The following is a 115,343-nucleotide window of genomic DNA, read 5'->3' on the forward strand; positions in this document are numbered from 1 at the left end:
GACTTCTCGCACGCTGCATCGATGGCATCGATTCCATATCTACAGGTCATTGGACCACCGAGTTTTACATCGTATTTTCGATCCGCTGCGAAAATATTGAATCATGATGACATACCACACTCGAAGAGGTGGACGATGAAAGCGATTATACTGACCGACCAGGCCGCGGGAGCGACCGGAATGAAGCTGGGAGAGCGGTCCCAGCCGCAGGCCGCGATAAACGACGTTGTCGTTGAGGTTCATGCGTCAGGATTCGTTGGGACTGAGCTGGCGTGGCCCTCGACCTGGACTGATCGTAGCGACCGCGACCGGACGCCGGCGGTCCCCGGGCACGAGTTGGCCGGAGTGGTCACCGCCGTCGGCTATGGCACGACCGGGCTGTCGCTCGGGCAGCGAGTGTTCGGCCTTGCCGACTGGTACCGCGATGGTACCTTGGCGGAGTACGTCGCGGTCGAGGCACGCAATCTCGCGCCGCTGCCGGGCGACGTGGACTTCACGGTTGGCGCGAGCTTGCCGATCTCGGGCCTGACTGCATGGCAGGGACTGTTCGAGCACGGTCGCCTCAGGGCGGGCCAGAGCGTCCTCGCGCACGGCGCCGCTGGCGCAGTCGGTTCGATGGTGACCCAGCTCGCACGCGAGGCCGGTGCCTACGTCATCGGAACCGGACGCGCCGCGGATCGTCAGAAAGCGCTCGACTTCGGCGCGCAAGAGTTCGTCGACCTCGAGAACGACGCCTTGGATGACGTCGGCGACTTCGATCTGGTATTCGATCTTATTGGCGGCGACATCGGAAAGCGGTCCGCGCGGCTGGTTAGAGCCGGAGGGACGCTGGTGTCCATTGTCGGGCCGAGCGAGACACGGCCCGCCAACGTCTTGGCAATCGACTTTGTTGTCGAGTCCGATCGCGCCCAACTAAGTGAGATCGTCCAGCGGGTGCGAGACGGACGGCTGCGGACGAACATCGGTATCGTCTCGCCGCTCCACGAGGCTGTGGCCGCCTTTAACCAGACGAAGCGGATCAACGGGAAGAAAATCATCCGCGTTCGTCCGTGAACGGCACGCGCCCATCGATGCACGTGGCCGACCGGCATTGCCCAGTTCAGGCTGCCTTCTTCGATGAAGTGAAAGCACGTGGGTGCCGTTCGGCCGCACTGCGCGGATTGGCTTTCTTGCGTCGGTCGAACGGATCGGGCCGAGATCGCATGCCCTTGAGCTTATAGCGCCGACGGAATGAGAAACGACATTCGCGAACCGGAATGGGACGTTGATAGTGGCAGTCGGAAGATTATCTCATCGAAAGCGACCAATAGTTTCCGCGCGAACCGATCAATGCGCAAGGTCTTAGACAGAGCAAGTCAACCAGCCAATGCCATGACAGGCTCTCGCGGATTACTGTGCGCTCATTGTCGATCGCGGAACTAAAATGTGGTATGGTGTTACGTCAAGCCGTCCGGGGTGCAGCCGCGGCCCTTAGTGGCTGCGCCGCGATCTGGAAAGAAGCGATTTTAGTGCTGAAAATCCGTCCTCACTTCCCTGGAGTCTACCGCGGCCAATCGGGGATCCAAGAACATGCTCCGACTTACATACTGTCGGTAACCACCGACATTAGTCTTGATGGGATGCCGTCCAGTCAAATGGCGGTCCTCCAGCCGTTCTGAACGGAATTCACCGCTTGATCAGTCCGGTAGTCCAGAAAGTCGCTATCGACAACTACTTGATCACCACCCAACCGCCAACTGCGTAAGCGTTGTAAGCAACTTCCCGATGAAGCGAACAGCTCGGGCAAGGCGCCGCCGCGCAGGATGTAGGCGCTAGCTATCTCGGCCGACCCACGCCGCCTTCTTCTTTGATTGAGGACATATAAATCGTATCGATTGTAGTCTCGACGGCTACGATCTATTCAGCAACGATCGGCGTAACGTACCTATTTTGGGCAAATCTGCATGCCGCGTTAGAGTCGAATCGATCGACACCTGATAGCCGGCGTGTCGAGATCGGCCACCAATACAGTGCCGACTTTGACCGCGCGGAGAACTGAGGTCGTCAGCAAGACCGCAACCGCGAGAATCCAGCAGCACCAGACGTAAGGCCCGCCAAAATGGCCGGTAGACGGGGCAGTGATGGAAATCGCGTCCAATGCGCTATCCACCCACAGATGCAGCCAGGAACGAATGATCCGGACGATCCCCGTCGCGTAGTCCGCGAAAGCCGGCGGCAGCAGCGCCGTGGCGCGGGTCACCGCGGAAAACCAGAGCGCGACAGGACTGTTCTTGCCAAAGTTTATCCGGAACGGCGCGACCATCAAGACGATGGCTACAGGATAGTCGATTAGGTAGGAGTAGATAGACTTTGTGACGTTGCAAAAGGGCATAACGCAACTCCGGCTTGCTGGGCTGCTCGATCGAGTTATTGGGACATCGAGAGTAGAGGCGGCGCCCCCAGACCAACCGTTGTGATTGGGCGACCCGTGCTGCCACCAAGTATCGATGAGGTGCATGAGGACAGTATTCGTGTCCGCGCGGAGTTAGAAATGCAGTATCGTTATCGTTTTCATTCTCTCCGGCGGTGGTGCGTCTACAGCTTTCAGACGCGAACCGTCTGCGGGCGCTGGCAGATGGACGGCCGCGGTGATCTCCATTGCGTCGCGCGTACGGGTGTAGATTGCCACCGGCGCCATACAGACATGCGCTGCGGCATGAACTCGCTGGCCTTACTGGTGCAGGAAGCCTTCAGGCGAGACCCGCACGGCGGCGATCTCTATGTGTTCCGAGCTAAGAGCGGCAAGTTGGTCAAGATCCTCCGGTCCGGAGGGGACACACCAGCCCAGCTAGCTCGTTTCTCGCGAGTAGTCACCGCCGCTCGACTGAATGAGGTTGCGGGACTTTCCGTGCTTCCCGATCTTCGCTCCGAATTATCCGAGGATCTCGTGAGCGATCGGCTCGGAGCCGTGACTCAAACAGGGAGCTTGCAGCTTGTGCGTCGAGCTTGCGAATGTTGTCGTTGTTCGAGGCAGGTGCAGATGCGTTGCGGATTGTGTCCAGCACACCCGTCCAATCGCGTGCACGGGCAATTTTGATGAAGGCGTCAAGCGCTGGCGAATACCGCCTCCCCGCCACGGCCAAGAGCTGCACCTCGCACCGGACGGGATCGCCCTCTATCGGAATAGCGGCGAGCGATGGCAGCCTGGGAGCGTGCTCTGGGGCTAGGATGGCTCCAAAACCGGCGGACGCCATTTGCTGAAGATGCTTTTCCTGATCGCTGCTGTGCACAATTTTTGGACCTTGATGGTCGAGAAGACAAGCTTGCACGAATCTACTTGCGACATCGCATCCGACCCTTTCGAGAAAAATCAACTCGTGCAAGTCGTGTAGCGGGATGACGGATTTCCTCGCCATTACATGTTCCCGAGGGAGAACGAGCATGTACCGCTCTTCGAACAGCGGCCAGCGATCGATACGCTCAGGCAGCTCCACAGCGTCGCCGACGAGTGCCGCATTGATTTCGCCATCCAAGAGCATCGTAACGAGCCCATGGGCATCGGCTTCGCGCAGATCGAAACGTAGGTGAGGGATGGTCGTGGTGAGCTCCCAGAGCACTTCCGTAATGAGTGCGGCCGAGATTGATGGCGACAGTCCTATTTTGAGCCTCGCGATTGTCTTTTTTTGATAACTTCGCGCCTGAAGCCGTACCGCCTCCGCGGCGGCAAATACTTGCTCGAGCGTGGGCAGAACCATCTTGCCCAACTCGGTGAGTTGGGTGAAACGACGTTCACGGTGAATCAACGCTCCGCCGAGCTCTTCCTCCAGCTTGTGAACCGCCTTTGTCAGTGCCGGCTGAGTCACATTGCATTGCTTTGCCGCTTGCGTAAAATTGAGCGTCCTTGCGAGGGCCAAGAAGTATCGCACCTGATGGAACTGCAAATGCATGCTCACCCTCGAGAGATTTGCCATGGTCCGGACCATTTCAGGTCGTCGCCATGGGAAGCAGGGGCGATGACAAAAGGATTGGTCGTGGAGTTTCCGACGAAATGAGAGCTGTGCATCGACCCGGAGCTCTCGATATCCCTGGTGCGAAAAGTTCTCTTACCGACGCTCTTTCCTGCTAACGCCGCGGAGGATGACATCAGCTCAACTCGAGGGTCCGGAAAAAACCCCGGATCATGAAGCTTGCATTGCGTCGATCCGATCTCGATATGCCGATAGCGACCTTGGATGTCGACGTTATGGGCGCAGAGTTTAGTATCCCTCACGGTCACTTCGACACCGGTGGGCAATACAGTTGACGCTGGGAATATGGTTCGCATCCTGGTTGTCCGTGACACTGCTGTCCTGATGTCTCGCGAGAGATAGAGCAGATTGCGCGTGACGGTAAGCTCGGTTCTTGTTGCGGCGTTCTCATTCTTGCGGATTTATCGAGTGAGTAGTTCCGCTTCGTCTTTGGCCTGCTAGGCAGCTCCGTGGTCTCAATCACGTATCAATCTAAGTTGGCTCAAAAGTCAGCCGCGGCCTACAAGTGAGAATAAGTTGCACAGGTCGCCCTTGGTTAGTTGATTGGTAGCTGCTTTTTTTGAATTAGCAACTAAAGCGCGATTGCCACCCCAGGGTCGCCATCTGTCATTGCATTAAGGCGACTCAACGGGCGAACTCAATAACTGGTGCAGCTCTGTCACGTGAGCGACGGGCACGTGCTTGAAATCGCAAAAGCCGAAAGACACCAAGATTCGCACCGTCGATAGACATTCGCTCCGCTGTTGGCTCGCTGTAGGATATTCGATTCACGCGGCTCAATTTGACTGCGCGGGCAACGTGAATCGAAAACTTGCTCCCCGAGGTTCGGCGGCAGTGGCCCATAGTCGTCCCCCGTGCGCTTCGATGATGGTGCGGCAGATCGACAGACCCATGCCCAAGCCGCCGGGCTTTGTCGTATTGAAGGCGTCAAAGACGCGCTCAAGATCCTGTGAACTCAGACCTGGACCCGAATCCCGCACCTCGACAAGAACGCCATCCGGCTCGCTCTTCGCGGTAGTGATCACCAATTCTCGCGCCCCCTCGCAGATCGAGCTCAAAGCTTCGATCGCGTTGATGATCAGGTTCATGATCACTTGTTGCACCTGAACCCGATCTCCTTGAATGAGCGGCAAGCCGTCCACGAGGTATGACTGCACCACAATGCCATTCTTCTCGACTTCGCCACGGGTCAGGGCGATGACCTCGAGGATCGCTCCGTTGATGTCCACGTCTTCTTTCCGGAGAGGTGCTTTTTTGAAAAGCGCGCGCATCCGGCCGACGACCTCGCTGACGCGATTGCCGTTAGCAAAGATCCGGTTGAGAGCCTGACGAGCTTTCTCCAGATCTGCCGGTTCTTTGCTTAGCCAGTGCAACGCCGCTGAGGCATTGTTGAGCGTCGCGCCGATCGGCTGGTTGACTTCATGGGCAATAGAAGCAGAGAGCTGCCCCATTGTTGCGACTCGATTCGCATGCACGAGCTCCATCTGCACCTCGCTGTAGCGGCGCTCGCTTTCGCGAATTTCCTCCTCTGCCCGCTTGCGCTGCGTTAAGTCTACCACGAAGGCAACGCCTTGGTCGTGTCGCCCGCCGAACGTCGCTGCCCCGACCAGCACTGGCACGCGATTGCCGTTTTTCAGGAAGTACTCCTTCTCATAGGGTTGCGCGGTTCCGGTCGCCTCCAGCTCGGCCACGCGTCGGTCGTCGGCATCGCGCCATTCGGTGGGCGTCAGATCCCGCCAGCGCAGTCGACCGGAGACGAGATCGTCGCGGTCGTATCCGACGATGCGGAGAAAAGCTTCGTTGGCATCGATGATCCGATCGTCACGATCCCAGACGAAGATGCCGATGATGTTGGCATCCACTAGCCGTCGGATCCTGGCCTCCCGCTCGGCTAGCTCGCGATACAGGCTGGCATTCTCTATTGAGATAGCCGCCTGGGAAGCGAGTAGTGTGAGGACCACCATTCGAGCGGGAGTAAACACGTCAGTCGCAAAGTTGTTCTCCAAGTACAGCATTCCAATCAACCTGGTCTGCTTAAGTATCGGGAGACAAAGCACTGACCGCGAGCGATGGTCGCGAATATAAGCGTCCGCTGAAAACGAGCTCCGACTGGACGCATCGTGCAGGAGAACGCTTTCTTTTGCCCGAAGGACGTAGTGAAACACAGACTCCGGCAGATCAGAGGCCGTGACGCGTGCCTGTTTCAGGACCACGTTCACGTTGTCACCGCTGGTTGTGGCTTCTGCTTCAATTTGATATTTGTCGTCTCGCGAAAGTATCAAGAGACCTCGATCGGCGCCCGCGTGTTCGATTGCCGAACTCATGAGCGTGTTGATTAACTTCTCGAAGACGATCTCGCCTGACACTGCTTCCGACACTCTGAGTACGGTAGTCAAGTCGAGCTGCTCGATGGGTGTCACTATTGTCGCCGCGGAATCCGGGATCGACTTGTCCACGTTGAGGTGCGGATAAAGCTCCTCAAGTTGGCGGACCTTTCCGTCGGCTCCCCAGCGCAGGTAGCAGGCCCGCGCCGCCCGCAAATAGGTCGCGGCGATCTTCTCGTAACCGCGCTCTGCGTAGAAGCGCCCGGCGATCTCGTTGGCAATTGCCTGGTTGTGCACGAATCCGTGTTTGTGAGCCTCGTGGATGGCCTTGTCGTACAGCTCCTGAGCGTTCTGCACCCGGCCCTCAAGGCGGGCGATTTCGGCGCCGACCAACGTGGCGCGATCTTCGAAGGTTTCGGGGTTGGCCTCCGTCCACATTTGGAGCTCCCGGTAGTGGTCCAGCACAGAATCGAAATGCCTCGGTCTCTCCTCCGGTGTGGCGTGATCACAGATCGCCGCATGCGCCAGCGCCCCATAGAGTCGATACTCCGCTGACTCGAACATTGCCGCCGACGTCCAAAGCAGCGGTTCGGCGTGTAGCGAGGCGTCAACCGCCGACGCAAGGTCTCCGGCGAAAAAGCGCGCCTGCAGCTTTCGCGTCCAGTAATAGAACTCGGCGAGCACTAAGTCGGGGCTCTTGGCTAAGCGGCGTTCGGTATCGATTTCACTGTATCCCTCGTGGTCCAGGCATCCGAAAGTTGCAGTCAGCCCGCGCAAGGTGAGGATCAAACCGAGTTGTGCTTCGCAGCGCTCGATGGCCAGGCCGAAACGCGCCCGCCTAGCGGATGCGAGGCCGTTCTCGCATTCCTTTTGCACTTCGGCGAGTGGATCCCCAGCGGCGAGGCAAACCGTGACAGTGAGCAACTCGCACTCGGCTGTCAGATACTCGATCGAGAAGATGAGCTGGTGATTACGTTTCCAAGTCTCTTCTTCCAGAAGGGCTCTGCCAGCTCTGAGATACTTGAGCGCCGAGTCGTATGCTGTCGAGAGCTTCGCGCGCCGGCCGGCGATCAGATTAAGTTCCGCGACGCGCTCGCGATCCTCGACTAAGGTGATGAGATGGGAGCCCCGGTTGAGTTGATTGACGATCTCAAATATCGCCTCCTCACGTTTTTCAGCGGGCGTGTGCTCGGCGAGGAGCATTCCGATGCGCAGGTGAGCCTCGGCACGCAGCTCCTTCGGAATCAGCGAGTAGGCGGCTTCCTGCACGCGGTCGTGCAGGAAACGGTAGGAATTGTCCGCACGGAAGATGAGGCCCGATCGCACGGCTTCCCAGAGATGGTCGTGGATGTGCTCGACTGAGCTCTGATACCCAATCCGCAGCATCTCGAACTCTGCACTGTTGCCCATGCAGGCGAACTGCTGGAGTACCTTCTGGGTTTCTGGCGGAAGGCGCTTCAACTTCTCGACCATCAGCTCTACAACATTGTCCGTGAAGCCTTTGTCACGAATGCGAAGCAGGTCCCATACCCAACGGCGCTCGCGATAATCGAATTTCAGTAGGCGATCGTCCGCCAGAGTAGAAATGAATTGGATTGCGAAGAACGGGTTGCCCGACGTCTTTTCGTGGATCAAGCCTGCCAGTGGGGCCCCGCGCTCCAGTTGGCAGTGAAGGGAGTCGACAATCAGTTTGCCTAGATCGTCGCGATTGAGTGGTGTGAGAACGATGTCCTGCACTGCCGCTCCGGCCTGACGGATTGCTTCCAGCTTACGCACGAGCGGGTGGGTGGCATCGACCTCGTTGTCCCGATACGCACCAATGAGCAGCAAGTGCTGCAAATCGTTGCGGGTCAACAGGTCTTCGAGGAGGTCGAGTGTGGCGACATCTAGCCATTGCATGTCATCGAGGAAGAGCGCGAGCGGGTGTTCGGGTCGCGCAAATACGCCGATGAACCGTCGAAATACGATCTGAAAACGTCTCTGGGCTTCCTGCGACGGCAATTCGGGCACTGGCGGCTGTTCGCCAATGACATGCCTCAATTCCGGGACCAGATCGACGAGGAGCAATCCGTTGGGACCCAGCGCCTCACGAAGTGCGTCCTGCCATTTGCGCAGGTCTTCCTCGTTCTGGCTGAGGAGCCGCCGGACGAGGCTCTGAAACGCCTGGGCCAACGAGGCATGCGGAATGTCGCGCTTGTACTGGTCGGACTTGCCTGATGCAAACAAGCCGCGTGGCGGCACGAGTGGTTTGTGTAGCTCATTGACGACTGCGGATTTGCCGATGCCGGAATATCCGGAGACCAGCACCAGTTCTACACGGCCACCGCCTACGATGCGGTCGAAGGCGGTCAGCAGAGCGTCAACCTCGCGGTCCCTCCCGTACAGCTTCTCGGGGATCATAAGGCGATCTGGGGTGTCGTGAGCGCCAGGAGTGAAGTCATCGATCCACCCCTGGGACTCCCATTGGGACAGGCAGCGCCGAAGATCGCTCTCAACTCCCGCCGCTGTCTGATACCTCTCCTCCGCCGTCTTGGAGAGCAACTTCATCGTGATCGCGGACACCGAGGCCGGTACGGTTCCTACACGCTCGCTGGGTGCGGCTGGTTGTTTCGCGATGTGACAGTGCACCCATTCCATCGGGTCGGAGGCCGTGAATGGAAGACTCCCGGTCAGCATCTCGTAAAAGGTCACCCCAAGCGAGTAAAGGTCGCTCCGAGAATCGACCGAACGGTTCATTCGTCCCGTCTGCTCGGGTGCCATGTAGGCGAGCGTTCCCGCGATGAATTCTGGAGGTTCGGGCGACTGGCGCTCGCGCGTAAGTTTGGACGCAATCCCGAATCCCGTGAGCCACGCGTTGCCGGTCTCGTCGACGAGGACATTCGCAGGCTTGATATCCTTATGTATGAAGCCCTGCTGATGGACTTGACCGAGTGTTCTTGCCAACCCAATAGCGGTGCGAAGGAAACGAGTCAGGTCGAGCGGTTGCCCCTGGTCACGCTCAAGAATCCGATCCAGCGGCTGACCGCCAGGGTCCTTGAGTAAGAGGATCATCCGCCCTTCGTGACGAGCAATGGCCAGAGGCTTGGCAGCCCACGCGGGATCGAGTTCGGCTCCGAGCGAGTATTCGTGCATGAGCCGCCTGATGCTCTGAGGCGACGGCTGTTCGAGGAGTGCGATCGCTAGGACCGGCGAGGGGGCGTCGTGCTTTCGGCCGCGGTAAAGGGTGAAGTCCGCACTTTCCCGCAGGGGCGCCAGCACGTACCCCGAGAGCCCCGGGATAGGTGATATTCTTGTTGCCACAGCATCACCACTTCAGCAAGCTGCCTAACCTTCACGTAGCGCTATCATAGCGCTACCCGGCTCTCGCGCGCATGCGTCAATCAGGCGGTCTTCGTCGTATGCGTACGATGCGCAATACGCCGGATCAACAGATATCGCTGACCGATCCGGATGCCCGTTCGATGGCCACCAGCGGACGCGGATCGGGTGTCGTCGGCTATAATGTCCAGGTCGCGGTGGACACCGCGACATCATCTGATTGTTACGCACGAGTTCATAAACGTCGGCCGACAACGGGCGCGCGCCATCCTATCCGTTTGCACACAACCAAGACCCGGAACGGACATATCGGGATCACCGCTTCCAGAGAGGAAAAAAGGCGATTAGTGCCAGGCGGGAGATCGTAAATCAGACGCCGGCCGCCGCCTTCATTTCACCCGCGAGTTCATCGTAGCAGACCGTCCACGCCTCACGAACGGCGGGCGTGAGATCCTCTCCAAGCGCCTGTTCGAGGGTCCAGAGCAACGCTTCCCGCATCGCGTCGTAGTCCGCGAGCTTAACCCCGTACTCGCCATGGCGGACGGCAAGGTCATGGATCGCGGGCGAAAGTTGATCCGGCGCGGGTAGATGGTAGACGACCATAGCGAGCATGGTCATTAGCTTGACGCCCTGAATACGCATGTTGTTTCTGAATAGCGGCCGGAAATTCGGATTGGTGGCGAATAGCCGCTCGTAGAACAACGCCCCGGTGACCTCAGGCATCGCCGCCAGCCGGGCGAAGGTGGTCTGAACAAGCTCCTGCTGCACAGCATCCACGATGTCATTTCCTTTGCGTGCGGGCGCGGCTCACTCGGCTGCGCGCGACACATGATAGCAATCGGATGCGACACCTCAGGCGCATAGAAGCGTCGTGCAACCTGGCATCTCATTCGCGCGCGATTTCCGTAGGTCATTCACACGGAAGCAGTTGCGAGGTCGTCTCATTTAGCGCCAAGCAACGTCTCATTTAGCGCCAAGCGGGAGATCGCCCCGAGCATTCACGATGTGTCCTTTCCTGTCGTGCGCTGGCCATTCACTCGTCCTTGCGATGCCGCACGCAGCATGGTGGGCGGGCTACCGAACTCGCTTGCGAACGCACGATAAAACGTCGCCATACTGTTGAACCCCCAGCCAAAAGCTATATCGATCACCGATCGGCCGGTGCCCGTCGCGTCGGCGATGGCGTCGCGGCACCGGAGCAGTCGCTCGCGCGAAACGTATCGGGCGAAACTTACATTGTTTGCCTCGAACAGGCGATGCAACTGGCGCGCCGAGATGCCGAGTGCGGCCGCGGCGCTGGCGGCGGTCAGGGAAGGATCGGCGAGATGCAGGTCGACGTAACGCTTGGCGGCCGCGAGCCGCGCCGATTGTAGCGAATCCCGCCCCCCATTGATGCCTTCGTTGGAGATGTTACAGCTCAGTGCCACGAGACCGCAGAGATTTCGCAGCACGGCTTCACCGTGTTCGTTGGAGAGCAGCGGGGCTTGCCCCTTCACCGCATCAATAGCTGCGCCGAGCAGCGAGCCGAGCGGCGAGGCACCCGCCAACCGAAACGGGCGTTCCAGTCGACCCCCGGTTATAAGCGGCGAGAGTGCAGTCCACGGGATGATCAGCATGTCGAACGACTCTGGGCCTTTCCATTCCGCGTTGAATTGCCATTCGGTCGAGCTTATGCAGAAATCACCGGGCTCATGAATCAGGTCGACTGGCGTGCTGCGTGCCGCGGCCCTCCAGATGACCGGCGCGCGAAATCGGCGGACGAAGAACGCTTCAATCTTGTCCCTGGCAACGTCGGCCGCCGTCCGTTGGACCCTCTCAAGTCCCGAACTTATCTCCAGCAGCGCAAATTCGCCTGCAATCGATCCACTCGCTTCCGCGCGAAAGGCACCGGGATCCGAAATCTCGCCCGGCGTGATGCTATGGGCCTGCTTCGCGAAGTAGTCGCACCAGAACCTCACGCGGTCGCGCGGCGCAATATGGTCCGTGGAAAAATGGACTTGCATGATCATCCCGTGGGCCGACCAAATGCCTTGGAACCTAACTTAGACCGGTTACATGGGCAAAGCGAGGGTACCAGACTTTGGGGCTGCCACTTTTTAAGGGCGGATGTGGAGAGTTCCTTTGCGTCTCGGTTCCAGCGGGCGAGCTGATCACCGCACCCGCCTCTCCGCGGCCTTAACTGAACAACAACCGAATGGCGATCGGCGCAAAATGAGACATCGTGCGGCGCACGGTGAGACGACGGCAGTGACCTGCGAGACTATGCTTACTCAAATTCGAGTGTAAGGCCGAATAGGTCCTATGAACAAGGTGGGTACACAAAGGAGGTTGAAAATGGCAACCAACGCAACAAGCACGATGATTTTGGATGGCGACTTCGACAAAATGGACTTCCGAGGAGAAGTCGTCGACGGGCACCTCGTCACAAAAGGAATCCTTGCAGACCAAGCGGCAATAGATTCTATCCCAGTAGGGATATACGTTCTCGAAAAGGATGCCACTGTCGTCAAGTGCAACAAAGCTGCAATCGCGGGTTGGGGACGCACGCCGTCTCTGGGAGCCTCGGAGAAGTATTGCGGGTCACACCTTCTGCGTTACCCTTCAGGAGAAGTGATGCCGCACGAACTTGCACCACCATCCGTGGTGATCAACAACGGCGCCACCGTTCGCAACGCCGATGTGATTTGCGAGCATCCCAACGGCAATCGTCTCCTGGCGCTCGTCAATGTCTTTCCGATTCGTGACAACGACGACGAAGTGATCGGAGCCGTCAACATTTTCCGTCACAATACCAGCAAGACTGTCCCTGGCTTACTCTCCGAGTCTGCAAATAATTCCGATTCCGAGATCGGTGAGGGGGAGGAGCAGTGAGGCTCCCTTCGCCGCTTCGGGTTCCGTAGTTCTTCATAGGGACCTTCTCGGCATGTGGCGTACCGGGAGCTCAATGTTTGTCCGCCGCACCCGGCTAACCGCGTTTTCGGGCCCTGGAAATTACAAGGTACGCTAACTAGGCGCGCGGTGCTTTTGCGCGCGCCATACTTTTGCGATGGAGCTAGCTATGCGATCGAACGAGCGACGTGAACGAGAGCGTGAGTTGCGTGCCGCTGGGCGGCTGCCCCCAGGACAGTCGCTTACGCTCGAGTGGCCGGTGAAGCATGTGGGCCCGGTGCCGGTCTTTCGTCCCAGGGCGTGGGATTTTCGAGTGTTCGGCCTGGTAGAGGAGCAACTGCGGCTTTCGTGGGAGGAACTTTCCAATCTGCCGCAGAGCGAAGTATTTGCGGACATGCACTGCGTAGTGCACTGGAGTCGGTTCGACAACCATTGGGAAGGATTGCTCGCCACAGAATTAATGAAGCGAGTGAAGCTGCGGCCAGAGGCGCGGCATGTGATGGTCCATGGCGAGAATAACCACACGGCAAACCTGCCAATCTCGGATTTTCTGCGCCCGACGACGATCTTCGCCCTACGGCATAACGGCGAACTCCTTACGGCCGAGCATGGCTACCCATTGCGCCTCGTGGTGCCAAACCTCTATGCGTATAAGAGCGTGAAGTGGGTACGCGGGATCGAGTTTTTGGATCGCGAATCGCCGGGCTTATGGGAATTTAACGGATATCACATCCACGGCGACCCATTCAAAGAGCAACGATCTTCGAGCTGAAACTCGGGACCGAACCTGGAGCGCCGGCAGCTGATATTTTTACACGAAGTTGGGAGAGTATCTCGTGGCGCAGCATTCTATTCAAAAGCGCGCAGTAGCCGAGGAGCCAACTATAGCCGTCGTTGACGATGACAGGGACTTCCGCGACTCACTCGGAGATCTGTTCAACTCGGTCGGCTTCAAGGTCAAGTTGTTTGGGTCGGCCGCGGAGCTGCTCGAAGGCGAATTATTACCCGACGTGGTGAGCTGCCTTGTACTTGACGTTAGAATGCCGGGCTTGGGCGGTCTCGACTTCCAAACCGAGCTGTCGAAAATGAACGCTTCCATTCCCATCATCTTCATGACCGGCCACGGCGACATTCCGATGTCGGTTAAGGCGATGAAGGCAGGCGCTGTCGATTTTCTGACGAAGCCGTTCCGCGATCAGGACATGCTGGATGCGGTGACGATCGCACTGGAGCGCGATCGGACGCGGCGAAAGGTCGAGCAGCGGCTTACGGAACTGAAATCGCGTCTCGAACGTTTAAGCCCGCGCGAGCGAGAGGTGCTGGCTCTCGTGACCTCTGGATTAAAGAACAAGCAGATCGCTTTCCAGCTAGGCGTAGCTGAGATCACTGTGAAGGCGCACCGCGGCCACGTGATGCAGAAGATGGGTGCGCAATCGCTAGCCGAGCTTGTCAGAATAGCGGAGACGCTCGGTATAAAGTCGCCACGGTCCTAATCGCTTCGTGGTGGCTCCATCAGCGAAAATTGTTTAGGCGCAAACCAACTGAAGCTTTTGATGCCGGAAGCGCCCCCTGACGCGTCGAGCGCAATGGCCTGGCATCAGCGCACGCGTTCGGAAGTGGCCCAAATCGGGTTGACCTATTCAGAAGTTCTGGATCAATTATTCCAAAGTATAGCGTCGATTATTCCGAGGTCTGGCATCGGCCGTCCACAATATAATCGCGGCTCCAAACGCTTGTCGTTACAGTACGATGATTGGATAGCCGTGCGGTGCGCTTCTTGAGATACGGAACGCGAAATGCGGCGGTCCGCGTCCCCAGCATAGAAGGCGGGGATATGTCTAGCGAGACTCAGATTTCGATCATCGATGATGATGAGCAATCTCGCGAGGCGTTAGCGGGTCTCATGCAGGCAGTGGGCTTCACGACTGAGGTCTTTGCATCCGCAATGGATTTCTTGGCGTCTCCTAACGTCCGCCATACCTCCTGTTTGATCGTTGATGTCCACATGCCGCGTATGACTGGGACTGAGTTGCATAGCCGCTTGGTAGGATCTGGCTATGACATACCAACAATTCTGATCACGGCTTACCTCGATGACGGCGCGCGAACTCGAGCTCTGGGTCAGGGCGTCGTTGGCTACCTGACCAAACCCATTGACGAAGAGGTTCTGCTCGGATGCGTCGAATCGGCTCTGCAGCGCGCAAAATCGGATGAAAACCCATCATGACCGCGAAATCATCTCCACCGAGGCCGTTCAACACATGAGAGGGGTTCCAGCGTGGAACGCGATGGGCCACGAGAAGCTCGCCAGTTTGATGTCCTCACCTCCATGCTGTAGCCGCCCGATAAATGTCAGCTCACCTTCACGCTCCGTTAGCAGCGACGGATTTAGGGAACCCGGGATCACTCGGTGGCGTTTGGGCGGGGCGGTCCCCTTTGCGCCGCTTCAGCTTTCGGTCGCTTTGCTGAGCTCCCACGGCGGGATTTCTGCGTTCTGTTCGCCACGAGTCTTCCGGCTCCTATCCGGTTGCTGGTGGGCTATGGGGAGCATCGAGTACGGCAGATCTCCGATTTGCGGCGTGTTAACCGGTTCGGCGGATTAAGACCGAAATGACCCGTTTACGTGGGATACCGTGCTCACCGTTACGTCGCGCGAACGGATGCTGCTAGGCCATCACTCGTAGATGCAGGTCTTCTTCCGGCTCATGAGCTGCGTTCCTAAAGCGCCGAAAGCCAGACCGACCTCAATGAGAGGCCGAGATGCCTCCACCTTCCGAATAGCAAACTTGGTCGCGACGTCGCAGGTCATTCATGTCAAAGGAGGAGCCACGCTTCGGCGGTAATCCGCCGGGGCAATTCCCGTCGCCTTCCGGAACGCCGTGGCGAACGCGCTACGACTGCTGAAGCCTACCGCCCGACCGATTTCCGTCATCGAGCCCGCTCGTTTTTCCAGCAGCAACTTGGCGTGCTCAACACGATGCTTAGTTTGGTACCGATGTGGCGGCATTCCGAGAGATTGCTTGAATAACCTGCAGAAATGATATGGGCTCAGACGAACGAGCTGCGCCAACGTGCCAATCGGTATCCGCTCATTGAGATGTTCCTGGATATAGGCGCTGACGAGTCGTTGCTGCCACGGTGCAAGGCCGCCTTGGAGTTGAGGTTGAATGCTGGGCATCCTGCAAGTGAAACGCACGATTTCATGTATGAGCAGAGTACCGAGACTCCCGAAGTACATCGGGTCTCCTGCACGGCTCTCGACGAACGTCTTCAGCTTGAGGGCGGTGTGCCAGAGCGTTTCGTCTTCAAATAGTATACGTGGAGCGTTCGGTAGGTCGGTGATGCCACGCTTAGAAAGAGCCTTCAGGTTCTCAGGTTCGAAGTAGAAGTACATGAGCCGCATCTGCGACCCGCGCAGCTCGTGCCAATCGTGAAATTTGCGGCCAGCCGGCACGAATGTCAGTTTCCGCTCGAGGTTTCGGAGCGCAGATCGCGGCAGACCTTCCACGAATGTCTCTCCTTCACTGCGCTCTCCCTTCTCGTACATCACGAGCATATGGACTGGAGCCCGAAAATGATGCTGGATTCTACCTCGTCCGGTGAATCGCAAGGATTCGGCCGTCATGCCATGCCCATTTACCTTGAAGCGTGCCACAGTGTCGGAAGGAGAGATTTCAACGACAGGATGGATCACGTCCGCCACGAGGTGACCATCTGATTGGCGAATTGTATCAAAAATGGAGCTGTCATGGTCGCCTTCAAAGTTTCGGGACGGGGTTATCGGGAGCAACGCTTGCGATCTTGAAAGCTGGTGCAGATCATTAGGGCCACGCGGCGAACGGCGTAGCGTCGTCGAATTCTCCCGTAAACGGACTTGATGCAGTTCGGCTCCCAGTTTGGAGGTCGGAAGCAGTAGGGGGCCTTCTGGCATGGCTTCTCCTGTTCGCTCAAAGTGGGTTCGTGCTTTCAACTGACCATCATTTGCTAGACACATGGGGTCGACCTCCGGGTGCCTATTCAGGACTCTTTAATTCCATTGTCGCGGTGTTTCTGCGTGGGCACTAGGCCGAGCGCCGGCTTTCTTCACCCGAATCCGCGACGAACGGGTCGAGGTGAGCATGCCGTGTGATACCTTGGTCCTCAATTGCACTCGCATTTGCGCGTCTGACAGGAAGGGCCAAACGGGGATAAACTTTCGCGGAGCCGAGCTGCGACTTTCGTATATCCAGGCTTCGACTTAATTCACGCGGAGCTTCACATGGCTAACTCGGAGTCCTGAACCGTCGTGCGCGCCCCCGAGTTGGTTGGATGTCCCTCAGGATCCCGCGCATGCTACGGAGAAGCACAAGACCAGAAATACCGGGCGGCGGGTCCTAACCTGGAACGACTGTTCTTCAAGCGCCTATTGTTTGGCCTGGACCCAATTTTGGTGCAGCTCTAGTTTGCCGCGCCGGCTAGTCAGGCCTGTAGCAAATCAATAATTCCGTACGCCCTACTCGGAGGCAAACTATGCAGTCGCCGAGCAAACTCGTCAGACGCGGCAAATTAGTCGTTCGGAGGTGGTAGATCATCGCGTCCGCCCGAGCTTGCGACTTTGTGGCGAGTGCAATCGAAATGCGTACCTAATCTTCGCGGTCACAACATCATAGGCCACTATACGCTTATCGTGATTGGTGCGAGATAGCTCTCACGAGTTCGGTCACGGGTTTGATTTTGAAGATGCGTGGCCGATTCTCGAAGGATGCACTGGTACCGCGATGGCCGTTTAGAAACGTACCGCTTGATAGCGCTCCCCGTGGCCCGCATTTTCTATCCCGGCCCCTGAGACCCGCGCAACCGATTGCTACGCGGACACCCCTAACTCCTTCCGTACTGGTCTTGATCGTAGGCCTGCAAGATGCGGACAAAATCGGCCATGCTGGATTGGTCTCGATTTTCGGCCATAGCCCCAAGTTGTGTGTTGGGCGCGCGTGGGCTCCCTCGCCAAAACCAGATTAGGAGATCCACGATGTTTTTCATGGCCGGCTCTCCGCAGCGAACCGTCGAACTAAGGCTTGCGGGATCGGCGAAGCACGTTTCGGTCAGGGGAAGGGTCGGTCGGGCGCTACGCCGCCGACCTTATCCTGCAACTGCCTGCTCGCGGGCCGGTTCCGTTGCGTTTCATTCCGTATCAACAGCTAGCACGGAGCGCGTGATTGACGCCATTGGGCGCAGGTATCAAGTGACAGTGCAGAGGTATTGGTTGAATAGAACGCTGGTCTATCCGAATGAGAGTACGCAAAAGAAGGGCCGCCTGCGTTGCCACAAGCGGCCCAAGTCTAGGGAGGCGCCCAAGGTGGGCAGCGATGGCGGGGGGAGAGGAGGACCATCGCGGCCTCATACATACGATGATCGCGATAGGCGGCTCAATTGAACGCCAGTACGGACCAGTCATCCAAATGGAGCAAGGGTCCCATACGTAAGCTTAAGGCGCTCCACACGACGAACCGCTTCTGCTGCCTTAAGCCGTCAGCTTTACCGCACTCGACTATCCGCCTGGCCATAACTGCCCCTCCGAATCGAGCGCCGCGAGCGAGAGTGCGAACAGCTACTGCATGCTTCGATCGTTAACACGATATGCATGCGTCAGACGCGAGACCGTTTCTCCAGGTGATCACGGATTCCGCCCGCTATCCACATTCTCCTTGTCAGCTGGATGACTACACAACACCGAGGCTCAGAGTGGCTAAATCCACTTCGCGCAAAATCCGCGTGGTGGACTAAGGCGGACCACTCGATAGAAATGTCTAATCTCCGATCTTCGGGCATCGAAATGATAACCGGGGGTAATTTGCGACCCCGTGCCTCGTGTGATGCAATGCTCATCGGCTTTGCAGGCGAAATGAGAGCAGAGTCCCTACGCGAGCCGCGTTAGGAAGCGAGCGATTCCCCGCCTACTGGTTGGCTTCGAGGAGATCGAGAGTTGAAGCAGAGCTTTAGCGCCTACAGCAACCCAGGCAATTTCGTGCGCGTCGCCGCAAAGCTGCTGCCTTTGCTTTGGGGTTCGACAGCAGTCGCCTTCGCGATTGGTCTATTTGGAACGTTCGACGCGCCCTGCGACTACCAGCAAGGTGAGACAGCGCGAATCATGTACATCCACGTCCCCGCCGCCTGGACCGCAATGCTTGCCTATACATTCATGGCGGTGTCTGCGTTCGGATCCTTGGTATGGCGTCATCCACTCGCCGATGCGGCTCAAAAGGCGGCAGCGCCCCTCGGCGCAGCTTTTACTTTCATCTGCCTTCTCACGGGCTCGTTGTGGGGCAAACCAATGTGGGGCACCTATTGGGTCTGGGACGCACGGCTCACCTCCATGCTGGTTCTACTCCTCATTTATCTCGGTATCATCGCGCTCTGGCAGACAATCGAGGACCCGAGTAGGGCGGCACGAGCAGTTTCGATTATGACCCTCGTGGGTCTTATCGACATTCCGATTGTGAAATTCTCGGTCGATTGGTGGAACACGCTTCACCAACCCGCATCGGTGTTCCGGATGGAGGGCTCGGCTATTGCTGGCTCGATGCTCTGGCCGCTGATCGTTATGGCGCTCGCATACACGCTCTTGTTCGTGACGCTCCACGTTATGTCAGTTCGTAACGAGATCATGCGACGCCGAGCCCGGCGCCTTGCGATCACGCGAGCCGTTAATGGCGAAGCGGCGATAGCTCGCATGCTGACGGCCGAAATAGGTTCCTGAGCATATGTTGCGGCATGACGGATTCATAATAGCGGCATTTCTGGTGACGGGCAGCGTCCTGGCGGGAATGATCGTGGCGGTGCTTATCGACTATGGCCTTCAGCACCGTACGTTGGCTCGCCTTCTTGATCACTCGGATCGGCGCGGTCGCGCATGAGCAACATCCAGGCCTCAACTCACCTATCATTGAGCGCGTCGACGCGCCGAAGCGCACTGGCCCGCTTGTGGGTGGTTATCCCTTTTTTGGTCTTCTGCGGAATTGCGGCACTGCTTTTAGTGCGGCTCGGGGCCGGTGACCCCTCACTCGTGCCCTCTGCTCTGATCGGCAGGTCAGTACCGCAATTTGCGCTGATGCCGCTCGAAGGGCTTTCAACATCCGGTCCACCTGGCTTGTCGAGCGCAGATTTGCGGAGAGGGCACGTGACGATCTTGAACGTGTTCGCATCATGGTGTGTTGAGTGTCGGGAAGAACAACCTGCCCTGATGACGTTGGCAAGCGACCCTACGCTGCAGCGACTGGGTGTGAAACTGTCCGGCATTGTCTACAAAGACGATCCTAGAAATGCGCTGGCCTATCTTGCCGCTCACGGCAACCCGTTCGCACAGGTCGGCACTGACCGCTCAGGCCGAACGGGGATCGATTTCGGTGTCTATGGCGTTCCCGAGACGTATGTGATCAAGGGCGATGGCACAATTGTGTACAAGCTGGTTGGTGGCATCTCGGACGCAAGCCGGCCTGGTTTGATGGACGCCATTGCCGAGGCCGAGCGTCCATGACGGCTGCATTGCGCGCTCTCCATCCTTCCGGGATGAATGCAAGAAGGATCGTTTCTTGCCTCAACGTTGTAGTGCTCTGTCCGATACATTGTTCGGAAATTCCGAGTTGGGCAATGAAGGCGGAACAGTCAGGTGGCCCGAGCCTCACTGGGGGCGCATGCCGGCGGACGGTGCGCTGTGCGGTGGCGAGGACGAACGGAGGTGTTTGAAAACGTGCTGTGGGTCATTTTTGCAATGATGACGTCGTCAGTCGTGCTGGCGCTGGCCCGGTCGCTCTCTGAGCGGCGCGAGGCCGTTCGCGCTCGTGATCCGGATGTGACGTTCTATCGCGATCTTCTGTCCGAAGCGGATGAGGATGTGCGCAGCGGAATGCTAGCACCTGAGGAGTCGGTGACGACTCGCGCCGAAATCGAGCGCCGGCTGCTCGCGTCACTCAACTCGGCCTCCGAGGGCTGGTCGCATACGTCGCGCCGCGGAGGTCAGCGACGCGCCGCAGCGGCTTTGGCAATCGTCTTAGTCCTGCCGCTTGTCGCGCTCGCGTCGTACCTCAAGGTCGGCGCTCCCAGCCAGCCTGACATGCCGATCGTATCGAGGCGGTCCAATGCAGATTTGAGCCTCGCTGCCGCAGTTCCTGACATCCACGCCAGCCAAGCCGGAGCTGACATTGAAGGGCTTCCTCCAGAGCAACGGAGCAACGCGATCCGGGGAATGGTAGCGGAGCTCGCCGAGAAGCTCTCGAAGGACGGCCATCACCTTCAAGGATGGCTACATCTTATTAGGTCTTACGCTGCATTGGGTGAGCGCAAAAGGGCCGAGGCGGCTGTCGCAAGCGCACGTGCTCAGCTAGCGGGCGATGCGCAAGCGTCGGCTCGCGTGGATGAACTCGTCAGACAGCTTCGTTTAGAGGAGTAGATCTCTTGACGCGAAAGGGTAGGCGCCTCGCTATCATCAGCGCAGCTGGCGTCACTTTAACGATCGCGATAGGGCTCATCCTGTTCGCGTTGCGAGACAGTATTGTCTTCTTTTATGGCCCGAGCGAGTTGGCCACAAAGGCGCCGCCGCCGGGCACCCGGCTGCGCATCGGCGGCCTAGTGAAACGTGGATCACTTACTCATGAGGGTTCGTCGACTGTCATCTTCGCGGTGACAGACCTAAAGCACGATGTCGAAGTCAGCTACACCGGATTGTTGCCGGATCTCTTCCGTGAAGGGCAGGGCGTCGTCGCCGAGGGCACCGTGGAAGGACCGAGCCTTTTTCATGCCGACACGGTGCTAGCAAAACACGACGAGCGATATATGCCCAAGGAGGTAGCTGACAAGCTCAAGCAAGAAGGCACTTGGCGCAACGAAAGATCTGCGCGAGCGCAATAGCGCCGCTCCCACGAAACATCCCAGCTGATGGGACCACAAGATGATCATTGAAACCGGACATTACGCGCTCGCTTTGGCTCTCGCTGTCGCGCTGCTTCAATCAATTCTGCCACTCTGGGGAACCCGGACGAGGGATTCGGCGCTTACTTCAATCGCGGTCCCTGCCGCAATCACCCAGTTCCTGCTCTTAGCTTATGCCTTCGCAGCACTGACTTACGCCCATGTGGCGTCTGACTTCAGTCTCGTGACAGTCGCCGAGAACTCACTCACCACCAAACCGCTTATATACAAATTCGCGGGCGTCTGGGGCAATCACGAAGGATCCATGCTGCTTTGGGTTCTGATTCTCGCGGCTTTTGGAGCGGCTGTAGCGATTTTCGAACGCACCATGGCAAACGAACTGCGCGCGAATACGCTGGCCGTCCAAGGCTGGATCTCGCTTGCCTTCCTCTGTTTCATTCTGTTCACCTCCGATCCCTTCTTGCGACGATTTCCGGCGCCGCTTGAGGGCCTGGACCTTAATCCGCTGCTTCAAGACCCGGGTCTTGCCATACACCCGCCGCTCCTTTACGTCGGCTATGTCGGTTCTTCGATCGTGTTCTCCTTCGCGGTAGCCGCGCTGATCAGTGGCCGGCTAGACGCCGCTTGGGCCCGCTACGTTCGGCCCTGGATACTGATTGCCTGGATCTTTTTGACGCTTGGCATCGCCATGGGGTCGTACTGGGCCTATTACACCCTAGGCTGGGGCGGATTCTGGTTCTGGGATCCGGTCGAAAACGCGTCACTGATGCCCTGGGTTGCGGGCACCGCGCTCCTCCATTCGGCGGCCGTGATGGAGAAGCGTGAAGCCCTCAAGATTTGGACACTGTTTCTGGCGATACTTACGTTCTCGCTGTCGCTGCTGGGTACGTTCCTCGTGCGCTCCGGAGTACTGACCTCCGTCCATTCGTTCGCCAGTGACCCGGCTCGCGGCGTCTTCATCCTGGTCATACTGACCGTATTCATCGGCGGGCCACTCGCGCTCTACGCGTGGCGCGCGCCCTCCCTGAGCGAGCGTAGCGTGTTCGCACCCGTTTCACGCGAGAGCGCGCTGGCAGTCAACAACCTGCTGCTGACCACCTGCTGCGTTACGGTTCTGACCGGCACGCTCTATCCGCTCGCGCTTGAGGCGCTGACCGGAGACAAGATCTCGGTCGGCGCGCCGTTTTTCAATTTAACGCTCGGCCCGCTCGTAGCGCCTATCGTTCTGCTGATGCCGCTCGGTCAGTCGATCGCCTGGAAGCGCGGTGACCTGCTCGGCGCAGCGCAACGGGTAACGGTCGCAGCCCTGGGTGGTCTTGTAGTCTCAATTGTGCTCGTTCCCGTCATCCGGGGCGGCTCCGTCTTCGCCGCAGCCGGTCTCGGCCTCGCCGTCTACCTCATCGTCGGTTCGTTCACCGATGTGGCGTCGCGTATCTGGGCAAGAGGGCAAGGCGGCCGGCTTATGGTAGCCCGCGCGATCGGGCTGCCGCGCTCCGCGTGGGGTGGGGCGATCGCTCACGCAGGCCTTGGCTTGACACTCATGGGCTTGGCGGCGACGGGTTGGGGTGTGGAGCGGATCGCGACCGTCAAGTTAGGTCAGACGATCGATCTCGGCCCGTATCAAGCCACCATAGAGAATTTTCAATCGCGGCAGGGACCGAACTACACGGAGCTCGTCGGCCATACGGTTATCAGCAAGGGCGGCGCATACGTGACAGCCGTCGAGCCAGCCAAGCGCAGCTTTCCCACACGACAGACAACCGTCACCGAGGCAGGCATCGTAACGCTGAGCTTTGGGCAGATCTACGTTTCGCTTGGGAACCGCCACGCGGATGGTTCGGTTGATGCGCGCCTGTTCTGGAAGCCGCTCGTGACGAGCATCTGGATCGGTGCGGTCATTATGGCGTTCGGAGGGATTGTGTCCTTGTCAGACAGACGCCTCCGAATTGGCTTCGCGCGCCGCGCGGCTCGCCTCCGCGTCGCCGACAGCCCCGCAGCGCCGGAGCCCGCCGAATGACGTGGCTTCGTCGCATTCTTCTGCTTTCGATCGTACTCGCAAGCGTCGCCCCTAGCTTGGCGAGGGCGGTTCAGCCGGATGAAATCCTGACCAACCCGAAACTCGAGGCGCGCGCGCGCGCTATTTCCGCCGGACTGCGTTGTCTGGTCTGCCAAAATGAGTCTATCGACGATTCCAAGGCAGAGCTCGCGCGAGACCTTCGCCTGCTGGTGCGCGAGCGCCTTAAGCTCGGGGAGAGTGATGAGCAGGTCCGCGCTTTTCTGGTGAAGCGTTACGGAAACTTTATCCTGCTGAAACCGCCACTCGACTTGGAAACCGCTCTCCTTTGGGGAATGCCGGCTTTGGTACTCGGAGCGGGCGCCATCGCTCTCCTGTTCGGATTACGCCGCCAGCAGTCCACGCCAGCGGCACCATTGAGCCAAGCCGAGCGGGATCAGCTTGCCGCTGTGTTTGACTCCGATAGCCCGCTATAGGCTCCTCCTGAGGTCAAGCTCGGGCAAGGCCGAAGTCGTTCCACAAGAGCGCCCGACAGAAAACTCAATCGTTGCATGCCTCATTATTCTCCTGCGCTACGAAGAGCTGCGGCCGCAGCTATCGGAGCGAGCGCGATGGACGCGAGTCCGAGTGCGCAGAGGACCAGGAACGGTGTCAAAGAGGGAATTGTGGCACTTTGCGCCGCGGAGACACCGAAGATCAGCACCGGTACGGCTAGTGGCACGACGAGGATCGATAGCAACAGACCGCCGCGCCGCAGGGTAACAGTAAGGGCCGCCCCGATCGCCCCTAGAAAGGTGAACGTCGGCGTACCAACCAACAACGTTGCTGCTACCGATCGGAGGGCGGAACCATCCAAATCCAACATCAGGCCAAACAGAGGCGAAAGCATAACGAGCGGTAGCCCCGTCACAAACCAGTGGGCGATGCACTTCACAAGAACAATGAGTTCTAGGGGCGCCGGCGACAGGAACATCTGGTCCAGCGAACCGTCCTCTTGATCCGCCTGAAATAGACGGTCGAGGCCTAATAGACTCGCGAGAAGTGCTGCTATCCATAGAATTGCTGGGCCGATCCGCGACAGCAAGCGTAGGTCAGGCCCGATCGCGAAAGGTACGACCGTCACAAGGCTGAGGAAAAAGACCAGACCGAGAATCCCACCTCCACCGATGCGGCGGGCTAGCATGAGGTCGCGAAGAAAAACGACGAGGAGAATACGGGTCATGGTGCCCATCCGGGATCGCCATTGCGTCGAGACCGCTCCGCTGAAATCGGAAAAGCAGCGTGATCTCGTCTTTCCCGACCTCGAGACAGGCCGCTATGTGGGGTGCCACCGCACTTCAGCGAAATGGCCATCACCTGGTTCCAAGTGTGACTTGGACTGTCCCTCGCAGACCAAGAGGTTCGTGGGTCGCGGCCAGTGTCAATCCTCCGCCTTCGAGATGGCTGGCGACGATATTCTTCAGCAAGGCGCGCGCGTGCCGGTCGAGCGCTGTTAGCGGTTCGTCGAGTAACCATAGAGGGCGATCGACGATTAAGAGCCGGGCCAATGCGACACGGCGACGCTGCCCCGCGGAAAGATAGCCGACAGGCAGATCGAGAACGTGGGCCAACTCCATGCGGTCCAGCGCCTCTAACGGGGTTCGGCGGTCTCGCCCCAAAAATCCCAGGCCGATGTCGAGGTTCTCGCGGGCGGTCAACGACGATTTCAACCCGTCGAGATGGCCCACGTAGTGGAGGCGTTCTGCCAGGGGCGCCGGATCCGTGGCTTCGGACTCCACCCATGACATGCGGCCGGATCCTAGTGGAAAAAATCCGGCGATCGCCCGCAAGAGTGTAGATTTGCCCACTCCGTTGGGACCGGTCACTTCGGCGATTTGGCCCGCGCTTAGTCGCAAAGACATCCCGTCGAGCAGGATGCGCTCGCCGCGCGCCACCGACAGATCTTCGATCAGCAGATGGGATCGCTGCCTAATATCCATGTTCAGTCCTCGTTGTCCGTTGTGGTCGTTTTAAACGAACCCTCATTTGGAGGGCTTATCGAAATGAACTATGGGTTCGGGACAAACGTGTTCGAGCGGCGACGTGGGGGGAGAACAGCACAGGAGGCCGAGGAGGTTCGCTCTTCGGGGCTGCCCATTAAACGGATGGGAGCCAGATCTTGAACGCTGAGGGCAGGATGGGCCACGCGATCGCCCCTACAAACGTGAAAGCGATGTTGCATTGCCCAGCTTGCTGCCTCGGCTGCACCACCGGGAACGCCCGACGCCCTTCCCTTGTACGCTGCGCCGTCGGTTAGCCGACCCCCTGCCGACGAAGCCGCAGGCGGTCGCGGGAGTGTTCCCAATCACGGCTCTCAGTAAAGAGAAAGGACCTCCCAGGTCTCAGCGAGCGCAGCCGCGAGTTCAGCTATATGGGTATCCGCGTGGTATGGCGACGGCGTGATGCGCAGCCGCTCTGTCCCACGCGGGACCGTCGGATAGTTGATCGGCTGGATATAGATGGCGTGGCGCTGTAGAAGGCGATCGGCTGCCGCCTTGCACAATTCCGCATCGCCGACGATCACAGGCACGATGTGGGTTCCGGTCCGGAGAACCGGAAGCCCGGCGGCTTGGAGCGCCTCTTTCGTTGCAGCGGCCTGTCGTTGGTGTGCTTCGCGCTCGGCAGACGAGTGTTTCAGATAGCGAACAGATGCACGCGCTGCGGCGGCAATCGGTGGAGGGAGGGCGGTCGTGAAGATGAATCCGGGCGCGAAGCTGCGCACTGCATCGCAAATAGATCGCGACGCCGAGATATAGCCGCCAATGCAGCCAAATCCCTTGGCGAGAGTACCCTCGATCACCGTCAAGCGGTGCATCACACCCTCGAGCTCGCTAATTCCGCCGCCGCGAGCGCCGTAGAGGCCGACGGCGTGAACCTCATCAAGGTAGGTCATCGCCCCATACCGCTCGGCAAGGTCGCAGATTGCGCCGATCGGCGCCACATCGCCGTCCATTGAGTAGACCGATTCGAACACGACGAGCTTGGGGCGGCATCCCGCCTCGCGAAGCAAGGCCTCAAGGTGACCAAGATCGTTGTGGCGGAAAATTCGCTTTTCGCAACCTGATTGACGGATACCTTCGATAATCGAATTGTGGTTGAATGCATCAGAAAAGATTACGCACTCTGGGATTAGCTTACCGATCGTGGAGATGCTGGCCTGGTTCGATACGTAGCCGGAGGTGAAGACGAGACTGGCCTCCTTGCCGTGCAAATCAGCAAGTTCGCCCTCTAGATCAACCAAGGGCGAACTATTTCCCGCGATGTTGCGAGTTCCTCCTGCTCCTGCACCGCAGCGGTGTGCCGTCGCGGTCAGCGCGCTCACGACCTCCGGATGTTGTCCCATGCCCAGATAATCATTCGAGCACCAAACCGTGATTTCAGTAACGGACCCGTCGAGGCGGCGCCATTTGGCGGTAGGGAAGCGACCGGAGACGCGTTCGATGTTAGCGAAGACGCGATAACGTTGTTCTTCGCGCAGGCGCTCAAGAGAGCCACGAAAATGGTGTTCGTATGTTTCGGCCGCACAATTGACGGCGCCCCTAACGAAGGTTGCGGTGGACGTCGTCAACGCTCGTTTCATGCACAACATGTCCGCACACGAATGTGTGTTCGCACACGAATGTCCATTACCGGAGCTTCCGCGCGCTGGATGCTTCGCTTGACGCTCAGCCGATATGTCGAGATCTTCCATGTCAACCTTCCCTATCCGTCGCTCGAGCATAGGTCGACCATAGCCCATCACGCAGAGCACTTCGCACTCGTCTCAGTTATGATTTTAAAATCCTCCGGTTATGATCGAGCGCCGCTGCCTGAGGCAGCTCAGACTTAGGCTAGCCTCCTGTCCTTTTTTTGCGTGGTGCGCACGCCGCCCGGACGCAAAATCCCCCTGGTCGCGACTTGGTACCGGAAGCTAAGTCGACCGTACGACCAGATCAGCGAGATGGTTCGTCGCTCACCGCATTCTAAGATGCCGCCCAGATCATAGTCCAAGCCGCTCGATGGCTGTTCACCAGTGAAGAGCTGGGCGATCCGGATCGGCAGCCGGGTCGAATTGAACAAAGAGCGCCTGCCGACTGGTAGTGTCATGCACCCATAGTTTGATGTAGGAGGCCTCTTCAGCGCTGGCGCGGTGAGGTGTCGCCAGTCGAGACACTATGCCTTCTCGCGAAGTGCCTCCACCAACACGCTGGACATTAGCTCGTAAGCTGCGGTGACGCGACAATCGCTCGGAGTAGGCAGAGGCAAGCCGCGAGCGAGTGGGCGACGCTAAAAGGGACTGAGTGATCGGGGCTCGGTATCGGCCGAGAAACTGCACTGGCCCCTTTCCGTGGGATCGCGTGCGACATTTGTAACAACAAGAATTGGACACTCAATGGCCCAATCTGCAGATGAGCAAAGAGTCTAGCTCATCAGCAATGACTGGACATGGCCATTAGTCGCAACTCACTGCGCCGCGTTGCGAGGGGACAGAAAGATTCGATGATCAAACAGCAATAGTTCGAGAGTGCGTCATTTCCATCGGGCATCGATTTCATGCCCCCTTGTTGCTTTCGCACTTGGGCATCCACGCCTAGTCTGATCTGCGCGCAGTTAATGAGACCACCTGCGCAAGAATGCAGTCATTGCCTCACCGGCAATATCGAGCTGTCATAGGAGAGAGATTATGAGACGCACCGTACTGGCACTTTCCGCGGTCCTTGGCGTTGGCGCTCTAGCAACCGCAGCCTTCGCGCAGCAACCACAGCTTCCGCCACCTGACGATTGGCACGCCACCGGCCGCTATCTTCCTGAATACACGAAAGACGGGGACCTTATTCTGCCAAAAAACTTTCACGAATGGGTTTACGTCGGATCGCCACTGACGCCCAACTTTTTGAACCCGCCTCAAGCAAACTTCCCGGAATTTCATAACGTGTATATCGAGCCAGGTTCTTACGATATTTACAAGAAAACGGGCGTCTTCCCTGAAGGAACAATCTTCGTGAAGGAATTGCAGCTTATGCAGCCTGCCACCAATCCGGACGGTTCGAGTACCGCGCCATCGGGAAAAGGATTTTTCCCGGGGGCGTTCAACGGAGCGGATGTGACCGTCAAGGACACCGAGAGATATAAGGCAAGCGACGGTTGGGGTTATTTCAACTTCAATCACCACGAACCGAAAGCGGCCACTGCCAAAGTCCGACCGGTCGAGGAGTGCGGCTACTGCCACATCGCAAGCGCGAAACGGGATGACGTATGGACGCAGTTCTACGCGCTGCTCGACCAGGTGCCGCTACCGCCCGGCCAGAGTGGCTCCAAGAAAATGCCGCCCAGCGAGAATCCGTCTATCAAAAAGTAGGGACAACCGTGATGAAAATTCTCAGAAGTGCGGCCATAGCGTCCGCATCGTTCATCGCTGTGAGCGTCGGCTGCCTAGTATCGCAGGTCGTACCTAGCCGGGCCGCGTCTGCGCAAGAACAACTCGTCGACGGGGCAGGCAATATGCATGTCCCGAAGAAGTACCGAACGACCTACGAATTCCTTGGGAGCTGGTCTGTTGCAGGTGACAAAGGTGCTAAGGAGATGCACGTGGTCTATGGGTCGCCCGGAACTGCGGCAGCTTATCGGACGACTGGCAAATTTCCCGACGGTTCGATCCTGGTGAAAGAAGTGTACGCCGCGGCGACTTCGGAAATGACGACTGGGACCGTCAGCCATCAACAAAGCCTCAAAGGATGGTTCATGATGGTGAAGGACGACAAAAACAGTCACCCCGATAATAAATTGTGGGGCAACGGTTGGGGCTGGTCCTGGTTTGACGCGGGTGACCCGGTGAAAACGACCTCAACCGACTTCCGCTCAGATTGTCTAGGTTGCCACATCCCTGCCAAAGCGACTGACTGGATCTATGTTCAAGGCTATCCCGGACTCAAAAAGTGACAGGCCCTCGGCGAAACTAGCTTCAATGTCACGTGTGCAAAACCAGACTGGATGCAAAGAAGGTCGCGTCATGAAACCCAGCGGGAAGCTCGTCAGATGCGTTGGCGGATCGATGGTGATGTTTGCGGTGTCGTTTTCGACACCTCATGTAAGTCTAGCGGCCGATCCAGCTGCTGGCAAAAAGATCACGAAGCAATTTCTTACGTCGGGCCAGGTGGACCTAGTACGAGAGGTGGTGACGCTACCGCTCCATCGCGGCCGTCTTGCCTCGGGAGAGACCGTTTGGTTCGTTCTCACCGACGCAAGCGATTACGATACTTCGCAAAAGATGGGACTTACGTGGGCGCCGAGTCTCACTGATGCCAAGGACCTGAAGAGCACACGGGTTGCGGAAATGGACGACTCGGGTAACTTCACCTTTAAATCAGGGCGGGTCGATTTCTCACCTTCGCAGAAGTTGATCGGAGGGGACGCGCCCAGTTTCTTTCCTCCTAAGACAGCCCGAGCCGGATCTATTGGGGATGCGCACTACAGCCCACTGGTGCGGGTGTCCAATAAAATGAATATCGTTTTCAATGCGCCGATCATCGCGTTCGATGTCGGGCCGGACAAAATTTCATTCTGCAACGGCAGCCCTGACTACTCCGTGGTGACGGACTCCGTAGCAAGCATCTGTCCTGATAAGGGCACTGTCGACTTGAAACTCCGGTCTGGATTCGCGAACGGAAAACACCTGCGTTATCTTAGTTTTGACGCAAATTCCGAGGAGTCGGCAACCCTTGAGGCGTCCACCTTTGCGCCTGCGGAAAGCGACATTCTTCAGAGCGGCGCGATCGAGGTGATCTATACGATTGTGAATGGAAACATGGGGGCGAAAGATCCGAATCGCCAGGGACTCAACAGTGCTATCAAGGGAGAGGGGCCTTCGCTCGACATCCTCGCGCACTTCACTGAGATCAGCGCCGGATACTCCCCGATGTGGGACGTACGGCTAGCCGAGTGGACCAAGGAAGCTATCGTGAAGGATCAAAGAAAACTGATCACTGACGGCGACGATCTTGAATCCAAAAGTGCGGCGGGCTTACTGGTGAGCCCCGCGGGCGGGCCGGTGAAGACAACGGGAAATCTAGTGAATTGTCCGGTTGTAGGCTTCACCGATGAATAATCTCCTGGCCACATAGCTGCGCTTCCCTCGTTCACGCGGGAAGCGCAATCGGTCTCTCAGCCACCGACTCTTCCCTCTCACGTCGATGCGAATTTGATGAGCACGCGCTAGGACCCGACGCTTCTGTTTGTAGGCCTTGATAATCTGCCGGGCTATCGCGACCGATGCTGCGGCGTTGAAGGACAGGTTGCCGTCCACGTCAGTGCTGTGGTGCGATCGGCGCTATGTTTCGAGCCAGTCCATTGGCCACCACGGGCTGACACGGCTAGCGTCAATGACGGGCCGCATTGTCACCAACCGAATAATCATTTGCGGCTCGGAGCAGGAGAATCAAGTGCCCCGTATTGCCATTCCGAAGCGCGAGGACGCTCCTGCGGGCTCCAAGCCGATCCTCGACAACGTTGATAAGATGCTTGGTACTCCTACGGACCAGGGTACTCCTACGGACCAGGCCTATCGGAAACCGGCGGGCGTTAGCTGAAGATCGACTTGAATTGTCGGCATCTGCGTCGGCATTCGATGGCGTCGGCTGCGCGGCGCTGACGGGATCGGAGGCGGGAAGCTATCTTCCAACCCGGTGTCGAGCTTGGCGTGGCGATCGGCCGCGAGCGTTTCGCCTAAATCCTCGGCGTGCTTGTCGTGCGGCGCGGGCTTGAAGGTCTGAGCCATGGATTCCTCCTCCATTGCCTGAGCCAACGCGGGGCATTTGCGCTGGTTTCACTGCTCCGCTTCCGCGCGCGGCGGTGTATCAGGAACTTCAACTCTGCATCAGGACCATCAGTGCCCCAGTCTGCAACCAAGCCCTTCATCGACGTGCTCTCCGGCCAGCGGCAAGCCGTGCCGCCTTTGTGGATGATGCGGCAAGCGGGCCGATACTTGCCCGAATATCGCGAGGTGCGCGCCAAGGCTGGCGGCTTCCTCGACCTCTGCTTCAATCCGGAGCTCGCCGCCGAGGTCACGCTGCAGCCGATCCGCAGGTTCGGCTTCGATGCGGCGATCATCTTCTCCGACATCCTGGTGATCCCTTATGCGCTCGGCCGCTCGGTACGATTCGAGGTCGGCGAAGGTCCGCGACTCGAGCCGCTGGATGATCCGGCTAAGGTCGCAACGCTCAAAGCGCAGGCCGACTTCGACACGCTCCAGCCGGTGTTCGAGGCGCTCAGGATCGTGCGCGGCGCGCTCGACCCTGAGGTGGCGCTGATCGGCTTCTGCGGCGCGCCGTGGACGGTTGCGACCTACATGGTCGCGGGCCACGGCACGTCCGACCAGGCGCCGGCGCGGATGATGGCCTACCGGCATCCCGAGGCGTTCGCTGAAATCATCGACGTGCTGGTCGAGAACTCGATCCACTATCTGCTGGCGCAGCTCGACGCCGGCGCCAACGCCTTGCAGATCTTCGACACCTGGGCCGGCGTGCTGCCACCCGCCGAGTTCGCGCGCTGGTCGACCGAGCCGACGCGGCGCATCGTCGAAGGCGTGCGCGCCAAGGTGCCTGATGCCAAGATCATCGGCTTCCCGCGTGGCGCCGGCGCGCAGCTGCCTGGCTATGTCGAAGCGACCAGCGTCAATGCGGTCAGCATGGACTGGACCGCCGAGCCGGCCTTCATCCGCGAGCGCGTGCAAAACAAGGTCGCCGTGCAGGGCAATCTCGATCCACTGGTGCTGATATCAGGCGGCGCGGCACTCGATCGCGCGGTCGACAACGTGCTGGCAAATTTTGCGCAAGGGCGCTTCATCTTCAATCTCGGCCACGGCATCCAGCCGGAGACGCCGATCGCCCATGTCGAACAGATGATCAAACGCGTACGTGGCTAGCGAGCGATCCTCCGACAGACCCGACATCGGTGAAGCGGTCGGTGTGCTTCATCTCCTCGATCATTCTCTGCGCCAAGCCTTGGCCATTTCCAGCAAGCCCCAGTTACCCAAGAACCGGTAGTGCAGCCAGTATTGGTTAATCGCGGTGAGCTCGTGACGCAGTCCCTTGTTAAGATACTCGATGACTCTGGGGTCGCCCTGCATGAGGTCGGGCCTTTGCCTTTCTTAGCTTAGAACGCTTCTGATGAAAGACAAGCAAGCATTCCCGAGACGAAACCGAGGGGCACCTATCGAGAAAAACCAAGGAAGTCGGTCGCTGCGGGTCCAACTCTGGGCTCATCCTGCGCGTCATCCTTGATCCGGCGATACGGACAGTCGGCCTGACAGGCTAGCGCACATTCCCTATACGCATCGTCGATGATCGTCTTGATGGTGCGCGCGCAGCGGCCGCACTCAGCGCTGCAGCCGAGACAGTCATAGATCTGTTTGGCATTGCGCCGCCCATCCTCGGCTGTGTTCACGGCGTGGCGAACATCGCGGTCGGTGAGGACATTGCAGGAGCAAACGATCATGAAACCCTAAAGGGACGTTTCAGCAAAGCGGTTGAGATCGATATGGGACGGCGGTCGGGCGCGTAGAATGTTCCAAAGAACATGGAGATGATTGAGTGGAGACCCGCCCCTGGAGGTGTTCCCTGACCCTAGTTCCTTGCAGATCAGCAGAACTTAGTATGTTCACTCGCTGGGACCGCTAGCCGCAGATCCGACCGAGGACACAGGAACGCCGCTCCGTCCCGCCCAAAGGTCGACACTCTCGGTTAGCGTAGATGACACAACTGGAGTCTGCTGGCCCTGAGTTGCAGTCACCACTGCATTTTGGGTATTGTTGAAGACCTCCTCTATCCCCTTCGAAGAATCCATCTGTGTAAGAAGAGCGGTCATCAGCCGACTATGTAGTTCATCAGGATCTTCGACGATTACACCAGGCGCGGCTGAGCTCAGGATTAGCGCATTCGCACCTCCTTGAATGGGTGCAAGCCCATGTGAATAAGTCCTGAAGCGTCGCTCGTAAGGGTTGCGGCGCGAGGCCTCAATAACTAGGAGCCTGACGCGTGCTCCGGAGGTCTGGAGTTGCGAGAGGAGATGGTCAATGCTCAACCCTTGTAGACGGATATCTTCTTCACTCCAAATCTTCGCATCGACTGGGATTAGATAATTGTGTCCGTCACACTGGATTCCGTAACCTCCGAAATAAACTAACACAGTTGAGTTCGAATGTACTCTTGCCCTTAGATGATCGATTGCGTGTGTCATGTCCGAGCCCGTGGCATTTTCAACGGCATCGACCAGAAAGCCGTGCTCGCGAAGAGCATTTGTCAGGCCTTCCGCGTCCCGTGTCATTATGGGAAGAGGAGAGTCAGCGTCGGGATAGGCCGAATTGCCAATCACTAGCGCTAGTCGACTAGTATCGAGGGGCGCGGATTTGCCCGACCAGATGGGATCGCTGATGGGCCGAGGCGTCTCCCGCTGCCTTGTCCAGTCGAGACTGGTTGAGAGCAAGCTGAGCGAGACTGCAAGGCCGACTAGTCTGGGAGATCTCATTCCATTGTGGTCTCCGACGAAACGCGCCTTTCCCCTTGCTCGTCAATTCCGTCGCGCCGTCCAGTAGCCTGAACAGCGCGCTGATCCTGAGTGGCCGCTCCAGGTCCCCCGACCGGACGTCGCAAACAGTTTGCCCGCGCCCGCGGCATATTTGTCTTGGACCGTCACGGAAGCGCGAACCGCGCCCGTTTTTGCAACGTATCCTCGAAACTTCACGAGATTGGGATGCGAGACAATTCCGTTGGTCACATCGACAGTGAAGCTGTAAGTGGAATCGCAGGTTCCGCTTTGCGTCACGAATATGAGGTCCCAGGAGCCGTCGTAGGACGATGAACCGTATGCTGCCGATGCTGCCGGCGCAGCGTGGTGACTCCGCCGCTGCAATAAGTGCACGTCTGTCGTCAAATCTGGTATCGTCGCCCTGATCGACGTGCCATTGATCGGGGAGGCCGACGATTTGGCCGTGGCGGCGATCGCGATTGGAACAGCAATTGCGAGCGCACTCGCGAGCTTGCAGACCTGAATCTTCATGGAAGCTCCTGTTTCGCTTTAAACCACGCAACGAGAATGACCTTGCAACTCGGTCGAGGGAAATCACCTCTCGCCATGGAGTCGATAGACGACCATTATTGCCGCTTTGCTGGGCGAGACTACAGTGAGGAGGCCCATCATCGGGTAGTTCAAGGGCGACGACGAGTTAGGAGCCTCTGCGGACGTGGCGAGCAGACAATCATGTAACCACCCATGGCGCGCCGAACTCATGGGCTAGAGCGTGATGGCACCAACTTCGAGTGATATGCATTCGAAGAACCAGAGTTTCCGAAGTGGTAAAGGACGCCGGTGGACGACGGGCTCTTGGGGCCGAAGGGACCCCGGCGCCATAGCGGGGCTGGTTTTGCGGATTGACGGTGAGTACCCTCGAACCCGGTCGAGACGGCCGCGCCCCCGCCGTCCTCGGTCCGCGGAGCTTGCTTAAACCGACGCCTCGAGTGTTGGAAATCCGTGCGAGTGGCGGACACCGCACCAGGGTAAAAGCGCAAAGCCATGTCGGGGCCGTGTGTCTTCAGAGCGACAGGCGGTCCTTCTCGCCGCATCGATGAGGTGGGGGACGGCTAGGTAAGGGGCCGGTCTTTCTGCAGTGCTCTGGGTCACGGTTTACTCGCAGCTCCGATTGCGGCGGGGTGTACGGGCGCTTGGGCTTTACGACCGCGCTCGCGGCACCGGTGTTTTTGCCGGGAGATCGGCTGAGCCGCGCAGATAATCCTTCCGCCGAAGTATGGCGCGTGAACACCTCTTCGCGCTAACCGAGAGTTCCGCTCCGGTCGGCAGCTCGTGACGCACTACTTTTGAGCTGTTCCGATAACGGCTGGCTATCGACTTCATGGCGAGAGGTGATTTTCTTTTCCATCGTCGCTGACCCAATCTTAATCCGTCATCGCCCGCCCGCGGCTGCGGCCGAAGTCGGCCTCCCGTTGGACGATCATAAGAGGTCCGACATGCACATCGAAGAGACGGCCTGCATTTCCTTGCCCCGCTCTGTCGAACGCCCGCCGTTGGAGAATGTCATCGCGCTCGTGGAGAGGGCGGGTGTTGCGAACGGATTGGAGCGTGCGTTCAGCACAAGTGTGAGTTGCTTGCGCGATGACGATACCGGCCGCTTCGCGTCGAGATGTATGGAGATCCCAGTCGTCGGGTCTAACACCGAGGTGTCGGGCGTCTTGTGCCATACTAAGTTCGATGCGCGAGCCGCGGTCGCTGCTGGCGAGCGGCCCCAGGTGAGAGCGGCGCGCGAACACTTGGGCTCCGTTCAGCGATGAAGCTGATGATCCCGCCCGGCCGCCTCGATCGTGCGGTCGATCACAAGACAGAGCACGTGCTCGGCCCCGCCGATGCCGAGATCTCGCTGGTTGAGTACGGCAGCTACGCCTGTCCGCACTGCAGGGCTGCCAACGAGCGCATCGCGCAGGCGCGCGATCAACTTGGCGACCGCGTTTGCTATGCCTTCCGCCACAGGCCGCTCACGGACAACAGTCTTTCCTTTCGTGCTGCGGAGCTCGCTGAGCTTGCTCAGACGCCAGAGACGTTCTGGTCCGCGCACATCAAGCTGATGACGAGGTCGATGCAGCTCACAGAGGACGACCTTTCGGCGGTGGCCGCTGACCTGGGTGTGCATGCCAACCCCGCGCTTCGCGATAGCGACGCGGTTCGCCGCGCGAAGGCGAGGGTGGAGTCGGACATCGCGAGTGCACGTGCGAGCGGCGTGAGATTCACGCCGACATTTTACATCAACCGCCGGCGCTACGACGGACCCTGGGACGAAAGTTCTCTCGTTGATGCAATGCTTGGCACGCTTGGCCACCGCGTCCGTACGGCTGCCCTAGACTTCGCGAGCTGGGGCCCGTCTGCCGGCATTATGCTCGTCGTCGCGACTGTGGCGGCGATTGTCTTGACGAACTCGCCGATCGGGCCGGCGTTCGAGGCGCTCTGGCGCTGGGAGTTCGGCGTGAGCTTGGGCAGCGCAGCCTTTCGGATGTCCATCCTCCATTGGGTCAACGACGGGCTGTTGACGCTGTTCTTCCTCGTTGTGGGATTGGAAGTGAAGCGCGAGATGACAGTCGGACACCTCGCAAGCCGTCGCTCCGCGGCGCTTCCGATCGCGGCCGCCTTCGGGGGCATGGTTGTGCCGGCGTGTCTGTATTCGCTGGTTCTCCCCGTGGGGCCGTGGTCGTACGGGTGGGGCGTTCCGATGGCGACCGACACCGCGTTCGCGATTGCCTTGATTGCAGTGATGGGATCCCGCGTCCCCGTCGAGCTGCGTATCTTCCTCACCGCGGCGGCGATCGTTGACGACATCGGTGCGATCGTCGTCGTCGCCGTGTTTTACTCCGGCGAAATCCATGTGGCCTACCTTGCTGCGGCGGCGATGGTTGTGGTTGCGCTAGTGCTGCTGAGCCGAACTGGGGTGTACCATCTCTCGCCCTACATCCTGATGGGCGCTGCGCTGTGGGCCCTCGTATACGCGGGCGGTCTCCACGCAACATTGGCCGGCGTGTTACTTGCCTTGTTCATTCCGACGCGACCGCCCGCCAATCTGGCCGCCCTGATGACGCAGGCGAGCACCATCATCGCGTCCGAGGCTCGGCATGAGGGCGAAGTTCTCAGGCGCGGCCCCTCCACTCCAGCCCTGCAGGCGCTCGACGCAATCTACGATAGAATTGAATCGCCCGCCGATCGACTGCTACGACACGCCGGCGCGCGATCGAGCTACGCTGTCCTCCCAATCTTCGCATTGGCGAATGCCGGAGTGACGATCAACCCAGGCGTCCTCGCTGGCCATGGCCGTCTCACGGCTGCGATCGTCGCTAGTCTCGCTATAGGAAAACCGCTCGGCGTCTTCCTCGCGGCCGCGGCGGCAGTGCGCACAGGCATAGCCGTCAAGCCGGCCGAATACACGTGGCGGCAGCTGGGCGGGGCAGGAGCCCTCGCTGGGATTGGCTTCACGATGTCGCTCTTCATCGCCGGACAGGCATTTCCAAGCGCCACCGACTTCTCGGCCGCAAAAATCGCTGTGTTCGCCGCCTCGAGTCTTTCTGCCGTCGTCGGGACTGGCCTGCTCTGGGGAGCTCCGCCAGGAGCTTATCGGAGCTGCGCCGCAGAGCGCCGGCATTAAATCATCATAGCCTGCCGCCGCTTATGCCTGACCGTGAAAAGGAGATGATTCCACCTGCGACGAGGCGGTCTGCCTGTTCCACATTGCAGGCGTGAAACTTAGGGCACTTGGTCGAGATCTCCTGGTATCCCGCCGTCGAGGACACCAGAGAACAGAGTTATCGTGGCGAACCGTCGCATTTGAAGGAGTCGAAATGACGCACGTATATTTCCACTGCGCGAACACCAAGAAGGTTTTCGTCGATCGCCGCGGTGCTGTCGTGGATGATCTTGCTGAAGCGCGGGATCATGCGAACCGCATCGTGCAGACCCTCACCAAAGAGCGCAGCCTCGTGGATTGGCGTGACTGGGTTCTGCATGTCAGCGATGATCAGGGCGATGAGCTCTTCGTTGTGCCCTTCACTTTCGTGCTCGGGGAGCCGAATTGAGGTCGCCGTGTTCCAAGCGATCCTTTGGACCAACGCGCATATGTCCCACTTGAAAAGCAGGCCGCTGGCGCCCTAACGAAGACTACCTTCAGCGTCAGCGCCGCAACGCGCCAACGCGAATTGCGGAGGAGTGCTCGCGCGCTCTGGGCAGCAAAGGCGGTTGGCAACCTTGCGTTTCGGTGGTGGGCCAGGTTTGAGGCTTTGCAACTGGTCGCGCCGAAAATCGCATGCGGTGTCCAAAGACCCGAAGTCTTTCGTCAGGCCAGGTATCGAAGTCAGATTGGCCTTTGCTCTTCCATGATGCGAGGCACAGCCTTCAATATCTCCTCCGCACCTCGCTGAAGAAGTTTGTCTCCTAGACGTGTGCCTATTGCGTCGGCTTGCTCGGCCGTACCAACGCATTCATCAGCAATCTTCGTGTGACCATCTGGATGAGTCACCTGTCCTCGAAGCGTTAATGTCCCGGCGACCCATCTGACAGAAACCCCAAGCGGTAAGCTGCAACCCGCATCGAGACTTCTCATCAATGCGCGCTCTGCGTCTACTTCGGTGCGCGATTTCCGATCTTCAATCTTTTGAAGCAGTGCTATGAGTGCCGTATCTTCTTCGCGAGCTTCGACCGCGAGGGCGCCTTGGCCGACTGCATACGGGAAAACATTCGGGTCTAGAATTTGTGAGGCCTCATGTAGCAATCCTAGCCGTGACAACCCCGCCGCTGCCAATAGAGTAGCGTCTATTCCCTCCCGGTTCTTTGCCTTACAAAGCCTTGGAAAAACGTTTCCACGGATGGGTCGAACATCCAGAGCACTGCAAAGAGCGAGAAGTTGCGCTTTGCGGCGAATTGATCCAGTGCCGACGCGCAGCCCCGGTCGTAGCTGATCTAGTATAACGCCACAAATTGCGTCACGAGGGTCCGCTCTTTTGGGAACGGCCGCCAATACCAAACCGGGCTGCAATCTGGTCGGAAGATCCTTGAGAGAGTGAACGACCAAGTCAACTTCTTTGTGCGTAAGCGCGTCTTCGCTCTCCTTCGTGAATGCTCCGATGCCACCAAACTGTTGAAACGACGACAGTCGATCTCTATCGCCAACCGAACTTGTGAAAACGAGTCTTACCTCAGCGGCCGGTTCGACGCCATGAATAAGAGCGGCGACGTGACTGGCTTGCCAGCGGGCCAAATCACTTCGCCTGGTGCCAAGGCGAATTTCCATGATCAACGCTCTGATTGTTGTGTAGCGCGCCGACCTCTAGCGCTGCGCAAGTAGCAATAAGGTCGGCACCTGCTCGTTTTAGCCGCACGACAGAACTCTGGTGCGTGAGCATATTTCCTCGGTCCGTATTTCATCAATTCACGCCGCCCGAAACGGATAGCAGCCTGGATCGCAACTTCGAAAGTTGCTGGACCAAGTCGAGAACGAGGATACCGGTTCGACGAGAACGGAATTTGAGCCTTTAGATACGAGTGCATCGATTGATTCCCTGCATCCTTTCAAGTCGAAGGGATCGACCTGTAAGGCTTCATGTGGGCCGCCGTCACTTGTGTTCATAACGAAGCGATAAAGGTAGAACGGTGATCGAAAAATCCTGTGGCCATTATGCCAAGCCAAGGGGGAGTCTCCATGATCAAGAGCCGAAGCCTCTCGATTGGATCGCGTCGCTTTCTAGTCGCCTCCGCGTACTGTGTCGTGAGTGCGCATATTCGCTCGGAGTCGCGGAAATCCGGATGGGTCGGTGGCGCCGGGGTGGTCACCTCGGGCAGGATGCTCACCGGCAATCTTCGACGATAGGGGCGATGACTTTTCAGCTCTCATTCGCTGATATTCCTCAGCGGCCTCCTCGGCCGTCGCGAAGTTCTTGCTATAGATGAAGTTTTCGCAACCATTGCTGATGCGGGCATAGTAGGGTTTTCGTCGCCTAGCACAGTCCGACCGCTTCCTGACGCCGGGGAAGCCGTGCTTGTTGACTATGGTGCGTGGCATGTGAGCTTGATTCCTGATGCTGGGGCGAAGCCCCTCATTGTTAAGCTCGCTTTTCTAGCAGCGCGCTATTTGAATGGATTCATTGACGTGGAATAGGTCGGGGTTTTGGCGTAGTTCGCGGGAACGTTCCAAAGCGTCGCGACATACCAGGCGGTCCAAGCAACGATCAGCAGGCTTAGCACCCAAACCCAAACAGGGATTGGCGAGGGCGATTCTGCCCGGTGCGGCTCGAATGGTTCTTCGGCTCCAAACGCGTTGACCATGAAGCGCAGCGTACCGTGAACGACGGCCCCATCACCGAGCCCGCTGAGTGTGATTCCGGGCCCATTGCGGACCTGGAACCGAAGGCGTCGGACGCCGACTTGGCCAGTGGCGTCCTGGGCTTCGATGCGCAGGCCGTGTTCGCCGTCGGCAAGGCTCTTGGTGTCGAGCGCTATCTGCGCCGGTGGCCGCTGCTCGGTGACGGGATCGGTCGCTTCGTCGAGATAGATGCGGATGCGCGGATCGGACACGTGTTGCAGTCCTCTAACGGTCGGCATGCAGGACGCGATATTTTGGATGATAGGGATCCCGTTCGCCGGGGGCGACCAGCATCCACACCGCCGCCACGATGCAGCTAAGTGTCACGAGCCCGGCCCCGCCCGCCACCAGCGCGTTGCCGATTAGTGGTCCGCCAAGACTAGGACCGCCAGCGCCACCAGCGATCGAAGGCGCAGTGCAGAGGTAGCCAAGCGCCGAGAGAATCCAGGTGGTAATCGTATCGGTCATCGTCGCCTCCTATTTTTCAGCACGGAGCTTCGTGATCTCGGCAGGCGTCACCAACGGCCCGTGGTTACCCCATGACGTGCGCTCGTGATTGATGATATCGGCGATCTGCTGATCAGACAGTCGGTCAGCGAACGGCGGCATCTCTACTTCGTACTTTTGGCCGTCGATTGCCTTACCGCTAAGGCCGCGCAGCATGGTGGTGATATGCTCGGCAGGGTCAGGGGCATTAACGACCGCATCGCCTGCAAGCGGCGGAAATGTGCCAGGAACGCCTTTGCCCTCGGCCCCGTGGCAGACGCCGCAGTTGTCGGCGAAGAGCTTCGATCCTTCCGCAGCATCGAACGTCGGTGCCGGGGGCGCTACCGGCGAGACCTGTTTCGGCGTCGTTGCCTGCTTCTGCATTGGTTCGTTGGCGCGAGCCGCGACGACATCAGCCGCACTGATTAAGGCACCACGATTGCCCCACGAGGATCGCTCGTAATTGATGATGTCAGCAATCTGCTGATCAGACATTTGATCGGCAAACGCCGGCATTTGCGCTTCATAGCTCTGGCCATTGATTACCCGCCCGCCAAGTCCGTGCAGCACAGCGCCGATATGTGCCGTGGGATCGGCGTCGTTAACCACCGGATCTCCGGCGAGCGGCGGAAACGTTCCCGGCACACCCTTGCCTTCCGCACCATGGCAGGATGCGCAGTTGTCGGCGAACAATGCGGCACCCTTGGTGGCGTCAAACCCCAGGGACCCGCTCGAAGGACTCTCAGTCGCGGCGCGGGACTGCGTCGGAACGAGCGGGGGCTGCTTCAGGGACAACAAATAGGCTACGAGCGCCTTGCCGTCCTCGTTGGGGATGACGGTCCCGCCTGGCGCGAACTGGGGCGGCAATGGCACCGCTTTCTCTCCCGGAGGTAGTTTGTCCACAATCTTGAACAGCCAGGGGAAGGCCGGCATGATCGATTGAGGCACAACTGCTCGCGGTTGATAGAGATGGATGTACTGCCATATGCTACTCGACTGCCGCGCGCCGATATTGCTCAAGTCTGGACCAGTGCGCTCCGAACCTAGTAATTCCGTAGTCTGATAGGCATAATCGCCCGGCGCAGACGGGCGGCCAAACGGCTTATCTCCAGAGAGCGGGCGTACTTGCTGGGTATGGCAATAGAAGCAGCCCTCGGAGACATAGACATCTCGACCCCGCGCCTCAATCGAGGTTAGTGGCTTAAGGCCCGCCGTCGGTGGCACCTTCGACAGCCAGATCCCCGGCAGCACGCCCATAAGAATCGCTAATCCAGTGTAAATCAGCGTTGAACCGCCAGAAATGGCCAATGTCCTGTTCATGCCGGCACCGTCTTGGCTGCCGCAAGCTTGGTGCAGGACCTACCGTAGGTCATTGTCCAGACGTTGAAAGCGAAGACAAGATGGCCGGCGAACATCAGCGAGCCGCCGACGGAGCGCCACAGCCAGTATGGCGCGGCATCTTCGACCGACTGGATGAAAGTGAGTCCTCGAAACCAATCGAGCCCCTGAACGGTGCCGGCGGCCGATAGCGCCGCAACGTATATGACGACGCCGACGGCGGATAGCCAGAAATGTATGCCCATGGTCAGGTTGTAGGGGTACTTGCCAGTGGCGCGCGGCAACAGCGCATAGATGCCGCCCCAGATCGCGAAAGTGACGAAGCCATACATCGTCAGGTGCGAGTGCCCTACCGTGTAATTGGTCAGATGCCAAAGCTGCTGCAGCGAGCGAAACGCCTCGAATGTGCCTTGTGTCGAACCCAGTATATAGCCGTAGACGCCGACGAGGATGAAAACCGCGGGCGAGCGATATATCCATTCGTGAGTCCCCCGGAAGGTGAGAAGGAAGTTTGCGGTGCCGCTCAGCACTGGAACCAGCATGGCCACACTGAAGACGATGGCCGTAGTCTGCAGCCACCATGGTAGTGGACTGAATTCAAAATGATGAGCGCCGATGATCGGATAGAAGATGAGATTGGTCCAGAATGCAAAGACGCCGAGAGAATATGAATAGATCGGCCGGTTTAAGAGCTTCGGCAGCGCATAGTAGGACACTCCGAGCGATAGAGGCGTGAACCATAGTCCGACGGCGTTATGCATGAAGAAGGCTTGTACCGCGACCTGACCCAGTCCGTACTGATACCAGGGCAACATCGACACCACGACCATAACAATCGTCCACAGCGTGCCCCCGATAGTATACCAGTTGGAAATATAGATATGCTCGTCATCCCGGCGCTCGACAGTGGCGATCATATTCCAGACCGCGGTGATCAAGCCGAGTCCAAGGATTGCGCGAATCCACCACAGCCATTCGCGATACTCCTGGCCGTAGGTGAAGCCGAGATCGAGTGTGACAGTGCCCAGCGCGGCGGCGACATTGAGGAGCGCAAGACTGATCCATGCGAGGCGCTCGCTGTAGAGCCTTGCGCCAGAACTGCGCGCGGCGACAAACAGCGCAAGCCCAATCAGCGCCTGGCTCGCCCAGGCATAAAACGTTCCGCTGGTGTGTATCGCGCGCAGCCGACCGAACGACAGCGCTGGCGTGGTCGCGAAATCCGGGTAAGCGAATTTGAAGCTGACGAGGAGCCCCACGGCCGTGGCGAATACAAGCCAGATTGTTGCCGAGGCCACGTACGCCGCGAGCACCCGTGCCAAAACACGGTCATCCGGAGGGAGCGCGCGAAGTGGAATGGCTGCAGCGCTATCGGACATCATCCGTCTCCCCGACGACGTTGTTCAGCGTTGCCCTGAGGCGCACCAAAAGCCTGACGTCAGCGGCATTGCAACCGGGCCGGCGTTATCGGGAGAATCCGGCGCGATCACTTTGTCCTTATTTTTGTAGCTGAGCTGGTCGGAAACATGGATCGTTTCGCCGATCCTGTCCGCCGTTACGTACCGGTATCCATCTTCCCATGGTTCGCCGAAATCGGCGGCTTTACTACTTACTGAAGCCGGGTTTACGCCGTTGCTTTGCATATCGAGCCTCCTGGCTTCTCGATCTGATCGCGTGTTGGTGACGTCATTTGAAAGCTGCGGTATGACGACGCGTTGGAGAATGAGCTTGCAAGGCCGCCAAGAGAAATCACCTTTCGATATAGAGTCGATATCCGATCGTTATCGCCGACCAACAGCGTCGTAGTGAGGAATGCCACCCGTCGCATCTCCAGAGATCCAGGTTGCCCTACGCTGATCGCCTAGGTTGCGACAAGGGTAAGCGGGCGTCGCTATCGAACGAGCAAAACTCGATTTGTCCAAAGGCGCGAGCGCCAGTCGCTTGGATATGCGCCTGCAGGCATTCCCCGCTATGGCGTCGTCACACCGCGGAGGCGGCAATAACGATCGTCTATCGACTCTATGGCGAAAGGTGATTTCACTCGGCGCAGTTGCAGGGTCATTCTTCAACCGTCGTCATTCAAATACTAAATGCCGCCAACGAGACGCGACCAGCGTGAAAAGCAACGAGGGTCCATATGAAAGACAACAGTTTAAGGTCGGTGATGCGATCCATGTCTCTGGCCAACTCAGCCGGCAAGAAAATGGCAACCTGATAGCACCTGCTTCTCGATGAATTCGGTCGGCTCGCGGAGGTTTCGATAATGGAACGACAGATGCGAGCGACCGACGCCAATGCCGTCAAGAGTTCAGCGCGCTTCGGAGCAACGCTGAACACCGCCGTCCAGGAGAGGCTTTATGTCCTCGTCGTCGCCGCATTCGCCGCGGCGGGCAACGTGCGCAGGGAGGCCGGCGGCACGCCTCGGTGCGCCAGCAACCTGATCGGTGTGGCGAGACTGGCCTTTCCTGAACAGCTCGTCGAAATCACCTTCAGGGTGACGCTGCCCGGAGCCAGAGGCGAAGCCGCGGTGGTGAATTTCCAAGTTTGGTAATCGCTTTGCGCAGCACTTCTTCTCGCTACGGCGCCGGCGCCCGATTGTTCCATTGGCTGACGGTCATGCTGGTTCTTGTTGCTTATGTGCTGAGCAGTGGCGATGGCTACTCGCTCTATTCCGCCTCCGCGGACGGGCTCCGGAGGATTCACGAGACGCTCGGGGTTCTTGTTTTCAGTGTCGTCGTACTGCGGTTGGTATGGAGGCTGATCGACAGCGCGCCAGCGAAGCAGCCGATGCCGCGATGGATGACCCTGGTCGCGCAGCTCGTCCACTTCGTGCTTTATGTGTTCCTCATAGCGATTCCAACAACGGCCGTGCTTGGTACCTGGCTTGAGGGGATTCCCGTCACTCTTCCCGGAGTCGACATTGCTCCGCAGATCACGAAAGCGCATGGTCTGGGTCATCTGATGATGGAAATACATGCCACGTTAGGTAACGCCATCCTCTGGGTTGCCGGCGTGCATACAGCCGCGGCCCTCTTCCACTATTTTTATCTGCGTGATGAAGTGTTTCAGTCGATGATTCCCGGCGCATGAATGATCAGTCCGAGTACCGCGGAGAGCCGTATTCCCTCTGAAATTGGCGATGTTTGCTTGCAAAAGTCACTGAATCTCATGCGCTGCCGCTCCAATGACAGGAGTTCGTCGCGACAGCGCACTGATACAAATAAGGTGGATGATGTCGAAGTCCGTGCCTCCTGCAGGAAGCCGAGTCGCCCTCGACCGCCGTTGTTAGCTGGTGCAATTTGAGTCGCCGAATTGCCGATTACCTAATCAAGTCTAGCGACATTGAGGCTCGTTTGTTCGACGTCGCGCAAGTAGTTTGCGCAATCGTAGCGCGTAAAGATCTGCGTTGGGGTTGCCGATCCTGCCGCAAACAGCCTCGACGGCGCGGGCAGTTGGCTTGCCGTAGAATGTGCTAGCGAGCGTGGCTAAGATCCGTTCGATGCGGTGCAGGCCCGGCGAACCGAGTGAACGCATTGTGCTCGTCTATCGTTAGCTCCTTGAGGACGTTCGTTGCTCACTGCGTCTGAAGCGTCAGTTTGTAGGAGTGGTGAGCGGGCTGTCATTGGTGTCAAGGACGAACAGGGCGAGCAGCTTCGCCGGCTCGGTCTTGCTCGCGTTGCGGCTGATCGAGTGGAGCGAGCCCGGAGATTCAGACCAGCTCTCGCCGGCCCGATAGATGCGCGTCTCGCTATCATTTACCTTCGACTCGATCGCGCCAGAGATCACATATGCATAGATAAAAGCAGAGTTCGCGTGGGTGTGGGGCGGAGAGGCCGCGCCCGGTGCGTAATCGACTTCCACAGCAATCAGCGACTTGCCAGGGATATTGGGAATAGCCGCCTCGAAGTTCTTCGTGACGGTTTCCGCCCCGCTATCATGGGCGCAAATAGGGCCGGTCATCGAGAAGGCGAGAGCGGCGCTGAGGACGATAATGGGTTGGATCTTCATGGGCTTTGTCCTTTTGAGAAACAAGTCGGAAAGATGATGATCCTCGTAGGAAAATCACGATCGTATCCGATATAACGGGCGGGAAGAGGTCGTCACGAGACTGGCTATTTCAAATGTTATCTGAAACTCGTGTTGGAACGTTGGGCTCGCTTGAGCGATGCTAAGCTGACGTCACCTCGCGGGAAAATGTCTGACTGTTATGGTTTCCATTCCAGCGCGTCCATTGTGCTGATGAGGTCCGACGCGAGAGGAGCCCGCGTGCCGCACGCACCTGGAGAATTAGGTGTGCCACGTCAACGCTACACATGACGTCATTGGCGCCATGCAATGTCAGTCCAGGAGTGGATAGGTGGCCGTTTGCCGCAGGCCGGGACGTTGATCGATTGCCGAGGCGGCGGGTTTCTGCAGACGCCGCCACTGGCATCTGGCTCGGGGGCGCACTGCGCGAGTGACTATAACTATCGTTTATTGATTTTATGGCGACAATCAATTTTGCGTTGCCGACGTCCTTTGGTCAATCTCCGAGCTAACGTCGTATAATTCGATCCTGCGACCGACATACAATGTCGGCTTGAGAAGCTAGGCGGCTCGATAATGCGAAGCAACGAGCCCATCGAATCGGCGCGCCTTCCGGAGATGGGATCAGCGAAGAGACCTGGTCACCGGATGCGGGGCCGTTCTTGAGGAAGCCGCGGGCGATTTGAGCGCCTTGCGGTTCAAACAGTGAGGCCAATTATGATGCTGCAAAACGGCGACACCTTTCCATCTCTTACCTTCGCTCGCGTCGGGGGCGGAAAAATCAGCCTGCCTGCCGATCTTGCAGGTTGGTTCGGCGTGGTTTTATTCCATCGTGGCTCCTGGTGCCCGTACTGCAACGCTCAGCTCGCTGCTTTCGCGCGAGCGGCAGACAAATTCGTCGGTGAAGGCATCAAGGTCGTCTCGGTATCGGTAGACGACCGGGAAAAGTCGGAAATGCTCGTCGAAAAGCACAAAATCGGTTTCCCCGTCGCTTACGGTGCTGACGCGCGAGCAGTTTCCGCGGTGACCGACGCCTTCGTTAATGACGATCCCGTCTGTCTCCAGGCAACCGGCTTCGTCCTGAACCCGGAAGGCCAAGTGGTGACGGCCGTCTATTCGACCCGCGCGATCGGCCGTCTGATGCCCGACGATGTGCTCGGTTTTGTCCGCCACCTCAAATCTTTGGCAAAAAATTGAAAGCAGCAAAGCAGCGGGGGATTAGCTGGGAGATCGATGGATGGCGCACGTGTCTGGATGGCGCTTCGCGGGGGACATGATTCAGGAAAGTTTTGCGTGGTTGGTTAGGGTTCCGCCACGACGTCTGCAGCGGCTCACCTAGTCAGATAACGGCAACACTTTCGACGAAGTGCTGGCATTCCGGTTTTGGAAGCTATCTAAGTTGGCGAACGTTGCTCTAGCAGCTCCCATCAGGGCGAAGGTCATTCCTGCAACCAAACAAAAGATCGTGCTATGATCTCGGCCTAGCTAGTCCGAAGAGCAAGAATAGCTTTTGCCATCGATCAACTCTGGGTCGGGCGTTCAATCTCGCGCGTCGCGGCAGATGTCGGCTTCAGCAGCGTTGCCGCGTTCTCGTTTGCCTTCTTCACCATCTTCCGAAGCGGGTAGTCTCGTCAGTAGGAGAATGCGATAGCACGCCTTAGATTGCTTATAGGGTAGCTGCAGCACCGCAAGTGCCGATGACCTGGGCAATGGAGCGTAATCGGAAGCGGGTCGGGACTTCTCCGTCAGGTCCCATCGGCGATCGCCGGATCGTAGTCATAGCTTGGCAGCGCCACACGATGAGACGTATGGTTTCCACGGGCCTCGCTGAAAAAGGCGTATGCCAGGCAATTTTGTGGTCGAAACTCACGAAGCGAATGCACCGATTCTGATTCCAGACATTCCGGCGATTATCGCTGATGCTACGACGGCGCTTATAGCGATGCAGACACCCCAAAGTCGACCGGCAGTACGTTGATCGACACCGTGCGCGATCAGAACCACCCTTAATCCTGAAGCGAGGTGGCTCAAGACAAAGAAGACGCCGAACGCGTAGTGAGGGAGCAGACGGATGTTCCAAGCGTCATGAATGAGCCCAGTCGGAGCTCCGATCGCGAAGTTCCAATCCGTGGGTATGCCGAGAAAGCTTCGTGCGTAGACGAAGACCGAATTCATGTGGCCGAGAATGAAGACGGAGAGATAGGCACCCGAAGCGACCTGATAGGTCCTCTGGAAATTATGCGCCGAGGCGCTCCAGCGCCACGCCAGAAGGAGGCCGGTCCCTATCTGGAAAAGCATCGTTGCAACCAACACAGGTTCACCTACGGCAGAGCGATAAACCACGCGTCCGATCTTCATCACTGCGGTGTGCGCATCAGGACCTATCAAGCCGAACAGATGGTTCGCGAGATGAAACATCACATATAGGCTTAGGACCACGGCCGTTACTCCGTGGACAACCCGCCAACTTCCGACCACAGGCTCAGCTGATTCAACCGGACCTCGTGCAGACTGCGACCATTTCGCGATTGCGAGCCAGATCGCGCACCAGATAACCTCATCGGGAATAGGGCCCTTGATTAGGGCTTGCACAACGCCGAGAAACACATAGAGCGTCGGCGAGACAACGCTCGCATAGGCGAGGCGTCTTGAACCGGAATCGGACGATGGTCGACAAGCCAGAGCGATCCCGAGGAACGGCACCACGAACGCAACGATCAAAACACAAGTCGCGCAGGCGATTGCGAAGGGTGGCAGGCTTACGCCTTGCGTGCCGACGATAGCATGGAAAGCTTTGAGCAGAAATGGATAACAAATCGCCGCTGCCGCCGGCGCAAGGGCGACATAGCTATAGCGCTTCTCGAGACGCCTCCTACGATTTTGCTCGCGAACAATTGCGTCCATCCTCAACCTACGGAGTCACGGTTAAGAAACCGGTTACGAGACGACCTCCGAGACAGGGAGGGCCTTCGAGTATTGTCTCGCGTGGTGCATCGGTTCCGATCAAGCGTTCATTGCTGGGCGAAGTGTCTCTTTCGAGCAATTACCGTCTTGATTGAGCTATTGAATGTTCGACCGGTGCATAGCAAGAGCGGAAGGTAGCGTCAGTCGAAGCTTCCGCCGAAGGCAAGCATGTCCTGATAGAAACGGCGGATCCTAGCACGCAAGATGCTCAATTCGCCGATGAGTCGCTAGCCGGCAAAAATGTATTTGAGTTATCATGAATGGCTGACCTTACTGTTCATAATGCGTGTCGCTCACGCAGATAACTGATGAGCGTCTGTTCGGGCTCGCGACCTAAGTCGCGGCAACGGCGTGCGTGTCGTGACGGCGTTCATTGCGGAGTCACCGACAACGCGGCTCAGAAGCCTTTGCTGAAACGAAGCGCCGGGCTCAGCGTGCGGTGTGGTCGTGCATTCCGACTACATAATCATGCCAATCGGAAAGCAGAAATAACCATCGTTTATCAAGTCGATGTCGAATTGTAATTTCCCTTCGCCGTGCTGCAGGGTCACTCTCTAAAGCATCTTCGTGTCGTAACGTTCAACACTGAACCGACACGCGGAACACGATGCTATTGGAGAGTCGACATGCAATGCAGCGGCGCAATTGAGGCTGTCGCGTCTCTTGGCGGTGCCGTCAGCCAAGTTATCTACTTCCAAGACATTGGTGCTGTTCGTGCGGTAATTGCCTTTGTATCGATCGAACATGACCGCAAACTTTGCAAGGCCGCAAGATACCTGTCTCAGTCAATGCGGCGTTCTAGCTCGTTTGGGAGAGCCGGAAGTGAGCGCAGCTGAAAGAATGGCTGTGGCGATCCAGTTCATCGGACGTCCGTTTCGTCGCTTTCGCAGATGCGTTGGCGCATCGATCTGCATGCTACTTGCGCTTACGCTCGCGGGCTGCAACGAGAAGGCGCAATCGCAGGTGGTCGTGCCTCCGCCGTCCGTTACGGTGGCGCAACCGGTCAAACGCACCGTCACCGACTGGGACGAGTTCACCGGCAGGTTCGAAGCGATCCAGGAGGTGCAAGTCCGTGCCCGCGTCGGTGGCTTTGTCACCAGTGTCGAGTTCAAAGACGGCGACTTGGTGCACGCCGGCGATCTGCTCTACATCATCGACCCTCGCCCGTTCGAGGCGGTGGCGACCCAAGCGGACGGTCAGCTCGCCGATGCGCGAGCCAAGACAGAGCTGGCCAAGCGCGAGCTTGAGCGCGGGCTCATCCTCGTAAAGACCAGTGCTGTCTCCGAGCAAGTCGTCGACCAGCGTCGCGCGGCATTGGAGGCCGCTCACGCCGCTGAGACTATTGCCGAAGGCGCGCTAAAGGCCGCCCAGCTTAATGTCGAATTCACGCATGTGGCGGCACCGATAACCGGCCGCGTCAGCCGCCATTTTGTGAGCGTCGGCAACCTCGTGCAGGGGAGCGACAACGGCGGCTCGACGCTACTTACCACGATTGTTTCAATGGACCCAATGTACGTATATTTCGACGTTGACGAGGCGACCTATCTTAAGAACAACAAACTGTGGTTCGAGGGTAAGCGGCCGAGCTCACGCGATACGCCTAATCCAGTGCAGGTGGCGCTGACCGGCGAGACCAAACCATCGCACGACGGCCATATGGATTTCATCGACAACCGGCTCGACGTCTCCACCGGCACGCTTCGCAGCCGCGCGATCATCCCGAACCACGATCTATCCATCCTGCCCGGCCAATTCGGCCGCGTGCGGCTAATTGGCTCCTCGCCCTATGAGGCGCTTCTTTTGCCAGATGTAGCGATCGCGACCGATCAGTCGCGCAAGATCGTGTTCGTGGTCAAGGATGACAACACTGTGGAAGCGCGTGCGGTTGAACTCGGTCCGTTGGATCAGGGACTGCGCGTTGTTCGCACAGGCCTGAAGCCGGAGGATCGTGTCATCATCGACGGCCTCCAGCGAGCACGCGTTGGCGCTAAGGTGAGCCCGCGCAGCGTCGAGATCAGCGGCAGTAAGTCATGAATCTCGGACGTCTTTCCGTCAATCAGCCCATCCTGGCGATGGTGCTGTCGATCGTGCTCTTGATTGTGGGCGCGATCGCGTACCAGACGCTGCCCGTCTCTGAATATCCGCAGGTAGTGCCGCCTACGGTTACGGTCACCACGCAATACCCCGGCGCCTCGGCACAGACTGTGTCCGATACGGTCGCAGCTCCCATCGAGCAGGAGATCAATGGGGTCGAGGACATGCTGTACTTGTACAGCCAGGCGACCTCCAACGGCCAGCTCACGATAACCGTGACTTTCAAGCTTGGCACCGATCTCGACAAGGCCCAAGTGCTGGTGCAGAACCGCGTCGCGATCGCGCAGCCGCGGCTGCCGGTGGAGGTGCAGCGCAACGGAGTAGTCACCCGTAAGAACTCACCCGACATCCTGATGGTCGTGTTCATGCTGTCGCCTGACGATAGCTTCGACCAGCTCTACATATCGAATTATACGCTGTTGCAGGTGCGCGACCAGCTTCTGCGGCTCGATGGCATTGGCGACATCCAGATGTTTGGCGCGCGCGACTATTCGATGCGGTTGTGGCTCGATCCTGACCGGATCGCCAATCTCGGTATGACCTCAAGCGACGTCATTGCCGCGGTCCGGGCCCAAAACCTGCAGATCGCGGGCGGCCAGATCGCAGAGCCACCGATTGCGGATCGCGCATTCCAGCCGAACCTGGTCTTCACTGGGCGCCTCAAGGATATCAGGCAATTCGAGGACATCGTGGTGAAGGCTGGTTCCGACGGCCGTACCGTACGGCTGCGCGACGTTGCGCGGATCGAGCTTGGCGCGCTGGCCTACACTACCAACAGCTTCATACTACGAAAGTCAGCCGTTGCGATGGTGGTGACGCAGCGGCCCGGATCGAACGCGCTCGCCACCGCGAAACATATCTCCGACACGATGGTGCAGCTCAAGACGAGCTTCCCAAAGGGGCTCGACTACAATATCGGCTACAATCCGACCGAATTCATCGCCCAATCGGTTCATGAGCTGATCAAGACGATTTACGAGGCGATGGCGCTCGTGGTCATCGTGGTGCTGGCGTTCCTTCAAGGTTGGCGGCCTGCGATCATCCCAATTGTTGCGATCCCGGTGTCGCTGGTCGGCACATTTGCAGCGATGGCGGTGCTCGGCTTCGGCATCAATAACCTTACGCTATTCGGCCTCGTACTTGCGGTCGGCATCGTGGTAGACGACGCCATCGTGGTTGTGGAGAATGTCGAGCGACATCTCCAGGCAGGTATGAGCCGGCGCGAGGCGGCTCTCAAGACGATGGAGGAGGTCGGCGGCGCGCTGGTCTCGATCGCCCTCGTGCTCTGTGCGGTGTTCGTGCCGACCGCGTTCCTCGGCGGCATTTCCGGGCGATTCTTCCAGCAATTCGCCGTCACAATCGCGGTCGCGACCGCGATCTCTTGCTTCTGTTCGCTAACGCTGTCGCCAGCACTGGCCTCCCGAATTCTTACTCCGCATGAGCAGAAACGTCCAATGGCGCGCTGGAACATCGTTGCACGGGGTTGGGACGGCTTCACCGTGCTTTTCAATTGCATCTTCGAGCGCCTAGCGCATGGCTACGCGGCCGCCACCGCCTTCGTGATCCGACACACGGTGGTGATGCTGGCGATCTACCTCGCGCTGATCGGCGGTGCTGGCTGGCTGCTCGCCACCACTTCTCAGGGCTTCATCCCGGCGCAGGATCGTGGTTATCTGATCATCTCGGTGCAATTGCCGGGCGCCGCGTCGCTGGTGCGGACCACCGCGGTGGTGCGGGAAATCGAGCGAATTGCGCTGGATACGCCAGGGATCATCCGTGTCGCGGCGTTTGCTGGCTTCTCCGGCGCGACCCGCACGCAGGCGGGCAACGCCGCGGCACTGTTCCCCGTCTTCGACGACCCCGAGGCGCGAGTTAGGAAGGGCCTGACTGCCAGCGTGATCACTGCGGATCTGCGAAAGCGGCTGTCGGCGATCCAGGGCGCCTTCATCATCGTCATCCCACCGCCTGCGGTGCCAGGCATCGGCACCGGCGGCGGCTTCGCCATCCGCATCCAGGATCGACAGGGGCGCGGTCCCGAGCTGCTCGGAGCTGCCACGGACGAGCTCGTGGCCGCCGCGCGGAAGTCGCCAAACCTAACGTCGGTGTTCTCACCGTTCACGGCGAATACGCCGCAGCTATTCGTCGACATCGATCGCGTGAGGGCGCAGAAGCTCGGTGTTCCCATCGCCAGCATTAACGACACGATCCAAACCTACTTCGGTTCGACCTATGTCAACGATTTCAATCTGTTTGGGCGGACCTATCATGTCACCGCGCAGGCCGATCTGCCATTCCGAAGAGAGGCCTCTGATTTGGCGCGGCTGCGTACCCGCAACGCGGCCGGTGACATGGTTATGCTGGGGAGCGTAGTGGACTTCAAGGATATCTCCGGGCCCGATCGTGTCGCGCGCTACAATCTCTACTCAGCATCCGAGCTGCAGGGCGAGCCGGCGCCAGGCGTGAGCTCGAAGACCGCGCTCAACACCATCAAGCTATTGGCCGACAAAACATTACCGAGCGGTTTTTCTTTCGAATGGACCGATCTGTCCTATCAACAGGTGACGGGTGGCAATGCCGGGCTCTATGTGTTCCCGATCTGTGTGCTGTTCGTCTATCTGGTGCTGGCGGCGCAGTACGGCAGTTGGACGCTACCACTCGCGGTGATCCTGATCGTGCCGATGTGCCTCTTCGCGGCCACCATCGGCGTGCGCATCATGGGCGAGGACATTAACATCCTGACCCAGATCGGCTTCGTGGTGCTGGTAGGACTTGCGGCCAAAAACGCGATCCTGATCGTCGAGTTCGCGCGGGACATCGAGCTTGAGGGTAAACCGCGCCTGGAAGCGGTGATCGAGGCTTGCCGGTTGCGACTGCGGCCGATCCTGATGACCTCGTTCGCTTTCATCCTCGGCGTGCTGCCGCTCGTCGTCTCCACCGGACCCGGATCGGAGATGCGCCAGGCCGTCGGCGTCGCCGTGTTCTTCGGTATGCTCGGAGTTACGCTGTTCGGCCTAATCTTCACGCCGATCTTCTACATGGTCGTGCGCAACCTCGCGGAAGGAGCGGATGAGGGCAAGCCGACGCACGCGATGGCCGCCGCGGCGGAGTGAGTTGCGGTTACGCCGAGATGAAGCCAGAACGGCCGCCGCCGAAGAGGCAAATTACCGAGGAGAGAATTCCCATGAAGGCGATCATTGTGACGGACCGGGCTGCGGGAACGGCCGGTATGAAGCTGGTGGAGCAGCCCGAGCCACAGGCAGCGATAAACGACGTCGTCGTTCAGGTTCGTGCGTCGGGTTTCACGTGGGATGAGCTGACGTGGCCACCGACCTGGGCCGATCGCTTCGATCATGACCGAACACCGTCGATCCCTGGGCACGAGTTGGCCGGAGTGGTCACCGCGCTCGGCTATGGCACGACGGGGCTGTCGGTGGGACAGCGGGTTTTCGGCCTCACGGACTGGTATCGCGACGGAACACTGGCTGAGTATGTCGCGGTCGAGGCGCGCAACCTCGCGGCGCTCCCGGGTGACGTCGATTTCACCGTGGGCGCGAGCCTGCCGATGCCGGGCCTGACTGCTTGGCAGGGACTGTTCGAGCACGGCCGCCTTCAGGCGGGGCAGAGCGTCCTGGCGCACGGTGCGGCTGGCGTAGTCGGTTCGATGGTGACCCAGCTCGCGCGAGAGGCCGGCGCCTATGTCATCGGCACCGGACGCGCTGCCGACCGTCAGAAGGCGCTCGACTTCGGCGCTCAGGAGTTCGTCGACCTCGAGAACGATGTTTTGGAAGACGTCGGCCAAATCGATTTGGTTTTCGATGTCTTCGGCGGCGACATCGGAAAGCGGTCGGTGCGGCTGGTTCGAGCCAGAGGAACCCTTGTTTCAATCGTCGGGCCAAGCGAGGAACGGCCCGCCAACGGCTTGGCAGTCGATTTCGTCGTCGAGTCCGATCGCGCCCAACTAAGTGAGATCGTCCAGCGGGTACGGGACGGGCGACTGCGGACGAACGTTGGCAACATCGCGACCCTCGACGATGCCGTCGCTTCTTTCAACCGGACCGAGCGACGCAAGGGGAAGACTATCATCCGCGTTCGTCCGTAGGACCCGTGCCCCTTGATGCATGCATTCGGCCGGCGCGGTCCGGGTCGACCGCCTGCGTCTTATCAGCCCTAGCCACCCCGCTGCTGTGGGTGCTCCGCGATGTGCTCTGTATGACCGGCACCAAATTCGGCTGCGGCCAGGCGCTGTGCGGCGCCTGCACCGTGCATGTCGACGGCCAGCCGGTCCGCTCCTGCCAAACACTGGTCGACAGCGTTGGCGATAGCGCGGTCACCACGATCGAGGCGATCGGCCAGGCGCCGCAGGGTGCGGCCTTACAGAAGGCATGGCCGGAGCTGGAGGTGGCGCAGTGCGGCTACTGTCAGTCCGCCCAGATCATGTCGGCGGCTGCGCGGCTCAGGCCGCTTGTTCCGGATTTTTCTTTCCACGTTCGCTCATCAGACACGTGATCAGGCAATTCGGTTGCCTGCGCAGACGAGGCGGCAGTAAAAAGATGCTTAGACGTTCAACTGGGCCGTGCCCTGCCAAGGTCTCGCCCAACGATCCGCTACTTCAACGTCGCAAGATAGGCATCGAGGTCAGCCCGGTCCGTCGGGTTCTTCAGCCCTGCGTAGGGCATCTTGTTTCCGGGAACTACCTTCTGGGGCGATTCCAAATACGCATCGAGGATCTTCGTATCCCACACAATATCGGACTTCTTCATCGCGTCACTGTAGGGGAACCCGGGAGCCGTACCCGCCTTTCTGCCGACGATTCCTCCCAGGCCAGGCCCCACACGATTGGCCTGATCCGTAGCGTGGCACGTTGCGCAAGCTTGGAAGATTGTCTTTCCGTGCGCGGCGTCCTGCGCGTGGCCTGGATTGGCGGCGGCTCCCGCAAACAAGAGCGCCGCGACAATCGCACGAAGTGTTCCTGCGCTGTTCATTACGAACATCCTTTTTTTATCGGGATCAGAGGTGGCGCGGCTGCGCGAAATCGTTGAGATCGTCTCCGAGTCGAGGCGGGTGGCGCCGAGCAGACCAGATCCGCGCGGCTACAGCCGGGCTTACATTGGTACTTTCATCGCGCATCCTTCGCTGGCCGCGCGCGTCACGGCGAATCGCGCGATAGTTTCAGTCCTTAACGGGACGGCCGCATGCGCTCGACCGCCCGCCACACCGAAAGATCGGATACAGGGGACAAAATGAGAAATTCCTTTTGGACATGCATTCGATAGGCGTGAGATATCATCCAAGAGGTCTGTGGGCGTGGCGTAGGACGACACAAAAATGGCAATTCGCGATCACTCTTTCCCGTTGGGTTGCTTCGAAACGTCATGCGCGAGCACTCCTTCCAGCGAGCCTGGATCCGGCTCCAGCGCTTCGCAGGGAAGCAGGTAGGGAAGCACCAAATCGGCCCGGATTGACTTCGGCGTGACGATCGCGACCGAAACGACGAGATCGCGACAAGTGCGCGGCTTGAACCGCGGTAATACTTACCTGCGCGCGGCTTTTGATCTGGAACGTGCCCATCCTGACCGCCTTACGATTCGTCGCATACGAGTTGCTAGGGGGGTCGAGCAGTCCGCGGTCACATCACGACCTGCGGGTCCGACAGCCGTGCGTACGATCGGTCCGTGACGAAGCCAGCTGTTGCGATGGCGGCCCGGGGCTTCCTGACGCGCGTCGGCGTGCGTTCACGCGAATTCATAATGTTCCCAAGTCGTTGAGACGCTCAGCGGGCTCATTCATGTTACAGCTGAATATATCTAATTCGGCTGTCACCACTACTGGGTCAGCCGCAAGTGGCTACTTGTCCTGCGTGTTTAGTCGGAGGCAACGAAGACCGAACCAATCAAAATCCCAGATCAGGTTAAGGCGCGGAAGAACCCTTCGCTCGGTTGCGAGATTGGCTGCTTGCGAGATGCGTCCTCTCGCCGCCCGCGCTGAGCTCATGAACCTGAGTAACATAGAGGCGTTTTGGACGTGGCAGGTGAGCCATTCTGGCGTATATCGCGACAAGACCTCGACAAGTTGATGACCACATTGGACGTCACCTTCGTCAGACTATCGCAATGCGTGCTTGCGACGGGGGCTCACCTGGCCGTCGCCTGCGCGGATGCCACCACCATCCACTACTGTCTTCGAGGCGTCGGGTTCATTCTCCTGGAGGGTGAAACGCCCATCCGCCTGACGCCGCATACACTGGTGATAGTCCCGCCTGGACGAGCAATGACAATTGTCGCCACGGAGCGTCCGACCCTACTGCGGAAGGTCGGCAAGGGCGACGACGGCCTCTTCGTGCCCGGCTCGTCGTACCGGCACACCGTCGGCGATGGCAAGCCGACACTGGCGCTTGCGTGCGGCACGTTTCGAGCCACCTATGGCCCAGCACTGGACTTGTTCGCATCCCTTGCAACGCCCATTGTTGAGACGTTCGACGTACATGACCAACTCGACCAAGTGATAGCCTGCGCAATAGCCGAGCTCGCGGCCCAGGACGTCGGTGTGGGGCCAATGTCGGCGGCGCTGCTGAAGCTCGTGTTGCTCGCGCTGCTTCGACGTTGCCTAGTCTCGACGAAAGCGTGGGTCGAGCGCTTCGCGATCTTAAGCGACCCGCCGATCGCACGAGCTTTCGCCGAGATGGCCTCGCGCCCCTCCTTTCCGCACACCGTACAAAGTCTATCCCAGGCCGTCGGTCTCAGCCGCTCAGCTTTCATGGCGCGCTTCTCAACTGCCTTCGGTGAGGCGCCCATGTCTCTCCTGCGCCGTCTTAGGATGCGCCTCGCTGCTGACCTGCTCTCAGCCAACGCGCTATCGATCGACCAGGTCGCCCTAAACGTCGGCTACCAGAGCCGGAGCAGCTTTACGCGCAGTTTTCGTCGGTACTACGGCAGCGACCCTTCAGAATACCGCTCCAAAGCGCAGAGCGCACGGTCCTCAAGGGCTGCTCCGACTGAAGATGCGATCGAGCAATCCGATGCCGCGTGAGAATCATTCGTCCGCAAGAGCGTTAGCGCCGCCGCCGGCGAGCTCATTGCGCCTTGTTATGACACGCGAGCTCGATCAACTCAGTGCTCCCTCGGGTCGGGACGGACGCAGGCGAGCGTCTTAGCTCGTTTGCACCGCGTAAGGTCTCTGGCTGTGGGATCGATGCGCTGTAAGCCGCTCGCCTTCCGCGTGCTCGCCCGTGCGGGCGCGCTCGCCATCTCTGGGAGCCTTACATGCGGCATTTCCTTCTGGCGGACTTCGATCGACCAGTCTCGAAACCGCGCGACTTTGATAAAAGCGTCCAGTGCCGGCGAGTAGCGGCGCCCCTGCACGGCCAGCAGCCGCACCTCCCGCGAAATCGGGTCGCCTTCGAGCGGAATAGTCTTGAGCGTCGGAAGGCATGGCATGTGCTCGGGCGCGAGTACCACGCCGAAGCCAGCGGCGGCCAGGTACTGGAGGTGCAAGTCGTGACCGCTGCGGTGGCCCAGATGCGGCGGTTCCTTGGGGAAATACAACCGTTGAATCTTTGGGAGGACGTCGCATCCGACGCGCTCCAGCAAGACGGTCTCGCGGAGGTCGTCAATTCCGATCGAGGGGCGATTTGCGAGCTGGTGTGTCGGCGCCAGAACCGCGACGTAGCGCTCTTCGAAGAGCAACCAGTCGTCGATGCGGGTGGGTATGTCCTGCACGTCCCCGACGATTGCGGCACTGATCTCCCCCTCAAGCAGCAGGTCGATGAGCTTCTCCGACGTGCCCTCGCACAGCTCGACATTAAGTCCCGCGACGAACCTTGCAATCTCAGTGACCAGATCGAGAATGAGCGAAGCCGAGATAGAGGGGGCGAGGCCTATCTTGAGTGGCGCGACCTCCTTGCGTTGAAATTCTTTAGCTCTGCGACGTGCCGTTTCTGCCGAGGCCAGTGTGCGCGCCAGCATCGGAAGAACCTCCTTCCCGAGGTCGGTGAGCTGCGTCAGCTGGCGCTCACGATAAATCAACGGGCCCCCGAGTGCCTGCTCCAGCTTCTGGATCCCCTTGGTCAAAGCGGGCTGTGTTACGTTGCACTGCTCCGCCGCGCGGGTGAAGTTAAGCGTGGATGCGACCGCGAGGAAATAGCGAACTTGATGAAGCTCCATGGGTCTCCGATAACTTGCTCCTGTCTATGCACTTGACGCCGTGACGGGGGGCGCCGAAATGACGGCACTGTGGATGCCACTTGCATGCACACGTTGGAACGGCTCAGTCTATTGGTTTGGACGCACGGACACGCTTTCTGGAGCTCTGAGAGCCGGGCTAGTGCGCAGCGAGGTGGGCGGAGCTCCCTGACGAGGAATCGGCAAATGCCCTGCGGCAGGCTTTATGGTCTTTTCCCCCTCACGAAGAGCGCATTCAGTTCGATCGAGCCGAAATCCCATTCGGGCAGCATCCGTACGAGCTGCCCAGTCTCCAGCTCTGCCCGCACGCTGATTTCGTCCGACGCGGCAAACCCTAGCCCGGCTACGGCGCTTGCTGTGGCTCCTTCGCTGGTGGTGATCGCGAGCTGGCTCTCAACGCGCACAGAGGTGACACGTCTTTGCGTAAAGGAGAAGGTCGGCGATGAGTGGGCCGGACTGACGATCACCGAGCGGTGCGCGAAGTCCGAGAGCGTGTCGGGCGCGCCGTGCTCTCGTAGGTAGTCCGGAGGGCCGCGAGTACCCTCGGAAGCCGTATGATTGATCCTTCTTCATTTTAGGAAGAATGAGGGATTTGCCCGCCGTACCCGCCACGGCCGCCGCCGCTTAAGGGCCAGCTAGAGGCGAAAATCCGCGTCACGAATCTGATCCGAAAGTTCCATTGAGCCGATCGTCATCGACGAGTGCGCCCTCTCCCGCGGGAAGGCGTGCCTCAGCCCTTCCAGCGACGGTCGGCTGGCAACTCCAAGACGAAATGTAGTTTTTCTTTCAACCGGCCTCATCGAAAATATGGAACCTATCATCGTTCGCTCATCGTGCACGGGCCGAAAATCGGTTTCGCGCGAAGGTGCGAGCCTGATTGCGAAGCAAATCCCGCATGGTTGCGGGCGTCCGACGGAAGGAAAGCAGTCGCAGGATGCCGAAGCGGACGAACTCTACGATTTGTTCGAGTGCATTAAACCTTCGGATCGTCGTCCCGCGCCCTTTTGGGTGCCCGAGCTCAACCGGCGCTCAATTGAGCCGCTCGTGACAATCGCCTTAGGCTTGGCGCAACGGAGATCAAAGAAAGACCTGGATGCGTTATCGCCCGGCCGAAATGTAAGTCCCTCGCAACACCTGCCATTCTGGAGCCTGATCATGAGAAGAATCACTGTTCTCGTCGCCTCTGCTCTGATCATTGCATCTACGAATGCCGGGCCTGCCGCAGAGTCCAACTTAAACAAGGATGTTAACACCGCTCGCGCGGCCTTGGCGACGGTGCACAGCAAACCCGCCAATGCGGCCGACAAAGACGAGGCTTGCCGCGTCTACGTCGCCTCATTCTATCAGTCCGCGATGCTGCGGCAAGCCGCTGCTGGCGGCGTCGACGGCGCGAGGGTGTTAACTGCGCTCGATTCCGCGATCAATATTTTCAACGATCTGTTGGCGCCGAAATGCGGCGGTTGACCCCTACTGTTCTCTGGCAATGACAATGGGCGCGGGGCAGCAGATGATCGTATTCCCGTTGACAACCCCCTGGATCTGGTTTGAGGCCGCCATGGCAGTTCACTCAATCACCAACACTACACTCCACAATTTGGTGGCAGGTCCCACGATCTTTATCTGCGATGAGTGCGTCGAGCTCTGCAGGGACACTATCCGCGAGGAGCACATGTCCTCGCTGGTCAAGTCGCGCGACGGCATTCCGACGCCGAAGGAAATCTGCGAGGTCCTGGACGATTACGTCATCGGCCAGAGCCATGCGAAGAAGGTCCTGTCGGTCGCGGTGCACAACCACTACAAGCGCCTCAATCACCAGACCAAGCACAACGACGTCGAGCTCGCGAAGTCGAACATCCTGCTGATCGGTCCGACCGGCTCGGGCAAGACGCTGCTCGCGCAGACGCTCGCCCGCATCCTGGACGTGCCGTTCACGATGGCGGATGCGACCACGCTGACCGAAGCCGGTTATGTCGGTGAGGACGTCGAGAACATCATCCTGAAGCTGCTGCAGGCCGCCGACTACAATGTCGAGCGCGCCCAGCGCGGCATCGTCTACATCGACGAAATCGACAAGATCAGCCGCAAGTCCGACAATCCCTCGATCACGCGCGACGTGTCGGGTGAGGGCGTGCAGCAGGCGCTACTGAAGATCATGGAGGGCACGGTGGCTTCGGTCCCGCCGCAGGGCGGCCGCAAGCATCCGCAGCAGGAATTCCTGCAGGTGGATACCACCAACATCCTGTTCATCTGCGGCGGTGCGTTCGCCGGCCTCGAGAAGATCATCTCGGCGCGCGGCCGGTCCACCTCGATCGGTTTCGCCGCCCAGGTCATGGCGCCGGAAGACCGCCGTACCGGCGAGATTTTCCGTCACGTCGAGCCTGAGGATCTCTTGAAGTACGGCCTCATCCCCGAGTTCGTCGGTCGTCTGCCCGTTGTGGCGACGCTGGAGGATCTGGACGAGACGTCGCTGGAGAAGATCCTGACCGAGCCGAAGAACGCGCTGGTGAAGCAGTACCAGCGGCTGTTCGAAATGGAGAACATCGAGCTGACGTTCGCCGACGAGGCGCTTGGCGCGGTCGCCCGCAAGGCGATCGAGCGCAAGACCGGCGCGCGTGGTCTGCGTTCGATCCTCGAAGCGATCCTGCTCGAGACCATGTTCGACCTGCCGGGCCTGGAAGGTGTGGAAGAAGTCGTGATTTCCCGCGAGGTCGTGGAGGGCACGGCGCGGCCGCTCTACATCTACACGGATCGCTCGGGGCGCACGGTGGGAAGCAGCGCTATAGCGTACTAACTCGACCGGGCCAAACGACTGACGCCTACAACATCCGATCCGTTACTTGTTCTTGCCCCTCGTTTACTACTGCTCCGGTGCCCAAATCGACGTCAACGAACCTAAATCGCTAAATAGTACGATAATGTACTGTGATAGGAGTGAAACATGGGTGATGTCATTCGATTTGCTCCAAGGTCGGAGCGAGAGCGAGCTCGCCTTGTTCGAGAAGCTCGAGCGATTTATGACAGCGTCTTCCCGCCGTCTGAATGCGCCTGCGACCAGCCGGACAATGCATGCGCAAGCCACGTGCGCGTGGACGCAGACATCGATCACGGCGATGGGGGCGCATCATGATCGCGATCATTGCCGTACTCTGCAGCTTGTCTTCTCCCGCAAATTGCCACGAGCAGACCGTCACCACCTCGAACTTCGCTGACATCTCGATGCAGTCCTGCCTGATGGGCGCACCGCAGCTTGCCGACTGGATGAATCAGCATCCGACCGAGCGCCTCGCAGCATGGCGCTGCGTGCTCGGTAAAAGGGATGGCAGGGGCGCTTAGGGTCCCCGGGGCCGATTTTGTTCCTCAAATAGTTCCGCGACTCCGCGCTCGATCCGCGAGGAGTCAATTTGCTTGGGTCCAGGCCGGCATGAGGAAACTCGCCAAGACTGGGATGAGATAAGCGCGGCCGAGCTCGACCAAGGCGGTCATGATCAGTTTTCTGGTCGGAGCGAAGTATTCGCCGTAGGCGGCAGCTAAGCTGTCACGTCAGCGACATACAGATGACCACCTGTGCGCCCGCCGTGGCTCTTTGGCCATCTCCAGTGACGATGTGGATGCCCACGACGCCGCGACGATGTCATGCCCTGGAATAGAACGATCTTCGAGCTAATGATGCCTATGCCGCCGATCACTATCTCCACAGGTTACTTTTCCTCGACGGTCGCGGGACAGTCATATTGTTTCGAAACGCCACCGAGGAGCTGCAAGCACGTCCAGTAGAAAGTAAAGAAAGAAACTTCGTAAACGCGCCCATGGAAGCTCCCACCGTCGCGATTGAGGCGTCGCAGGTTAAATTCGACGGCATGGACCGCTTCCGCCCTACGACGAAAGACTTTCGCTCCTCTTAAGTCCTAAGGGGGTCATTTGATGAGCGCGGTAAGCGCCTTGTCATCGGTGTCTAGGCAGTAGACAGCGAGCAGCCTCGCGCCCGAACTCACATCAGCCAGGGGCGGCCATCGATAAGGCTGCGCTCCGCGGGCGATCGAGATAGTGGTTCGGATGTTCGCGGACTTTCTACCTCTGGGTACCGACCGGTCTTTTTTTGCGGAGCCCGCACTTATGCCCCGATGGGCTTCACACCGTACTTTTGATAGTAGGTGCTCCTGATTTCATCCTGACTTCGAGGAGGGCGCGCGAAGACATGGGCTGGAGATAGCAACGGGCTGATTGAAGTGGTTTCGATTTTGACAACGTGATCGACAGGATACTCTAGGCCATTCGTCGCCCGAACCCAGTCGGCGATCATCAAGGACTCGCCATCTTCTGGCGGCAGTATCAACGCACGGCCCTTGAATCGGTAGCCGCGCCTCTGGAAGATGTCGACTACGTTAATTTCGACAGCGGGATTGCGCTCCAAGTTCAATATCGTCCGAGGCGAGGCGATGTCAGCGAAGTACAGAACGCCGTTTCTTACCGTCAAAGATGCCTTCGGGGAAAGATTTGGCGTTCCATCCTCGTTGACTGTCGCCACAAACGACAATATCGCCTGCTTGATGATTGCCTCCATGTCGGCAGTGATTTCAATCATAGATACCATCTCCTTGTTCTTCGCGAGCGCTTCTAGCCAGCTGTCACTTGCAGCCCGCGTTGCACCGCCGGCCGAGCGAGGCCACGGGTGAGCCACGCCTGCACATGAAGAAAGCGGTCGAAGCCGACGAGATCGCGTGCTTCGTAGAAGCCGATCAAATTGCGCACCCAGCCGAGCAGCGAAATGTCGGCGATGCTGTAGTCGGCCCCCATCACCCAGTCCCGGCCCGCCAGCCGTTGGTCCAGGACACCGAGCAGCCGCGCTGATTCGGTCGCGTAGCGGTCGCGCGGGCGCTTGTCTTCATAGGCCTTACCGGCGAATTTGTTGAAAAACCCGACTTGGCCGAACATCGGCCCGACTCCGCCCATTTGCCACATCACCCACTGGATCGTTTCGTAGCGGGTGTTTGGATCGGCTGAGATGAATTGCCCGGTCTTGTCGGCAAGGTAGAGGAGGATCGCGCCCGATTCGAACAGCGCGAGCGGTGTTCCGCTAGGCCCATCAGGGTCGTAGATTGCGGGAATCTTTCCGTTGGGGTTGAGCGCCAGAAAGGCCGGGTCGTGGGTTTCGTTTGCCATGATGTCGATCCGGTGCGGCTCGTAAGGAAGGCTCGTTTCCTCAAGCATGATGCCGACCTTCACTCCGTTGGGCGTGGAAGTGGAAAAGAGTTGCAGCCGATCGGGATACTGCGCCGGCCAGCGCGCAAAGATTGCATGATCAACAGTCACTTTCTTCCTCCTAGATAAGCGGGCCGCGCCGGGCCGGGGCAACGGCGAATTCTCCGCCAGGATGCGAGCCGAGCTAGCATGGGTACCCAGGCACGACCTTGGACATCAGCTGAGAGACGACGAGATGGATGGGCATTGCCTGCCCCACGCACCGGCCCGGGGAAAGCGCCGACAATGCATGTGTGAGGGGAGAATCGCTCGCCTTCGCTGCTTCCTCACGGACGAACTCGGATGATCGTTTTCCCGCTGATCCGCCGCGTCGGATTGAAGGCGGCGACTGCCTCGTCAAGGGTCGCGATGTTGCCGATGTTTGTACGCAGTCGTCCGTCCCGTACCCGCTGGACGATCTCACCCAGTTGCGCGCGATCGGACACCAGAACAAAGTCGATCGCCAAGCCGTCGACAGGCCGCGCTTCGGTCGGCCCGGCGATGGTTACCAACGTTCCTCCGGTTCGAACCAGGCCGGCGGACCGCTTACCGATCTCGCCCCCGATGACGTCGAAAACCAGATGGACTCCGCCGACGCCTTCGAGATCGCCGTTCTCGAGGTCGACGAACTCCTGCGCGCCGAAGTCGAGCGCTTTCTGACGGTCGGCGGCACGTCCCGTGCCGATGACGTAGGCACCGGCCTCTCGTGCGAGCTGCGTCACCATCGAGCCGACCGCGCCGGCCGCGCCGTGCACGAGAACGCTCTGCCCCGCCTGAAGGCGACCGTGCACGAACAGTCCCTGCCAAGCAGTCAGGCCCGGCATCGCCACGGCCGCCCCCACCGAGAACTCGACGTCGCCTGGCAGCGGAGCGAGATTGCGTGCCTCCACTGCCACATACTCGGCCAGGGTGCCGCTGCGATACGAGTCCGAGAGACCGAACACCCGTTGTCCTACCGACAGTCCGGTCGTGCCATAGCCGAGAGCGGTGACAATACCTGCCAGCTCCTGGCCCGGAATCGTCGGCGACCGGTCACGGTCGAGGCGATCGGTCCAGGTCGAAGGCCACGTCAGCTCGCCCGAGGTGAATCCAGACGCATGAACCTGAACGACGACGTCATTTATCGCTGCCTGCGGCTCCGGTCGCTCCACCAGCTTCATCCCGGCCGTTCCAGCAGCCTGGTCCGTCACAACGATCGCTTTCATGGGAATGATCTCCTCTGTCGTTCGTCTCATTGCTGGGTATGTTGCGGCGATAATCTGCGCTTCAATCTGGATAAAGCGGCGCCCAGGACAGGACGATTCTCATGACACTGTTCCCTGTACTGGTGAACCGCTAGCGGTCGAGCCGTCGGACGTGCTCTTCCCGGTTCTGTCGGTGTGCGGATTGCGCGCACCGAGAAGGGTAAATAGGGTGGCCACAGCGGCAAGTCCGCCGTATCCGAGCGTGATCTGCGGAAGCGAGAACAGGTTGGAAAGTTGCCCGGAGATGAGGCTCGGGAAGGCGGCGCCGCTGTAGCAGAGAAGGTAGATTGCGCTGAAGATTGGTGCCCGTTCGGCGAGTGTGCTGCCGTGCAGCAAGCCGCGTGTGGCGGCGCTGATGGCGATGCCCTGGCCGGCACCGGCAACCATGGTCGCGGTGATGAACAACACCAGTGTGCCGGTTAAGATTGCAGTGCTGATGCCGATCATTCCGGCCACGAAGGTGATCATACCGACGCGTTGGGCTACCGCGGATGTGAACCAGCCACCAATGGGAGCGCCGAGAACGCTGGGGGTCATATAGGCAGCGAACACTAGCCCGAGGATCAACGGGCTGCGGGTGTGGAGTTCATCTTGTACAAGCGCAGGCATGAACGCTTGGTAGAAGCCCCCGCTGGCCCAAGTGGCCAGAAACACCGCCGCCGCGACAGGGAGCAGATGCCTGACCCGCGCCGGTACGCTGACCTGGGGTAACAGCGATCGCCAAGCGCCCGGAGTTGGAGTTGCTGTTTCCGGACTGATTGCGACGAGTGCAACAGACAGTAATAGGAAGCAAATGCAGACGAGATAGATGAGTTCGCGCGGCCAGGGGCCGAACTCAACAAGCGCACCGGATGCTATGGCGCCGATAGCGACGCCGAGCATCGGTCCTTGGCTGGTGACAACGGACGCCAACCATTCCGGTCTGCTGGGTGCCGCATCGACGATGTAGGAGGTCAGACTGCTGCCAGCCAACCCTGTGCCGAGGCCCACGAGGAGCCGACCGGCCAGCAGAGTGTCGATGTCGTGCACATTGAGCAACAGCAGACATCCCAGCAGGAGAAGACCGAGGCTAGTGATCGCAGTGACCCGGCGGCCCAGATAATTGGACAGCCGTCCAAGTACCAACAGTGCGGTTATGGTGCCGACGGCGTACGCGACGACGGCCATCGAAATACCGGCGTTAGAGAACCCGTCTTCTGTCCGGTAGGTGTTGTAAAGGGGGATCGGAGCGGCCGCAGCGGCGAATGAGACCACCAAGGAAACTACCGCTGATAAAAATGCCAACGGGAGCATTCCGCTCCGGTGAGACTGGCTGATCACTGGTGGCAAGTTTTGCATCGAGTAGCGAATCGGTCGTCTTCCAAAGAATTCCGGCGCAGGTCCGAGTTCACCGGTTGATTTGCTTCACTAGGTGGCGGTGATATTGGTGCCAAGCTGACGAGTGGCTCCATCGCTGAGAGCTGCCACAGCCGTCCTTTGGTTGTTGTCGATCAGGTACTGCCATCGTCGATCCGCGCGGCGTACGACGCCGCTCGCTGAGCCTCCAACGTATTTGCGACTTAGACCTTTGCCATCAATTGACCGATTCAGCACGATCAGGGCGAAATCGCCGGCAACGTACACATGACGCGCGCTGGCCTTGAGCGGCAAACCGTACTTGAGATCGCACTCGAGTCGGGCGGCGATTTCGGTGGCAGTAGTTCGTCCGTCACTCGTGATGAGAACGGGCTTTGGGTCATACACTGGCATCATCGCGCTGACCTTGTCGGAGTGAAACGCTCGAGCAGCGACGTGAGAATGTCTTCGGGTTTGGAAGCCAGCGGATTGGATCCGGACATCAGGGGTCTCCAGCTCGTGTTGGCTGAAACGGTTGTCCTGGTCGTTATTCGACTGAGTGGCTGTCAAGGTCGCAGCGCGGCTCGAAAGTTTCCAATAGCCAGTACTTATGGTTTCCATAGCGGGGAGAATTGTGCGGCGACAGTCCTCAATCCCGTTCTTAGATCAAGGCAAGTCGCTTAGCTAACGTTGCGACGCTACGGCCGCGCTTTGTCCCCGAGCTACCCCGTTGTTCGGAAGCCAGACCAACGAAGGCAGAGAGATCCTGCTCTCCGGACAGGTTGACGCGATTGCGATCGATGACTCCGGAGCTGTCGAGGCGGTCGTCGATTGGATTGCCCTTATTGAAACGATTGAGAACGCGCTCATCCTGAGCTCAGCAGCGCCTGGCCAGGTCGTCGAAGATCTGGCTGAACCACATGGTCAGCTGATGACGGCTCTTCTTGCGCAGATGGATTCAGCGAAGGGGATCGAGGGGGCCTTCAACAACACCCGAAACGCGGTGTGGGACCAAGGATGAATGAGCCCAAACTCGCGTCGAAAATAGCCTTAGGTTCCCTTGGTTTGCTGGACAGGCGCCTCTCGGTTTCACGCCCAGAGAACGCCTGTCTGCTTGTTCTTCGTCAGAATCGTTCTAGACTTGCGAGGGTCAAGAACGGGCCTCAAGTCTTGGAGTTCATCATGCAGGGCGACCCGAAAGTCATCGAGTATCTCAACAAAGCACTGCGTCACGAGCTCACGGCAATTAATCAGTACTGGCTGCACTACCGCTTCCTGAATAATTGGGGTCTCCTAGAGATGGCTAAGGTCTGGCGCAAGGAGTCCATCGAGGAGATGGAGCACGCTGACAAGCTCACCGACCGCATCATCTTCTTCGATGGTTTCCCAAACATGCAGGTGCTCGATCCCCTGCGCATCGGCCAGAACGTCAAGGAGATTATCGATTGCGATCTCGCCGCGGAGATGAGCGCGCGTGCCCTCTATGAGGAAGCGGCGACCTATTGCCACAGCGTAAAGGACTACGTCACGCGCGACCTCTTCGAGGAGCTGATGAGCGATGAGGAACATCACATCGACTTCCTCGAAACCCAGCTCGATCTAATCGGCCGCATCGGCCTCGAGCTCTACACCCAAAAGCATGTCGGCGGGCTCAAGACCGAAGAGCACTGAATTGTTGCGCCGTCCACGGCAATGTGGCGACGAGCAGCTGTAGCGATTGGTGCCGCTCACGCTTCAGTTGTGCTCGATCGCAGGCAACCGTGCACTTTGCGGCCACGACGTTCCAGCGCTGCGGATGCCGGTTCATGGAGGGCCTTGGTTTCGTCACCGGCAAATAACGAGTTTTCCATGATTGCCGACCGGGTCCTTGCGGCGAATGGCCAGGGGTATTCTGTCCATCCTCTCGCCAATTGAAACCACTTTAATTTCACGGCTTCTTTCTCCCTCTCATGTCTTTGCTGATCCGCCTTGGGAGGCAGCAAGAGATCAGGGACACATATCGTTGGAAATTACGAGCTGATCTCCGGGCCGTAGTAATCAGAAGCGCGCTCGGCGCAATACGATATGCTGCGTGGCAATTCAGGTTCTCGAGGTCTTATGTCTCAAGTCGACTGGTTGAGTCATCTCCTGCAAATCATCACCGTTACCGGCCAACTCGAGGTTCGCTGCGCCTACGGCGCGCCATGGCGTGTTATCTGGCCTAGGGCGGCGGCGAACGAGATCCCCTACCATGTCATAGTCAAGGGCCGGGCGATTTTCGAGGACCCGGATTCAAGAACGGTGCAGGAGCTTGGGAGCGGGGATATCGTGCTGCTCCCTCACGGTTCGGCGCATATGCTGCACGACGGCAGCGGCAAAACGCCAATCAACACGCACGAAAGCAGGGGCTCCGCAGGATGGATGTTGAGCGAGAACAATGGACGGGGTGAGCAACTCGATCTGCTGTGCGGACGATTTTTTGTCGTGCCACCCCATGATCGATTAGTCCGCAACTACCTGCCAGCAAATCTGGTCGTGCGGGCTCTGAAAAACCACGGGGAAGAGGACATCGCGTCGGCATCGAGTCAACTTCCGGACTGGTCAGCTTAATGCGAATGGAGTCCGCTGAGGATAGAGCGGGAGGACGCGCCATTCTGAACGCGCTTTCTTCGATCTTGTTCACTCTAGTTCTCCGCGCCGCGAGCGAATCCGGAAAATCCACCGAAGGCTTGTTGGCCCTTGCTGGCCATCCGAGATTGGCGCCGGCCATTGCGGCGATGTTCGCTGATCCGGCGCGACCCTGGAAGCTTCCCCACCTCGCCGATCTATGCGGCATGTCACGCGCAACATTCATGCGCCAATTTCAGGACAAGTTGGGCCGCTCCGCCCTTGACCTGTTGACCGATCTTCGCATGAGCATGGCGGCCAACGAGCTCAAGAGGCCAAGGATCAGCACGGAAGCTGTGGCTGAGACGGTCGGGTATCAATCGGTTTCGGCCTTCCGGCGTGTATTTGCGGAGAGGATGGGGATGACACCAGGCGAATGGCGCCGACTGGCGCACAATGGCGATGAGTCTGGATCGCCGCCAGAATGATCCTTTTGAGCACCAAATTGAGCGAATAGAGGCTCGAAACGATCATTCCAGACGGTAAATTGGGCTCCGTCATCACTTGATAACGGAGCACCCCAATGAACAACACCACTACAACCGCTGTCGCCGCCGATCGGGAAACCTCCCGTTCGCGGGCGCGGCCGTTGCCGACAAACGCCGTGATCGAAACTATTCTGAGCCGCAGTGCTGCGAAGTATTACGACTAGACGGCCGTCCTCAGCGACGATCAGATCCGCGACCTCGTGCGGATCGGCACGTCAGCGCCGACATCCTTCCATCTGCAGAACTGGCGCTTCATCGCCGTGCGCTCACCCGAAGCAAAGGCACGGCTGCTTCCGATTGCCTGGAATCAGCCCGCAATCACCGAAGCAGCCGTCACCTTCATCATGGTCGGCCAGTTGGCCGATGCCAGCACCGTCCCTGACCGCCTGGCGCCAGTCGTGGAAGCGGGAATCATGCCGGCACAAATGGTCCCGGAATGGGAGGCGCCCGCCCGCGGTCTTTACGACAATCATCCGCAGCGCCAGCGCGACGAGGCTGTACGGTCCGCTACCTTCGGCGCCGCAGCCATCATCTATGCAGCCCGCTCGCTAGGCCTGGGTTCGACGCCGATGATCGGCTTCGATGCAGAAGCCGTGCACAAAGAGTTCGGCCTGGCCGAACACGAAATCCCGGTCATGCTGTTGACCGTCGGGCCGGAGCGGCCCGGCAACTGGCCGCAGAAGCCGCGTCTGCCCGTCGCCGACGTGCTGCACTTCGCATAACCAACCCTCAAATCAATCATCAAAAGGAGAAATACCATGGCCAGAGCTGCTGCTCTGAAGCCGGAACATGTTCCGGCTGCTTCGAAACCAACCCTCGATATGTTCACCAAGAACATCGGGTTCACCCCAAACATGATGGCGACCTTCGCGCAAAGCCCAATCGCGTTCAATGCATGGGCCGCTCTGCTCGGCTCGTTGAGCAAGGCGCTCGACGTCAAGACGCGCGACAGCATCGGCCTTGCGGTCTCCGAGGTGAACGGCTGTAACTACTGCCTGACGGTGCACAGCTTCACGGCCGAGCGCATGGCCAAGCTGCCGGCCGACGACATCATCCTCGCCCGAAAGGGTCACGCAACCGACCCGAAGCGGGATGCCGCCATCCAGTTTGCACGCAAGATCATCGAGAGCCGAGGCCATGTCACGGACGCCGATCTGCAAGCCGTCCGCGATGCTGGCTACACGGATGCGAATATCATGGAGATCGTCGCGCTCGCAGCCATGTACTCGCTGACGAACTTCTTCAACAACGTGTTCAATCCCGACAAGGACTTCCCCGCAGTTGCACCGGCCGGCTCGATCTGAACCCGCCAGCGGTATCAACCGCCTCCAAGGAGATATGGAGGCGGTTGATGCAAGACCTTCCTAGCCATTTGGATCCCTCGCATGAATATCCTCCATATTGACAGCAGTCCTCGCTCGAAATCGCATAGCCGTAAGCTTTCGGCGGCGATCGTCAGGAAGCTTCTTCAGGTTGCGCCGGATGCGAGCGTCAGGCGGCGTGATCTTGGAGCCGATCCTCTGCCTCATGCCACGGCTGACTACGCGGATACGCTGTCATCGCCAGCCACACTGGCGGCACCGCTGAAGGGCGCTTTGGACCTTGCCGAAACGCTCATTCGGGAAGTCGAGGCGGCTGATGTGATTGTCATTGGAACGCCAATGCACAACTTCACAATCCCTTCGGTTCTCAAAGCGTGGATCGACCAGGTCCTGCGCGTCGGCCGCACGATGGAGTCAACGCCCGCCGGGAAGGTGGGAATGCTTCCGGATCGTCCGGTTTTTATCGGCGTCGCTTCCGGCGGCGTGTTCACCGGAGACCGAGCAAATCAGCCTGATTTTCTCACGCCCTATCTGACGCTGGCACTGAACTCTATTGGGCTGAAGACGCTGCAATTCCTTCCGCTGCAGGCCACCGCATTTATTGGAGAGGGCCAAGCTCCGCTAGCGAGCGAGATGGTAATTGACGCTATCGATTTGACAGTCGTGCGAGAGCTTCGAGACGTAGCTGCTTGATCAGCCGTGCTCTCGAGGATCGCGCCGACCGCATCGCAATGCTCTCCGTGCTCTGGACAAAGTCGCACCTGCGGCATTCTGAGGGCCCATTGCTAGCCTTGACAAACGCCCGTTTAACCTCCGGCCCTCCGCCGGACTATCAACACGAGGTCTTCCGATGATTAGTACGCTTCCGCAAATCGGCGACAGGATCACCGACAAATCAGCATCGCCCGATGAAAGCACCGTTCGCGAATGGATTGGAGTAGATGGCTTCGAATACTGGGCCAAGCTGCGGACCTGGATCGATGAATCCTACCCAGAAGTTTTCGCGCCGGATTGGCTCTACGGTGGAAAGAACCGCGGTTGGTCCCTGCGTTACAAGAAGACCAAGGCGTTCTGCCACCTGGTGCCGGAATTCCGACGAGTTTCAGCTGTGGTGGTCATGGGTAGAGCAGAGCGAGAAATGTTTGAGGAGCGGCGCTATGTTTGGCACCCGCAATTGATCAAACTCTACGATGACGCGAAAACATACATCGACGGAAAATGGCTAACGATTGCCGTCGCATCGGCAGATGATCTGCATGATGTGACGAACCTTCTGACTATGAAGCGCCCGCAAAAGTCGCGCGGTTGAAGGTCACAGGAATGCTGGTTTGCCGGCGATAGCTCCAAGGATACGAAGAGTATATGAATCTTTCCGCTTCAATCGGAGTCTGCCGCGCCGCCCCGGCGCCAAGCAGCAGCCCAACGCCCCCTGCCTTCACGCCCGTCGCAGGACCAGCAGCCGGCTGGGGGCTCCTGGCGGCTAGGCAGACTTCGCGACCAGCATTGCCTGTTCGACGCTCACTGATTGGGTCATGCGTGCCGATACAGAATGATTGGAACGCCCGGAGCAAATTGGCTCAGGAAGTCGAAGTCCGGCTCGCACAGCGGGCCGGCGTGGCTCGTGCCAAGGAAATTGCGATGCTCGGGCGTCGACATACCCCCGCTGTGACTCGACCCCCCGACCGGTCGACAGGGCGAGATGGTCGCGTGAGAGGAGATCGGGATCTGACCACCGAAACGACGGGAACAAACGGCGATAAAGGTGGTCAATCGCGAGCAACTTTCATTGTTTTTGTTGATCTTTTCGGCCGCTAGCGCAGGTGACCAAACGCGACAGCATCCTCGATGTTCGCCAGGCTTGAGTTAGGCGCTTCGCTTGTGGAGTGGGACCGCTTGTCTTGAGCTCCCAAGTTCAAGAACCGGGAAATTCTCCCGAATGGTCTGCGCTACGTAGCTGGGGGCAAGGTGAGCGTAATGCTTTTCCGTCATCCTCGTATCAGCATGACCGAGTTGTCGAGCGATGACAGCCATTGGCACGCCAGCCATGGCAAGATAAGACGCGTGAGTATGCCGCAAGATATGAAAATTTACCGGTGGTGAGATTGCCGCTCGTTGGCTAGCCTCATCGAGCGGCCGCTGCTGGTGCGAGGTTCCCCAGACCCTACCGTCACTTCTCAGGAAGATCCGCTCGCCGGATTGGAGGACCTGTGTCCATTGCCGGAAGGCAGATTTTCCCTCTTCCGTCAATACGACGTGTCGGTTCTTGCCCTTGCTCAGACGAACCGACAATGTGCCGCTGTCGTCGTTGTAGTCTTCGTACTTTAAACGCGTCAGCTCTGCGTATCGACAGCCCGTGTACAAGGCCGCTTCGATCAGCTTTCGAAAGTCCTCCGGACAGGCACTCACGAGCCGGCGGATTTCGGCGACGTTTAGATAGCGGACCACCGCTTCATCGACCCGCTTGAATGGCTTTACCTTTCGCCAAGCGCTGTCGGATGAGACGCGATCTGCGAAGAAGGCTCGATTGAGCGCCGCCTTTAACATCGTGAGAATGCGGTTGGCAGTTGCCTTTCGCGCGCGTCGCGCATCATCATCGTCAGGAGTTTCGCGCGTAGCCGGTTCAGTAGCGGTCCGCTTTGTCCTCACTCGTTTTGGTTCGGTTGCCACCCTGTTGCGCCAACGAACCAGCCGCTCCGTGGTCAGCTTGTCGATTTCGAGAGAGCCGAGGTCAGGCAAGATCCAAGCATCGAAGACGTATTTGGCCCCCTGAACGGCCGCCGGTTTCTTTTCGGCGGCGATCTCGGCCAGATAATCCTTGACGGCATCTGCAACCTTGTAAGGACCGGTATGAACGACACCGGCCGCGATGAGACGCTGCTGCTCGGCCCAGCTCCGCGCTTGGACTTGCGCTTGCCAGTAGTCAAAGACGGTTGCGCCGTCGGCGTCAGTGGTGTCGTCGGCCGCGCCGATTGCCTTGGTGTCATAGCCTTTCGCGCCGCGATAAAGGCTTGCGACCCATGATCCCGCAACCGCCCCACGGTAGTAGCCAAGCCGCAGCCCTTTTGCGATCTTCGCGAAGTAGGGTGTTCGGCGCACCGGCAAACGCGCGCGAGCTGTTCGCGTTTCAAGTGACGAGTGTCGCGCTGCGCGTGCCAACGGACGTGCTCCATTTCTTCAAGTTTTCTTCAAAAGACGGTCGAGAATTGAGACACATAGTACCGAACGTGAACGAACTAAGCAATTGAAAATACTGTGTTTATTAGCGTTCGCCAGTGTTCGCCAACGTGCGCGATGCAATTCTCTCAAGGCTGAAACAGGGGTTCGATTCCCCTAGGGAGCGCCAGCGGCTCTAGAAGCGCTGAAAATTCAAAAATATCCTGCAAATCATGGCGGCGGTGGTTCCACCCAATTGTACCGCCCCAGCTAAATTGCGGCGGCACCCAATCGCCATAACGACCTTGCCGCGTTATCCCGATTGCGGAATGATATCTGGCATAACTCAGGCTTCCTCGGGGCAGCAATGTCAGACCTTGGTGAGGTGAGCAGGAGGCTCGTCGCAGTCTTCGCAGCGGATGTGGAGGGCTACAGTCGGCTCATGGGCGCTGACGAGGTCGGCACGCTCAAGGGGCTGACCGAACGACGCGCGATACTCGACAAGCTCATTGGGGACCACAGGGGCCGTATTGCCAACACGGCGGGCGATAGTGTCCTTGCGGAGTTCGGGAGTGCTGTGGATGCGGTGAAGTGCGCGGTGGAAGCACAGGCCGCCCTTGCCGATGCGAACTCCAATCTTCCTCCAGACCGGCGCATCAGTTTCCGCATCGGAGTACACATCGGTGACGTGATGGTCCGAGCCGGGGACCTATTTGGCGATGGTGTGAATGTTGCAGCTCGGCTTCAAGCAATCGCGAAATCCGGTGGCGTGTGCGTCTCTGGGGCGACGTACGATCAGGTACACAAGGTTTTACCGATCACGTTCGCAGACCTTGGTGCTCAGCAGGTTAAGAACATTCGGGAGCCAATCCGCGTTTACCAGCCTAGTATACCGACCGGAACGAATCCGCGTGTTAGCGAAATTCAGAGCCAACACCTCGTGTTCGATAAGCCTTCCATTGCTGTCCTGCCATTCTCGAACATGAGTAGTGACCCGGAGCAAGAGTATTTCGCTGATGGCATAACTGAAGACCTTATTACCGAACTTTCTCGGTTCAAGGGTCTGCTCGTCATCGGGCGCAATTCGACTTTCACTTACAAGGGAAAGCCGGTTGATCTTAAGAAGGTGGGCGCGGAGCTTGGCGCAAAGTACATTTTGGAAGGCAGCGTACGACGCGCGGGACAACGCATACGTATCACCGGACAATTAATTGATACCGAAACGGGGGGGCATCTTTGGGCCGAGAAATACGATAGCGAACTGATCGACATTTTTGAATTGCAGGATCAAATAACAAAAAGCGTTGTGGCTACACTGCAGGCCGAATTGCTGTGGCTAGAGGGAAGCTTGGTTGACCGTACCAATGCGCCCAGTCTTGCGATGTGGAGCGCAACAAAAAGGATTTGGAAGAAGCTTTACGGCCTCACTCGCGAAAGCCTTATCGAAGGTCTTGAGTTGTCTAGAGAGCTGGCCAACGAACATCCGAACAGCGCCGAAGGTCACAAGCTGGTGTCTATTCTTGCAAGCCACTGCACGTATATGGGCTATGCTTCAGAACCAAAGGCAATGAAAGCCGAAGCTGAACGATCTATTTACATGGCGCTCGACCGCGCCGATAACGACGAGCACATTTTCTGGGGGCTTGGTCTCGTTCTAGGATTTTTGCAAGATAGGTTCGATGAGGCTGATGCTGCCTTTCGGCGGGCAATTGAAATCAATCCCAATTTTTCTCTTGGTTATGGTGGGCGAGGCCACATGCTCGCCTATGCTGGGCGAGCGAGAGAAAGTATTGCGCAATCCGAATACGCCATACGTCTAAATCCCAAAGATCCCAGCATCTTCTTCCGTTACTCGGCGCTCGCTATAGCGTACTTCACAGAGGGGGATTACGAGCAGTCACTAAAGTGGGCAAGATTAGCCATCGAAAGAAAGCCGAGCTATTGGATGCCCCATGCGCTGCTCACCGCATCACTGGTGCTTCTTGAAAGGCGCGAACATGCCCGCAGTTCGGCGCAGATTTTGCGGCAATTATTTCCAAACATCACGCTTTCCACGCTGCCTATCGAGCCGGTTCGTCCGCTTGAGCCTAAGAGAAAGTTCTATGAAGCTCTATTGAGCGTGGGCATTCCGAATTGATCAAAAGCGGCCATCCCAATCGCGTCGCAGGCTGCTCGAAGCTCATGGGGCTCGACGAGGTTGGCGCGGCCCGCACACTCGGCGAACACTGCAAGTTAGCAATGCGCTAGTGGAGAAGTACCAGACCTCGTCAGGACCACCTGGCGACGGCGCGGTGTTTCAATTTCCTTGGAGGCCGATGCGTTCAGTGTGCTCACCGCACTTTGCAGGTGGTAGCAAGCTGTGGTAGTAGCGGATCAGCAGTCGAGCTGATCTGTGTAGGTTTTGTAAGGGCCTCTATGGTCGCCCTTCGTCTCCCCTGGGGAGCGCCATACAAATCCAGCCATTGAAAACCTGCACACTCTAGGCAACCATGTGAGCCTGGAAAGACCGCCCTGCTACGCAACTAGCCCCGCAAGGTGGTCCGCAATGGCGCTCGCGGTCGCAACATGGCAATCCTGATCCCGAGTCTCGGCTTCGCGCGCTTCGACAGCCGTGGGGAGCTACGACTGGCGGAACGACTCAAGGACTTCCTCGAAGACAACGCTGTCGTCTGGCACAACCTCCCTGTTGGCCCCCTCAACCGGCATCCGGATTTCATTGTCGTTCATCCCGTGAACGGTCTGCTCGTGCTCGAGGTGAAGGACTGACGCCTGGAGACGATTGTTTCGGCGGACAAGACGAAGGTCGAGCTGCTGACAAATCGTGGTGTCGTACGGGAGAGCAATCCCCTCGAGCAGGCGCGCAAGTATACGTTCGAGGTCGTGCGCACGCTGGAGCGCGACGGACAATTGTTGTTTCCGCCCGGTCATCGCTTCGCGGGCCGGGCCATTGTTCCGTTCGGCTTCGGGGCCGTATTCACGAACATCACGCGCAAGCAGTTCGATCAGACCAATCTCAAGGAGGTGCTGGCCGAGCATCTATGTCTGTTCAAGGACGAGATGACGGAGGGCGCGGATCCCGAAGAATTCCGGACCGGATTGTGGCGCATGGTTCATCCGCGTCTCGGAGAGCCGCTGTCCATGCCGCAGTTCGACCGCCTGCGGGCGCTGCTCTTCCCGGAGATCCGCATACGACAGATTGCCCTGCCTCTGGACGAGGCGCCCCGGGCCGATCCTTCGGACCGGAACGCTTGCAGTCATGGATCTGCATCAGGAGCAGTTCGCGCGCAGTCTGGGAGAAGGGCATCGAATCATTCGCGGCGTCGCCGGATCGGGCAAGACGCTGATCCTGGCCTTTCGAGCCGAGCATCTGGCGCGTGCGGCGGCGAAGCCGGTGCTCATCCTGTGTTACGCCAATGGCATCGCCGGGCGACTTGAGGATGCCATGCAGAGCAGGGGCGTCGAGGACCGCGTTCAGGTTCTCACCTTCTATTCATGGTGTTACCGGATGCTGCGGACTTACGGGATTTCCGCTCCATCCGAACGAGACTATCCGGATTACGCAGAGCGACTGGCTGCGAGCGTTTCAGAGGTCGTGAAGGCGGTAGATCAAGGCCATATCCCGGCGGAGCAGTACGACGCTGTCCTGATCGACGAGGCTCACGACTTCGAGCCGCAATGGCTCGCGCTTGCGGCCAGGATGGTGAACCGGCGCACCAAGGCGCTGATGGTCGTCTACGACGACATCCAGGCCATCTACAAGGGACGTGAGCGCCCGGTGTGGAGTCAGCTCGGGATCGAGGCCAAGGGCAGAACGACCATGTTGAAGGTCAACTACCGCAACACGGCGCAAATCGTTGCCTTCGCCAGACGCTTCGCTGCCGACGTCATTGGCGCGCCGGGCATCACGGCCGACGACGAGCACGCCATCCTGTTGCCCGAAGATGCGGGCCGGCAGGGACTGGAGCCGGCCGTGCGGCGGTGTGTGAGCATCGACGCGGAAGCTCACTGCGTCGCCGAGTGGTTTCTCGAGCGGAAAAGAGCCGGCTACGAATGGTCGCAGATGGCGTGCCTCTACCCGGAGCACTGGATCGGCGGACGGATCGCGCAGATACTCGCCCGGCACGACGCGCCGATCGACATGGCCAAGGACAATCGCAACAGAGTCTCGGTCAAGCCGGTGGCCGTGCGGTTCCTGAGCATGCACAGTGCGAAAGGCCTGGAGTTTCCCTGCGTCGCCATTGCCGGATTGGGCCTGCTCGGCCGCCACGGCGAGACCGTCGAGGAATGTGTCCGGCTGACCTATGTCGGGGTGACCCGGGCGACCCACGAGGCACTCCTGACGTATTCGAGCGAGTCGGCATTGGTGCAGCGTCTGATCGCGTAGAATGGCCCCCGTGCGGGGACCCTCTCACGCCGTTGTGCCGTCGATCGAGCGGCGGATCACCTGCTGCACGTCCGCGTTCGACAGGAACAGGTCGTGGTTGATGATGCCCCAGCCTTCCGCTGACGCATCGACGACGCGCACACCGAGCCGCGCGATGGCGGCCTTCTCGGCGGCGCCGACCCGCGTCATTCCACCTGCGATCTGTCCCGACAGCGCCAGTGCGCGATCGTTCGTCGCGGCGATCACGGTGATCTTGCCGGCGAGCGGGCCGATGCGCTGGATCGCCGACGAGAACACGTCCATGTCGATGTCGGGCGCGGCAAACACCACCGCGCCGATCTTGCTGGTGACCGTGTCGCCGTATCGCGCATGGAGCTGGCGCAGGCCTTCGAGCGTCAGCATGGTTCCCATGCTGTGCGCAACGATGTGCACGCGGCCGCTGCCCGGAGCCGACACCAGCGCCGACAGCACGCGTTCGAAATCGTCGCGAGACCACATCGCGCTGTCGCGGTCATAGGCGTAGTCGAACAATCCTGCCCTGGAGGGCCAGGAAAACGCGATGGTCCGGCCGCGGAACTTGATTCCGTCGGAGAGATGGGCGGCATCCAGCACCGCCGTCTCGAATGTCTGCTTGAAGCCGTGCACATAGATCAGCACGTCCCCTCCGTCGGCCAGCGCGGCGAGATCGCCGGCGTCGGCCGACACCGGTTCGACGCGATCCAGACGCCAATCCCCGAGTCCAACTGAGGCGAGAGAAAGACGGCTCTCGTCCGGGGCCACCAGCCTGGCCCGCGCGATCGTCATGCTCGTTGCGCGCTCGGGCCCGAACCAGGGTTTCGTGCGACCGCCGTTCACGCGCTTGCGCGTGGTCGCGACCAGCAATGTTGGATCGACGGAGAGGGACGATGCGTCATAGCGTGCGCCGGTCGCGCCGAGGCCGGCGCATCCGCCGAGCGCAAGGGCACTCCCTGCCGACACAAGTCCGCCGAGGAGGGCGCGGCGCGAAACAGAATGACGGGAGTCGCGTTGCAGAAAACGTCGGACGATCACACGGAACCCTCGGGAACTTTGCCCACTATAACGCTGCCCCGCCCAGCTCCCTGAATGACAATGGGGGCGAGAAGACGGCGGAACAGCTTTGCGGTTCGTCGCATGATCGCTGCGCCCGCGCTCGCCGTCCGGAACCTGCGGCGACCGGCCAATCGGACCGCGTCGCTATCATACTCGTTCGAAGTGGGTTTGCTTCAGCGGCGCAGATAGCGCCAGCCGGCGACGACACCGCTCACCGAGACGATGGCGCCAAGGATCGACAGCAGCCATACCACGATGTCCCAGGCCGGGCGATGAATCAGCAGCAGGCGGAAATCGAAACTGTGCAGCGCGTTGAACAGCCAGCGATATGTGCGACGGCTGCTGTCCGCGCGGCCAACGATGTCGCCGGTGACGGGGCTGATGTGAAACCATGTTCTAGCGTCATCATCAAACACGGCGCGCAGCACCGGCAACTCGCGGTCGTGATGATGCGCATACCAGTAAGAGTCGTATTCTTCGAGGACCATCCGTTCCGCCAAGCGGGCTTGCGGCAGCAGTTTCGCTGCGGCAGTCCAAAGGCGATCCTGCGGTAGTGCCGCAGTCTGTCCCGAGGTCACATCCAGCGGCCGCTGCGTGCCATCGCGCGCTGCGGCGACGATCATCGGGCTGCCATCGAGCCAGACAAAGCGCGCTTCGACCGCGGCGGATTGCGGCGTTGGCAGCTTCGTCGCAATCGTCGGCGCATCGTGGCCGGCGTAGCGCTGCAGCACCTCGCCCGTCGTGTTGCGACTTGCGAAATATTCGCCGGGGTTGAGCGAAAGCCAACCGGAGAACGTCCAGGTCAGCACGAAGATGCCCGCGACCAGGCCGGTGACGTGGTGCCACGCCATCCAGCCACGATAGGGCGTGATCCTGCCGCTCGCATAGCGCCGCTTCAGCCGCACGCGAAGGATGCCGATCCAGATGCCGGTGACGCCGATGATCAGGCAAATACCGGATATCCAAAGCACGACCAGCCGCCACAACGGCCCGTCCTTGCGCAATACTGCCGGGTAGATCCAGTGCGGGATCGAGCCGAGCCAGTTCCAGACGCGTTCGGTGTGATTGGTGTCGAGCGCGATCTCGCCGGAGCGCGAGGAGACGTAGAGCTTGGTGCCGGCATTGTCGCCGAGCCCGATGAGGTAGAGCGGTCGCAGCGGATCGTACCGGGCCGTTACGCTCCATTGGTCGCGATCGATGATGTCTTCGAGTTGCGGTGATCTGCTCGCGGGATGATGTTGCGCGACCGCGAGCGCCTGCCGTTCGGAAACGTCCGCGATGACGCGGCCGTCGGCTGCGGAGATCGCCTGCCGCTTGCCGTCCCAGCCGGTGATCCGATACACCGGCTCGTCGGCCAGCATGGAAAGCCGGAGATCGCGCGGATAGCGCGTGGCGCCTGCCGCCTTCATCGCATCGTCCGGCGACAGCGCCACCTTCTCCCATTGAATGTCGGGAAGCGCTGCCAGCCTTTCCTTGTCGGAAAGGCCGGGAAAGGCGACGTACATCATCACCACGCCGGACATGAACCACATGGCGAACAACAGGCAGGTGATGATGCCGACCCAGCGATGGCTGATATAGAGCCACCGCCGGAGTGTGCGTTTCAGGGCGCGTGCCACGCTCAGAACTTCACGTTGACTGCGACTTGCGCCGTGCGCGGCATGCCGAGCAGCCACTGGGTGGTACCGCCCGACGTGGTGTAGACCTCATCGAACAGATTGTAGATGCGGAACGACACGGTGGTATTGAGATCGGGCTTCCACTGCACACCGGCATTGACGACGGTGTAGGCTGGGCGCGTCACGGTGTTGGCATTGTCCGCGTAGGTCTTGCCGACGATCTGCACGCCCGCATTGGCCGACCAGTTCGGTGCAAAGGCCCAGGTCACCCAGATGTTGGAGACGGTCTGCGGCACGTTGACCGGCACGTTGCCGGCATAATTCACGGCTACGCCGCCGACCGACTGCACGAAATCGTCGTATCTCGCGCGGAGGAAGGCGGTATTGGCATCGATCCGCCAGCCATGATCGAGCAGGAATCCGACCGATGCTTCGACACCGCGCGATGATTGCTGGCCGACCTGGACGGTCAGCGAAGGAATGTTCGGATCGCGTGCCAGCAGGTTGTTCTTCACGATCTCGTAGCCAGCCAGGGTCCATTCACCGCGGCCGGCCCAGAACGATTGCTTGACGCCGATCTCGATTTGTCTGCCGGTGGCCAGATCGAAATTCTTGTTTGCGGACGACAGCGAGATGATCCCCCCGACCGGATCGACCGCGGTGGCATACTGGCCATAGAAAGCGAGATCCTTGACGGGCGTATAGACCGCGCCGGCGCGCCAGGTCGTCGAGGAGAACGACTTTTCGAAGCTGTTGGCGGGCGTGACATAGTCGGTGCGCGTGACCGTCGGCTCATCCTGGCGGATGCCGGCAATCAAGGACAATTGCTCGGTGACCGACAGCCGGTTCTCGGCGAACAGCGCATACTGGTTGGTCACGCTGCCGTAGCCGGGAACTGTGGCGTTCGGGCTGCTGAATACGCCTGAGCCGAAGTCGAACGGGTTGACGGACGACGAGCCGCCGTAAGGTGAATTGTTGGTGTGGGTAAAATTGATGCTGTTGACATCGAAGCCCGCGACGAACTCGTTGGCCATGCCGAAGACATGTCCGCGGAATTTCGCATCCATGCGATTGCCGACCTGCTGCTGATCGTGAAAGATCTCGATGTAGCTGCTTCGATTGATCAGGCCGGTGGCGGGATTGTAGGCGTAGCTCTCGACGTCCTTCCAGTGCCTCCTGGAGTTCAGATAGTAGAGCGTGTTCTGGATCGAGATTCCTTCGGCGACCTGCCAGTCGGTCTTCACCTGATTCCAGCTGTCCTGGTAGCGGATATGGCTGTCGCCGACATTGTAGTTCTTGAAGCGTAGCGATTCGTCGAACCTGCCGTTGATCAGCGGCGTGCCGAAGTAGCGCGACGGGTTGCGGTCACCGTAATCCGTGGACAGCGTCCAGGTGACGTCTTCGTTCTGCCTGATCTGGACCACGGCATGAAGCGCGACATTCGAGGTGTTGTCGCGATCGACCCATCCGTCCGACATATTGCCGGTGGCGGTGATCCGATAGGCGACGTCCTTGCTGATCGGACCACCGCTGTCCACCGCGATTCGCCGCGTCATGTTGCTGTCCAGCGACACCTCAGCCTGGTTGCGGGGAACCCACAATGGCAGTTTCGAAACCACATTGACGGCGCCGCCGACTGCGCCCGCGCCGTACAACACCGACGCAGGGCCGTGCAGCACCTCGATACGCTCCGTCGACCAAGTGTCGAACGGAAAGGTCACCGTCCCGGCGCCGATATAGAGCTGGGTGCCGTCGTACAGCGTCATGACGGATCCAAGGCCCGTGAAGCCGCGGGTGTTGAACGATACGCCGCCATTGCCCGGTGCCGGGCTCGCCGTGAAGCCGGTCGCGTTTTGCGTCACCGCGTCCAGGATGTTCAGCTGGCCGCGTTCGGCGATTGTCTCGGCTGAGATCACCTCCACGCTGGCCGGCGTCTGCAGTCGCGTCAGGCCGAGGCGGCTACCGGCCGTGCTCGCGCCAGTGAGGTTGAGCGTCGGTGCGGCGAACACGGGATCCGTTGGGTTGGCAGTCGGAGCACGCGCGTCGCCAGCCACGCTTCGCTGCTGGCGTGAGCGCGCGGAGCGCATTACATCGCTGCGCCGGGTGCTGCGGGCATTCGGCTGCCTCGCTGGCGGCTGCACTACGACAGGATCGAGCGTCTGGGCCGGCCTTTCGGACTGTGCCCAGCAATCCGTCGACAATAAGAGGCAGGAGAATGCAACTGAACGGAGCAGCGCGCGGCGACGCCGTGGCGTGAAGATGGTACGGGAGGTCATCAATAGGCTCGCGATAACGTGGCACGTCACCGCGAACGTAGTTTGGCCGCTGCCTCAAGAAGACGGCAACCCAACACCCACCAGGACACCCCGCCCAATGTGCTCGCGTGTGACCACGACTGACGGCAGGTCTCCTGGCTCGCGGGTCGTTGCCTTTCGCCGCCTTCCCAGGCCCGCAGGCCCAGTGGCGTTTGGCGAAGGCTCACCGCTTACAGTTGCGGGGGCAGCCACGGCGTTGGGGGATCCCCCGCACCGTATTCCCTATTGATCTCCCGAAGGAGAACCGTCGCAGGCACCCTAGTTTTATTTGCAAAGGGCTGTCAACTGGCCGTTCCGAGCTCGGCGCATCGCGCCGTCATCGACAACCTGCGGCTCGCACGTCAGCTGTCGGGCAAAACGGCGAAGACGGACGGAGCTCATGTCCGGCAAAGCAAATCATGCCGCGAGGCTGCAAGCGCATGTCTGCGATCCCCGCCAAATAGCCTTCCGCGGAAGCATGATGCGTCGGCTTCGGTGGAGGTGGTCGTTGCTCCCGGAATCTGCCTTGATGCGATCTCAACTTGGTGGAGTGACGGTATGAGCGGTCTGGTGATCTCTGGCGGCCGGGTGGTGGATCCCGCGAGCGGGATGGACGCCGTCGGCGATGTGGCGGTGGTGGACGGCAGGATCGCCGCCGTCGGCACGGGCCTCGGCGGCGCCGAGCGGGTGATCGACGCGACCGGCCTCGTGGTCGCACCCGGCTTCATCGATCTGCATGCGCACGGCCAGTCGATCCCGGCCGACCGCATGCAGGCGTTCGACGGCATCACGACGACGCTCGATCTCGAGGCCGGCGTGCTGCCGGTCGCATCCTGGTACGAGCGCCAGGCGCGGAAAGGCCGCGTGCTGAACTACGGCGCCGCGACCAACTGGGCCTTTGCCCGCATCGGCGCGATGACGGGCTCCAATGCGGAGAGCTCGCTGGAGGCGTTCGGCAATGCCATGCGCGACCGCCGCTGGATCGACAACGTCGCGACCGAAGCGGAGGTATCAGGCATTCTCGATCGCCTCACGCGCGGCCTGAACGAGGGCGGCATCGGCATCGGCATCCTGAACGCCTATGCGCCGGGCGCCGGCGTGCAGGAACTGACCGCGGTGTGCCAGTTGGCTGCGGCCAAGGACGTGCCGACCTTCACCCACGTCGCCTTCATGTCGCGCATCGACCCCGAGAGCGCGGCGGAAGCCTATATCCGGCTGATCGGCTATGCCGGCGCCACCGGCGCGCACATGCACATCTGCCATTTCAATTCGTCGAGCAAGACCGACGTCGAGCGCTGCCGCGTGCTGATCGCGAAGGCGCAGGCGCAGGGCCTTCCGATCACGGTCGAGGCCTATCCTTACGGCACCGGCTCGACCGTGCTGGCCGCCGCCTTCTTCAGCGATCCCGAGTTCGTCGAGCGCAACGGTACCGGTTATGATTCCGTGCAGCGCGTGACCGACGGTTATCGCTTCCACGATCGCGAGGAGCTCTTGAAGGCGCAGGCCGAGGAGCCGTCCTCCCTGGTGCTCTGGCACATCCTCGATACCGAGAACAACGCGCACCACCGCGACCTGCTCGACATGTCGGTGCTGTATCCCGGCGGCGCGATCGCGTCCGATGCGATGCCGTGGACGCTGTCCGACGGCAGCACCTATACCGGCGACGCCTGGCCGCTGCCGGATGACGCCACCTCGCATCCGCGCTCGGCCGGCTGCTTCACGAAATTCATCCGCGAATGGGTGCGCGAGCGCAAGGCCGTGTCGCTGCTGGAAGGCGTGCGCAAATGCGCGCTGATCCCGGCGGAGATCCTCTCCCAGAGCACGCCCGCGATGCGCGCCAAGGGCCGGCTTGCGAAAGACGCAGATGCCGACATCGTCGTGTTCGACTACGAGAAGCTCTCGGACCGCGCGACATTCACCGCGATGAACCGTCCCTCCGAAGGCGTGCGGCATCTCGTCGTCAGCGGTCAGGTGCTGATCTCCGACGGCGTGCTGGACGTGGCCGCGAGGCCCGGCAAGCCGGTGCGCCGCCCCGTCGTCGAGGGCTGACCCATGCCGGTCCCCATTCTCCTGGTGACGGGCTTTCTGGGGGCGGGCAAGACCACGGTCGTGAACCATCTGCTGGCGCACGCCGAGGGCCGGCAGATCGCCGCCGTCGTCAACGATTTCGGCGCGATCAACATCGATGCGGAGCTGATCGCGGGTGCGAGCGACGGCGTGGTCAGCCTCGCCAATGGCTGTATCTGCTGCTCGCTCGAAGGCGATCTGCTGCGCACGCTCTCGACGCTGCTGCGGCGCGATCCCAAGCCGGAATATATCGTCATCGAGACCAGCGGCGTCGCCGATCCTGCCGATATCGTGCGCAATCTGATGGACCCGGTAATCCTGCGCGAGGCGCCGCTGGAGACGGTGCTCTGCGTGATGGACGCAGGCACGCCGCCCGCCGCCCTCGACGACGCGCTTCAACGTTCGCAGTTGCGCGTCGCCGACATCGTGGCGTTGAGCAAGCTGGATCTGGCCGACGCAGGCGCAGGTGCGCGGCTGCGCGCGGCCATCCGCGCGCTGCGCATTCCCGCCGTCGTGGTCGATGCGCAGCATGGCGAGATTCCTGCCGCGCTGCTGTTTCCCGCCGACGTCGATCGTGCCTCCGCGCCGCGCGAGGTGGGCCCGCGGCGGCCGGCAGAGGAGCGCTTCGAGACGCTGAGCTGGACCTCGGATAAGCCGGTCTCGCTGCCCCGCCTGCAGCAGGCCATCAACCGGCTGGCGCCGAAGCTCGCGCGCGCCAAAGGCCTGTTTGAGAGCATCGAGCAGCCCGGACGTCCGATGGTGTTTCAGTTCGCCGGCGGTCGCGCCACGCTCGCTCCGGGCGATGCGCCGGCAGCGGGCGTGCCACGGACGCGGATCGTCTTCATCGCCGAGCTCGGGGTGCTGTCGAAGGCCGAGCTCGACGGCATCATGGAGGCGTGCATTGCGGCGGAGTAGCATGACACGCACCGATCGCACGCGTATCGGCTCGAACCGGGCGATCCTTCAATCCTCGACCGGCAACGCATCCCCGTGCGCATACCAATCCGCGCGGGAGGTCCAGTGCACATGCCGGTCCGGTGTCGCATCCAGCTTGTCGTCGAACGCGCCGGCATGGATGATCGCTTCGCGTCCGCTGCGCGTGAGGTGCGGCATCGGGCTGCCGCAGATCTTGCAGAAAGCGGTCGCAAAGCTGCGCGCGCTGGGCAGGTCGACGCGCGCGACGGAAGCTTCGCCGCGCAGCCAGTGCAGCGCCCCCGCCTTCACGATCACCTCGCAGGAATGCGCCGTCCCGGTCGCCTTGCGGCAGCGCGAGCAATGGCAGTTGAGGAAGCGGTCGAACGGTCCCTCGACCTCGAACGCGATCTCGCCGCACAGGCAACTGCCGCGGAATGCCGTCATCTCACTCTCCCTCCGGCTCTGCGGGCTTGTCGGCCGCTTCTTCCGCATGGACCGGCGGCGCCCCGTGCGCCCCGCGGAGCCGGATCATGGTGTCGATCACGTCCACCTCGATCTTCAGCATGTCGACGTCGCGCGTCATCTCGCGCACCTCCTGGCCTTTGCGCGCCAGCTCCTCGGAGACGTCGACCGCCATCTTGCGTTCGGTCACGTTGCCCTGTGTTGACGAACAGCTTCGCGCGCATCCATTCGAGCCGCGCCCGCTGGGTGTCGCGCTCGCACTTCTTCTCCGCGTAGCGCCGTCGCGCCTCCGCATAGGCGCCAATCAGTGCCGTTTCCGGCAGGCTCCACAATTGCTCGACCGACATGGTCATGCCGTTCAGGTCCTGAGTTCAGCTCGCCGGAGGTTTGCTCCGCAGCCTATCAGACCCTTCCGGCCGAAAATTCTCAAGAGGGGATCGGCAGATCCGCCAAGCTCACGCGAACTGCGCGATGCCGTGACCGACGGACCAGTTCTCCTTGGGGGCATCGAGCACGTTCACGAACACGTCCTCCGGACGGATGCCGGGGCTTTCGCCGAGAAGGTCCGCGATCCGGCGATACAGTGCTTTCTTCTGTTCTGGGGTGCGCGAGGCGAACACGGTGATCTGGATCAGCACCGCGTCGTCGCTGCGCTCGACGCCGTAGGCATTGCCGCAGCGGAAGTTGGCCGGCTCATGCTCGGTGATGGCCATGAACGCGTCGTTTTCGGGCACGTTCAGCGCCTCGCGCATGGCGCGGTAGAGGCCGTCGAGAATCGCCTGCCGGTAGGCTTGCGGCTTGCCGGCGCGCATCGAGATGCGGAGGAGGGGCATCGCGCGTTCCTTTGCATGCGGGCCTGACCGGCGAAGCGAATGTGGACGCCGCCGGTGCGGCCGGTTGACGAAATGGATGACGAAACGGGCTATCAACCCCGATCAGTTTTTGACACAATGTCTAGAAAGCATGTTCTTGACACCGTGTCAAATATTTTGGAGGAGCAGGGTTTGAGGCCGCGCGAATTCGACCATGACGACGTCCTGCGCGTCGCGTTCGACCAGTTCTGGCGCAAGGGCGTGCGCGGCACCTCGCTGTCGGATATCGCGCGCGACGCCGGGGTCCAGCGCGGCAGCCTCTATAATGCCTTCGGCAGCAAGGAGGCGCTGTTTCTCCAGGCCTATGAGCGCTATGCGGGCGACTATCTGCTCGCCCTGCAAAAGGCGCTCGGTACGGGCAGCTTGCGAAAGCGCCTCACCCTGTTCTTCGATCTGACCATCACCAATTTCCGCTCCGGCGTGCCGCCGCGCGGCTGTCCGACCACGCGCGGCTTGATGGAGCTCGGCGCCGCCGAAGGCGAGGGGCTCGACGAAGAAGCGCGCCAGGCCTTTGCGGGCCTCATCTCGCGCATCACCGCGCTGGTTCGGGACACGTTGTCGGCAGGCGCGGAGCGCGGCGAGTTCAAGGGCAATCCCGCGGCCGCGGCGCTGCACATCATCACCGTGACGCGCGGTCTCGCCGTGCTCGAACGTGCCTTCGGCGACGAGCCGCAATTGCGCAAGATCGCCGCGCACACGATCGATCTCGTGCTCGGCAGGAAAGGCGGCTAGGCGTCAGCAGAACGCAAGCGCGTTGACAGCCCGTGTTGCTGCATCCTCCTTGTCGGAGCCGACGAACCGGCAAACGATGGACTCGAGCTCGCCCGGCTGCTTGCGGCGTGCAACCGCCAGCAGGCGCATCAATTCCGCCTCGTCCCTGGAGAGGCGCCGGCAGGACGGCGGCATGAAGCACAGCTCGCATGGCCGGCCGCCGCGCAGGATCCTGACGAGGGCCGCGGCCCGCGCCACCAGCAGCGGACTATCGGCGATGCCGGGCGCCTCGTCGGCAAAGCGATAGGCGGCTTCCCAGCAGTCGGAGGCGCCGGTCGCATAGGCCGCTCCGATGAAGCGGAACAGCGACAGCGCGACGCGGCAGAAATCATCGTAGCTCTCGACGCTTCGTGGCGCCGCAAGCGCGGCCTGGAGCGGACAGAGCTGCGACTGGCCCGCGTCCGGGACCGCCACGGAATCGCATTCATCCTGCATCATGAATGTTCTCGTCAGTGCAGCGTGGGACTTCCGACCAGCGAGCTCTTCATCGCCATCGTCCGATCATGGTCGTAAGACCGCACGTGCCGGTCGGGCAGGACGAGACCGGCCATGCGGAAGATCGTTGCAAGCCCCCGGACCGGCGCGAGCGCCCAATCGGCGCCGACCGGCGGCAGCCAGCGCTCGAACTGTTCGCGGGCGACCTCGATGCGGTCCTGCTGTGCTGCGGCGATGGCACGCAGAATTCCGCGCTCGCTGTCCGACATGCGCGGGCAAGTCGGGCAGTGCACCTCGATGGCGGTGTGGGCCGTGCAGGCGAAGATCTCGATGATCGACTCCAGCGAGGGCACGGCGTCGCCCACGCGGAAATGGTCGTACACCTCCTTGATATCGGCCGCGGTGGGAACGGCGCCTCCGCTGCGTGCCTTCGCCCTGAATCCCCAGATGAAGAGCCGCTCCGCTGCGCTCAGCGCAGGAAGGTCGAGGCGCCCGGTATATGTCGATTGATGCATTGAGCCTGTGGCCTTTGCTGCACTCGCGCCAGAGCTGGCGCGGATGATCTGCGCCGATCGTTCCGCCAGAGACCTCTCCAAGTCAACGCTCGGAGAGGCGATGTCGAGGTGTTCCAGATTGGAAGAATTCGCATCTCGGGTGCAGCATGCGGCAGCTCTCTCGCGGAATTGCGGGAAGTTCCGAAAAACCGAATGATAAGGAGTCCATGCGCGCGCGGATGATCGCCGGTCACCAGGCCAAGACGCTGCGGATGGTCGCTGTCGGCTACGCCAGGGTGCTCGCTATGTTCGAGGACAATGCGTCGGCCCGAGCGACGAGCTATTTCCGCGCTGCGGCATCGGCCGTGCTGCGGAAAACTGTTTTCCTTGACATGAACTCTGCCGTGCTCGACGTGTAGCGACGTCGCGTGACGACACGTTGCGTTCCTCGCGATTAGAGTTGCGTTCCTCGCGATAAGAAAAGCAGCACGGGAAAGACGCCATGAGTGCAGGCCTCGACGAAAAAGACTACCTCGCCGCCTTGCGCGGGTTGTGGAACGAGGCCTGGCCGAAGGGCATGCCGCGCTCGCCGAACTATCTGCACGGCGAAGTGCCCCTGACGGAATATCTGCGCGCCTGGGCGAAGCGGAATCCGGAGCGTCCTGCGGTGATCTTCTACGGTCACGTCATGACCTACGCGGACCTCGACCGGCAGAGCGACCGCTTTGCGGCGTTGTTGCAGGCCAAAGGCGTGCGCAAGGGCGACCGCGTCGCCGTCTTCCTGCCGAACTGCCCGCAATTCCACGTCGTGTTTTTCGGCATCCTGAAGCTCGGCGCGATCCACGTGCCCGTCAGCCCGCTGTCGCGCGCGTTCGAGCTGTCCTACGAGCTGAACGATACCCAGGCCGAAGTGATCGTCGCGCTGGACCAGCTCATGCCGGTCGTCGAGCAGGTGAAGGGCGAGGTGCGGCTGCGCGAGATCATCGTCACCAGCTTTGCCGATGTCGTGCCGGCAACGCCGGCATTTCCGGCGCCGGACTCGATCCGCGGTCCGCGCGTCGCAATACCGGGCACGACCGATCTGCTGCCGGCGCTTACCGCGCTAACTGCGCCGACGCCGCTGCCGCCCCCCGGGCTCGATGATGTCGCAGCCCTCAACTACACCGGCGGGACGACCGGCATGCCGAAGGGCTGCGTCCATACCCATCGCGACATGGTCTACACGGCCGCCGCCAATTACGGCATCTCGGTGCAGTCGGACGAGAGCAGCGTATTCCTGTCGTTCTTTCCGGAGTTCTGGATCGCAGGCGAGAACTTTGGCCTGATCTTCCCGCTGTTCTCCGGCGCGACGCTGGTGCTGCTCGCGCGGTGGGACGCCGTCGGCGCGATGGCCGCGATCGACAAATACAAGGTCACCATCATCGCGATGCCGGTCGACGGCGCGGTCGAGCTGATGGACCATCCACGCTGGAGCGAGTTCGACCTGTCGTCGCTGAAGCAGGTGCGTGTCGTCTCCTTCGTCAAGAAGCTCAACGCCGACTATCGCAAGCGCTGGAAGGATCTCACCGGCACGATCCTGATGGAGGCGGCCTGGGGCATGACCGAGACCCACACCTCGAACACCTTCACGGCGGGTTTCCAGGACGGCGACTTCGACCTCAACAACCAGCCGATCTTCGTCGGGCTGCCGGTTCCCGGTGCCGAGTTCAAGATCACCGATTTCGAGACCGGTGCGCTGTTGCCCCTTGGCGCGGAAGGCGAGATCCGCGTGCGCACGCCGTCGCTGCTCAAGAGCTACTGGAACAAGCCGGAGGCCACCGCGGAGTCGCTGATCGATGGCTGGCTGCGCACCGGCGATATCGGCAGCATCGACAAGGACGGCTTCCTGCACTTCCTCGGCCGCCGCAAGGAGATGCTGAAGGTCAAGGGCATGAGCGTCTTCCCGCCGGAGATCGAGGCGCTGCTGGGGCAGCATCCGAAGGTGCTGGGTTCAGGCGTGGTCGGCCGCGACGATCCCGACAAGGGCCAGGTGCCGGTGGCCTATATCCAGCTCAAGCCGGAGGCGGTCGGCAGCATCTCCGCGGAGGATCTGCGCGCCTGGTGCGCCGAGCGCATGGCCGTCTACAAGGTCCCGGAAGTCCGCATCATCGAAGCCCTGCCCCTGACGGCGACGGGCAAGGTGAAGAAGCAGGACCTCGATCCAAATCTTCCTGCTGCTGTCTGAGTGAGAGAGATCATGTCGTTCAAGAGGCTTCTGATCGCCAATCGCGGCGAGATCGCCATCCGCATCGCGCGCGCGGCGGCTGATGCCGGCATCGCGACGGTCGCGATCCATCCCGCCGACGACGCGCTGTCGCTGCACGTGCGCGTTGCCGACGAGGCGATCGAAATCCCCGGCCGCGGCGCCCGGGCCTATCTGGACATCGACGCCGTGGTGAAGGCGGCGAAGAGCACTGGCTGCGACGCCGTGCATCCCGGCTACGGTTTCCTCAGCGAGAACGCGGCCTTCGCCAAGGCCTGCGCCGACGCAGGTATCACCTTCGTCGGCCCCAAGGCGAGCGCGCTCGAGCTGTTCGGCGACAAGGTTGCGGCACGTCAGCTGGCGAAACGCTCCGGCGTGCCGATCATTGCCGGCACCAGCGGCCCATCGAGCCTCGAGGAGATCACGGCCTTCTTCGATTCGCTCGGCAGCAACGCGGCGATCGTCGTCAAGGCCATGGCCGGCGGCGGCGGGCGCGGCATGCGCGTGGTGGAGAACGCAGCCGATCTCGCGGAGGCTTATGCGCGCTGCCAGTCGGAGGCCAAGGCTGCCTTCGGCTTCGACGGCGTCTATGCCGAGCGGCTGATCCGGCAGGCGCGCCACATCGAGGTGCAGATCATCGGCGACCGCCATGGCGCAATCTCTCATCTCTGGGAGCGTGAATGCACCATCCAGCGCCGCCATCAGAAGCTGATCGAGGTGGCGCCGAGCCCGTCGCTGAGCGATACCTTGCGCGGCCGCATCATCGAGGCGGCCAAGCAGCTTGCGACGGCTGCGGCTTACGACAATCTCGGCACGTTCGAGTTCCTGGTCGACGGCACCGCCGAGGACAGCTTCGCCTTCATCGAGGCCAACCCGCGGCTCCAGGTCGAGCACACCGTGACGGAAGAGGTGCTCGGGCTCGATCTCGTCCGCGCCCAGCTCGCAGTCGCTGCGGGCGCTTCGCTAGCCTCGCTCGGCCTTGCGCAAGGATCGATCCCGAAGCCGCGCGGCCATGCCGTGCAGCTGCGCGTCAACATGGAAACTTTGGACGAGACGGGCGCGACCCATCCGACCGGCGGCGTGCTTGCCGTGTTCGAACCGCCGTCGGGCCCCGGGGTGCGTGTCGATAGCTTTGGCTATGCCGGCTACAAGACCAGTGCCGCCTTCGACTCGCTGCTGGCCAAGGTCATCGTTCACACATCGGGCGAAGCCTGGCATGACGTGGTCGCAAAGGCCTCGCGCGCCTTGCGCGAGTTCCGGATCGACGGCGTCGTCACCAACATCGCCTTCCTCCAGGCGGTGCTGGCGCACCCCGATTTCAGGACCAACCGCATCGCGACCGACTTCATTGATCGCAATATCGCAAAGCTCGTCGATGCCGCCGATGGCGCGGCCAAGCCGCTCTACTTTGCCGCGCCGGAGCGAGGCGGAGCGCACGGCACCGAGACGCACGTTGCGCAAGCGGTGCCCGAAGGCGCGGCGATGGTTGCAGCGCCCCTGCAAGGAACCATCGTCACCATCCAGGTGAGGGAAGGCGAGATCGTCCGCCCCGGCCAGCAGCTCGCGGTGATCGAGTCCATGAAGATGGAGCACCTCGTCATGGCCGAGCAGGGCGGCCGCGTGATGAAGCTCCTTGCCGGCGACGGGGTCACGCTGCTGCATGGCGAGCCGATCCTGTATCTCGAGCCGCTCGACGTCGCGGCAGACAGCACGGCCGTGGAAGCCGATGTCGATCTCGACCACATCCGCCCCGATCTCGCCGAGCTGATCGCGCGTCAGGCCAACACGCTCGACGAGAACCGTCCGGCCTCGGTCGAGCGCCGCCGCAACACCAACCAGCGCACCGCGCGCGAGAATGTCGCCCAGCTCGTCGACGACGGCTCGTTCATGGAGTACGGCAGCCTTGCAATCGCGGCGCAGCGCCGCCGGCGCAAGCTCGACGATCTCATCAGGAATACGCCGGCCGACGGCCTCGTCATGGGCGTCGCCACCGTGAATGCCGAGAAGTTCGGCCCGGAGGGCGCGCGCTGCATCGTCGTGGCCTACGACTACACCGTGCTCGCGGGCACGCAGGGCCACATGAACCACAAGAAGATCGACCGCATGCTGACGCTGGCGGAGGATTGGCGCGTGCCGATGGTGTTTTACGCCGAGGGCGGCGGCGGGCGGCCCGGTGACACCGACCGGCTCGGCATGACCGGCCTCGACGGTCCTTCCTTCGTGCAGTTCGCAAGGCTCTCCGGCCTCGTGCCCGTCGTCGGTGTCGTGTCGGGCTATTGCTTCGCCGGCAACGCCGCGATGCTCGGCTGCTGCGACGTGATCATTGCCACCAAGAACGCCTCGATCGGCATGGGCGGCCCGGCAATGATCGAGGGCGGCGGGCTCGGCGTCTATCATCCGGCCGAGGTGGGCCCGGTCTCGTTCCAGGCGCCCAACGGTGTCGTCGACATCCTGGTCGAGGACGAGGACGAGGCGACGCGCGTCGCGCAAAAATACCTGTCCTATTTCCAGGGGGCGGTGACGAATTGGGAAGCCGCCGACCAGCGCCTGCTCCGCCGCGCAATCCCCGAGAACCGGCTGCGCGTCTACGACATCCGCAGCGTCATTGATCTGGTCGCCGACAACGACAGCGTGCTGGAGCTGCGCCGCGATTACGGCGTCGGCATGATCACCGCGCTGATTCGGATCGAGGGCAAGCCGTTCGGCCTGATCGCCAACAATCCCCGTCATCTCGGCGGCGCGATCGATGCGGATGCCGGAGACAAGGCCGCGCGCTTCCTCCAGCTCTGCGATGCCTTCGATCTGCCGATCGTCTCGCTGTGCGACACGCCCGGCTTCATGGTCGGTCCGGAAGCGGAGAAGACCGCGATCGTGCGCCACGTCTCGCGCATGTTCGTCACGGGCGCGAGCCTCACCGTGCCGCTGTTCGGCATCGTGCTGCGCAAGGGCTATGGGTTAGGGGCGCAGTCGATGATCGGCGGCGGCTTCCACGCCTCGTTCTTCACCGCGGCCTGGCCGACCGGCGAGTTCGGCGGCATGGGGCTCGAGGGCTATGTCCGCCTCGGCTTCCGCAAGGAGATGGAGGCGATCGCCGATCCCGAGGAGCGCGAGACCTACTACCGCAACAAGGTCGCCGAGCTCTACGCCAACGGCAAGGCCGTCTCGATCGCCTCGGTGTTCGAGATCGACAACGTCATCGACCCCGCCGAGACCCGGCGCTGGATCATGGCGGGCCTGCGTTCGGTGCCGAAACCGCCGGCGCGGACGGCGAAGAAGCGGCCGTGCATCGACACGTGGTGAGGGCGGTGCAGCAAAACTGACTCCCTCCGTCATTCCGGGGCGCGCGCAGCGCGAACTACGGTGCGCAGTTGCGCACCTGAGAATCTCGAGATCCCGGGTTCGGCTCTTCGAGCCGCCCCGGGAAGACGATCGAGAGAGGTGCGCCACTCGGCGTTCCCGGTTCCCGATTGACATCCCCGCCTGTGGTGCCAGACTTTGCACAATAATACAGGGTGGAGACGTCCGCGATGGCCAGCCTTTCGGCCTCGAATCATGTCGCCCGTGTCTTGTCCGTCGCCAACCACGTGGCCGACGTCGATGCCTCTTCGCGGATCGCCAATTCCTGGCGTCGCTGCCTGGTCAATCACAAGCTCGATCCCGCCCGTCAGGGCCCGCCGCAGACGCTGACCGAGGCCGAAATCCGGCACGCCGCCGAGCCGATGGAGGAGACGATCAGGCTCGCAATGCCCGAGCTCGACGATCTCGCCCGTGTGCTGCGCGAGGCCGGCTACTGCGTCAATCTCGCGGATGCGAACGCGACCATGCTGTTCAGCCGTCTGCCCGGAGAAGCCGATGCAAGGATGTTTCTGGACTGGAAGATCTACACCGGCTCGAACTTCGCCGAGACCTTCGAGGGCACCAACGGGCTCGGCACCGCGCTGGCCGAGGAAAAGCCGATCCTGGTGCATCGGGACGAACATTTTCGCGCGCAATGGCACATGTTCTCCTGCGCCGTGGCGCCGCTGTTCGACCAGGCCGGACGGCTCGCCGGTGCCATCAACATCACCTCCTGCCGCGCGGATCTGGAGCGCGCCGCGCATCAGCTCGCGCTCGCGGTGACGATGGAGGCGACGCGGCGGATGGAGGGAGCGATCTTTCGTGGCCATTTCCGCGACGCCTGGATCGCCACCGTGCCCGGTGACGGCGGCGATGGCCTCATCGCCTATGACGACGACCGGCGCATCGTCGGCGCCTGCCGTTCCGCGCGTGCACTGCTCGGTCTCACCGATGGCATGATCGCCTCCGGCATTGACCTGTCGCGTTACATCGAGTTCGACCATCAGCCCGGGCGTGGCGCGGACGATGCTGTTCGGCTGCGCCGCGCCGACGGCAGCGCTCTGGGCCATGGCCATGTCGCGCCGCCGCCACGCACGAGGGCGCGCCCCCTTGCACCGCGCCGCGATGCGCCTGTCGATCACCACGATGCGCTGCATCGGCTCGCCGGTCGCGATCTCGGCCTGATCAAAAGCGTGAATCGGCTCAGGCGCATTGGAGATCGCAATCTGCCGGTGCTGCTGCATGGCGAGACCGGCGTCGGCAAGGATGTGTTCGCGCGCGCCATTCACGCCGCCAGCAATCGGGCACGTCGCAACTATGTCGCGCTGAATTGCGCGGCGATGCCGGAGAGCCTGATCGACGCCGAACTGTTCGGCTACGAGGCCGGCGCCTTCACCGGCGCGCGGCGCGACGGTTCGAAGGGCCTGATCGTGCAGGCCGATGGCGGCACGCTGTTTCTCGACGAGATCGGCGACATGCCGATCGGCTTGCAGACGCGCCTGTTGCGCGTTCTGGAAAACCGCGAGGTCTGGCCGCTCGGCGCGCTCAAGCCTGTCGCGGTCGACATCCGCCTGATCAGCGCCACGCATCGCGATCTCGGCCGTATGGCGGAGCAGGGCGCCTTCCGCGCCGATCTCTATTTCCGCCTGCGCGGCATCGAGGTGCACCTGCCGGCGTTGCGCGAGCGCGCCGACCGCGGCGACATCATCCGCCAGATCGCGCGCGAGGAAGCGCCGGGCTGCAGGCTTTCGGACGAAGCATGGTCGCAGCTTGCGGCCTATCCCTTCCCCGGCAACATGCGCCAGCTCCGTCACGTGCTGCGGCTCGCGGGTTGCACGGCGGAGAACGGTGTCATCACCGATGCCGATCTTGATCTGCCACCGTTCGGCGGACGGGTTGAGCAGGACCTTGAAGCAGCCGAGCGCGCCACGATCATCGAGGCCTTGCGCAAGCATGGCGGTCGCGTGACGGAAGCAGCGCGCACTCTGAAGCTGAGCCGCGCGACGCTGTATCGCAAGATCAAGCTGTTGAGGATCGAGACGACGCAGTAGCGAGATTGCATGCGGCAGCGCTCCACCTTCTCCCTTCAAGGGGGAAGGGCCACGCTTGCTGCCTCTACGAAAAATCCGTCCAGCTCAGATGCCGTGCATCGAGGTCGCCGATCGTCATGCCCTCGCGCATCTCCCGCGGCGTATGGAAGTTGCTGCGCAGGTACACGAGCGGTGTCGCGGTCGCCGAATGCGAGGCACTGCGCACCTCGCCGACGAAAATCGAATGCGTCCTGGTCTCGAACTCCTGCGCCAGCACGCAGTCGAACGCGGCGACCGCGTCCGTCAGCACCGGGGCGCCGGTCGCCGCTCGCGTCCACTGCCCGAACGCAAAGCGGTCGTCGCCGTTGACGCCCTTCTGCCCGCTGAAGGTGAGGGCGAGCAGCGCGTGATCCTCGTGCAGGAAATTGATCGCGAACGCGCCCTCTTCGCGGATGCGCGCATGCGCGCTGGCGTTGCGGTTGACGCAGACGATCAGCGAAGGTGGCGAGTCCGACAGCGAGCAGGCCGAGGTCACGGTCAGCCCCGTGCGCTTGCCGTGCTCGGCGCCTACCGTCACCAGCGCCACGGCACCGGCACATTGGCGCATCGCCTGCTTGAAATCCTTGGCGTCGAGAGGTTTGGCGTCCACCGTCACGCGGAAATCTCCGAAATGAATGCGGGTGCGGCACGATCGCGCCGCACCCGCATCTGGTCAAGCCGCCTTCTTCGCGGAGCCGAGATGCTTCAGGCGCGGCATCACCTCGTTCTTCAGCAGCGAGAGCGAGTGGTGCCAGGCCTCGGCCTTGTGCTTGTAGTCGAAGCCGAACACCAGCAGCACGCCGAAGCCGCCGACCTCGTCGTAGATCTTCTCGATCTTCTCGGCGACCGTCGCGGGCGAGCCGACGATCCAGTTCCGCTTGGCGCAATATTCGACCGTGACGTCGCTGTCGGGCACGTCGGGCGCGTGCTTCAGATAATCCTTGAAGCCGAAATGGCCGAGCAGGGGCAGGAAATACTCGCTCATCATCCGGCCCATCATGTCGCCGGTCGAGAGCTTCCAGGCCTCCTCGTCGGTGTCGGCGACGAACACCTCGCGCACCAGCCGCCAGTCCTGCCGGTCCGGTTTGCGTCCCGTCTTGGCGGCGCCGATCTCGACGGAGTCCCAATGGCTGGAGACATAGGCCGGGTTGAGATTGAGGCTCATCGGGATGAAGCCGCGCTCGCCGGCGAGCTTCAGCGTGTCCGAGTTCTTCGACAGCCCCGCAACGCCGATCGGCGGATGCGGTGCCTGCAACGGCTTGATGTGGGGCTTGAGGAAGTCGAACATCGTGTCCGGCTTGGTCACGGTCCAGTACTTGCCCTTGTGGGTGAAGGGTGCCGGCTCTGTCCACAGCTTCAGGATGATCTCGAGCGCCTCGCGTGTCATGTCGCGGTTCTGTCCGCTCATGCCGTCGACGTTGAACATCGCCCAGTCGCTCGGCAGCCCCGATGCCGCGACGCCGAAATTGAGCCGACCCTCGGAGAGATGGTCGAGCATGGCAACGCGGTTGGCGAGCTCGGCCGGGTGGTGATAGGGCAGCAGGAAGCCGCCCGGCCCGATGCGAAGCTTCTTGGTCTGCATCAAGGCCTGCGCGATCAGGAGGTCCGGCGTGGGATTGGGTTCCCAGGGCGCGGTGTGGTGCTCGCCGACCCAGGCTTCCTGGTAGCCGAGTTCGTCGAGCCAGCGCATGACCTGCAGGTCCCAGTCGTTTCCTTCCTTCAGGCCGCACTCCGGCGGGTGCGAAGGCATCGTGAAATAGCCGATCTCCATGGGTTTCCTCATCTGATGTTGACGCGTCTTGTCGCGCGTTGGCGGAGTTGAGTGCTGAAGCTTCAGCAAGCGGTGTGCCAGCGCGGCGGAGCTTCGAATTGAAGAGAAAGGGCTGGTTTGCCCGCGCAATAGCCGGTATCTCGACCGGAGCCTGCAGGACATCGTCTCATTTGTCGCGAGACGGCGTCTTGGCCGTGAGACGAGGACGAGACCTGACATGACCGAACCCGCTTACGTCGCGGTGGATTGGGGCACCAGCAGTTTCCGCCTGTGGCTGGTCGATCGTGCCGGCCAGGTGCTGGCCGAACGCCGCAGCGATGAAGGCATGCTGGCCGCGGCGAAGGCCGGCTTCCCGGCAGTGCTGCGATCGCATCTTGCGGCGATCGAAGCGCCGGATCATCTGCCGGTGCTCGTCTGCGGCATGGCCGGCGCCCGCACCGGCTGGGTCGAGGCCGGCTATGTCGACACGCCGGCTCCTCTCTCTGCCTTTCTGAAGCAGGCCGTGCGCGTGCCGGGCGAGGCGCGCGACATCCGCATCCTGCCGGGCATTGCCCAGCGCGATGCAAAAGCGCCGGACGTCATGCGCGGCGAGGAGACGCAATTGCTCGGTGCGCTCGGTCTCGATGCTGCGGGGGAGATGCTGGTCTGCATGCCCGGCACGCATTCGAAATGGGTTCGCGTGAAGGACGGCACGGTCGCGCATTTCTCCACCTTCATGACCGGCGAGCTGTTCAGCGTAGTCTCGCGCGAGACGATCCTGTCGCTCGCGGTCGCCGGCGCGGACGACGCCGAGGACGTCGCGAGCTTCAAGGCAGCCGTGAAGGCCGCGTTCGAGGCGCCAGCCTTCGCCGCCAACCTTCTGTTCACCGCGCGGTCGCGGCAGCTTCTGTTCGGCGGCACGCCGACCGCAGCGCGCGGGACGCTGTCGGGTACGTTGATCGGTGTCGAGCTGGCGGCAGGGCTCTCCGGCACCGTGCCGCAAGCCGGTGTCCAGCTGATTGCCTCGGGGCGGCTCGCGAAGTTGTACCGGCTGGCTTTCGAGGCGCTGTCGGTGACCGCAACGCCGGTCGATGCGGATGAAGCGGTCCGCCGCGGTCTGTCGATGGCGGCTGCCGCGATCTGGACGAAGTAGAGGAATTCTTGAAATGAGCGCTCCCTTTCCACCGATGAAGCGGCCGCTGGTCGCGATCCTGCGCGGCGTCGAGCCCGAGGAGACCGAGGCCATCGTCGGCGTCCTGATCGAGGCCGGCATGACCGCGATCGAGATCCCCCTGAACTCGCCCGATCCATTCCGCTCCATCGCAATGGCCGTGAAGCAGGCGCCGGCTGGCGTGTTGATCGGCGCCGGCACGGTGCTGACCACAGGAGATGTCGATCGTCTCAACGACGTCGGCGGCAAGCTGATGGTCTCGCCGAATGTCGACACCGAGGTGCTGGCGCGCGCCCATCAGCACGGCATGGTGACGATGCCCGGCGTGTTCTCGCCGACCGAGGCGCTGCTCGCGGCGCGATCCGGCGCGTCGAGCCTGAAGTTCTTTCCGGCGAGCGTGCTCGGCGCCTCCGGCATTGCCGCGATCCGGGCCGTGCTGCCATCAGGCGTGATGATCGCCGCCGTCGGCGGCGTCTCCGACCAGAACTTTGCGGAGTACATCAAGGGCGGCGTGACGGCGTTCGGGCTCGGCTCCAGCCTCTACAAGCCCGGCATGACGACAGCGGATGTCGCAGCTCGTGCAAAGGTGACCGTCGCGGCCTATGATCGGGCGATTGTGAAAAATTGAACCGGAACGGACAAGCCGTGATCGTGTCATAGCTTATTGTCTCTCGCGGCGTCGTGACCGATGTTCGTGCATCGTGCACATGCGACTGGCTGAAGCAGGAGACCGACATGGCGATCAACAACGTAGCCGATCTGTTCGTGGCAACGCTCGAGCAGGCCGGCGTCAAGCGCATCTACGGCATTGTCGGCGACAGTCTGAACGCGCTGACCGAGGCGCTGCGCCGTCGTGGCACCATCGAGTGGATCCATGTCCGGCACGAGGAGGTCGCGGCGTTTGCAGCGGCCGGCGAAGCCGAGATGACCGGGAGCCTCGCAGTCTGCGCCGGCTCCTGCGGCCCGGGCAATCTGCATCTGATCAACGGGCTGTTCGATGCGCATCGCAGCCGCGTTCCGGTGCTGGCGATTGCGGCGCAGATCCCGACAGCAGAGATCGGCGGCGGTTATTTCCAGGAGACCCGTCCGCAGAACCTGTTTCGCGAATGCAGCCACTACTGCGAGCTGGTCTCGGACTCGAGCCAGCTGCCTTACGTGCTGGAGAATGCGATTCGCGCCGCGGTGGGGTTGCGCGGCGTTGCCGTCGTCGCCATGCCCGGCGACGTCGCCTTCCGTAGTCCCCCGAAGCGCGCGCTGTCGACGCCGCGCGGCCTCAGCGTGTCGGCACCGAAGGTCGTGCCGCGGGCGGATGAGCTGAAGGCGCTTGCGGATCTCCTGAACGGCGGCGAGCGCATCACGCTGTTCTGCGGCCGCGGCTGCGCCGGCGCCCATGCGCCCCTGATGCAGCTTGCCGAAGCGCTGAAGAGCCCGATCGTGCATGCACTCGGCGGCAAGGAGCATGTCGAGTACGACAACCCCTACGACGTCGGCATGACCGGCTTCATCGGCTTCTCCTCGGGCTATGCCGCCATGCACGCCTGCGATACGCTGGTGATGCTCGGCACCGATTTTCCCTACAAGCAGTTCTTCCCGACGGACTGCCAGGTGGCGCAGATCGACATCCGCCCGGAGAATCTGGGACGGCGGTGCAGGATCGATCTCGGCCTCGTCGGCGACGTCAGGCTCACCATCGAGGCGCTGCTGCCGCTGCTGGCGACAAAGACGCAGCGCAAGCATCTCGATGATGCCGTCGCGCACTACGGAAGGGCGCGCGAAGGGTTGGATTCGCTCGCCAGGGGCACGCCGGGAAGCAAGCCGATCCATCCGCAATACCTCGCCAAGGTCATCAGTGATCACGCATCGGACGATGCCGTGTTCACCGCCGACGTCGGCACGCCGACGGTGTGGGCCGCGCGCTATCTCGAGATGAACGGTCGCCGCCGGCTGATCGGCTCCTTCGTGCACGGCTCGATGGCCAATGCGATGCCGCAGGCGATCGGCGCGCAGGCCGCGCAGCCCGGCCGCCAGGTCGTCTCGCTCTCCGGCGACGGCGGCTTCACCATGCTGATGGGCGACCTCATCACGCTGACGCAGATGAAGCTGCCGGTGAAGGTGGTCGTCTTCAACAACGGCGTGCTCGGCTTCGTCGCGCTGGAGATGAAGGCGGCGGGCTTCGTCGATACCAATGTCGACCTGGAGAACCCCGATTTCGCGGCGATGGCGCGCGCGATGGGGATCTTCGCGAAACGCGTCGAGGATCCCGGCGAACTGCCCGGCGCGATGAAGGAGATACTTGCACATGACGGGCCGGCGCTGCTCGACGTCGTCACCGCCAAGCAGGAGCTGTCGATGCCGCCGACCATCACGGCCGAGCAGGTCAAGGGTTTCAGCCTCTGGGTCCTGCGCGCGGTGATGAACGGCCGCGGCGACGAGGTGCTGGACCTTGCGAAGACGAATCTCTTGCCGCGCTGATTTCGGCCGAGGCGGTTCGGTTCACCTCTCCCACCGGGTGAGGTGAACCACCGACTGCGCGGCCTCAGCCCCGCTTCACCGATGGCACGGGCATCTGCTCATGGCGGCGCTGGAAGCGTTGCCAGTGCAGCGCGATGCCGACCAGCAGCGCCGGCACAAAGCCGAGCGCGATCAGGAAATGCGGCAGCGCCTTCGCTGAGACGAAGGCAATCGCAATGTCCGAGATCAGCCACAGCGCTGCGAATATGACTGCAAAGTCCGTGCGCGGGCAGCGCAGGTAATAGAGCACGGCGGTGATAACGATGGCAGGACCGATGGCGATCGCGAATATGATCGCCGTTAGCTCCTTCGGCGTCAGCGCGTCGAGCACCATCGATGCCAGCAGCCAGAGCGCAGCGAACATGGCGACGATATCGAGCGGATGCCGCAATCTAATACCTCTCGCGGGGACGTGTGCTATCGTTGTGGCCGGAACTTCGGCCGTCAAGTTAAAATGCGCTTATTCCTCGTCACTTCCCGGCGTCGGACGCAGCATGAAGTGGCCGAAGGCGGTGGCGATCGGCTTGGTCGCGTCGTCCTGCCAGGCCCGCGCCTCGAAGGCGACGATGCGCCGGCCCTGCTTCACGATCGAGACGTTGGCAAAGGTGTCGAGGGCGCGGCCGGAACGCAGATAGTTGACCGTGAGGCCGATCGGCTTGGGCGGCGCCGCGGTGCCGAGCTCGCGCGCCACCCCGACGATCGCGCTGGTCTCGAGGAAAGCGCCGGTCATGCCGCCATGGATTGCAGGCAGGATCGGATTGCCGATGATCTGCGGCGAGAATGGCATCGTCAGCGTGCCGTCGTCGTTGACGCGAATGCCGAGACAGCGCGCGAACGGGCTGTTCGCAAACGGACCATCCGGATCCTCCGGCGCCTCCAGCATCGGAATGCTGCGCGCATCCATCCTGCGGTCGGCCAGCATGTTGGTGCGGTTGGCGCCGATCATGAAGCAGGCGGTCGCGGTCGCGACCGGATCGTCCTCCGACTCCTGATAGGCGGTGGAGCGCACGAAGGCGATCGAGCGCGTGGTACGGTAACAGACCGAATGCGCCTTGATGTCGAGGCCGGGCGTCGCCGGCTTCTGGTAGTCGATCCGCAGATCGAGGGTTGCGATCGCGCGCGTGCCGTCGAGCGCAAGTTGCACCGCCATGCCGCAGCTCTCGTCCAGCATCGCGGTGACGACGCCGCCATGCAGCACGCCGGTCTCGGTGTCGCCGACGAAGACAGGCCGGTAGGGCAGGCTCGACCAGGCCTCGGCGGGAGCGAAGCGATCGAGCTGCAGCCCGCTGATATGGCCATAGTCGGAACGGCGGCCCTTGATCGCGTCGGCGAGTTCCTCGAACGAGAGCGTGGTCGGTGTGGTGGTCATGGGCACGTTCTAGACCAGTGTCGGGCCTCGCGCAAAACCCCGAATGAGCCCGCACGGGGCGGTTTGGCCTCGACAGGGCGCGCCGAAGCGCCGATGGTGGGTGCTTCGTTCGTCGAAGAACTGCAAGGAGCGCCCATGGCCGACCCCGAAACGCCCGCCACCAATCAGGGGCCCGTCACCATTTCGAGCTCCAGCTCGGAGCGGGCGCCGATCATCTATTTCGACGGCGCGTCCTGCTTCGGTCATCACAACGGCGCGATCCAGATCGAGCTGGCCGCGAACCTGTTGATGCCGGTCGGTGCCGCCGTCAGGGTCGACGTGGTCCAGACCGCGCATCTGCGTTGCAGCGTGGCCGCGGCGCTGGCGCTGCGCGAAGCCCTCGACAAGGCGCTGGCGATGTACAAGCAGGGCCAGCAGCAGCCGGCGGCGGAGGACATCCCCGCGGTGAAGAACTGACGACGCATTTTTGGAGATCGTGTTCGGCCTTCATGGTTCGAGACGACCTCTTCGCGGTCTCATCACCATGAGGATCTGACATCTCGCCGCGAAACCAGACCTCATCCTGAGGAGCCCGCAAAGCGGGCGTCTCGAAGGATGGCTGCAGGAACGTGGACCCTTGTCTGAGGCGAGTAGCTACGCCTTGGTCACATGCACCTTCGCGGTCTTTCCGCCGTTCCACTTGCCGTCGAGCGCGCGCTCGATCTGGGCGGCGAGCTGCAGCAGCAGCCCGTCATTGGCCTGCTTGGCGATGGCCTGGATGCCGAGCGGCAGGCCGTGGTCCTGGGTCGCCATCGGCATCGAGATCGCCGGCATGCCGCAGAGATTGGCGAGCGGCGTGAAGGCGAAGTTGCGCCAGAGATTGCCGAACCAGTCGAGCACATCGGGATTGTCGGAGATGGTGAGGTACTCCCTGGTGCCGACTTTCGGCGTCGGCAGCGCCGTGATCGGCGTCAGGATCACGTCCCACTGCTCGAAGAAGGCGCCGAAGCCGCGCGAGGTCGTGTTGAACACGCCCTGCATCTTCGCCCGCTCGGCGAAGCTCGTGTGCCGGCCAGCTTCCCAGATGCGAATGTTCACGGGTTCGATCAGATCTTCCGGCGGTCTTTCCAGCCCGCGCGCAGCGAGCATGTTGGAGATCACCACCGCGAAGTTCGAGATGTAGCAGGTGGTCTGCGCCGCGAACGCGGCACGGAAATCGATCTCGGGCAGCGCGTAGTCGACGTGATGGCCGAGGTCTTCGAGGAAGCGGCCGGCCTTCTCCAGCTCGGCGGCGATCGCTGGCGTCGCGGTGTAGTCGCCCCATGTGTGCGACAGCGCGATGCGAAGCTTTGACGGATCGCGCTTGATCATCTCGCAATAAGGCTGCGCCGTGGTCCAGAACGGCATGAATTCGCCAGGTGCCGGTCCGCGGGCATGGTCGACGAAGGCGGCGGTGTCGCGCACCGAGCGCGACTGGCAGCCCTGGATCGAGACGAGGCCGGTGAGGTCGGACATGTGGGGAGCGAGCGAGAACACGCCGCGCGAGACCTTCAGGCCGATATTGCCATTGACGCCGGCGGGAATCCGGATCGAGCCGCCGCCGTCGGTCGCATGCGCGATCGGCACCACGCCGGCGGCGACCATCGCAGCGCTACCTGCCGACGAGCCACAGGTGGTGTAGTCGGTATTCCAGGGATTGCGCGTGACGTAGACGGCGGGATTGTCGGCCGAAGAGCACACGCCGAATTCCGGCGTCGTGGTGCGTCCGATCAGGTTCAGCCCGGCCTGGCGGAATTTTCCGGTCAGGAACGTGTCGGCGCTCGCGCGGTTGCCGCGCATCAGCAGCGAGCCCATTTCCTGGAGCCGGCCTTTCAAGGTCGGCCCGAGGTCCTTCATCAGGAAAGGCAGGCCGGCGAACGGACCTGCGAGATTGGCGCCATCCTTGGCGGGGTCGGCGATCACGTCCTCGAACAGCTCGACCACGCCCGACAGCGCCGGATTGACCTTGGCAACGCCGGCCGCGGCCTGCCGCGCCAATTCCTTTGCCGTCAGCTCGCCCTTGCGGACACGCCCCGCCAGCGCGATGCCATCGTGCTGCGCCCATTCATTCCAGCTCATCGGCAAAGTCATGATGTCCAAATCCTCGTGCATCGCGGCTACCTTCCTTTCGCAAGGAACCGTCCGAATCAACCGAGCCGGCGCGAAGGGCAGGGTTGCGTGAGGCGGACAGGTCGCAAGCCCGGAGATGCCGGGTCGTATCAATCCGACAGTCGTGCGATCGCTGCAACCGGGCCGCCGTCCGGCGGGCCCCGGTGCTCGGCGCCGCCGGACACGTCGACTGCCCGTTCGACCGTAGTCCGGATTACGCTGCGCACAACCCGGGACACCTTGCGTCTCCGGCAGCGACCCCGCATTCCGCTTGCGCTCCATGCGGATCTACAAGGGCTTGCGTTGCCCGACGGGCAAAACACGCGACCGCTGGGTCAACCGACCTGTGTCAAAATATTCGCCTTTACAGAATTTCTGATTTGTCGCATTCTCAGCCCATCCTGATCCGGTGATGAGGGGCGGTCGTACGTCGTCACGAGCCGCGGATCGGGCTGCGGTGGACGCGGGAGCGTCGTGCACGAGATGCGGGAGCAGGGCGGGATGAACCCCGTGAGGGGGGGGGGGGGGGGGGGGGGGGGGGGGGGGGGGGGGGGGGGGGTCCCGGCGGCGTGCGGACGAACGGCGCCTGGATCCGGGGAAGCCTTCGGGCGAAGCCGGGTCGTCCTGCGTACGGCCAAATCGCGTGGTCCTGGCTGTCGTTGCTACAGCCAAGCCTTGCGGAGATGCGCTGCGGCCCAACCGGGTCGCAACCATCGTCAATTCGCGAGGTGACGGAGGCAAGCAGGAACTCGTCTCCGGGGAGAGCGCGCCATACGCCGTCAAACCATCGCGCAGGGAAGGCCTGGTTTCGGCTGCCCTGTGTCTCCCCTGTGCATTGCGCGTGCATTCGTTCGGCGCAGGGGTCTTATGGGTGCCAGCCGGCGCCCGGCCTTCCCTGCGCCCTTTCCAGATGAGGGCGTGACGCGAAGCGCAAGACGAAGCGCAAGACGAAGCGCAAGACTCGGGCGCAAGGCGCCGCGGGAAGGAAAAGCTGTGCCTGCGGGTTGAAATGTCAGTTGGAAGGACGACGCCAATGCCCCTTGCTCCGTCATTGCGAGCGAAGCGAAGCAATCCAGAATCTTTCCGCGGAGGGATTCTGGATTGCGTCGGTACCCCCTCGAATGTGGCGAGATCGCATCGATCCGGCAAAAAATCCTCTGTCGACGGTTGCGCGCCCCACCTTGATGAATCAACCTCGATTGGTCCATAAGCGGCGTCCCGCGGCCGGTGGTTCGCCCCTGCGTCGCGTGCTTTGATAGAGGGAATCTCGCGTGGCAAATATCAACCACAAAATTGCGCAGGAGCTTGGGGTTCGCGCCGAGCAGGTCGAGGCGGCGGTGACGCTGCTCGACGGCGGCGCCACTGTTCCCTTCATCGCCCGCTACCGCAAGGAAGCGACCGGTGCGCTCGACGACGCGCAATTGCGCACCCTGGAGGAGCGCCTGGTTTACCTGCGCGAGCTCGAGGACCGCCGCAAGGCCATCCTCGAATCGGTCCGCGAGCAGGGCAAGCTCGATGCAGCCCTCGAAGCCACGATCATGGCCGCCGACAGCAAGGCACGCCTCGAAGACATCTATCTACCGTTCAAGCCGAAACGCCGCACCAAGGCGGAGATCGCCAAGGAAGCCGGCCTCGAGCCGCTCGCCAATCAGTTGCTGGCGGAATCCGGCAACGATCCGAAGGTCGTGGCGGAGAGCTTCGTCAACGCCGAGAAGGGCGTTGCGGATGCCGCCGCCGCGCTGGACGGCGCCCGCGCCATTCTGGTCGAGCGTTTCGACGAGGACGCCGACCTCATCGGCGCCCTGCGCGAGGAGATGTGGACCAACGCGCGCATGGCTTCCAAGGTGCGCGACGGCAAGAAGACCGAGGGCGAGAAGTTCGCCGACTATTTCGACTTCTCCGAGCCGCTGACCAAGCTGCCCTCGCATCGCATTCTCGCGATGTTCCGCGGCGAAAAGGAGGAGATCCTCGATCTCCAGATCCAGGCCGAGACTGAAGCGCCGCCGCCGGGCGTGCCGAGCCCTTATGAGTTGAAGATCATGAAGCGGTTCGGCATCGCCGACCTCAAGCGTGCCGGCGACCGTTGGCTGATCGACACCGTGCGCTGGGCCTGGCGCACCAAGATCCAGGTGCATCTGAACATCGACCTGCGCATGCGGCTGTGGAATGCGGCGGAGACCGAGGCGGTGCGCGTGTTCGCCTCCAACCTGCGCGATCTCCTGCTGGCTGCGCCCGCCGGCACCCGCGTCACCATGGGTCTCGATCCCGGCTACCGCACCGGCGTCAAGGTTGCGGTCATCGACGCCACCGGCAAGGTGGTCGACACCACCGCGATCTATCCGCACGAGCCGCAGCGGCAGTGGAACGAGTCGCTGGCGACGCTCGGCCGGCTCGCGCTGAAGCATCGCGTCGAGCTGATCGCGATCGGCAACGGCACCGCCTCGCGCGAGACCGACAAGCTCGCCGCCGATCTCGTCAAGGGCCTGCCCGAATTGAAGATGACAAAGATCGTCGTGTCCGAGGCCGGCGCCTCGGTCTATTCGGCCTCGGCTTTCGCCTCGGAGGAGTTGCCGGGCCTCGACGTCACCCTGCGCGGCGCGGTCTCGATCGCGCGGCGCCTGCAGGACCCGCTGGCCGAGCTCGTCAAGATCGAGCCGAAGGCGATCGGCGTCGGCCAGTATCAGCACGACCTCGGCCAGGCCAAGCTCGCAAAATCGCTCGATGCGGTGGTCGAAGATTGCGTGAACGCCGTCGGCGTCGACGTCAACACCGCCTCCGCGCCGCTGCTTGCGCGCGTGTCGGGCGTCGGTGCGGGCCTTGCGCAGAGCATCGTCGCGCACCGCGACGCCAACGGTCCGTTCAAGTCGCGCAAGGCGCTGAAGGACGTGCCGCGGCTCGGCCCCAAGGCGTTCGAGCAGTGCGCGGGCTTCTTGCGCATCCTCGGCGGCGAAGACCCGCTCGACGCCTCCGGCGTGCATCCGGAAGCCTATCCGGTGGTGCGCCGGATTCTCGCGGCGACCAGGAGCGACATCAAGGCGCTGATCGGCAGCAGCGAGGTCGTGCGCACCCTCAAGCCGAAGGATTTCGTCGACGAAACCTTCGGTCTGCCGACCGTCACCGACATCCTGCGCGAATTGGAAAAGCCCGGCCGCGACCCGCGCCCGGCGTTCAAGGCCGCGGTGTTCAAGGAAGGCGTCGAGGAGATCAAGGACCTCAAGAAGGGCATGATTCTCGAGGGCACCGTGACCAACGTCGCCGCTTTCGGCGCCTTCGTCGACATCGGCGTGCACCAGGACGGCCTCGTGCACATCTCGGCGATGTCCAAGACTTACATCAAGGATCCGCGCGAGGTGGTGAAGCCCGGCGACATCGTCAAGGTGAAGGTGCTGGACTTCGAGGTCGCCCGCAAGCGCATCTCGTTGACCCTGCGCCTCGACGACGAGGTCGGGCCTAAGAAGGATGCACCCGGCATGCAGCGCGACAACGGCTCACGCAATCCCGCCCGCATGACCTCGTCGGCTCCGCGCAAGCAGGAGTCTTCGGGCGGTGGCGCTCTCGCCGAAGCGCTGCGCCGGGCGGCGGAGAAGAGCGGCGGCAAGCGCGCTTGAATCTTCACCTCTCCCCGCCCTTCTGCGGGGAGAGGTCGGATGCTTCTATCCACGTCGTCGTTGCGAGCGTAGCGAAGCAATCCAGAATCTTCTCCGTGGAGGGATTCTGGATTGCTTCGTCGCAACGGTTCCTCGCAATGACGGGGAGAGAGTTGGGCTCCCTCTCCCTGACACCCGCGTCAGAATCTGGCGCATTTGTAAGTTGAAGCAGACGGCCCATTCTCCTCATCTGATCGTCCTCGTGCGGCGCGCTGACCGCCGCACTGCAAGGAGGATGTTTCGATGAACAACAGGCTTCTTAAGGGCCTCACGGCGACCTTGATCGCAGCAATGATGGCGGTCGCTTCACCGGCGCTCGCGCGTGGCGGCGGTGGCGGCCATGGCGGCTTTGGCGGTGGCGGCCATTTCGGCGGAGGTGGCCATTTCGGCGGTGGCGGACATTTCGGTGGCGGCATGCATGCCGGCGGCTTCGGCGGCATGCGGGCTGGCGGCATGGGCGGCGCACGCTTCGCTCATTTCGGCAGGCCTGCCTTTGGCGGCGGGCGCTTCGCCCACGCGGCGATCGGCCCCCGCTTCGCCGGCGCGGGCTGGCACGGCCGCCACGGCTTCCGTCATCACCATTTCCGTCGTTTCGCCGTCTTCGGCTCGCCTTATTTCTACGCCGGATACGCCGGATACGCCGATGGCTGCTGGCGCAGGAGTTGGACGCCCTACGGGTGGCAATGGGTCAATGTGTGCGGAGACTATTGGTAGTCGCATCGCCGTACCGCACCATTGTCGCGATCGCCGCCGGGCGGTTCCGCTCAGCCCCGGAACGGGATAGTCTGGTGGCGATCGTCGCGCGGAGTTTGTCATGACCGGAGGTCACCGTCGCATCCTGGTCGTCGAGGACGATCCGGAAACCGCAGGTCAGCTCGTCGACGAGCTGACGGTTTCGGGCTACGACGTCGACCTCGCAACCAATGGCCGCGAAGCCCTGAGCCATGGCGCCGCGCGCGACTATGCCGTGATCACCATCGACCGGATGCTGCCGGATATCGACGGCATCAGCGTGATGCGCCAGTTGCGCGACGACGGCATTGCCGCGCCGTTCCTGATCATCTCCGCGCTCGGCGAAGTCGACGACCGCGTGCGCGGCCTGCGCGCCGGCGGCGACGACTACCTCGTCAAGCCGTTCTCCTTCACCGAATTGCTGGCGCGCCTCGAAGCGCTCGGCCGCCGCAGCGAGACCATCGCCAAGGAGACGCTGCTGCGCGTCGGCGATCTCGCGATCGATCTGATCGCGCGCAGCGCCTCCCGCCGCGGCCGCAAGATACCGCTGCTGCCGCGCGAATTCCAGCTGCTCGAATACCTCGTTCGCAACGAGGGCCGCGTCGTCTCCCGCGCGATGCTGCTCCAGCATGTCTGGGACCTGCATTTCGATCCCTCGACCAACATCATCGACGTCTATGTCGGGCGGGTCCGCCGCAAGGTCGACGATGCCCAGGACTATCCGCTGATCCACACCATCCGCGGCATCGGATACTGCCTCCGTGCTCCTGGCTAAGACCCTTCGCTCCTCGACCTTCCGCCTGGCGCTGATCGCGATCGCGGCATTCGGGTTGATCGTGGCGGCGATCATGGCCTATGTCTATTTCGGGACGCTCGCCTATGTGGAGCGCCGGCTCGGCACGGCCGTCGATCATGACGGCTTCACCGGCATGATCGAGCTCGCGATGGTCGCGGTCGCCATGCTGCTGCTTGTGCTCGCCGGGCTCGCGGCGGTGCTGGTGACGCGGCGCACGGTCGGACGGATCGAGCAGATCAACGCCACCAGCCGCGCCATCATGCTCTCCGGCCTCGACCAGCGTATCCCCTTGCGCGGCAGCAACGACGAGTGGGATCGCGTCGCCGAAAACCTCAACCAGATGCTCGACCGCATCGAGACGCTGATGGGCGAGGTCAAGCAGGTCAGCGACAACGTCGCTCACGATCTGCGGACGCCGCTGACGCGCATGCGCGGCCGGCTGGAGAAGGCCTATCACCATGAGCGCAACAGCGAGACGGACGCCGCGCTGATCGGGGACACCATCGCCGATCTCGATGCCGTGCTCGGCATGTTCGCCTCCATCACCCGGATCTCCGAGATCGAGAGCCGCGCCCGCACCGGCGCCTTCCGCGCGCTCGATCTCGCCGAGATCGCCGGCGAGGTCGTCGAGCTCTACGATGCCGCCGCCGAGCAGGTTGCCACAAGGCTCAGCCTTGCCGGAGAACGCGGGGTTGCGATCACCGGCGACCGCGACCTGCTGTTCGACGCCGTCGCCAATCTCGTCGATAACGCGATCAAGCACGGCTGCAAGGGCGGACAGGTGACCGTGACCTGCCGCAGGGCCGATGGCGGCGCGGTGATCACGATTGCCGACGACGGTCCGGGCATTCCCAATGAGCAGCGCGATCACGTCTTCAAGCGCTTCTACCGGCTCGAACAAAGCCGCTACACGCCGGGCAATGGTCTCGGCCTCAGCCTCGTCGCCGCGGTCGCGCGGCTTCATGGCGCCGAGATTGCCCTGCATGACAATGCGCCGGGCCTGAAGGTCGAGCTCAGATTCCCGGCGACGTCGGCGCCGTGAGGCCCGTCAAAGCTCGATCACGCCGCGGCGCGCGGCGTGCGCCACCGCATCGGTGCGGCCGGTGGCGTCGAGCTTGTCGAGCAGCGAGCCGACGTGGAATTTCACGGTGTGCACGGAGATGCCGAGCCGACGCGCGATCATCTTGTTCGAGGCACCCTCGGCCATCAGCGCCAGCACGTCGAGCTCGCGCTGTGTCAGCGTGATGTCATCGGGCATGCGGCGCGGATCGCGCGCGACGATCGCTGCGGCGGCCTGCTCGCCGGGCGCGGCGAGGCGAAGCCCGGCGACACTGCCGAGCAGCGCCGCAAGACGATCGGCGAGGGCGGGGTCGTCGATCTCCAGTGCGAGCACGATCTCGGCCGTCTTGTGCTCGCTCACGCCTCAGGCCTCTCGGCAACGGTGACCTTGAAGCTGGCCGGCTCGCCGCCGCGGCGCACCGCGACATCGAGCACCGCGCCGACGCTCGATGGTCCCAGTGTCCGCGACAGCGCACGCACGCCCGACAGCTTCTGGTCGTTGACCGCCACGATCACGTCGCCCTGACGGATGCCGGCCGCGGCCGAGGGACCGGCCTTGTCGACATTCATCACCATCGCGCCGATGCCGTCGTCGAGCCGGACCGGCTGAAGCCCGAGGCCGAGATATCCCCGCACGATGCGCCCGCGCGCCTCCAACTGTGCCGCGACGCGTTCGATCGTCGCCGCCGGGATCACCAGCACGCGCCGCGGGCCGAGCACGGCCATGCCGAAGGCCGCACCCGATGCATCGAGCGCAAGGCCGCCCTGCTGGCTACCGCGCAGGCGGACGTCGAGCTCGATCCGCGCATCGATGTCGCCGCCGCGCAAGGAACGCCAGCTGTTGCCGGACGCCGACACCATCCCGAGCGCGGCGCTCGGCGTCTCGCGATTGGTGGCGACCACCACCGCCAAGGCGCCGAGCGGCGGGACCGTCGCGTCGAGCCTGACCGGCGCTGCGCCGGCCTCGGCGCGCAGCAGCGCGATGTCGGTCGTATGGTCGCGGCCGACGATCGTGGCGGCCACCCGGCTGCCGTCGGCAAGGCCGATCTCGACCGCGCCCTCGTCGGCCAGCGCCTCATCGGCGGTAACGATCAGGCCCGCCTTCCAGACGAAGCCGGTGGCGCGGGAGCGGTGCGAATGCACGGAGACGACGGACGGCGCCGTGCGCGCCACCATGTCGGCGAGCGCGGACGACAGGGAAGACAGAGGAGTAGGGGCGGTCATGGCAGGCTCCTGTAGTTGTCCTCAATCTGGGACGTCACAGGCGTTTGCGAAACTGGCCGGGTGGCCAGGACCGAGCCGACGCTGCTATCGGCGCAGGAACAGCAGCTGGCAAGGCCGGCGCGCCGGCGGATGGCCCAGGGGGGCGATCCATGGGGGCGATCCATGGGGTCGATCCATGGGACCCTCCGGTGCGGCTGCTCGAGGCGCAGATCGAACAGGAGCTTCAGCCTGCTGCGCGTTCCAGCCCTGCGCCCTCATCCGACAAGGCACAACCGCCGCCTCCGGCACGTTTCGCTGTATAGAGCGCACGGTCGACCCGCTCCATGAGCTGTGACGTTGGGGCACCGGTGGCTGCATCGGCGCTGATCAGAACGCCGGCGCTTGCACCGATGCGGACCGGAATGTCCGTGAGCAGAAACGGCATCGAGAGATCGCGAATGGCCTGGCGCGCCAGCGCGAGCGCCTGCTCACGGCCGGCATCGCCTGAGGCAACCGGTTTGAGGATCATGAACTCGTCGCCGCCGAAGCGTGCCGCGATGCCTGGATTGCCGATGCAGACCGACAGCCGCTCTGCGACTTGGCGCAACAGATCGTCGCCGACGTGATGGCCGTGGCGATCGTTGACCGGCTTGAAGCCGTCGAGATCGATGGCGATGATGGCGAAGCTTCCGCGGGTCTCCGCCAGCGCCTGGAAGAACGCGGCGCGGTTCGGCAATCCCGTCAGGAAATCGTGAGTCGCCTGGCGCGCCAGCCGGTGCTTTGCTTCGAGCCGCTCGACGAAGGCGGCGCTGAGATGTTTGGACGCCTCGCGCAATGTGAGCCAGAAGAACACCAGCATGACTGCGCCGAGCTTGTAGGCGAGCTCGGGGCGGAGCAGGCCGGCCAGGATGGTTGGCGTCAAAAGGACCGCGGCTGTGGTCAGGATGATCCAGGGGCGGATCGCCGCGCGCGAGACCATGCCAACGCAGAAGGACATCGAAAGCCCGAACGCGATCCAGGCGCCGGGTCCGTCGTCGAGCTGGAGCGCGCGAAAGGACAACATGCCCA

At 61.2% G+C, this 115,343-nt stretch carries 97 protein-coding genes, 7 pseudogenes and 1 riboswitch (1 of these 105 only partly in view); of the genes and pseudogenes, 56 read left to right on the forward strand and 48 right to left on the reverse strand.

Annotated elements, in window-relative coordinates; all coding sequences use genetic code 11:
- Nucleotides 1-135 precede the first annotated feature (135 nt).
- Entirely contained in the window at nt 136-1,053 is a 918-nt protein-coding gene (locus XH87_RS13640) for an NADP-dependent oxidoreductase (RefSeq protein WP_271587670.1), read from the forward strand.
- 898 nt (nt 1,054-1,951) lie between these two features.
- On the opposite strand, the gene XH87_RS13645 is transcribed toward XH87_RS13640, so the two are convergent.
- Nucleotides 1,952-2,371, reverse strand: a complete 420-nt coding sequence (locus tag XH87_RS13645; RefSeq protein WP_271587671.1) for a hypothetical protein — start codon at nt 2,369-2,371, stop codon at nt 1,952-1,954.
- A 243-nt stretch (nt 2,372-2,614) separates the two neighbouring features.
- Between XH87_RS13645 and tnpB the strand changes: the two are divergent.
- Nucleotides 2,615-2,797: pseudogene (gene tnpB, locus XH87_RS36760) on the forward strand (IS66 family insertion sequence element accessory protein TnpB); the annotation flags it as partial.
- Between the two features lie 52 nt (nt 2,798-2,849).
- On the opposite strand, the gene XH87_RS13650 reads toward tnpB, so the two are convergent.
- Both XH87_RS13650 and XH87_RS13655 read right to left on the reverse strand, forming a co-directional pair.
- Nucleotides 2,850-3,926, reverse strand: a complete 1,077-nt coding sequence (locus XH87_RS13650; RefSeq protein WP_271587672.1) for a LysR family transcriptional regulator — start codon at nt 3,924-3,926, stop codon at nt 2,850-2,852.
- 857 nt (nt 3,927-4,783) lie between these two features.
- On the reverse strand, nt 4,784-9,586 hold the full coding sequence (locus XH87_RS13655) for a trifunctional serine/threonine-protein kinase/ATP-binding protein/sensor histidine kinase (protein ID WP_442868273.1): 4,803 nt from the start codon (nt 9,584-9,586) through the stop codon (nt 4,784-4,786).
- A 161-nt stretch (nt 9,587-9,747) separates the two neighbouring features.
- Here XH87_RS13655 and XH87_RS36765 point away from each other — a divergent pair.
- A pseudogene (locus XH87_RS36765) lies at nt 9,748-9,907 on the forward strand (IS5/IS1182 family transposase); the annotation flags it as partial.
- Between the two features lie 111 nt (nt 9,908-10,018).
- Here XH87_RS36765 and XH87_RS13660 read toward each other — a convergent pair.
- Entirely contained in the window at nt 10,019-10,426 is a 408-nt protein-coding gene (locus tag XH87_RS13660; protein WP_271587674.1) for a globin domain-containing protein, read from the reverse strand.
- A gap of 221 nt (nt 10,427-10,647) precedes the next feature.
- The gene (locus XH87_RS13665; RefSeq protein WP_271587675.1) at nt 10,648-11,658 is read right to left on the reverse strand and encodes a helix-turn-helix domain-containing protein; all 1,011 of its coding nucleotides are present in this window, start codon (nt 11,656-11,658) and stop codon (nt 10,648-10,650) included.
- A 325-nt stretch (nt 11,659-11,983) separates the two neighbouring features.
- Between XH87_RS13665 and XH87_RS13670 the strand changes: the two genes are divergently transcribed.
- From XH87_RS13670 to XH87_RS13685, 4 genes are all read left to right on the forward strand, one after another.
- Nucleotides 11,984-12,520 (forward strand): PAS domain-containing protein, encoded by a 537-nt coding sequence (locus XH87_RS13670; RefSeq protein WP_271587676.1) that lies wholly within the window; start codon nt 11,984-11,986, stop codon nt 12,518-12,520.
- A 187-nt stretch (nt 12,521-12,707) separates the two neighbouring features.
- Nucleotides 12,708-13,310 (forward strand): sulfite oxidase-like oxidoreductase, encoded by a 603-nt coding sequence (locus XH87_RS13675; RefSeq protein ID WP_271587677.1) that lies wholly within the window; start codon nt 12,708-12,710, stop codon nt 13,308-13,310.
- A 64-nt stretch (nt 13,311-13,374) separates the two neighbouring features.
- On the forward strand, nt 13,375-14,031 hold the full coding sequence (locus XH87_RS13680) for a response regulator transcription factor (protein WP_271587678.1): 657 nt from the start codon (nt 13,375-13,377) through the stop codon (nt 14,029-14,031).
- 341 nt (nt 14,032-14,372) lie between these two features.
- On the forward strand, nt 14,373-14,765 hold the full coding sequence (locus tag XH87_RS13685; protein WP_271587679.1) for a response regulator transcription factor: 393 nt from the start codon (nt 14,373-14,375) through the stop codon (nt 14,763-14,765).
- Between the two features lie 582 nt (nt 14,766-15,347).
- On the opposite strand, the gene XH87_RS13690 is transcribed toward XH87_RS13685, so the two are convergent.
- Nucleotides 15,348-16,469, reverse strand: a complete 1,122-nt coding sequence (locus XH87_RS13690; protein WP_271587680.1) for a helix-turn-helix domain-containing protein — start codon at nt 16,467-16,469, stop codon at nt 15,348-15,350.
- A gap of 2,031 nt (nt 16,470-18,500) precedes the next feature.
- Here XH87_RS13690 and XH87_RS13695 point away from each other — a divergent pair.
- From XH87_RS13695 to XH87_RS13720, 6 genes are all read left to right on the forward strand, one after another.
- Nucleotides 18,501-19,274 (forward strand): heme ABC transporter permease, encoded by a 774-nt coding sequence (locus XH87_RS13695; protein WP_271587681.1) that lies wholly within the window; start codon nt 18,501-18,503, stop codon nt 19,272-19,274.
- Nucleotides 19,275-19,427: 153 nt separating this feature from the next.
- On the forward strand, nt 19,428-20,051 hold the full coding sequence (locus XH87_RS13700; protein ID WP_271587682.1) for a DsbE family thiol:disulfide interchange protein: 624 nt from the start codon (nt 19,428-19,430) through the stop codon (nt 20,049-20,051).
- 201 nt (nt 20,052-20,252) lie between these two features.
- On the forward strand, nt 20,253-20,963 hold the full coding sequence (gene ccmI, locus XH87_RS13705) for a c-type cytochrome biogenesis protein CcmI (RefSeq protein WP_271587683.1): 711 nt from the start codon (nt 20,253-20,255) through the stop codon (nt 20,961-20,963).
- Between the two features lie 5 nt (nt 20,964-20,968).
- The gene (gene ccmE / locus XH87_RS13710; RefSeq protein ID WP_271587684.1) at nt 20,969-21,421 is read left to right on the forward strand and encodes a cytochrome c maturation protein CcmE; all 453 of its coding nucleotides are present in this window, start codon (nt 20,969-20,971) and stop codon (nt 21,419-21,421) included.
- A 40-nt stretch (nt 21,422-21,461) separates the two neighbouring features.
- Nucleotides 21,462-23,459 carry a heme lyase CcmF/NrfE family subunit gene (locus tag XH87_RS13715; protein ID WP_271587685.1) on the forward strand — a complete coding sequence of 666 codons (1,998 nt, stop codon included), beginning with the start codon at nt 21,462-21,464 and terminating at the stop codon, nt 23,457-23,459.
- Nucleotides 23,456-23,932: a cytochrome c-type biogenesis protein gene (locus tag XH87_RS13720; protein WP_271587686.1), complete on the forward strand. Its 477-nt coding sequence runs from the start codon at nt 23,456-23,458 to the stop codon at nt 23,930-23,932. Before XH87_RS13715 ends, XH87_RS13720 begins: the two co-directional genes overlap by 4 nt.
- Nucleotides 23,933-24,015: 83 nt before the next feature.
- Here XH87_RS13720 and ccmB read toward each other — a convergent pair whose 3' ends face one another.
- The 3 genes from ccmB to hemA all read right to left on the reverse strand — a co-directional run bounded on the left by ccmB (nt 24,016) and on the right by hemA (nt 27,075).
- Nucleotides 24,016-24,678 carry a heme exporter protein CcmB gene (gene ccmB / locus XH87_RS13725; RefSeq protein ID WP_271587687.1) on the reverse strand — a complete coding sequence of 221 codons (663 nt, stop codon included), beginning with the start codon at nt 24,676-24,678 and terminating at the stop codon, nt 24,016-24,018.
- 130 nt (nt 24,679-24,808) lie between these two features.
- Entirely contained in the window at nt 24,809-25,435 is a 627-nt protein-coding gene (gene ccmA, locus XH87_RS13730) for a heme ABC exporter ATP-binding protein CcmA (protein ID WP_271587688.1), read from the reverse strand.
- A 374-nt stretch (nt 25,436-25,809) separates the two neighbouring features.
- A complete protein-coding gene (gene hemA / locus XH87_RS13735) occupies nt 25,810-27,075 on the reverse strand; it encodes a 5-aminolevulinate synthase (protein WP_271587689.1) in 1,266 nt (421 codons plus the stop codon).
- 1,083 nt (nt 27,076-28,158) lie between these two features.
- On the opposite strand from hemA, the gene XH87_RS13740 reads away from it, so the two are divergent.
- From XH87_RS13740 to XH87_RS13750, 3 genes are all read left to right on the forward strand, one after another.
- A complete protein-coding gene (locus tag XH87_RS13740; protein WP_128935402.1) occupies nt 28,159-28,833 on the forward strand; it encodes a cytochrome P460 family protein in 675 nt (224 codons plus the stop codon).
- A gap of 11 nt (nt 28,834-28,844) precedes the next feature.
- Nucleotides 28,845-29,414 carry a cytochrome P460 family protein gene (locus tag XH87_RS13745; protein WP_271587690.1) on the forward strand — a complete coding sequence of 190 codons (570 nt, stop codon included), beginning with the start codon at nt 28,845-28,847 and terminating at the stop codon, nt 29,412-29,414.
- A gap of 70 nt (nt 29,415-29,484) precedes the next feature.
- Nucleotides 29,485-30,579: a DUF7482 domain-containing protein gene (locus XH87_RS13750; protein ID WP_271587691.1), complete on the forward strand. Its 1,095-nt coding sequence runs from the start codon at nt 29,485-29,487 to the stop codon at nt 30,577-30,579.
- Between the two features lie 487 nt (nt 30,580-31,066).
- Here the strand turns inward: XH87_RS13750 and XH87_RS13755 are convergent.
- Nucleotides 31,067-31,248, reverse strand: a pseudogene (locus tag XH87_RS13755) (hypothetical protein); the annotation flags it as partial.
- A gap of 111 nt (nt 31,249-31,359) precedes the next feature.
- On the opposite strand from XH87_RS13755, the gene hemE reads away from it, so the two are divergent.
- Nucleotides 31,360-32,394, forward strand: a complete 1,035-nt coding sequence (gene hemE, locus XH87_RS13760) for a uroporphyrinogen decarboxylase (protein WP_271587693.1) — start codon at nt 31,360-31,362, stop codon at nt 32,392-32,394.
- Between the two features lie 25 nt (nt 32,395-32,419).
- Here the strand turns inward: hemE and XH87_RS13765 are convergent.
- The 4 genes and pseudogenes from XH87_RS13765 to XH87_RS13775 form a co-directional block, all read right to left on the reverse strand.
- Nucleotides 32,420-32,598, reverse strand: a pseudogene (locus tag XH87_RS13765) (ferritin-like domain-containing protein); the annotation flags it as partial.
- Between the two features lie 83 nt (nt 32,599-32,681).
- Nucleotides 32,682-32,966: a (2Fe-2S)-binding protein gene (locus tag XH87_RS13770; RefSeq protein WP_271587694.1), complete on the reverse strand. Its 285-nt coding sequence runs from the start codon at nt 32,964-32,966 to the stop codon at nt 32,682-32,684.
- Nucleotides 32,967-33,128: 162 nt separating this feature from the next.
- On the reverse strand, nt 33,129-33,995 hold the full coding sequence (locus XH87_RS36770) for a caspase family protein (protein WP_442868268.1): 867 nt from the start codon (nt 33,993-33,995) through the stop codon (nt 33,129-33,131).
- A 42-nt stretch (nt 33,996-34,037) separates the two neighbouring features.
- On the reverse strand, nt 34,038-34,526 hold the full coding sequence (locus tag XH87_RS13775; protein ID WP_271587695.1) for a hypothetical protein: 489 nt from the start codon (nt 34,524-34,526) through the stop codon (nt 34,038-34,040).
- A 1,282-nt stretch (nt 34,527-35,808) separates the two neighbouring features.
- Here XH87_RS13775 and nhaA point away from each other — a divergent pair.
- Both nhaA and XH87_RS13785 read left to right on the forward strand, forming a co-directional pair.
- Nucleotides 35,809-37,665, forward strand: coding sequence for a Na+/H+ antiporter NhaA (nhaA, locus tag XH87_RS13780; protein ID WP_271587696.1), 1,857 nt, complete (start codon nt 35,809-35,811; stop codon nt 37,663-37,665).
- A 193-nt stretch (nt 37,666-37,858) separates the two neighbouring features.
- The gene (locus tag XH87_RS13785; RefSeq protein WP_271587697.1) at nt 37,859-38,092 is read left to right on the forward strand and encodes a DUF6894 family protein; all 234 of its coding nucleotides are present in this window, start codon (nt 37,859-37,861) and stop codon (nt 38,090-38,092) included.
- Nucleotides 38,093-38,367: 275 nt separating this feature from the next.
- Here XH87_RS13785 and hemC read toward each other — a convergent pair whose 3' ends face one another.
- The 6 genes from hemC to XH87_RS13815 all read right to left on the reverse strand — a co-directional run bounded on the left by hemC (nt 38,368) and on the right by XH87_RS13815 (nt 43,835).
- On the reverse strand, nt 38,368-39,303 hold the full coding sequence (gene hemC, locus XH87_RS13790; protein WP_271587698.1) for a hydroxymethylbilane synthase: 936 nt from the start codon (nt 39,301-39,303) through the stop codon (nt 38,368-38,370).
- An 833-nt stretch (nt 39,304-40,136) separates the two neighbouring features.
- A complete protein-coding gene (locus XH87_RS13795; protein WP_271587699.1) occupies nt 40,137-40,583 on the reverse strand; it encodes a cytochrome C in 447 nt (148 codons plus the stop codon).
- Between the two features lie 13 nt (nt 40,584-40,596).
- Complete coding sequence (locus tag XH87_RS13800) at nt 40,597-40,839, reverse strand: hypothetical protein (protein ID WP_271587700.1); 243 nt, start codon at nt 40,837-40,839, stop codon at nt 40,597-40,599.
- 9 nt (nt 40,840-40,848) lie between these two features.
- The gene (locus tag XH87_RS13805) at nt 40,849-42,177 is read right to left on the reverse strand and encodes a c-type cytochrome (RefSeq protein WP_271587701.1); all 1,329 of its coding nucleotides are present in this window, start codon (nt 42,175-42,177) and stop codon (nt 40,849-40,851) included.
- Nucleotides 42,174-43,571 carry a cbb3-type cytochrome c oxidase subunit I gene (locus tag XH87_RS13810; RefSeq protein ID WP_271587702.1) on the reverse strand — a complete coding sequence of 466 codons (1,398 nt, stop codon included), beginning with the start codon at nt 43,569-43,571 and terminating at the stop codon, nt 42,174-42,176. The genes XH87_RS13805 and XH87_RS13810 overlap by 4 nt, the downstream gene beginning before the upstream one ends.
- A gap of 24 nt (nt 43,572-43,595) precedes the next feature.
- The gene (locus XH87_RS13815; RefSeq protein WP_271587703.1) at nt 43,596-43,835 is read right to left on the reverse strand and encodes a hypothetical protein; all 240 of its coding nucleotides are present in this window, start codon (nt 43,833-43,835) and stop codon (nt 43,596-43,598) included.
- Nucleotides 43,836-44,455: 620 nt separating this feature from the next.
- Between XH87_RS13815 and XH87_RS13820 the strand changes: the two genes are divergently transcribed.
- Both XH87_RS13820 and XH87_RS13825 read left to right on the forward strand, forming a co-directional pair.
- Entirely contained in the window at nt 44,456-44,743 is a 288-nt protein-coding gene (locus tag XH87_RS13820; protein ID WP_271587704.1) for a hypothetical protein, read from the forward strand.
- 65 nt (nt 44,744-44,808) lie between these two features.
- Nucleotides 44,809-45,282 carry a cytochrome b gene (locus tag XH87_RS13825; protein ID WP_442868269.1) on the forward strand — a complete coding sequence of 158 codons (474 nt, stop codon included), beginning with the start codon at nt 44,809-44,811 and terminating at the stop codon, nt 45,280-45,282.
- Between the two features lie 501 nt (nt 45,283-45,783).
- On the opposite strand, the gene XH87_RS13830 is transcribed toward XH87_RS13825, so the two are convergent.
- Nucleotides 45,784-46,200: a cupin domain-containing protein gene (locus tag XH87_RS13830; protein WP_271587706.1), complete on the reverse strand. Its 417-nt coding sequence runs from the start codon at nt 46,198-46,200 to the stop codon at nt 45,784-45,786.
- A 735-nt stretch (nt 46,201-46,935) separates the two neighbouring features.
- Here XH87_RS13830 and XH87_RS13835 point away from each other — a divergent pair.
- Nucleotides 46,936-47,415, forward strand: coding sequence for a redoxin domain-containing protein (locus XH87_RS13835; RefSeq protein ID WP_271587707.1), 480 nt, complete (start codon nt 46,936-46,938; stop codon nt 47,413-47,415).
- Nucleotides 47,416-48,084: 669 nt separating this feature from the next.
- Here the strand turns inward: XH87_RS13835 and XH87_RS13840 are convergent.
- Nucleotides 48,085-49,122: a hypothetical protein gene (locus tag XH87_RS13840; protein ID WP_271587708.1), complete on the reverse strand. Its 1,038-nt coding sequence runs from the start codon at nt 49,120-49,122 to the stop codon at nt 48,085-48,087.
- Nucleotides 49,123-50,094: 972 nt separating this feature from the next.
- On the opposite strand from XH87_RS13840, the gene XH87_RS13845 reads away from it, so the two are divergent.
- From XH87_RS13845 to XH87_RS13860, 4 genes and pseudogenes are all read left to right on the forward strand, one after another.
- A complete protein-coding gene (locus XH87_RS13845; protein ID WP_271587804.1) occupies nt 50,095-51,216 on the forward strand; it encodes an efflux RND transporter periplasmic adaptor subunit in 1,122 nt (373 codons plus the stop codon).
- A complete protein-coding gene (locus tag XH87_RS13850; protein ID WP_271587709.1) occupies nt 51,213-54,386 on the forward strand; it encodes an efflux RND transporter permease subunit in 3,174 nt (1,057 codons plus the stop codon). The genes XH87_RS13845 and XH87_RS13850 overlap by 4 nt, the downstream gene beginning before the upstream one ends.
- 71 nt (nt 54,387-54,457) lie before the next feature.
- Nucleotides 54,458-55,375 (forward strand): NADP-dependent oxidoreductase, encoded by a 918-nt coding sequence (locus XH87_RS13855; RefSeq protein ID WP_271587710.1) that lies wholly within the window; start codon nt 54,458-54,460, stop codon nt 55,373-55,375.
- 23 nt (nt 55,376-55,398) lie between these two features.
- Nucleotides 55,399-55,731 (forward strand): annotated as a pseudogene (locus XH87_RS13860) ((2Fe-2S)-binding protein); the annotation flags it as partial.
- Nucleotides 55,732-55,880: 149 nt separating this feature from the next.
- On the opposite strand, the gene XH87_RS13865 reads toward XH87_RS13860, so the two are convergent.
- Nucleotides 55,881-56,258, reverse strand: a complete 378-nt coding sequence (locus tag XH87_RS13865) for a c-type cytochrome (protein WP_271587711.1) — start codon at nt 56,256-56,258, stop codon at nt 55,881-55,883.
- 1,090 nt (nt 56,259-57,348) lie between these two features.
- Here XH87_RS13865 and XH87_RS13875 point away from each other — a divergent pair.
- Nucleotides 57,349-58,302 (forward strand): AraC family transcriptional regulator, encoded by a 954-nt coding sequence (locus tag XH87_RS13875; RefSeq protein WP_271587712.1) that lies wholly within the window; start codon nt 57,349-57,351, stop codon nt 58,300-58,302.
- Between the two features lie 80 nt (nt 58,303-58,382).
- Here the strand turns inward: XH87_RS13875 and XH87_RS13880 are convergent, their stop codons facing one another.
- On the reverse strand, nt 58,383-59,435 hold the full coding sequence (locus XH87_RS13880) for a LysR family transcriptional regulator (RefSeq protein WP_271587713.1): 1,053 nt from the start codon (nt 59,433-59,435) through the stop codon (nt 58,383-58,385).
- Between the two features lie 221 nt (nt 59,436-59,656).
- Nucleotides 59,657-60,016 carry a LysR substrate-binding domain-containing protein gene (locus XH87_RS36775; RefSeq protein WP_442868274.1) on the reverse strand — a complete coding sequence of 120 codons (360 nt, stop codon included), beginning with the start codon at nt 60,014-60,016 and terminating at the stop codon, nt 59,657-59,659.
- 244 nt (nt 60,017-60,260) lie between these two features.
- Here XH87_RS36775 and XH87_RS13885 point away from each other — a divergent pair, with 244 nt between their 5' ends.
- The 4 genes from XH87_RS13885 (at nt 60,261) to XH87_RS13900 (ending at nt 62,786) form a co-directional block, all read left to right on the forward strand.
- A complete protein-coding gene (locus tag XH87_RS13885; protein ID WP_271587714.1) occupies nt 60,261-60,917 on the forward strand; it encodes a hypothetical protein in 657 nt (218 codons plus the stop codon).
- 91 nt (nt 60,918-61,008) lie between these two features.
- A complete protein-coding gene (clpX, locus tag XH87_RS13890) occupies nt 61,009-62,244 on the forward strand; it encodes an ATP-dependent Clp protease ATP-binding subunit ClpX (protein ID WP_271587715.1) in 1,236 nt (411 codons plus the stop codon).
- A gap of 147 nt (nt 62,245-62,391) precedes the next feature.
- Complete coding sequence (locus XH87_RS13895) at nt 62,392-62,580, forward strand: hypothetical protein (protein ID WP_271587716.1); 189 nt, start codon at nt 62,392-62,394, stop codon at nt 62,578-62,580.
- A complete protein-coding gene (locus XH87_RS13900) occupies nt 62,577-62,786 on the forward strand; it encodes a hypothetical protein (RefSeq protein WP_271587717.1) in 210 nt (69 codons plus the stop codon). The genes XH87_RS13895 and XH87_RS13900 overlap by 4 nt, the downstream gene beginning before the upstream one ends.
- A gap of 778 nt (nt 62,787-63,564) precedes the next feature.
- On the opposite strand, the gene XH87_RS13905 is transcribed toward XH87_RS13900, so the two are convergent.
- The 5 genes from XH87_RS13905 to XH87_RS13925 form a co-directional block, all read right to left on the reverse strand.
- Nucleotides 63,565-64,035, reverse strand: coding sequence for a pyridoxamine 5'-phosphate oxidase family protein (locus XH87_RS13905; protein WP_122401530.1), 471 nt, complete (start codon nt 64,033-64,035; stop codon nt 63,565-63,567).
- Between the two features lie 32 nt (nt 64,036-64,067).
- A complete protein-coding gene (locus tag XH87_RS13910; protein WP_271587718.1) occupies nt 64,068-64,763 on the reverse strand; it encodes a glutathione S-transferase N-terminal domain-containing protein in 696 nt (231 codons plus the stop codon).
- A gap of 215 nt (nt 64,764-64,978) precedes the next feature.
- A complete protein-coding gene (locus XH87_RS13915; RefSeq protein ID WP_271587719.1) occupies nt 64,979-65,896 on the reverse strand; it encodes an NADP-dependent oxidoreductase in 918 nt (305 codons plus the stop codon).
- A gap of 99 nt (nt 65,897-65,995) precedes the next feature.
- Nucleotides 65,996-67,228 carry an MFS transporter gene (locus tag XH87_RS13920; RefSeq protein ID WP_271587720.1) on the reverse strand — a complete coding sequence of 411 codons (1,233 nt, stop codon included), beginning with the start codon at nt 67,226-67,228 and terminating at the stop codon, nt 65,996-65,998.
- Nucleotides 67,229-67,342: 114 nt separating this feature from the next.
- The gene (locus XH87_RS13925) at nt 67,343-67,840 is read right to left on the reverse strand and encodes a hypothetical protein (RefSeq protein WP_271587721.1); all 498 of its coding nucleotides are present in this window, start codon (nt 67,838-67,840) and stop codon (nt 67,343-67,345) included.
- Between the two features lie 160 nt (nt 67,841-68,000).
- Between XH87_RS13925 and XH87_RS13930 the strand changes: the two genes are divergently transcribed.
- The 7 genes and pseudogenes from XH87_RS13930 (at nt 68,001) to XH87_RS13960 (ending at nt 73,035) form a co-directional block, all read left to right on the forward strand.
- Complete coding sequence (locus tag XH87_RS13930; RefSeq protein WP_271587722.1) at nt 68,001-68,291, forward strand: hypothetical protein; 291 nt, start codon at nt 68,001-68,003, stop codon at nt 68,289-68,291.
- 161 nt (nt 68,292-68,452) lie between these two features.
- Complete coding sequence (gene bfr, locus XH87_RS13935; RefSeq protein WP_271587723.1) at nt 68,453-68,941, forward strand: bacterioferritin; 489 nt, start codon at nt 68,453-68,455, stop codon at nt 68,939-68,941.
- A gap of 426 nt (nt 68,942-69,367) precedes the next feature.
- Nucleotides 69,368-70,344, forward strand: a pseudogene (locus XH87_RS13940) (AraC family transcriptional regulator).
- Between the two features lie 95 nt (nt 70,345-70,439).
- Nucleotides 70,440-71,126, forward strand: a pseudogene (locus XH87_RS13945) (nitroreductase family protein).
- Nucleotides 71,127-71,162: 36 nt separating this feature from the next.
- Nucleotides 71,163-71,708 carry a carboxymuconolactone decarboxylase family protein gene (locus XH87_RS13950; protein ID WP_271587724.1) on the forward strand — a complete coding sequence of 182 codons (546 nt, stop codon included), beginning with the start codon at nt 71,163-71,165 and terminating at the stop codon, nt 71,706-71,708.
- Between the two features lie 81 nt (nt 71,709-71,789).
- The gene (locus XH87_RS13955) at nt 71,790-72,419 is read left to right on the forward strand and encodes an FMN-dependent NADH-azoreductase (RefSeq protein WP_271587725.1); all 630 of its coding nucleotides are present in this window, start codon (nt 71,790-71,792) and stop codon (nt 72,417-72,419) included.
- Nucleotides 72,420-72,576: 157 nt separating this feature from the next.
- Entirely contained in the window at nt 72,577-73,035 is a 459-nt protein-coding gene (locus XH87_RS13960; protein WP_271587726.1) for a DUF3788 domain-containing protein, read from the forward strand.
- A 554-nt stretch (nt 73,036-73,589) separates the two neighbouring features.
- Here XH87_RS13960 and XH87_RS13965 read toward each other — a convergent pair.
- Entirely contained in the window at nt 73,590-74,882 is a 1,293-nt protein-coding gene (locus XH87_RS13965; protein ID WP_271587727.1) for a tyrosine-type recombinase/integrase, read from the reverse strand.
- 364 nt (nt 74,883-75,246) lie between these two features.
- On the opposite strand from XH87_RS13965, the gene XH87_RS13970 reads away from it, so the two are divergent.
- The 3 genes from XH87_RS13970 to XH87_RS13980 all read left to right on the forward strand — a co-directional run bounded on the left by XH87_RS13970 (nt 75,247) and on the right by XH87_RS13980 (nt 79,263).
- On the forward strand, nt 75,247-77,016 hold the full coding sequence (locus XH87_RS13970) for an adenylate/guanylate cyclase domain-containing protein (protein ID WP_271587728.1): 1,770 nt from the start codon (nt 75,247-75,249) through the stop codon (nt 77,014-77,016).
- Nucleotides 77,017-77,444: 428 nt separating this feature from the next.
- Nucleotides 77,445-77,645 (forward strand): nuclease-related domain-containing protein, encoded by a 201-nt coding sequence (locus XH87_RS13975; protein ID WP_271587729.1) that lies wholly within the window; start codon nt 77,445-77,447, stop codon nt 77,643-77,645.
- Between the two features lie 490 nt (nt 77,646-78,135).
- Nucleotides 78,136-79,263 carry a DEAD/DEAH box helicase gene (locus tag XH87_RS13980; RefSeq protein ID WP_271587730.1) on the forward strand — a complete coding sequence of 376 codons (1,128 nt, stop codon included), beginning with the start codon at nt 78,136-78,138 and terminating at the stop codon, nt 79,261-79,263.
- 24 nt (nt 79,264-79,287) lie between these two features.
- On the opposite strand, the gene XH87_RS13985 is transcribed toward XH87_RS13980, so the two are convergent.
- The 3 genes from XH87_RS13985 to XH87_RS13995 form a co-directional block, all read right to left on the reverse strand.
- The gene (locus XH87_RS13985) at nt 79,288-80,313 is read right to left on the reverse strand and encodes an alpha/beta fold hydrolase (RefSeq protein ID WP_085974071.1); all 1,026 of its coding nucleotides are present in this window, start codon (nt 80,311-80,313) and stop codon (nt 79,288-79,290) included.
- Nucleotides 80,314-80,507: 194 nt separating this feature from the next.
- Nucleotides 80,508-81,953 (reverse strand): PepSY-associated TM helix domain-containing protein, encoded by a 1,446-nt coding sequence (locus tag XH87_RS13990; protein ID WP_271587731.1) that lies wholly within the window; start codon nt 81,951-81,953, stop codon nt 80,508-80,510.
- Nucleotides 81,954-81,955: 2 nt separating this feature from the next.
- Nucleotides 81,956-84,229, reverse strand: coding sequence for a TonB-dependent receptor (locus tag XH87_RS13995; protein ID WP_442868270.1), 2,274 nt, complete (start codon nt 84,227-84,229; stop codon nt 81,956-81,958).
- A 107-nt stretch (nt 84,230-84,336) separates the two neighbouring features.
- Nucleotides 84,337-84,532: riboswitch (cobalamin riboswitch) on the reverse strand.
- Nucleotides 84,533-84,805: 273 nt separating this feature from the next.
- On the opposite strand from XH87_RS13995, the gene XH87_RS14000 reads away from it, so the two are divergent.
- On the forward strand, nt 84,806-86,296 hold the full coding sequence (locus tag XH87_RS14000) for an amidohydrolase family protein (RefSeq protein ID WP_271587733.1): 1,491 nt from the start codon (nt 84,806-84,808) through the stop codon (nt 86,294-86,296).
- Nucleotides 86,297-86,299: 3 nt separating this feature from the next.
- Entirely contained in the window at nt 86,300-87,229 is a 930-nt protein-coding gene (locus tag XH87_RS14005) for a CobW family GTP-binding protein (protein WP_271587734.1), read from the forward strand.
- A 48-nt stretch (nt 87,230-87,277) separates the two neighbouring features.
- On the opposite strand, the gene XH87_RS14010 is transcribed toward XH87_RS14005, so the two are convergent.
- From XH87_RS14010 to XH87_RS14020, 3 genes are all read right to left on the reverse strand, one after another.
- The gene (locus XH87_RS14010) at nt 87,278-87,673 is read right to left on the reverse strand and encodes a GFA family protein (RefSeq protein ID WP_271587735.1); all 396 of its coding nucleotides are present in this window, start codon (nt 87,671-87,673) and stop codon (nt 87,278-87,280) included.
- 1 nt (nt 87,674) lies between these two features.
- Nucleotides 87,675-87,881: a hypothetical protein gene (locus XH87_RS14015; protein ID WP_271587736.1), complete on the reverse strand. Its 207-nt coding sequence runs from the start codon at nt 87,879-87,881 to the stop codon at nt 87,675-87,677.
- A 265-nt stretch (nt 87,882-88,146) separates the two neighbouring features.
- Nucleotides 88,147-88,524, reverse strand: a complete 378-nt coding sequence (locus tag XH87_RS14020; protein WP_271587737.1) for a tautomerase family protein — start codon at nt 88,522-88,524, stop codon at nt 88,147-88,149.
- A 171-nt stretch (nt 88,525-88,695) separates the two neighbouring features.
- On the opposite strand from XH87_RS14020, the gene XH87_RS14025 reads away from it, so the two are divergent.
- Nucleotides 88,696-89,295, forward strand: coding sequence for a TetR/AcrR family transcriptional regulator (locus tag XH87_RS14025; protein ID WP_271587738.1), 600 nt, complete (start codon nt 88,696-88,698; stop codon nt 89,293-89,295).
- A gap of 3 nt (nt 89,296-89,298) precedes the next feature.
- Here XH87_RS14025 and XH87_RS14030 read toward each other — a convergent pair whose 3' ends face one another.
- On the reverse strand, nt 89,299-89,772 hold the full coding sequence (locus XH87_RS14030) for a hypothetical protein (RefSeq protein WP_271587739.1): 474 nt from the start codon (nt 89,770-89,772) through the stop codon (nt 89,299-89,301).
- An 11-nt stretch (nt 89,773-89,783) separates the two neighbouring features.
- Nucleotides 89,784-90,284: a hypothetical protein gene (locus XH87_RS14035; protein ID WP_271587740.1), complete on the reverse strand. Its 501-nt coding sequence runs from the start codon at nt 90,282-90,284 to the stop codon at nt 89,784-89,786.
- A 206-nt stretch (nt 90,285-90,490) separates the two neighbouring features.
- Here XH87_RS14035 and XH87_RS14040 point away from each other — a divergent pair, with 206 nt between their 5' ends.
- The 4 genes from XH87_RS14040 (at nt 90,491) to XH87_RS14055 (ending at nt 97,892) form a co-directional block, all read left to right on the forward strand.
- Nucleotides 90,491-90,682 (forward strand): hypothetical protein, encoded by a 192-nt coding sequence (locus tag XH87_RS14040; RefSeq protein WP_271587741.1) that lies wholly within the window; start codon nt 90,491-90,493, stop codon nt 90,680-90,682.
- Nucleotides 90,683-90,765: 83 nt separating this feature from the next.
- Nucleotides 90,766-92,487, forward strand: coding sequence for an AMP-binding protein (locus XH87_RS14045; protein WP_271587742.1), 1,722 nt, complete (start codon nt 90,766-90,768; stop codon nt 92,485-92,487).
- A gap of 12 nt (nt 92,488-92,499) precedes the next feature.
- Nucleotides 92,500-95,805: an acetyl-CoA carboxylase family protein gene (locus XH87_RS14050; RefSeq protein ID WP_271587743.1), complete on the forward strand. Its 3,306-nt coding sequence runs from the start codon at nt 92,500-92,502 to the stop codon at nt 95,803-95,805.
- 227 nt (nt 95,806-96,032) lie between these two features.
- Nucleotides 96,033-97,892, forward strand: a complete 1,860-nt coding sequence (locus tag XH87_RS14055) for a sigma-54-dependent Fis family transcriptional regulator (protein WP_271587744.1) — start codon at nt 96,033-96,035, stop codon at nt 97,890-97,892.
- A gap of 64 nt (nt 97,893-97,956) precedes the next feature.
- Here the strand turns inward: XH87_RS14055 and XH87_RS14060 are convergent, their stop codons facing one another.
- Both XH87_RS14060 and XH87_RS14065 read right to left on the reverse strand, forming a co-directional pair.
- Nucleotides 97,957-98,526 carry a flavin reductase family protein gene (locus XH87_RS14060; protein WP_271587745.1) on the reverse strand — a complete coding sequence of 190 codons (570 nt, stop codon included), beginning with the start codon at nt 98,524-98,526 and terminating at the stop codon, nt 97,957-97,959.
- A gap of 57 nt (nt 98,527-98,583) precedes the next feature.
- Complete coding sequence (locus tag XH87_RS14065) at nt 98,584-99,681, reverse strand: LLM class flavin-dependent oxidoreductase (protein ID WP_271587805.1); 1,098 nt, start codon at nt 99,679-99,681, stop codon at nt 98,584-98,586.
- Between the two features lie 217 nt (nt 99,682-99,898).
- On the opposite strand from XH87_RS14065, the gene XH87_RS14070 reads away from it, so the two are divergent.
- The 3 genes from XH87_RS14070 to poxB all read left to right on the forward strand — a co-directional run bounded on the left by XH87_RS14070 (nt 99,899) and on the right by poxB (nt 103,303).
- Nucleotides 99,899-100,813 (forward strand): 2-dehydro-3-deoxygalactonokinase, encoded by a 915-nt coding sequence (locus XH87_RS14070; RefSeq protein WP_271587746.1) that lies wholly within the window; start codon nt 99,899-99,901, stop codon nt 100,811-100,813.
- Between the two features lie 13 nt (nt 100,814-100,826).
- Nucleotides 100,827-101,459 carry a 2-dehydro-3-deoxy-6-phosphogalactonate aldolase gene (locus XH87_RS14075; RefSeq protein WP_271587747.1) on the forward strand — a complete coding sequence of 211 codons (633 nt, stop codon included), beginning with the start codon at nt 100,827-100,829 and terminating at the stop codon, nt 101,457-101,459.
- 107 nt (nt 101,460-101,566) lie between these two features.
- Nucleotides 101,567-103,303, forward strand: a complete 1,737-nt coding sequence (gene poxB / locus XH87_RS14080; RefSeq protein ID WP_271587748.1) for a ubiquinone-dependent pyruvate dehydrogenase — start codon at nt 101,567-101,569, stop codon at nt 103,301-103,303.
- A gap of 64 nt (nt 103,304-103,367) precedes the next feature.
- Here poxB and XH87_RS14085 read toward each other — a convergent pair whose 3' ends face one another.
- Both XH87_RS14085 and XH87_RS14090 read right to left on the reverse strand, forming a co-directional pair.
- On the reverse strand, nt 103,368-103,733 hold the full coding sequence (locus XH87_RS14085) for a hypothetical protein (RefSeq protein ID WP_035714644.1): 366 nt from the start codon (nt 103,731-103,733) through the stop codon (nt 103,368-103,370).
- A gap of 69 nt (nt 103,734-103,802) precedes the next feature.
- Nucleotides 103,803-104,711: a PaaI family thioesterase gene (locus XH87_RS14090; RefSeq protein WP_271587749.1), complete on the reverse strand. Its 909-nt coding sequence runs from the start codon at nt 104,709-104,711 to the stop codon at nt 103,803-103,805.
- Between the two features lie 135 nt (nt 104,712-104,846).
- Between XH87_RS14090 and XH87_RS14095 the strand changes: the two genes are divergently transcribed.
- Nucleotides 104,847-105,167 carry a hypothetical protein gene (locus XH87_RS14095; protein WP_035714659.1) on the forward strand — a complete coding sequence of 107 codons (321 nt, stop codon included), beginning with the start codon at nt 104,847-104,849 and terminating at the stop codon, nt 105,165-105,167.
- A 177-nt stretch (nt 105,168-105,344) separates the two neighbouring features.
- Here XH87_RS14095 and XH87_RS14100 read toward each other — a convergent pair whose 3' ends face one another.
- Together XH87_RS14100 and XH87_RS14105 are read right to left on the reverse strand one after the other, a co-directional pair.
- Nucleotides 105,345-106,820 (reverse strand): amidase, encoded by a 1,476-nt coding sequence (locus XH87_RS14100; RefSeq protein ID WP_271587806.1) that lies wholly within the window; start codon nt 106,818-106,820, stop codon nt 105,345-105,347.
- A gap of 128 nt (nt 106,821-106,948) precedes the next feature.
- Complete coding sequence (locus XH87_RS14105) at nt 106,949-107,104, reverse strand: ring-opening amidohydrolase (protein WP_271587750.1); 156 nt, start codon at nt 107,102-107,104, stop codon at nt 106,949-106,951.
- A gap of 1,005 nt (nt 107,105-108,109) precedes the next feature.
- On the opposite strand from XH87_RS14105, the gene XH87_RS14110 reads away from it, so the two are divergent.
- The 4 genes from XH87_RS14110 to XH87_RS14125 all read left to right on the forward strand — a co-directional run bounded on the left by XH87_RS14110 (nt 108,110) and on the right by XH87_RS14125 (nt 113,055).
- On the forward strand, nt 108,110-110,446 hold the full coding sequence (locus XH87_RS14110; protein WP_271587751.1) for a Tex family protein: 2,337 nt from the start codon (nt 108,110-108,112) through the stop codon (nt 110,444-110,446).
- A gap of 282 nt (nt 110,447-110,728) precedes the next feature.
- On the forward strand, nt 110,729-111,199 hold the full coding sequence (locus XH87_RS14115) for a hypothetical protein (protein ID WP_271587752.1): 471 nt from the start codon (nt 110,729-110,731) through the stop codon (nt 111,197-111,199).
- Between the two features lie 100 nt (nt 111,200-111,299).
- A complete protein-coding gene (locus XH87_RS14120) occupies nt 111,300-111,992 on the forward strand; it encodes a response regulator transcription factor (RefSeq protein WP_271587753.1) in 693 nt (230 codons plus the stop codon).
- Nucleotides 111,979-113,055: a sensor histidine kinase gene (locus XH87_RS14125; protein ID WP_271587754.1), complete on the forward strand. Its 1,077-nt coding sequence runs from the start codon at nt 111,979-111,981 to the stop codon at nt 113,053-113,055. The genes XH87_RS14120 and XH87_RS14125 overlap by 14 nt, the downstream gene beginning before the upstream one ends.
- 6 nt (nt 113,056-113,061) lie before the next feature.
- On the opposite strand, the gene XH87_RS14130 is transcribed toward XH87_RS14125, so the two are convergent.
- The 3 genes from XH87_RS14130 to XH87_RS14140 form a co-directional block, all read right to left on the reverse strand.
- Nucleotides 113,062-113,433, reverse strand: coding sequence for a response regulator transcription factor (locus tag XH87_RS14130; protein WP_035713518.1), 372 nt, complete (start codon nt 113,431-113,433; stop codon nt 113,062-113,064).
- A complete protein-coding gene (locus tag XH87_RS14135; RefSeq protein WP_271587755.1) occupies nt 113,430-114,296 on the reverse strand; it encodes a S1C family serine protease in 867 nt (288 codons plus the stop codon). Before XH87_RS14135 ends, XH87_RS14130 begins: the two co-directional genes overlap by 4 nt.
- A 223-nt stretch (nt 114,297-114,519) precedes the next feature.
- Nucleotides 114,520-115,343, reverse strand: partial view of a diguanylate cyclase domain-containing protein gene (locus tag XH87_RS14140; protein WP_442868271.1) — the 3' portion only. The gene runs 301 nt beyond the window's last position; the window shows 824 of its 1,125 coding nt (coding positions 302-1,125); its start codon lies off the right edge, out of view; it ends in the stop codon at nt 114,520-114,522.

This window comes from Bradyrhizobium sp. CCBAU 53415, from assembly GCF_028128735.1.
In the GTDB taxonomy this organism is placed as follows: domain Bacteria; phylum Pseudomonadota; class Alphaproteobacteria; order Rhizobiales; family Xanthobacteraceae; genus Bradyrhizobium.

Excerpts from the sequence above, each read along its gene's own strand:
- XH87_RS13745 (WP_271587690.1), top strand. The coding sequence starts at position 28,845 with ATGAAAATTCTCAGAAGTGCGGCCATAGCGTCCGCATCGTTCATCGCT.
- XH87_RS14005 (WP_271587734.1), top strand. The coding sequence starts at position 86,300 with ATGCCGGTCCCCATTCTCCTGGTGACGGGCTTTCTGGGGGCGGGCAAG.
- XH87_RS14090 (WP_271587749.1), bottom strand. The coding sequence starts at position 104,711 with ATGACCACCACACCGACCACGCTCTCGTTCGAGGAACTCGCCGACGCG.
- XH87_RS36770 (WP_442868268.1), bottom strand. The coding sequence starts at position 33,995 with ATGAGATCTCCCAGACTAGTCGGCCTTGCAGTCTCGCTCAGCTTGCTC.
- XH87_RS14075 (WP_271587747.1), top strand. The coding sequence starts at position 100,827 with ATGAGCGCTCCCTTTCCACCGATGAAGCGGCCGCTGGTCGCGATCCTG.
- XH87_RS14050 (WP_271587743.1), top strand. The coding sequence starts at position 92,500 with ATGTCGTTCAAGAGGCTTCTGATCGCCAATCGCGGCGAGATCGCCATC.
- XH87_RS14115 (WP_271587752.1), top strand. The coding sequence starts at position 110,729 with ATGAACAACAGGCTTCTTAAGGGCCTCACGGCGACCTTGATCGCAGCA.
- XH87_RS13645 (WP_271587671.1), bottom strand. The coding sequence starts at position 2,371 with ATGCCCTTTTGCAACGTCACAAAGTCTATCTACTCCTACCTAATCGAC.
- XH87_RS13750 (WP_271587691.1), top strand. The coding sequence starts at position 29,485 with ATGAAACCCAGCGGGAAGCTCGTCAGATGCGTTGGCGGATCGATGGTG.
- XH87_RS13920 (WP_271587720.1), bottom strand. The coding sequence starts at position 67,228 with ATGCTCCCGTTGGCATTTTTATCAGCGGTAGTTTCCTTGGTGGTCTCA.
- XH87_RS13720 (WP_271587686.1), top strand. The coding sequence starts at position 23,456 with ATGACGTGGCTTCGTCGCATTCTTCTGCTTTCGATCGTACTCGCAAGC.
- XH87_RS13640 (WP_271587670.1), top strand. The coding sequence starts at position 136 with ATGAAAGCGATTATACTGACCGACCAGGCCGCGGGAGCGACCGGAATG.
- XH87_RS14040 (WP_271587741.1), top strand. The coding sequence starts at position 90,491 with ATGCGCGCGCGGATGATCGCCGGTCACCAGGCCAAGACGCTGCGGATG.
- XH87_RS14120 (WP_271587753.1), top strand. The coding sequence starts at position 111,300 with ATGACCGGAGGTCACCGTCGCATCCTGGTCGTCGAGGACGATCCGGAA.
- XH87_RS14045 (WP_271587742.1), top strand. The coding sequence starts at position 90,766 with ATGAGTGCAGGCCTCGACGAAAAAGACTACCTCGCCGCCTTGCGCGGG.
- XH87_RS14070 (WP_271587746.1), top strand. The coding sequence starts at position 99,899 with ATGACCGAACCCGCTTACGTCGCGGTGGATTGGGGCACCAGCAGTTTC.
- XH87_RS14035 (WP_271587740.1), bottom strand. The coding sequence starts at position 90,284 with ATGCATCAATCGACATATACCGGGCGCCTCGACCTTCCTGCGCTGAGC.
- XH87_RS13840 (WP_271587708.1), bottom strand. The coding sequence starts at position 49,122 with ATGGACGCAATTGTTCGCGAGCAAAATCGTAGGAGGCGTCTCGAGAAG.
- XH87_RS13915 (WP_271587719.1), bottom strand. The coding sequence starts at position 65,896 with ATGAAAGCGATCGTTGTGACGGACCAGGCTGCTGGAACGGCCGGGATG.
- XH87_RS14030 (WP_271587739.1), bottom strand. The coding sequence starts at position 89,772 with ATGATGCAGGATGAATGCGATTCCGTGGCGGTCCCGGACGCGGGCCAG.
- XH87_RS13665 (WP_271587675.1), bottom strand. The coding sequence starts at position 11,658 with ATGATCATGCAAGTCCATTTTTCCACGGACCATATTGCGCCGCGCGAC.
- XH87_RS13700 (WP_271587682.1), top strand. The coding sequence starts at position 19,428 with ATGAGCAACATCCAGGCCTCAACTCACCTATCATTGAGCGCGTCGACG.
- XH87_RS13715 (WP_271587685.1), top strand. The coding sequence starts at position 21,462 with ATGATCATTGAAACCGGACATTACGCGCTCGCTTTGGCTCTCGCTGTC.
- XH87_RS13805 (WP_271587701.1), bottom strand. The coding sequence starts at position 42,177 with ATGAACAGGACATTGGCCATTTCTGGCGGTTCAACGCTGATTTACACT.
- XH87_RS13770 (WP_271587694.1), bottom strand. The coding sequence starts at position 32,966 with ATGATCGTTTGCTCCTGCAATGTCCTCACCGACCGCGATGTTCGCCAC.
- ccmB (WP_271587687.1), bottom strand. The coding sequence starts at position 24,678 with ATGACCCGTATTCTCCTCGTCGTTTTTCTTCGCGACCTCATGCTAGCC.
- XH87_RS13900 (WP_271587717.1), top strand. The coding sequence starts at position 62,577 with ATGATCGCGATCATTGCCGTACTCTGCAGCTTGTCTTCTCCCGCAAAT.
- XH87_RS13810 (WP_271587702.1), bottom strand. The coding sequence starts at position 43,571 with ATGTCCGATAGCGCTGCAGCCATTCCACTTCGCGCGCTCCCTCCGGAT.
- XH87_RS13835 (WP_271587707.1), top strand. The coding sequence starts at position 46,936 with ATGATGCTGCAAAACGGCGACACCTTTCCATCTCTTACCTTCGCTCGC.
- XH87_RS13875 (WP_271587712.1), top strand. The coding sequence starts at position 57,349 with ATGACCACATTGGACGTCACCTTCGTCAGACTATCGCAATGCGTGCTT.
- XH87_RS14095 (WP_035714659.1), top strand. The coding sequence starts at position 104,847 with ATGGCCGACCCCGAAACGCCCGCCACCAATCAGGGGCCCGTCACCATT.
- XH87_RS13970 (WP_271587728.1), top strand. The coding sequence starts at position 75,247 with ATGTCAGACCTTGGTGAGGTGAGCAGGAGGCTCGTCGCAGTCTTCGCA.
- XH87_RS14105 (WP_271587750.1), bottom strand. The coding sequence starts at position 107,104 with ATGCGGGGTCGCTGCCGGAGACGCAAGGTGTCCCGGGTTGTGCGCAGC.
- XH87_RS13950 (WP_271587724.1), top strand. The coding sequence starts at position 71,163 with ATGGCCAGAGCTGCTGCTCTGAAGCCGGAACATGTTCCGGCTGCTTCG.
- XH87_RS13975 (WP_271587729.1), top strand. The coding sequence starts at position 77,445 with ATGGCAATCCTGATCCCGAGTCTCGGCTTCGCGCGCTTCGACAGCCGT.
- XH87_RS13880 (WP_271587713.1), bottom strand. The coding sequence starts at position 59,435 with ATGGAGCTTCATCAAGTTCGCTATTTCCTCGCGGTCGCATCCACGCTT.
- XH87_RS13955 (WP_271587725.1), top strand. The coding sequence starts at position 71,790 with ATGAATATCCTCCATATTGACAGCAGTCCTCGCTCGAAATCGCATAGC.
- bfr (WP_271587723.1), top strand. The coding sequence starts at position 68,453 with ATGCAGGGCGACCCGAAAGTCATCGAGTATCTCAACAAAGCACTGCGT.
- XH87_RS13825 (WP_442868269.1), top strand. The coding sequence starts at position 44,809 with ATGCTGGTTCTTGTTGCTTATGTGCTGAGCAGTGGCGATGGCTACTCG.
- XH87_RS14100 (WP_271587806.1), bottom strand. The coding sequence starts at position 106,820 with ATGACTTTGCCGATGAGCTGGAATGAATGGGCGCAGCACGATGGCATC.
- XH87_RS13675 (WP_271587677.1), top strand. The coding sequence starts at position 12,708 with ATGCGATCGAACGAGCGACGTGAACGAGAGCGTGAGTTGCGTGCCGCT.
- XH87_RS13895 (WP_271587716.1), top strand. The coding sequence starts at position 62,392 with ATGGGTGATGTCATTCGATTTGCTCCAAGGTCGGAGCGAGAGCGAGCT.
- XH87_RS14000 (WP_271587733.1), top strand. The coding sequence starts at position 84,806 with ATGAGCGGTCTGGTGATCTCTGGCGGCCGGGTGGTGGATCCCGCGAGC.
- XH87_RS13960 (WP_271587726.1), top strand. The coding sequence starts at position 72,577 with ATGATTAGTACGCTTCCGCAAATCGGCGACAGGATCACCGACAAATCA.
- XH87_RS13980 (WP_271587730.1), top strand. The coding sequence starts at position 78,136 with ATGGATCTGCATCAGGAGCAGTTCGCGCGCAGTCTGGGAGAAGGGCAT.
- ccmA (WP_271587688.1), bottom strand. The coding sequence starts at position 25,435 with ATGGATATTAGGCAGCGATCCCATCTGCTGATCGAAGATCTGTCGGTG.
- poxB (WP_271587748.1), top strand. The coding sequence starts at position 101,567 with ATGGCGATCAACAACGTAGCCGATCTGTTCGTGGCAACGCTCGAGCAG.
- XH87_RS13650 (WP_271587672.1), bottom strand. The coding sequence starts at position 3,926 with ATGCATTTGCAGTTCCATCAGGTGCGATACTTCTTGGCCCTCGCAAGG.
- XH87_RS13785 (WP_271587697.1), top strand. The coding sequence starts at position 37,859 with ATGACGCACGTATATTTCCACTGCGCGAACACCAAGAAGGTTTTCGTC.
- clpX (WP_271587715.1), top strand. The coding sequence starts at position 61,009 with ATGGCAGTTCACTCAATCACCAACACTACACTCCACAATTTGGTGGCA.
- XH87_RS13850 (WP_271587709.1), top strand. The coding sequence starts at position 51,213 with ATGAATCTCGGACGTCTTTCCGTCAATCAGCCCATCCTGGCGATGGTG.
- XH87_RS13995 (WP_442868270.1), bottom strand. The coding sequence starts at position 84,229 with ATGACCTCCCGTACCATCTTCACGCCACGGCGTCGCCGCGCGCTGCTC.
- XH87_RS13865 (WP_271587711.1), bottom strand. The coding sequence starts at position 56,258 with ATGAACAGCGCAGGAACACTTCGTGCGATTGTCGCGGCGCTCTTGTTT.
- XH87_RS13800 (WP_271587700.1), bottom strand. The coding sequence starts at position 40,839 with ATGACCGATACGATTACCACCTGGATTCTCTCGGCGCTTGGCTACCTC.
- XH87_RS13775 (WP_271587695.1), bottom strand. The coding sequence starts at position 34,526 with ATGAAGATTCAGGTCTGCAAGCTCGCGAGTGCGCTCGCAATTGCTGTT.
- hemC (WP_271587698.1), bottom strand. The coding sequence starts at position 39,303 with ATGGAAATTCGCCTTGGCACCAGGCGAAGTGATTTGGCCCGCTGGCAA.
- XH87_RS13885 (WP_271587714.1), top strand. The coding sequence starts at position 60,261 with ATGGAACCTATCATCGTTCGCTCATCGTGCACGGGCCGAAAATCGGTT.
- XH87_RS13690 (WP_271587680.1), bottom strand. The coding sequence starts at position 16,469 with ATGCCAGAAGGCCCCCTACTGCTTCCGACCTCCAAACTGGGAGCCGAA.
- XH87_RS13830 (WP_271587706.1), bottom strand. The coding sequence starts at position 46,200 with ATGAAGATCCAACCCATTATCGTCCTCAGCGCCGCTCTCGCCTTCTCG.
- XH87_RS14010 (WP_271587735.1), bottom strand. The coding sequence starts at position 87,673 with ATGACGGCATTCCGCGGCAGTTGCCTGTGCGGCGAGATCGCGTTCGAG.
- hemA (WP_271587689.1), bottom strand. The coding sequence starts at position 27,075 with ATGAAACGAGCGTTGACGACGTCCACCGCAACCTTCGTTAGGGGCGCC.
- XH87_RS13855 (WP_271587710.1), top strand. The coding sequence starts at position 54,458 with ATGAAGGCGATCATTGTGACGGACCGGGCTGCGGGAACGGCCGGTATG.
- XH87_RS14065 (WP_271587805.1), bottom strand. The coding sequence starts at position 99,681 with ATGGAGATCGGCTATTTCACGATGCCTTCGCACCCGCCGGAGTGCGGC.
- XH87_RS14055 (WP_271587744.1), top strand. The coding sequence starts at position 96,033 with ATGGCCAGCCTTTCGGCCTCGAATCATGTCGCCCGTGTCTTGTCCGTC.
- XH87_RS13670 (WP_271587676.1), top strand. The coding sequence starts at position 11,984 with ATGGCAACCAACGCAACAAGCACGATGATTTTGGATGGCGACTTCGAC.
- nhaA (WP_271587696.1), top strand. The coding sequence starts at position 35,809 with ATGAAGCTGATGATCCCGCCCGGCCGCCTCGATCGTGCGGTCGATCAC.
- XH87_RS13740 (WP_128935402.1), top strand. The coding sequence starts at position 28,159 with ATGAGACGCACCGTACTGGCACTTTCCGCGGTCCTTGGCGTTGGCGCT.
- XH87_RS13820 (WP_271587704.1), top strand. The coding sequence starts at position 44,456 with ATGGAACGACAGATGCGAGCGACCGACGCCAATGCCGTCAAGAGTTCA.
- XH87_RS13905 (WP_122401530.1), bottom strand. The coding sequence starts at position 64,035 with ATGATTGAAATCACTGCCGACATGGAGGCAATCATCAAGCAGGCGATA.
- XH87_RS14020 (WP_271587737.1), bottom strand. The coding sequence starts at position 88,524 with ATGCCCCTCCTCCGCATCTCGATGCGCGCCGGCAAGCCGCAAGCCTAC.
- XH87_RS13815 (WP_271587703.1), bottom strand. The coding sequence starts at position 43,835 with ATGCAAAGCAACGGCGTAAACCCGGCTTCAGTAAGTAGTAAAGCCGCC.
- XH87_RS14135 (WP_271587755.1), bottom strand. The coding sequence starts at position 114,296 with ATGACCGCCCCTACTCCTCTGTCTTCCCTGTCGTCCGCGCTCGCCGAC.
- XH87_RS13845 (WP_271587804.1), top strand. The coding sequence starts at position 50,095 with ATGCTACTTGCGCTTACGCTCGCGGGCTGCAACGAGAAGGCGCAATCG.
- XH87_RS13685 (WP_271587679.1), top strand. The coding sequence starts at position 14,373 with ATGTCTAGCGAGACTCAGATTTCGATCATCGATGATGATGAGCAATCT.